89 protein-coding genes and 2 pseudogenes (2 of these 91 running past the window's edge) are annotated in these 115,343 nt (G+C 43.0%); 59 read left to right on the plus strand and 32 right to left on the minus strand.

From position 1 onward, the window contains the following. Both FS818_RS07900 and FS818_RS07905 read left to right on the plus strand, forming a co-directional pair. Positions 1-160: the end of a DUF421 domain-containing protein gene (locus tag FS818_RS07900; protein WP_313960461.1), read on the plus strand. Its footprint begins 563 nt before the window's first position; only the last 160 of its 723 coding nucleotides appear in the window; the start codon falls outside the window, past its left edge; it ends in the stop codon at positions 158-160. A gap of 23 nt (positions 161-183) precedes the next feature. Beyond that, complete coding sequence (locus tag FS818_RS07905; RefSeq protein WP_222128657.1) at positions 184-810, plus strand: histidine phosphatase family protein; 627 nt, start codon at positions 184-186, stop codon at positions 808-810. 268 nt (positions 811-1,078) lie between these two features. On the opposite strand, the gene FS818_RS07910 is transcribed toward FS818_RS07905, so the two are convergent. Beyond that, on the minus strand, positions 1,079-2,467 hold the full coding sequence (locus FS818_RS07910; protein WP_145331150.1) for an MFS transporter: 1,389 nt from the start codon (positions 2,465-2,467) through the stop codon (positions 1,079-1,081). 116 nt (positions 2,468-2,583) lie between these two features. On the opposite strand from FS818_RS07910, the gene FS818_RS07915 reads away from it, so the two are divergent. The 5 genes and pseudogenes from FS818_RS07915 to FS818_RS07935 all read left to right on the plus strand — a co-directional run bounded on the left by FS818_RS07915 (position 2,584) and on the right by FS818_RS07935 (position 10,020). Further along, positions 2,584-3,471, plus strand: coding sequence for a LysR family transcriptional regulator (locus FS818_RS07915; protein WP_145331152.1), 888 nt, complete (start codon positions 2,584-2,586; stop codon positions 3,469-3,471). A 480-nt stretch (positions 3,472-3,951) separates the two neighbouring features. Then, positions 3,952-5,115 (plus strand): annotated as a pseudogene (locus FS818_RS07920) (IS3 family transposase). A gap of 637 nt (positions 5,116-5,752) precedes the next feature. Beyond that, positions 5,753-6,949, plus strand: coding sequence for a sensor histidine kinase (locus FS818_RS07925; protein WP_186331776.1), 1,197 nt, complete (start codon positions 5,753-5,755; stop codon positions 6,947-6,949). A gap of 25 nt (positions 6,950-6,974) precedes the next feature. Further along, a complete protein-coding gene (locus FS818_RS07930) occupies positions 6,975-7,619 on the plus strand; it encodes a response regulator (RefSeq protein ID WP_145331156.1) in 645 nt (214 codons plus the stop codon). A 187-nt stretch (positions 7,620-7,806) separates the two neighbouring features. Then, positions 7,807-10,020, plus strand: a complete 2,214-nt coding sequence (locus FS818_RS07935) for an MMPL family transporter (protein ID WP_145331158.1) — start codon at positions 7,807-7,809, stop codon at positions 10,018-10,020. Between the two features lie 15 nt (positions 10,021-10,035). Here FS818_RS07935 and FS818_RS07940 read toward each other — a convergent pair whose 3' ends face one another. Both FS818_RS07940 and FS818_RS07945 read right to left on the minus strand, forming a co-directional pair. Further along, positions 10,036-10,647, minus strand: coding sequence for a TetR/AcrR family transcriptional regulator (locus FS818_RS07940; protein ID WP_186375434.1), 612 nt, complete (start codon positions 10,645-10,647; stop codon positions 10,036-10,038). Positions 10,648-10,852: 205 nt separating this feature from the next. Further along, complete coding sequence (locus FS818_RS07945; RefSeq protein WP_145331162.1) at positions 10,853-12,451, minus strand: response regulator transcription factor; 1,599 nt, start codon at positions 12,449-12,451, stop codon at positions 10,853-10,855. A gap of 280 nt (positions 12,452-12,731) precedes the next feature. Between FS818_RS07945 and FS818_RS07950 the strand changes: the two genes are divergently transcribed. The 3 genes from FS818_RS07950 (at position 12,732) to FS818_RS07960 (ending at position 18,404) form a co-directional block, all read left to right on the plus strand. After that, complete coding sequence (locus FS818_RS07950) at positions 12,732-15,014, plus strand: beta-glucosidase family protein (RefSeq protein WP_145331164.1); 2,283 nt, start codon at positions 12,732-12,734, stop codon at positions 15,012-15,014. Between the two features lie 146 nt (positions 15,015-15,160). Further along, complete coding sequence (locus tag FS818_RS07955; protein WP_145331166.1) at positions 15,161-16,777, plus strand: methyl-accepting chemotaxis protein; 1,617 nt, start codon at positions 15,161-15,163, stop codon at positions 16,775-16,777. Between the two features lie 217 nt (positions 16,778-16,994). Further along, complete coding sequence (locus FS818_RS07960; RefSeq protein WP_145331168.1) at positions 16,995-18,404, plus strand: MFS transporter; 1,410 nt, start codon at positions 16,995-16,997, stop codon at positions 18,402-18,404. Positions 18,405-18,523: 119 nt separating this feature from the next. Here the strand turns inward: FS818_RS07960 and FS818_RS07965 are convergent, their stop codons facing one another. After that, positions 18,524-19,723: a helix-turn-helix domain-containing protein gene (locus FS818_RS07965; protein WP_145331170.1), complete on the minus strand. Its 1,200-nt coding sequence runs from the start codon at positions 19,721-19,723 to the stop codon at positions 18,524-18,526. Between the two features lie 199 nt (positions 19,724-19,922). On the opposite strand from FS818_RS07965, the gene FS818_RS07970 reads away from it, so the two are divergent. From FS818_RS07970 to FS818_RS07995, 7 genes are all read left to right on the plus strand, one after another. Next, positions 19,923-22,379 (plus strand): glycoside hydrolase family 3 C-terminal domain-containing protein, encoded by a 2,457-nt coding sequence (locus FS818_RS07970; protein WP_145331172.1) that lies wholly within the window; start codon positions 19,923-19,925, stop codon positions 22,377-22,379. Between the two features lie 37 nt (positions 22,380-22,416). Continuing rightward, complete coding sequence (locus FS818_RS07975; RefSeq protein WP_260984737.1) at positions 22,417-23,952, plus strand: NAD-dependent epimerase/dehydratase family protein; 1,536 nt, start codon at positions 22,417-22,419, stop codon at positions 23,950-23,952. 27 nt (positions 23,953-23,979) lie between these two features. After that, entirely contained in the window at positions 23,980-25,851 is a 1,872-nt protein-coding gene (locus FS818_RS07980; RefSeq protein WP_222128808.1) for a family 78 glycoside hydrolase catalytic domain, read from the plus strand. 13 nt (positions 25,852-25,864) lie between these two features. Next, on the plus strand, positions 25,865-26,578 hold the full coding sequence (locus FS818_RS29075) for an alpha-L-rhamnosidase-related protein (RefSeq protein WP_222128809.1): 714 nt from the start codon (positions 25,865-25,867) through the stop codon (positions 26,576-26,578). Positions 26,579-26,763: 185 nt separating this feature from the next. Further along, positions 26,764-27,693: an ABC transporter permease gene (locus tag FS818_RS07985; protein ID WP_397351726.1), complete on the plus strand. Its 930-nt coding sequence runs from the start codon at positions 26,764-26,766 to the stop codon at positions 27,691-27,693. A gap of 11 nt (positions 27,694-27,704) precedes the next feature. Continuing rightward, the gene (locus tag FS818_RS07990; protein WP_145331174.1) at positions 27,705-28,580 is read left to right on the plus strand and encodes a carbohydrate ABC transporter permease; all 876 of its coding nucleotides are present in this window, start codon (positions 27,705-27,707) and stop codon (positions 28,578-28,580) included. Positions 28,581-28,599: 19 nt separating this feature from the next. After that, positions 28,600-30,303, plus strand: a complete 1,704-nt coding sequence (locus FS818_RS07995; protein ID WP_145331176.1) for an extracellular solute-binding protein — start codon at positions 28,600-28,602, stop codon at positions 30,301-30,303. 96 nt (positions 30,304-30,399) lie between these two features. Here the strand turns inward: FS818_RS07995 and FS818_RS08000 are convergent, their stop codons facing one another. Next, entirely contained in the window at positions 30,400-32,088 is a 1,689-nt protein-coding gene (locus tag FS818_RS08000) for a histidine kinase (protein ID WP_186375435.1), read from the minus strand. Between the two features lie 179 nt (positions 32,089-32,267). Here FS818_RS08000 and FS818_RS08005 point away from each other — a divergent pair, with 179 nt between their 5' ends. The 5 genes from FS818_RS08005 (at position 32,268) to FS818_RS08025 (ending at position 40,558) form a co-directional block, all read left to right on the plus strand. Continuing rightward, on the plus strand, positions 32,268-33,911 hold the full coding sequence (locus FS818_RS08005; RefSeq protein WP_145331181.1) for a type 2 periplasmic-binding domain-containing protein: 1,644 nt from the start codon (positions 32,268-32,270) through the stop codon (positions 33,909-33,911). 58 nt (positions 33,912-33,969) lie between these two features. Continuing rightward, the gene (locus tag FS818_RS08010; RefSeq protein ID WP_145331183.1) at positions 33,970-36,810 is read left to right on the plus strand and encodes an alpha-L-rhamnosidase; all 2,841 of its coding nucleotides are present in this window, start codon (positions 33,970-33,972) and stop codon (positions 36,808-36,810) included. Between the two features lie 164 nt (positions 36,811-36,974). Then, the gene (locus FS818_RS08015) at positions 36,975-38,204 is read left to right on the plus strand and encodes a cytochrome P450 family protein (RefSeq protein ID WP_145331185.1); all 1,230 of its coding nucleotides are present in this window, start codon (positions 36,975-36,977) and stop codon (positions 38,202-38,204) included. A gap of 199 nt (positions 38,205-38,403) precedes the next feature. Beyond that, positions 38,404-39,393: an alpha/beta hydrolase gene (locus FS818_RS08020; protein WP_145331188.1), complete on the plus strand. Its 990-nt coding sequence runs from the start codon at positions 38,404-38,406 to the stop codon at positions 39,391-39,393. Positions 39,394-39,805: 412 nt separating this feature from the next. Next, entirely contained in the window at positions 39,806-40,558 is a 753-nt protein-coding gene (locus FS818_RS08025) for an SDR family NAD(P)-dependent oxidoreductase (RefSeq protein ID WP_260989867.1), read from the plus strand. Positions 40,559-40,704: 146 nt separating this feature from the next. Here the strand turns inward: FS818_RS08025 and FS818_RS08030 are convergent, their stop codons facing one another. From FS818_RS08030 to FS818_RS08040, 3 genes are all read right to left on the minus strand, one after another. Continuing rightward, positions 40,705-41,493: a nucleotidyltransferase domain-containing protein gene (locus tag FS818_RS08030; protein ID WP_145331190.1), complete on the minus strand. Its 789-nt coding sequence runs from the start codon at positions 41,491-41,493 to the stop codon at positions 40,705-40,707. Between the two features lie 80 nt (positions 41,494-41,573). Next, positions 41,574-42,554 (minus strand): BtrH N-terminal domain-containing protein, encoded by a 981-nt coding sequence (locus FS818_RS08035; RefSeq protein ID WP_145331192.1) that lies wholly within the window; start codon positions 42,552-42,554, stop codon positions 41,574-41,576. Further along, a complete protein-coding gene (locus tag FS818_RS08040; protein ID WP_186375436.1) occupies positions 42,548-43,402 on the minus strand; it encodes an AraC family transcriptional regulator in 855 nt (284 codons plus the stop codon). The genes FS818_RS08035 and FS818_RS08040 overlap by 7 nt, the downstream gene beginning before the upstream one ends. Positions 43,403-43,516: 114 nt before the next feature. Here FS818_RS08040 and FS818_RS08045 point away from each other — a divergent pair, with 114 nt between their 5' ends. The 15 genes from FS818_RS08045 to FS818_RS08115 all read left to right on the plus strand — a co-directional run bounded on the left by FS818_RS08045 (position 43,517) and on the right by FS818_RS08115 (position 63,908). After that, a complete protein-coding gene (locus tag FS818_RS08045) occupies positions 43,517-44,398 on the plus strand; it encodes a class I SAM-dependent methyltransferase (RefSeq protein ID WP_145331195.1) in 882 nt (293 codons plus the stop codon). Continuing rightward, a complete protein-coding gene (locus FS818_RS08050) occupies positions 44,388-44,630 on the plus strand; it encodes an acyl carrier protein (protein ID WP_145331197.1) in 243 nt (80 codons plus the stop codon). Before FS818_RS08045 ends, FS818_RS08050 begins: the two co-directional genes overlap by 11 nt. A gap of 221 nt (positions 44,631-44,851) precedes the next feature. After that, on the plus strand, positions 44,852-45,967 hold the full coding sequence (locus tag FS818_RS08055) for an ATP-grasp domain-containing protein (RefSeq protein ID WP_145414309.1): 1,116 nt from the start codon (positions 44,852-44,854) through the stop codon (positions 45,965-45,967). A 50-nt stretch (positions 45,968-46,017) separates the two neighbouring features. Beyond that, a complete protein-coding gene (locus FS818_RS08060) occupies positions 46,018-47,184 on the plus strand; it encodes a UDP-glucuronosyltransferase (protein ID WP_145331201.1) in 1,167 nt (388 codons plus the stop codon). Then, positions 47,147-48,241 carry a radical SAM protein gene (locus tag FS818_RS08065; RefSeq protein WP_260989807.1) on the plus strand — a complete coding sequence of 365 codons (1,095 nt, stop codon included), beginning with the start codon at positions 47,147-47,149 and terminating at the stop codon, positions 48,239-48,241. Before FS818_RS08060 ends, FS818_RS08065 begins: the two co-directional genes overlap by 38 nt. A gap of 57 nt (positions 48,242-48,298) precedes the next feature. Beyond that, a complete protein-coding gene (locus tag FS818_RS08070) occupies positions 48,299-49,489 on the plus strand; it encodes a radical SAM/SPASM domain-containing protein (RefSeq protein ID WP_145331203.1) in 1,191 nt (396 codons plus the stop codon). Further along, positions 49,441-50,535, plus strand: coding sequence for a Gfo/Idh/MocA family protein (locus FS818_RS08075; protein ID WP_145331205.1), 1,095 nt, complete (start codon positions 49,441-49,443; stop codon positions 50,533-50,535). The genes FS818_RS08070 and FS818_RS08075 overlap by 49 nt, the downstream gene beginning before the upstream one ends. Then, positions 50,532-51,302, plus strand: coding sequence for a glucose-1-phosphate cytidylyltransferase (gene rfbF, locus FS818_RS08080; protein ID WP_145331207.1), 771 nt, complete (start codon positions 50,532-50,534; stop codon positions 51,300-51,302). Before FS818_RS08075 ends, rfbF begins: the two co-directional genes overlap by 4 nt. Further along, positions 51,284-52,429, plus strand: a complete 1,146-nt coding sequence (locus FS818_RS08085) for an NAD-dependent epimerase/dehydratase family protein (protein ID WP_186375438.1) — start codon at positions 51,284-51,286, stop codon at positions 52,427-52,429. The genes rfbF and FS818_RS08085 overlap by 19 nt, the downstream gene beginning before the upstream one ends. Continuing rightward, complete coding sequence (locus FS818_RS08090; RefSeq protein WP_145331211.1) at positions 52,426-53,730, plus strand: UDP-glucose dehydrogenase family protein; 1,305 nt, start codon at positions 52,426-52,428, stop codon at positions 53,728-53,730. The genes FS818_RS08085 and FS818_RS08090 overlap by 4 nt, the downstream gene beginning before the upstream one ends. A gap of 251 nt (positions 53,731-53,981) precedes the next feature. Next, positions 53,982-54,968: an alpha/beta hydrolase gene (locus tag FS818_RS08095; RefSeq protein WP_260989808.1), complete on the plus strand. Its 987-nt coding sequence runs from the start codon at positions 53,982-53,984 to the stop codon at positions 54,966-54,968. Next, on the plus strand, positions 54,969-57,683 hold the full coding sequence (locus FS818_RS08100; RefSeq protein WP_145331215.1) for a family 78 glycoside hydrolase catalytic domain: 2,715 nt from the start codon (positions 54,969-54,971) through the stop codon (positions 57,681-57,683). It begins immediately after the preceding gene. A 103-nt stretch (positions 57,684-57,786) separates the two neighbouring features. Next, positions 57,787-59,214: an MFS transporter gene (locus tag FS818_RS08105; protein WP_145331217.1), complete on the plus strand. Its 1,428-nt coding sequence runs from the start codon at positions 57,787-57,789 to the stop codon at positions 59,212-59,214. 100 nt (positions 59,215-59,314) lie between these two features. Then, positions 59,315-62,065 (plus strand): glycoside hydrolase family 78 protein, encoded by a 2,751-nt coding sequence (locus tag FS818_RS08110; RefSeq protein WP_145331219.1) that lies wholly within the window; start codon positions 59,315-59,317, stop codon positions 62,063-62,065. 487 nt (positions 62,066-62,552) lie between these two features. Beyond that, positions 62,553-63,908: a glycosyl hydrolase 53 family protein gene (locus tag FS818_RS08115; protein WP_145331221.1), complete on the plus strand. Its 1,356-nt coding sequence runs from the start codon at positions 62,553-62,555 to the stop codon at positions 63,906-63,908. Positions 63,909-64,091: 183 nt separating this feature from the next. Here FS818_RS08115 and FS818_RS08120 read toward each other — a convergent pair whose 3' ends face one another. Both FS818_RS08120 and FS818_RS08125 read right to left on the minus strand, forming a co-directional pair. Next, the gene (locus FS818_RS08120) at positions 64,092-64,940 is read right to left on the minus strand and encodes an oxidoreductase (protein WP_260989809.1); all 849 of its coding nucleotides are present in this window, start codon (positions 64,938-64,940) and stop codon (positions 64,092-64,094) included. Positions 64,941-65,020: 80 nt separating this feature from the next. Continuing rightward, entirely contained in the window at positions 65,021-65,389 is a 369-nt protein-coding gene (locus FS818_RS08125; RefSeq protein WP_145331225.1) for a MerR family transcriptional regulator, read from the minus strand. Between the two features lie 239 nt (positions 65,390-65,628). On the opposite strand from FS818_RS08125, the gene FS818_RS08130 reads away from it, so the two are divergent. The 7 genes from FS818_RS08130 (at position 65,629) to FS818_RS08155 (ending at position 73,591) form a co-directional block, all read left to right on the plus strand. Continuing rightward, positions 65,629-68,454: a glycosyl hydrolase gene (locus tag FS818_RS08130; RefSeq protein ID WP_145331227.1), complete on the plus strand. Its 2,826-nt coding sequence runs from the start codon at positions 65,629-65,631 to the stop codon at positions 68,452-68,454. 174 nt (positions 68,455-68,628) lie between these two features. Beyond that, on the plus strand, positions 68,629-68,784 hold the full coding sequence (locus FS818_RS28720; protein WP_186331783.1) for an SGNH/GDSL hydrolase family protein: 156 nt from the start codon (positions 68,629-68,631) through the stop codon (positions 68,782-68,784). Positions 68,785-68,871: 87 nt separating this feature from the next. Beyond that, entirely contained in the window at positions 68,872-69,732 is an 861-nt protein-coding gene (locus FS818_RS08135) for a sugar phosphate isomerase/epimerase family protein (protein ID WP_145331229.1), read from the plus strand. After that, positions 69,725-70,816: a Gfo/Idh/MocA family protein gene (locus tag FS818_RS08140; protein WP_145331231.1), complete on the plus strand. Its 1,092-nt coding sequence runs from the start codon at positions 69,725-69,727 to the stop codon at positions 70,814-70,816. The genes FS818_RS08135 and FS818_RS08140 overlap by 8 nt, the downstream gene beginning before the upstream one ends. Before the next feature lie 40 nt (positions 70,817-70,856). Next, positions 70,857-71,942, plus strand: coding sequence for a Gfo/Idh/MocA family protein (locus tag FS818_RS08145; RefSeq protein ID WP_145331233.1), 1,086 nt, complete (start codon positions 70,857-70,859; stop codon positions 71,940-71,942). A gap of 200 nt (positions 71,943-72,142) precedes the next feature. Further along, on the plus strand, positions 72,143-72,688 hold the full coding sequence (locus FS818_RS08150; RefSeq protein WP_145331235.1) for a cytochrome P450 family protein: 546 nt from the start codon (positions 72,143-72,145) through the stop codon (positions 72,686-72,688). Between the two features lie 132 nt (positions 72,689-72,820). Next, a complete protein-coding gene (locus FS818_RS08155; RefSeq protein ID WP_145331237.1) occupies positions 72,821-73,591 on the plus strand; it encodes an SDR family NAD(P)-dependent oxidoreductase in 771 nt (256 codons plus the stop codon). Positions 73,592-73,761: 170 nt separating this feature from the next. On the opposite strand, the gene FS818_RS08160 is transcribed toward FS818_RS08155, so the two are convergent. Next, the gene (locus tag FS818_RS08160) at positions 73,762-74,991 is read right to left on the minus strand and encodes a cytochrome P450 (RefSeq protein ID WP_145331239.1); all 1,230 of its coding nucleotides are present in this window, start codon (positions 74,989-74,991) and stop codon (positions 73,762-73,764) included. A gap of 512 nt (positions 74,992-75,503) precedes the next feature. Here FS818_RS08160 and FS818_RS08165 point away from each other — a divergent pair. From FS818_RS08165 to FS818_RS08210, 10 genes are all read left to right on the plus strand, one after another. Continuing rightward, complete coding sequence (locus FS818_RS08165; protein ID WP_145331241.1) at positions 75,504-77,234, plus strand: sensor histidine kinase; 1,731 nt, start codon at positions 75,504-75,506, stop codon at positions 77,232-77,234. Beyond that, on the plus strand, positions 77,227-78,822 hold the full coding sequence (locus tag FS818_RS08170) for a response regulator transcription factor (RefSeq protein WP_145331243.1): 1,596 nt from the start codon (positions 77,227-77,229) through the stop codon (positions 78,820-78,822). Before FS818_RS08165 ends, FS818_RS08170 begins: the two co-directional genes overlap by 8 nt. A 194-nt stretch (positions 78,823-79,016) precedes the next feature. Beyond that, positions 79,017-80,306 (plus strand): ABC transporter substrate-binding protein, encoded by a 1,290-nt coding sequence (locus FS818_RS08175; protein WP_145331245.1) that lies wholly within the window; start codon positions 79,017-79,019, stop codon positions 80,304-80,306. 66 nt (positions 80,307-80,372) lie between these two features. Next, positions 80,373-81,293, plus strand: a complete 921-nt coding sequence (locus FS818_RS08180; RefSeq protein WP_145331247.1) for a carbohydrate ABC transporter permease — start codon at positions 80,373-80,375, stop codon at positions 81,291-81,293. 2 nt (positions 81,294-81,295) lie between these two features. Next, positions 81,296-82,117, plus strand: coding sequence for a carbohydrate ABC transporter permease (locus FS818_RS08185; protein WP_186331785.1), 822 nt, complete (start codon positions 81,296-81,298; stop codon positions 82,115-82,117). Positions 82,118-82,143: 26 nt separating this feature from the next. Further along, positions 82,144-84,549 (plus strand): alpha-L-rhamnosidase-related protein, encoded by a 2,406-nt coding sequence (locus FS818_RS08190; RefSeq protein WP_145331251.1) that lies wholly within the window; start codon positions 82,144-82,146, stop codon positions 84,547-84,549. A gap of 625 nt (positions 84,550-85,174) precedes the next feature. Then, on the plus strand, positions 85,175-85,393 hold the full coding sequence (locus FS818_RS08195) for a hypothetical protein (RefSeq protein ID WP_145331253.1): 219 nt from the start codon (positions 85,175-85,177) through the stop codon (positions 85,391-85,393). Positions 85,394-85,406: 13 nt separating this feature from the next. After that, positions 85,407-86,282, plus strand: coding sequence for a DegV family protein (locus FS818_RS08200; protein WP_145331255.1), 876 nt, complete (start codon positions 85,407-85,409; stop codon positions 86,280-86,282). 72 nt (positions 86,283-86,354) lie between these two features. After that, a complete protein-coding gene (locus FS818_RS08205; RefSeq protein ID WP_186331786.1) occupies positions 86,355-86,687 on the plus strand; it encodes an Asp23/Gls24 family envelope stress response protein in 333 nt (110 codons plus the stop codon). 100 nt (positions 86,688-86,787) lie between these two features. Continuing rightward, complete coding sequence (locus FS818_RS08210; RefSeq protein WP_145331259.1) at positions 86,788-87,249, plus strand: alpha/beta hydrolase family protein; 462 nt, start codon at positions 86,788-86,790, stop codon at positions 87,247-87,249. Between the two features lie 358 nt (positions 87,250-87,607). Here the strand turns inward: FS818_RS08210 and FS818_RS08215 are convergent, their stop codons facing one another. Beyond that, positions 87,608-87,928, minus strand: coding sequence for a winged helix-turn-helix transcriptional regulator (locus FS818_RS08215; protein ID WP_145331261.1), 321 nt, complete (start codon positions 87,926-87,928; stop codon positions 87,608-87,610). A 301-nt stretch (positions 87,929-88,229) separates the two neighbouring features. Between FS818_RS08215 and FS818_RS08220 the strand changes: the two genes are divergently transcribed. Further along, positions 88,230-89,156, plus strand: a complete 927-nt coding sequence (locus tag FS818_RS08220; protein ID WP_145331263.1) for an NADP-dependent oxidoreductase — start codon at positions 88,230-88,232, stop codon at positions 89,154-89,156. Between the two features lie 9 nt (positions 89,157-89,165). On the opposite strand, the pseudogene FS818_RS08225 reads toward FS818_RS08220, so the two are convergent. Continuing rightward, positions 89,166-89,435: pseudogene (locus FS818_RS08225) on the minus strand (CidA/LrgA family protein); the annotation flags it as partial. 576 nt (positions 89,436-90,011) lie between these two features. Here FS818_RS08225 and FS818_RS28725 point away from each other — a divergent pair. Further along, positions 90,012-90,158: a hypothetical protein gene (locus FS818_RS28725; RefSeq protein ID WP_186331788.1), complete on the plus strand. Its 147-nt coding sequence runs from the start codon at positions 90,012-90,014 to the stop codon at positions 90,156-90,158. A 30-nt stretch (positions 90,159-90,188) separates the two neighbouring features. On the opposite strand, the gene FS818_RS08230 is transcribed toward FS818_RS28725, so the two are convergent. Beyond that, positions 90,189-90,938, minus strand: a complete 750-nt coding sequence (locus tag FS818_RS08230; RefSeq protein ID WP_145331265.1) for an SDR family oxidoreductase — start codon at positions 90,936-90,938, stop codon at positions 90,189-90,191. Positions 90,939-91,088: 150 nt separating this feature from the next. On the opposite strand from FS818_RS08230, the gene FS818_RS08235 reads away from it, so the two are divergent. After that, positions 91,089-91,622: a TetR/AcrR family transcriptional regulator gene (locus FS818_RS08235; RefSeq protein WP_145332809.1), complete on the plus strand. Its 534-nt coding sequence runs from the start codon at positions 91,089-91,091 to the stop codon at positions 91,620-91,622. 451 nt (positions 91,623-92,073) lie between these two features. Here FS818_RS08235 and FS818_RS08240 read toward each other — a convergent pair whose 3' ends face one another. The 10 genes from FS818_RS08240 to FS818_RS08285 all read right to left on the minus strand — a co-directional run bounded on the left by FS818_RS08240 (position 92,074) and on the right by FS818_RS08285 (position 107,947). Beyond that, the gene (locus FS818_RS08240) at positions 92,074-92,478 is read right to left on the minus strand and encodes an RDD family protein (RefSeq protein WP_145331267.1); all 405 of its coding nucleotides are present in this window, start codon (positions 92,476-92,478) and stop codon (positions 92,074-92,076) included. Between the two features lie 264 nt (positions 92,479-92,742). After that, the gene (locus tag FS818_RS08245) at positions 92,743-95,256 is read right to left on the minus strand and encodes a WG repeat-containing protein (RefSeq protein WP_145331269.1); all 2,514 of its coding nucleotides are present in this window, start codon (positions 95,254-95,256) and stop codon (positions 92,743-92,745) included. A gap of 163 nt (positions 95,257-95,419) precedes the next feature. Then, positions 95,420-95,614: a hypothetical protein gene (locus FS818_RS08250; RefSeq protein ID WP_145331271.1), complete on the minus strand. Its 195-nt coding sequence runs from the start codon at positions 95,612-95,614 to the stop codon at positions 95,420-95,422. Between the two features lie 387 nt (positions 95,615-96,001). Next, positions 96,002-96,280, minus strand: a complete 279-nt coding sequence (locus tag FS818_RS08255; RefSeq protein WP_145331273.1) for a hypothetical protein — start codon at positions 96,278-96,280, stop codon at positions 96,002-96,004. Beyond that, the gene (locus FS818_RS08260; protein WP_145331275.1) at positions 96,267-98,165 is read right to left on the minus strand and encodes an SWIM zinc finger family protein; all 1,899 of its coding nucleotides are present in this window, start codon (positions 98,163-98,165) and stop codon (positions 96,267-96,269) included. Before FS818_RS08260 ends, FS818_RS08255 begins: the two co-directional genes overlap by 14 nt. Before the next feature lie 10 nt (positions 98,166-98,175). Then, positions 98,176-101,736 (minus strand): DUF4132 domain-containing protein, encoded by a 3,561-nt coding sequence (locus FS818_RS08265; RefSeq protein ID WP_145331276.1) that lies wholly within the window; start codon positions 101,734-101,736, stop codon positions 98,176-98,178. Between the two features lie 24 nt (positions 101,737-101,760). Next, positions 101,761-102,963 carry a VWA domain-containing protein gene (locus tag FS818_RS08270; protein WP_145331278.1) on the minus strand — a complete coding sequence of 401 codons (1,203 nt, stop codon included), beginning with the start codon at positions 102,961-102,963 and terminating at the stop codon, positions 101,761-101,763. Continuing rightward, a complete protein-coding gene (locus FS818_RS08275; protein ID WP_222128810.1) occupies positions 102,948-105,389 on the minus strand; it encodes a DUF5682 family protein in 2,442 nt (813 codons plus the stop codon). The genes FS818_RS08270 and FS818_RS08275 overlap by 16 nt, the downstream gene beginning before the upstream one ends. Continuing rightward, positions 105,377-106,477, minus strand: coding sequence for an ATP-binding protein (locus FS818_RS08280; protein ID WP_397351764.1), 1,101 nt, complete (start codon positions 106,475-106,477; stop codon positions 105,377-105,379). The genes FS818_RS08275 and FS818_RS08280 overlap by 13 nt, the downstream gene beginning before the upstream one ends. Before the next feature lie 492 nt (positions 106,478-106,969). Next, complete coding sequence (locus tag FS818_RS08285) at positions 106,970-107,947, minus strand: aldo/keto reductase (RefSeq protein WP_145331282.1); 978 nt, start codon at positions 107,945-107,947, stop codon at positions 106,970-106,972. A gap of 186 nt (positions 107,948-108,133) precedes the next feature. On the opposite strand from FS818_RS08285, the gene FS818_RS08290 reads away from it, so the two are divergent. Beyond that, positions 108,134-109,351, plus strand: coding sequence for a cytochrome P450 family protein (locus FS818_RS08290; RefSeq protein ID WP_145331284.1), 1,218 nt, complete (start codon positions 108,134-108,136; stop codon positions 109,349-109,351). Then, complete coding sequence (locus FS818_RS29220; protein ID WP_260989810.1) at positions 109,348-109,713, plus strand: ribosomal protein L7/L12; 366 nt, start codon at positions 109,348-109,350, stop codon at positions 109,711-109,713. Before FS818_RS08290 ends, FS818_RS29220 begins: the two co-directional genes overlap by 4 nt. A 200-nt stretch (positions 109,714-109,913) precedes the next feature. Here FS818_RS29220 and FS818_RS08300 read toward each other — a convergent pair whose 3' ends face one another. The 8 genes from FS818_RS08300 to FS818_RS08330 form a co-directional block, all read right to left on the minus strand. Next, on the minus strand, positions 109,914-110,669 hold the full coding sequence (locus FS818_RS08300) for an SDR family NAD(P)-dependent oxidoreductase (RefSeq protein ID WP_145331288.1): 756 nt from the start codon (positions 110,667-110,669) through the stop codon (positions 109,914-109,916). 235 nt (positions 110,670-110,904) lie between these two features. Next, the gene (poxB, locus tag FS818_RS08305) at positions 110,905-112,632 is read right to left on the minus strand and encodes a ubiquinone-dependent pyruvate dehydrogenase (RefSeq protein ID WP_145331290.1); all 1,728 of its coding nucleotides are present in this window, start codon (positions 112,630-112,632) and stop codon (positions 110,905-110,907) included. Between the two features lie 34 nt (positions 112,633-112,666). Beyond that, positions 112,667-112,837 (minus strand): hypothetical protein, encoded by a 171-nt coding sequence (locus FS818_RS28735; RefSeq protein ID WP_186331789.1) that lies wholly within the window; start codon positions 112,835-112,837, stop codon positions 112,667-112,669. 27 nt (positions 112,838-112,864) lie between these two features. After that, entirely contained in the window at positions 112,865-113,626 is a 762-nt protein-coding gene (locus FS818_RS08310; RefSeq protein WP_145331292.1) for an SDR family NAD(P)-dependent oxidoreductase, read from the minus strand. Positions 113,627-113,775: 149 nt separating this feature from the next. Further along, a complete protein-coding gene (locus FS818_RS08315; protein WP_145331294.1) occupies positions 113,776-114,084 on the minus strand; it encodes a Dabb family protein in 309 nt (102 codons plus the stop codon). Positions 114,085-114,279: 195 nt separating this feature from the next. After that, positions 114,280-114,531 carry a type B 50S ribosomal protein L31 gene (locus tag FS818_RS08320; protein WP_090916418.1) on the minus strand — a complete coding sequence of 84 codons (252 nt, stop codon included), beginning with the start codon at positions 114,529-114,531 and terminating at the stop codon, positions 114,280-114,282. A 143-nt stretch (positions 114,532-114,674) separates the two neighbouring features. Further along, a complete protein-coding gene (locus FS818_RS08325; RefSeq protein ID WP_260984745.1) occupies positions 114,675-114,941 on the minus strand; it encodes an HPr family phosphocarrier protein in 267 nt (88 codons plus the stop codon). Positions 114,942-115,146: 205 nt separating this feature from the next. Further along, positions 115,147-115,343, minus strand: partial view of an NAD(P)-dependent alcohol dehydrogenase gene (locus FS818_RS08330; RefSeq protein WP_260984746.1) — the 3' portion only. Its footprint extends 877 nt past the window's final position; 197 of the gene's 1,074 nt are visible here — the last part of the coding sequence; the start codon falls outside the window, past its right edge; it ends in the stop codon at positions 115,147-115,149.

Genomic DNA, 115,343 nt, shown 5'->3' on the forward strand with positions numbered 1-115,343 from the left:
TTTGAAGTTAAATGGTATTTCCGATGAAGAGTTACTAATGCAACTTGAATCAAACAATAAAAACGTTAGTGATGTCTTCTACGCAGTAAAAGGAAGCGATGGTAGATTATACATTGATTATTACAAAGATCAATTAAAACATCCTGTTGATATAGAATAAAAAGAAAATGAGGTGGAGCACCAGTGTACCGTTTGTTCAGAGTATTACTTTGTATTTTTCTGCTGGTTGGAAGTACCAATACTGCTGGGGCGTCAGAGCTCTCTGAAAGTTCTATAATACATGATCTTCAAAATGGTGGTTACATACTTTATATCCGACATGGAGATGCAACTGTAGGGGAAGATCAACATGATCTTAGTTTAACTGATTGCACTACACAAAGAAATTTAAACGCTCTCGGAAAGGAACAAGCTAAAAAGTATGGGAGTGCTATTCGAAAACTAAATATTCCTGTTTATATGCCCGTGGAAAGTAGCCCCTTATGTAGAACCATCGAAACCGCTCAAACTGCTTTTGGTATACAAAATGTAAAAGCTAATGATTTCTGGCTGAATATATATAAACTCAGTCAGAATCCGAGCACTGAAACCATGAACAGTACACTGCAAGTTTTCAACAAAGAAGTTGAACAAACACCTCCAAGTCATTTCAACCGGGTAATTGTAGCTCATTCTTTTCCTCCAGGGTTAGGGCTTGGAGAGCTTTCAAGTATGGAGACTGTTATTATACAACCTCTGGGAGATCAAAGAGGGTATAAGGTTATTGGGAAACTGAAACTAGAAGACGTTTTGCGGCTAGCAGGAATTTAACTATATTAATGTCGAGGGACAAGAACATGTTCCCATTAGAGTCGCTGTTTTAGCGACTTTTTTGTTTTATAGGTACAAGTTCGTGTACCGAGCCAAGGACAAGAATTTGTACCGATTGCCGGAATGGACAACAACATAGTCCGATTAACGATTAGATGTACATCTTAAGATTGATCACAAAAACAAAACAAAGATCACGTACGGAGGAGCTTTGATAAAGAAGAATAGTCCCACAGTTCAGTGAGGATTATTTTCATATGTCAGATAACTAGAACCCATGAGACTGCCCTGTCTCCTTTCGCCGCCAATGTATAAATACCAATGACAATGCAATTAATGTGAGGATCATCCCAAGTACTCGAAAACCTTCAAAGCTGAAGCTATCTCCCATTACAGTGCTAATCAGTATAGAAGAGAGAATAGTTCCCAGGTATCTTGAGGTATTAAATATTCCAGATGCTACGCCTATCATTTCTTTTGGAGAACTTTTGAATAAGGCCGCTTGCATAGCGACACTGTTCAATCCGTTACTAACACCGAATGCAGCTAAAACCAGACACACACTGATAACTGGTGAATTCTGATCCAATGTTACGATCCACAACGACCCACATGTCATAAGCATTCCGGACATAAGCAAAGCTGGCCCGGGACCTGATTTATCGATCCATCGTCCTGCCATTGGAGAAGTAACGAGCGAGCACAAGCCTAAGCTTAGCATCAGCATTCCTGTATTGAACTCGCTGACACGACGAACGATTTGCAAGTAGGACGGAAGGCCAAAAAAGAGAGAGTAAAAAAGCAAGTTAACGATCAAGAATTCGACATTAACCCAAGTCATTGCACGATATTTAACGAATGTGCGTAAAGGAATAAAGGGCGCCTTCGCTTTTAACTCATGTCGCACGAAAGCTCCCAGTCCAACGAAGCCAATCAGCCCCACAATAACGCTGCTGAATGTAATTTGACCAGACGATTTTATGGACAATAATCCGACGAGCAGAGCAACCAGACCCACGGTGAATAGGAGAACTCCTGGCGCATCAATCAAATCAGACCATTTGCGAAAGGACATGTTGCGGGCAGCGGATGTCGTCGACGGAATATCCTTAGGAATATGCCTCCAGGCTAATAAAAAGCTTGTCACTACGATCGGAATATTAACCAAAAAGATAGCAGGCCAGCCCCACCAGTGAATGATGACCCCGCCAATAAAGGGGCCAATCGCTGCCGCTCCGGATAGGAAAATACTCAAAAATGACAGTGCAGTCGCTTGTTTCTCCGTAATATGTATTCGCACAATAGCCATTCCAACCGCAACCATCATGCTTGTTCCGATGGATTGCACAATGCGCAATGCGATGAGCCACCCAAAATTTGGGGATAGTGGAGCTAATAATGATGCAATGAAGGATACAACAAGTCCCGTAAGAAATATCCTCCTCCGACCAAATAAATCGCTAGCTTTTCCCATGATAGGTTGAGCGATAGCGCTCGCAATGTAGAAAGAAAAAATAATCCAAGATACCACGGTAAAATCGAGTTGGAACTCATTTTGAAGCCTTGGAATTGCAACTGAAATCATTGAAGAATTTAATGGGTTCAATAGAATGCCTAGTCCAACGGAGATCATCAACCACCTATTGCGAAAACTCATTTTAAGCCCCCCGATCTGTGTGTTAGTGCCATCATCGTACTTGAAATCATTTATTTATTCCAATGCATTTTATGTTATGATTTCATTGACTCAAAGGAATGAGTGGAGGGTGTAGAATGGAACTTCTTCAACTGAAATATTTTCTCGAAGTAGCTCGTGTGGAGCATATGACGGAAGCAGCACGAAGTCTGCATGTCACTCAATCATCACTAAGCAAAACGATTGGGCGTTTGGAAGAAGATTTGGGAGTCCCGTTATTCGATCGAATAGGAAGGAAACTGCGATTGAATGAGTTTGGAAAGAGATTCTATTACCGTGCAGAAAGAGCGTTGTTTGAATTGGAACAGGGGAGGCAGGAGATTCGTGATCTATCCAGCCCAGAACATGGCATACTTGAATTGGCGGTGACCACCGCAAGTACATTGCCTCAGATCCTTCGAGAGTTTCGGAACAAGAGACCCGATATCTTATTTCATGTGCAAATGCTCACCACGCAGGAAATGGTTATGCTTCTTCATAGAGGAGAGGTTGATTTTTGCTTGTCCTCACCAGCTATACGAGGGGAAGACATTGAAACTCAAATCATGTTCATCGACCCGATTCTTGTAGCTGTTCCCAAAGAGCATCGGCTTGCTGACCGAAACAACATATCTTTGACTGAGCTAAGGGATGAATGTTTTGTTGGTGTAAAAAGAGGATACGGTACTCGCGACCTGGTGGATTCGATATGCCAATCGGCTGGATTTATACCTACATATGTGTATGAAGGCGATGAACCTGCAAGGCTAAGTTCTCTAGTGGAAGCAGGGATTGGCATAGCCTTTATACCAAGTACTGCAAGGCATTCTAGGGAACATATCAAATATCTCAAAGTAGAGAATCATGAGTTGGTAAGGGAGATCGCTTTGTTATGGCACAGGAATCGGTACATTTCGCGGGCTGCTCTAGAATTCCGTGAGGTAGTTGTAGAATATTTCGGGACGATATCCAAACAAACAATTTAATTCTCCGAAAACTAATATAAAAATTTGTCGGAGAACAAAAAACAAATAAAATAAAAAAAATGTCGAGGGACAAGAACATGTTCCCATTAAAGTCGATATTTTAGCGACTTTATTGTTTTATAGGTACAAGTTCGTGTACCGAGCCAAGGACAAGAACTTATACCGATTGCCGGAATGGACAAGAACATAGTCCGATTAACGATTAGATGTACATCTTAAGATTGATCACAAAAACAAAACAAAGATCACGTACGGAGGAGCTTTGATAAAGAAGAATAGTCCCACAGTTCAGTGAGGATTATTTTCATATGTCAGATAACTAGAACCAACAAATAAAATAAAAATGTCCAAGGACATGTCGAGGGACAAGAACATATTTCCATTGAAGTCGCAATTTTGGTATTATCCCCTTTTAGTAGACATGAAAAAAAAGACATCTGTTAAGATGAACTTAATCATGTAAACGAAGGGGGTTTTTTCATGGCTAAAAAAGGACAAACATACCGGCGGTACTCCTTGGAGTTGAAATTGGAGGCCGTCCGGCTGGTCAACGAAGAACATATGAGTATACGTGAAGTAGCGACACGTTTAGATATTCAAAATAAATCTCAGGTACAAGTGTGGGCAGCCAAAGCGAAACAGGGAATGAGTCTAGAACCTGCTACACCCAAACGTGGACGCCCTAGAACCAAGTTTTCCAGTATGGAAGAAGAGATGGCGTATTTGCGGGCGGAGATTGAATACTTAAAAAAGCAGTATCCAAATCTACACAAGGAGTGACGAGTAAAGCAGCCAGATTTCAAATCATTGAGGACCTGAGAGCACGTCATGGTCTGGCTTGGCTCTTGAAGTTAGCTGCGGTTTCCCGCTCGGGTTATTACAAGTGGAGAAAAAGCATAGCAGCCGCAAAAGAGCGTAGACACAAAGAACATGAACTAGAATCCCATTTGCTTGCCATTCATCGCGTGCATCCTTACTTTGGCTATCTTCGAATGACCGTTGCTTTACGACGGGAAGGCCTTCGAGTCAACCACAAAAAGGTGTACCGATTAATGAAACAATTAGGCATCTGTTCTGTCATTCGAAAAAAGCGTCGATTCTTTGGAAAACAAGCCTCTGTGGTAAACCCGAATCGGCTGGAGCGTCAGTTTCAGGCGGATACACCACGAACGAAGCTGGTTACGGACATTACCTATATTCGTGCTGGAGAACACTTTGTGTATCTCTCTGTTATTCAAGATTTATACAATAACGAAATTGTAGCGTGGCATCTTTCTGAACGAAATGACCTCGCTTTGGTTCATGACACGCTGGATAGACTCCGTCAGCACGTGGATCTGAATGGCGTAATCCTACACTCAGATCAAGGATTTCAATATACGTCGAAGCCCTTTAACCGTAAACTAAACCAGCTCGGCATGCTAGGCAGTCACTCCAGGCGTGGAAATTGCTCAGATCATGCCTGTATTGAATCTTTTTTCTCTCATTTGAAGACGGAGAAAATTTATTTGAATAAGGCAGCAAACAAAGCAGAGGTTGAACAGCAAGTGAGTGAAATACATATTGTTTTACAACCAAAACCGATTTCAGAAAAAACTAAACGACCGTTCCCCGGTGGAATACCGGGAAACAGCCGCAGCTTAAATCTTGTCTTTTTTGTACTGTCTACTTGACGGGGTTATGACCATTTTAGCGGCTTTTTTATTTTATCGGTACAAGTTCTTGTCCCAAGCTAAGGACAAGAACTTGTACCGATTGCCGGAATGGACAAGAACATAGTCCGATTACCGATTAGATGTGTATCTAATTATTGATGACATGCACTTAAAGCTTTATTAAGTACAATAATACATGAAAATTCTCAAATTTGTTTAAGAGCAACTGACAAGATGAAGGTAAAACATAAGTGCTCAGTATTAGAAGAACGAACATTGGTACGAGAACTTGGAGGTTAGGACAAAAACTTGTTTCGCTTACCGAAATAGACAACAACATGTTCCCCTTCTCGATTAGATAAGTGTCTAAGTTTGAGATGAGTCTCTTTATGAGTGATTAAATCGACTAAGGGCTTCGAGGCTAGAAGGTATTTGATAAAAACCAAATACTTCAAAGATCTAAGAACTTCCTGTACAGAGTCTTTGTCATCAGTTAAATTTACCTAGCAAACGTGTGATAAGTTTTTTCTTTAAAACGCTCTTAGTTTCTTATGTCCGAAAGGGCATGTACTAAAGTACTATTATTCCTGGTGAAAAGAGGTATACTGGATACCGAGGTGAATCTAATGTGGTTTAAAAGAAGACCGAATGCCGCTTCAGATGCAGAAGAACATATCGACCCTTTATCCGCTTCGCGGATCCCTGTGTTAATATGGCTCTGCCTTGTTGCTACTGCAACCCTTGTATTACAGACCATGTCAGCACCCACCATTATTCCGAGTATTTTTTTCGTCATAGTGATGCTAGCCCATAGTTACTTTTACTGGATAACAGGTTCAGTGGTTGCTTATTCCAAGCCCTTATATATTATAATTCAAGCTAGTTTAATATACGGTAGTGCTATTCTTATGCCGGATGGCATGCCGGCGATTCTGATTGGTCTTATTCCTGTGTTGATTGGGCAAACCGTTGCGATCTATTTCGAAACAGCAAAAGTCGTTTTCGTTGCATTTGTGCTCTATGTCCTGTTTTGTTCTCTAACTTTATTTAATCGAACTGGTCCTGAGGCGGCACTGCTTGTTTTATTACTTTTACTCATGATGGTTGTAGTCATATCTTACGCGTCATTGTTTTACAAACAAGTGAATGCACGTGTCAGAACCCAAAATTTCTTGCGGGAATTAGAGCTGGCTCACCAAAAAGTAGAGGAACTTACACTCACTAGTGAGAGACAACGGATGGCTAGGGACTTACATGACACATTGGCCCAAGGTCTTGCCGGAATTATTATGCAGCTGGAAGCTGCGAGCATTCACCAAGAAAAGGGGAACCAGCTCAAAGCACAGGAAATTATACGTAATGCTATGGTTCAGGCTAGACAGTCATTGGCGGATGCACGACGAGCAATAGATGATTTACGCACAAAATCAAACCCTTCCATCACGCTGAGCGAGGCGTTTCAAGAACAACTGGAGCGATTCCGACAGGCGACTGGCATTGCAACTGAATTTCAGGGAGAGCTCTCTTCACAGTTGTCTAAAGTGCAGATGGAGCATATCTTGCATATCTTGAGTGAATCCCTTATGAATATCGCTCGCCACGCACAAGCGAACCTTGTCACAATAACCACTAACCAAAGCAACAACGAGTTTCACCTTAACATCGTTGATAACGGCCAAGGATTTAACACGGATCACATCGGAAAATTACATGGCCACTACGGCCTGATCGGTATACAGGAGCGCGCCAGACTCATTGGCGGGAGTATTGAGATTGACAGTACTGAAGAAGGAACAGCTGTACATCTAAGCGTTCTATTATAATCGGTAGGAAGAGAGGGATAACCTCATGAAGCACAAAGTCATGATTGTGGACGACCATTGGGTTGTACGAGAAGGTCTGAAGCTTATTCTTGAAACAGACGACAATTACTGCATTGTAGGAGAAGCGAGCGAAGGTGTTGAAGCATTAAAGCTCATGGAAAGTTTAGAACCTGATGTCATCCTGATGGACCTTAACATGCCAGGGGGGCTTGGGGGACTGGATACAATGAAACGGATGCACGAGCAAGGCCTGCTTATTCCCGTTATCATTCTTACTACATATAACGAGGACGAACTCATGATTGAAGGTTTATCCCTGGGTGCCAAAGGATATCTTTTAAAAGATACCAGCCGTGAAAATCTGTTCCGCACATTGGACTCTGCACTTCGTGGAGAGACTTTGCTTCAGCCAGAGATTACAGCCAGAGTATTTGCTCATCAGACCCGATCGCTAGCCCGAAAAACGGAACCTACCTTGCTTAGCGATAAAGAAACGATTGTTCTGCAAGCCATCGCAAGAGGGATGCGTAGCAAGGAGATTGCTTTTGATATGGGCATTGCCGAACGTACGGTGAAAGCTCATCTTACGAATATTTACAACAAACTTGGCGTAGATTCACGGTCTGAAGCGGTTGCTGTCGCTGTCGAAAAGGGACTTCTGCATCTCTAAGTAAAATTAATGACTCGCATTGTCTTGATTTAGCTAACGTACATGCCCAATCCTGCCCGATCGTACATTTGGGGAATGCCCTTATGTACGATTTTTTTTCGTCTATTTTTCAATACAATACAGACATAGGGTGGTGATGACACACTTCCTAATTGCAGAAAGTTTTGAAAGGGGCATGACATTTATTATGGCAAAATGGTTATATCGTCTCGGAGCTTGGTCTTCGAGAAAAAGAAAAACAGTAATTACGGCAACACTCACACTTCTCATTGTAATGGCATCTCTCGGTCTAGGCATGGGGACTTCGTTTACAGGTGAGATGACCATACCCGGAACAAAATCCGACCAGGCTGCCGAGGTACTAAACTCAGAATTCCCCACGTCGGATGGTGGTGGTCAGATTCGTCTAATTTTCAGAGCGGATCAGGGATTGCTCACATCAGAGACTAATCAATTAAAAATAAAAAAGGCGTTGAAGGACGTTAAGACAGATCTGTCCGTCGTCTCTGTTTCCAATCCATACGAAACGATGACACTAAGTGCAGACAAAAAAATCGGATATGCTGATATTACGTACAAACAAGCCGCAAGTGAAGTAGAAGAACATTCAAAAGAACATGTATTAAACATAGCTGAAACATTAACGAAGAATGGAGTGCAGACAGAACTCGGAGGCAGTGTGGCTTTCTCTGAAATTGAAGTAGGCGGCATCTCTGAAGTCATTGGAATTCTGATTGCGTTTATGATTCTGGCTTTTACCTTCACGTCATTTCTTGCAGCCGGATTACCTATTCTGACAGCCGTGATCGGTTTGGGAATTGGCTTGATGACTGTAATCGTTGGATCAAACTTTGTATCCATGTCTTCATTTTCAATCACGCTCGCTGTCATGCTTGCTTTAGCCGTAGGTATTGACTACGCTTTGTTCATTATATCCCGCTACCGTCAACAGCTGGCTGAAGGTTATGACCGTGAGACGGCCATTGCGCAAGCCAATGCTACTGCCGGAGGGTCAGTTGTTTTTGCAGGCCTGACCGTTATTATTGCCCTTGTGGGGCTCTCCGTTGTTCAAATTCCGTTTATAACCATGATGGGCTTGGCCGCAGCAATCAGTGTATTTGTCGCTGTGCTTATTGCCATCATCTTTGTTCCTGCTCTTCTGGCTGTTGCTGGAGATCGGATCAGTCCGGCACGGGAAAATCGCTGGCTGCGCAAATGGTCGGGCCAAAAGAAAGATAAGAACAAAGATAATGCCTGGGGAGGAATGATCACGCGAAAACCGTGGTTAATTTCGATTCTATCCATAGTCATTCTTACCGTATGTACATTACCGTTCCTGCACATGGAACTAGGCTTGCCAGACAGTGGGCTTAAATCAACCGAAACCACGGAACGAAGAGGTTATGATTTATTAGCAGAGGGTTTTGGAGCCGGCTTTAATGGTCCACTTGTCGTTGTAGCCAAAACCAGTGAAGGCAAGGATAGCCAGACCAAGATTGCAGAGGCAACAACTTACATCAAAGATATTCCCGGTGTTGCAAGTGTAACGCCAGCAATTCCTAGTCCTTCAGGAAAAGCGGCAATCATTACCGTCTTGCCTAAAACAGGACCACATGATATTCGCACGACTGAATTAGTACAAGCTATTCGGGATCAATCGGAGAATGTGCTGAAAAAAGACAACGTAGAGATTATGGTAACCGGTGGAACGGCAGTCAATATTGATATATCCGAAAAATTACAGGAGGCACTGCCTAAGTTTGCATTGCTGATCGTTGGATTAGCCTTTGTTCTTCTAATGCTTGTCTTCCGTTCAATCCTGGTTCCTATTAAAGCAGTTGCTGGCTTCTTGTTCACGTTAGGTTCAACACTTGGTTTTATCGTATGGGTTATACAGGATGGATACCTGGGCAGCTTGTTCGGTATTCCAGAACCTGGTCCGGTTTTAAGTTTCCTACCTATTCTGGTGACAGGAATTTTGTTCGGACTGGCGATGGATTACGAAGTATTTCTGGTGAGCAGAATGCGTGAGGATTATACCCACACGGGTGACGCCCACCGTTCAGTAAGAAGTGGATTAACTCACAGCGGGCCTGTGGTTACAGCCGCTGGACTTATTATGATTGCTGTGTTTGCCAGCTTTATTTTTGCCGAAGATACGATCATCAAATCGATGGGGCTCGCCCTTGCATTTGGCATCCTGGTAGATGCCTTTATCGTACGAATGACACTTGTACCCGCCGTCATGACAATACTCGGCAAACACGCTTGGTATTTGCCTAAATGGTTGGATCGAATTCTACCTAATATTGATATTGAAGGCGAATCCATTATGCAAGAGAATAAAAAGGAGAACAAGGTGAAACTCAATAACCAAGTTCAGACTGAGACCGACTTTTAAATCACACTAATGTGATTAAGCCTTAAGCGCTGAAAGAAAAGTTGTTTTAAGAATGTTAAATTGTTGATTCAAGTCTACCCGGGTATTGAATGCATCCATATCATGCAGCATGGACATCTTTTTAGAGAAATTACCAAATACATTCATCATTGTAATCAATGTTTCTACTGTATTCATGTCAGTGCGTACAGAACCATCCTGTTCGCCTAAATGGGCAAGATCCGTAAACAAGTGGATCAGCTGGTCATATGCATCCTGATAAATTTGTAAGTTCTCCAAAGGTGCTTTAGACAAGGCAACATAACATTCAAATGCTTCTATAAGTTTGGAATTCTGTTGATAATGGGCCTGATGATAGAAAACCAAGGCGTCAAAAATGCGCTCCATTTTTTCATAACACGTACCTTCGTCATTCAATACGTCTTGAAGTATCTCAATTTCTGAATGCACGATGTTAGCTGCAACTTCCACAATAAGATGTTCTTTCTTAGGAAAGTAACGGAAAATGGTCGCGACGCCAAGTATCGCTTCATTGGCAATTTCCTGCATCGTCGTCTGCTCAAAACCCTGTCGGGCAAATACAGCTGTAGCCGCTTCAATGATTGCGGCCCGGCGTTTCTGCCGCAAGCTGGTACGCTCCTGTTCTAACCTTTGTTTGGGCTGAATGAGAATAACCTCCTTAAGTTCAATTAAATTATGCTATCAACTTAGATGTGGTTTGTCAACGAAAGAGGAGTATGCATAATACAAAGAAGAACCTTCCACCCATAATCATCGATGGGATGGAAGGTTTTTTTCATATTATAAATTAACAGATGATCTTCTTGTAAAATTAACGGTTCCGATATTCTTGAGGTGTACAGCCATATTGTTTTTTGAAAATTTTTATAAAATGTGGGGGTGCCATAAACCCAAGCTTTTTGCTCACATCAGCAACTTTCAGGTCGGTTTGGGTCAGAAGATGAACAGCTCTTTGCATGCGAAGCCGAAACAGATAATCGCCAATCGTTTCTCCTGTCGCTGTTTTGTAGACTTTAGACAAGTAGACCGGATGCAGTCCAACATGATCTGCAATAATTTGCAACGAGATCCCATCTGAAAGATGATTCTGAATGTAAGCATGCACGCTTGAAACAATGTCATCGTGAGTATGCCTGATCTGATTTATCGCTCTACTTCGATGAAATTGAATTATTTTCTCAGCCCAGGCATATACGCGTTGACTCGAAATTTGACTTTTCTTTCGAATCATCAAATCGAATTCTTCATTGAGGAGCTCATCTAACGTAACATGTTGTGAGCGGAATACAATGGCAAAGGTAGATGACAGGTACAGCAAACATGTATAAAGAACTTCATGAGACAGGTCCGATCCTTCTCCATCCACTGAAAGCACACGTTTGACTTTGGCGATCGCTTCTTCCCAGTTTCCAGCTTCCAGCAATTGCGGCAGAAGAGGAGGCTCCAAAAGTTGAAGATAACCTTGATCCATCACGGGGTTCGGCAGCTGATCGTCGACGGTAATAAAATAGCTTTTATGCTCACCGACATTTTGTTGAATAACCGCCACGCACCGATTAAAACCTTCGCTTAATCCTTCAGGAAAAAGTCGCTCTTGTCCCAAACAGATGGAGATTGCCCCTTTTAGAAATTTCTGCACATGATTTTGCAGCTTAACCGCAAAAGAATCGACAGAGTTTAGTGTTTTACGATCCTCATGATGAATGAGGAACACCAGATACCCCTGATCGGTAATACAATGCCATAATCCAAATGGAGTGAAAACTTCATCTGCAATATTGGTAATCGCATATTCAAGGAGGGAGAGAGATTGAAGATCATATCCTGAAAATTCTTCTTCCATTCGAATCACCATCATTCGATAGTTGTCTTCCATACGGATAGGAAGATCAAGAATCTTCAGGCGCTCCTCCAGAATGTGCTGACTCATAGGTTTATTTTGAAGTAAATCATTAAGAAACTGATTTTGCAACACGGGAAGATTAGCATGTAACATGTGCTGAATCTGTTGCATTGAACTTATATTTTCCCATTCTTGCTCGATATTCTTAATGGCCTCTTCAACAGCCTTGACAAGTGCCTGAGTATCCACAGGTTTAAGCATATAATTCATCGCCTGATAGCGAATGGCTTGCTGGGCATATTCAAATTCATCGTGTCCTGACAAAATAATACTCCGAATGCGAGGAGCGTATAAGCGAATCAGGCGAATTAATTCAAGACCATCCATTTCAGGCATACGTATATCCGTAATCATCACATCAATCGCAAACCGGGAAGTAATATCCAGTGCTTCTTCGGCGGAATAGGCACGATGCACTTCTTCGATGCCGCTATCCTCCCAAGGAATCGTGAGAGCAAGACTGTCCACTACAGACTTCTCGTCGTCTACAATCAAAAGGGCATACATAAGTGCAACAACTTCCTTCCTGATAATTAGTCTCCTTATTGTAGGTAATCATCCTAGGCATTACAATCTGGATTTCAATATAAACCTGTAAATATTAAGAAATCGTTATCAGTCTTTGGATGTAGTTATCCATAGATATATAGAAGGATACAAAAATTAAAATAAACCTTGCGAAATGCGTTATGCAATCTTAAGAAAGCGTTATATGCCTTCTTCTCTCTCAACCTTAGAATAAAATAGATACCTTTGAATGATACATAGCGAAAAGGAGTGTCAATGGATGAAACGAGATATTAAACAGCTCATAGATCAAATGACCATCGAGGAGAAAGCCAGTCTGTGTTCCGGCAGCACTTTCTGGACAACTACAGGAATCGAAAGATTAGGTATTCCATCGATTATGCTAGCCGACGGACCACATGGACTACGAAAACAAGATGGAGAATCGGATCATCTGGGGCTGAACGAAAGTGTACCTGCGACTTGTTTTCCTACAGCCAGCGGGCTGGCTAGCTCCTGGAATCGCGACCTGATAGAACAGGTAGGAAGCACCATAGGTAAAGAAGCCCAAACCGAGAATGTAGCTGTTTTACTGGGGCCAGGTGCGAATATCAAGCGCTCCCCGCTGTGCGGACGAAACTTTGAGTATTTTTCCGAAGATCCGTATCTTACGGGTGAACTGGCTTCATCTCACATTCGCGGTGTACAAAGCCAGGGAGTCGGCACTTCGCTGAAGCATTTTGCCGTGAACAATCAGGAGGATCGTCGAATGTCTGTTAATGCCGTAGTGGATGAAAGGACATTACGCGAAATTTACTTAACCGGCTTTGAAAAAGCGGTCAAACAAGCCCAACCATGGACGCTTATGTCTGCCTACAACAAAGTGAATGGGACCTATGCATCGGAGAATCCTTACCTCCTGAATGATATATTGCGAGATGAATGGGGTCATAACGGATTTGTCATGTCGGACTGGGGTGCAGTCAGTGAGATTGTTCCTAGCGTAGCGGCAGGCATGGAACTTGAAATGCCACCTTCCAATGGTGAAGCCCAACGTAAAATTATTCAAGCGGTTGAAGAAGGCACACTCGACATCTCGTTACTTGATCAAGCGGTCGAACGCTTGCTTACGGTTATTTTTAAATGTGCAGATCATATGCAGCAAGATGCCACGTACAATGCTGAAGAGCATCATGCATTTGCAAGACTGGTGGCCCAAGAGACCATGGTATTGCTAAAAAACGAGAATGGAATCCTACCCTTGCAGAAAACGGGTCATATCGCTGTGATTGGAGAACTAGCCCAATCGGCCCGTTACCAGGGCGGGGGAAGTTCACACATTAATCCAACGAAAGTGGACATCCCTTATGAAGAATTGCTTCGTTCTGCCGGGGATCAAGCGCAACTCACCTATGCGCAGGGATATGAACTAAGCTCGGATGAAACCAATGCTCCATTATTACAAGTTGCTCTGGAAACGGCAGCGGCAGCTGATGTAGCCATCTTGTTTGTAGGGTTGCCTGACCGTTATGAATCTGAGGGATATGACCGCAAACATCTTAATCTTCCCAATAATCATCAGGAGCTCATTACCGCTATAGCTGCCGTTCAACCCAATGTAATTGTCGTGTTGAGCAATGGTGCCCCTGTCGTAATGCCTTGGCTCCACAACGCCAAAGCCGTTCTTGAAGCTTATCTGGGGGGGCAGGCTACTGGAGGCGCAATCGCTGATATTTTATTTGGTGATGCCAATCCGAGCGGCAAGCTGGCAGAGACGTTCCCGCGTTCAACAAAGCATAATCCATCCGCATTGTTTTTCCCTGGTGATGGAAACCAGGTTGAATACAGAGAGGGGATATTCGTAGGTTATCGGTACTATGAAGCTAAAGATATAGAACCGCTGTTTCCTTTTGGTCATGGACTAAGCTACACACAATTTGAATACTCCAACCTGATTGTTGATAAAAGGGAGATCAACGATACAGATTGCATCAACGTCTCGGTAAACATCAAGAATACTGGTTTCGTGCAGGGTAAGGAGATTATTCAATTATATGTTCATGACACAGCATCCCGTGTTACACGTCCAGACAAAGAGCTGAAGGGCTTCACTAAGATAGACTTAAAACCTGGTGAAGAGAAACAAGTCACCCTAACTCTCAATAAACGTTCATTTGCATATTACGATGTAGAGCGATCCGATTGGCATGTGGACAGCGGCGAATTCGAGATATTGGTAGGTGCATCATCTCAAGATATCAGGCTTGCAACAACAGTTGTCGTACATTCTACATCCCGTGAGATTATACCAACATACCATCGCGATACCACCTTCGGGGAGTTGCTTGCAAATCCCAAAACGACGGCGATTCTTTCTCAAATGCAACCTCAAGCGGATCAGGATCAAGGTGAGGTTCAATCCAGTGCAGTATCGGCTGAAATGGTTCAAGCCTCCATGCAATATTTGCCACTGCGGAATCTGATACCTTTCACAGGGATGACAGAGGAAGCCTTATCACAATTACTTGCAGCCTTGAATCAGGCAGTACAAAGTGAAACATAGAATCTGATCTTTCTTTTCAGCTTGATTTCAGATAAAAGTCGCCATGAAGGCGACTTTTATCCTTTGTATAGCCTTTACCCTTAACTCGTACATGCATAAAGGCATAATAATTACAAATATGTAACTTTAGAGAAGGTGGATATCAAATGAGTATTCGCAAGAAAATGCTATTTGCGTTTGGGACTGTTATTGTACTTTATCTCGTAGCGCTAAGTTACCAAAATTACAAATCTTTAATCCAAAATGAAAAGTTAGAAGAGATACGAAAAGTTCAGTTTACCTCCTCGCTGAAAGCACAGGAGATGCAGGAGAGTCTGATGGAATACCAGGTTCAAATGATGCTTCCAGCAATCGGATATGCGTCTAAAGAATCCGTTGAAGAAGCAAGTGCACAATTGTTAGCAAAGTTCAAGCAAGCTTTGCAAGAGTATTCTGCATTGAATCCATCCGAAAAAAATGAAGTAGATCAGATTCAGGAAGCATACTCCAGTTACATTGACCAAGGTCAATTGGAGGGGGGACAGAAACTAAACGAATTAATCCTTGGATTAAAATCCAAAAGTGTGATTGATGTGAATTCCAATATTCATACCTTGATCACGTCCAACAAAAATGCATTTTGGCAGTCCGTCACATATCAGTTATTCGTGACTTTACTTGTTATCGTCATCTCACTGCTACTCGCGCGTTCCATTATTAAGCCTACGGAACGACTCGTTAAAGGAACGGAACGGATTCATAATGGAGATTTAAGCCAGTCATTTCAATCAAGCGCTTCAGATGAGATTGGCAAACTTGCAAATATGTTTGAAGTCATGCGAACCGGTCTTACAGGCTTCATTCGTTCAGCCCAGGATAATTCCAATGTGGTTGTAAATACAAGCCAGCTTCTAATAAACAATTTGGAGAATTCTTCCAGTTCAATGAGGAAAATCGCTCAGTCGGCAACTGCCGTTTCAGACGGAGCGCTTGTACAACTTCAGTCAGCAGAAGAAACGGTGCGAGCCATAGATGAAGTAGCCCGGGGCATTGCTCTGATCAGTGAGTCAAATAATGAAGCTACAGAATGTTCATCTATGACTGAACAACAAGCTCGAAAGGGAGAGGAACTTTTACAGAACGTTAAGCTCCGCATTGACCTCTTTAATCGCACGATGGATGAAATAGAAAGCTCTGTTGCAAAAATGAATCAGCATTCCTTTACTATTCAAGAAATCGTTCAACTTATAGCGACAGTTGCTCGTCAAACGGAATTGCTCGCTCTTAACGCAGGTATAGAGGCTGCAAGAAGCGGGGAACAAGGAAGAGGCTTTTCCGTTGTTGCAAGTGAAATTCGTTCACTGGCAGATCAAACCCGTCAATCGTTAAGTAACATATTCGATACGATCAGCCACATTCAGGAAGATACGGTTTCAGCAAGCACTAGCGTAGCTCAAGGAAAAAAAGAGTTGGCACAAACGATAAATGCAGTAGAACAAGCAGGTCAAGCATTCGAAATGATTCTTGAATCTGCCAAAGACGTTGCCAGTCAGATGCAAGAGATCTCTTCTGCTTCTGAGCAGTTATCCGCAAGTTCCGAGGAGGTCAGCGCTTCAATGCAGCATTTAGCTTGTATTGCCAAACAAGCGCATACAGAAAGCACAACGATGGTTCAGGCCGTTGAACATCAGATGGTCATTGCAGAAGAAATACAGCATTTTTCCGATAACATCCGAGGTTCCGCTTTTAATATGAGAGATCAAATATCCATTTACAAAACCTGATATATATGAGGATGAGGGCATAAATAGAAAATGAAATGAATCGGGAGAGTTGATACTACATTCGAACTGTTGCATTCAGTTAAACCAATCATTTAGATTACGTTATTCCATATTTGTTATGCGTTATATCCCTCCCATCATAGAGTTATTAAAATAAAGATATAAGATAGAGAGCTCATTCGAGCGCTAAACCAACCAGATACCGGAGGGAAACAGCATGGGAACCATAGTAAACAAACAACCCATCGTAACCGAGAACGTTAAGCCCAATCAACCTGAACGAGAAATCCCGACACGCAGATTACTTGGAGACTCCATGGGTCAATTTGGTCTTAACATCTCCAGCGGCTTGCTTGGCTTAATTACGTATTATTATACCGATGTAGTCGGTGTATCCGCTGCAATTGTCGGTACAGTACTACTGTTAACTAAAATATTGGATGCGTTTGCAGACGTAGGAATGGGAGTGCTTGTGGACCGCACCAAGTCGAAATACGGGCAGGCTCGTCCATGGCTTCGTTGGATGACCATCCCGATGTTCGTCTCGCTGCTGCTCGTGTTTTCTGTTCCCGACATCAGTCCGACAGGAAAAATTATATATGCTGTCGTGACCAATCTTATCTTCTATCTTTTCGTATATACACCAACATCTATTCCTTATTCAAGCCTGATGGCACTAACGACACGTAACAACTATGAACGTTCATTGATGGGCATTTTCCGCTCCGCAGGAGGATATTTGTCCGGTATGATTGTTGCCATTGCTTTCATTCCCGTGGTAACAGCTATGGGGGGAGGAAGAAAGGAATGGACGATCTTATCCGGTGTATTTGCTGCCGTTGCTGCCATCGGTATATTCGTTGCCTTTTTATCCAACAAAGAAAAGTATAATAATGTTCAATTGGATGAACTTGGTTTTTTCCAGGATAAAGTTCCGCTGTCACAAGGCCTTAAAATGTTGTTTGCAAATAAGTACTGGGTTCAAATCCTCATCGTGATGACAGTTGTAAATATTTTGTTTGCTCTTAACGTAGCCGCAGGAAGCTATTTTGCCAAATACATTTGGGGAAATGTCAGCCTGGTTGGTTTGATGGGGGCAATCGGTTTGATACCCGTTATTATCGGGTTTTCACTCTCTGGACCTTTCATCAAACGTTTTGGGAAACGGAATACAGCCTTGGGCGGCATTATTATAGCGTTAATCGCGGCTGTGATCAGACTGATCTCACCGGAAAGCATTATTCTGGGACTGGTCTGCTCCATCTTTCAGGCTCTTGGCACGATTCCGCTTATGGCCGTGGGTACAGCTCTGACGACGGATACGATCGAATACGGGGAATGGAAGTTCAATAAACGTCTGGTTGGATTGACCAATAGTGTTATCGCATTTGGTTCCAAAGTAGGAACAGCAGTTGGAACCGCTATGATCGGTTGGCTGCTTGCATTAGGAGGATATGTCGAGCAGGCTGCTACACAGGGAGCAGGAGCTAAACAAGCGATTATTGCCCTGAACATTTACGTTCCTATTTTCATTTTGCTTATTCTTGCTGTGGCCTTGTATAAATATAAGCTTGATAAAGAATATCCTAAGATCATTCAAGAATTGGATGCCCGAAAACAAGCCTGATTCATTAGAAAAAGAAGCTCTCCCATAAGGGAAAGCTTCTTTTGTTGTAAACCGTTTTAAATACATTCAAATTAGAAGTTAAACTCTACTGACTCAAGATAATTAATGCAATATTAGGATTATTTATTCTGACGCACACCATGGCTGCTCTGCTGCCTGAAGTGAGCAGGTGTAATATTTAAGGATTTTTTGAATACGGTCTGGAAGTGACTTTGGCTGGAAAAACAAAGATAGCTGCTGATTTCGCTAATTGGTTTGTTCGTATAAACAAGCAAATTTTGAGCTTCCTTTAGCTTGCAATCCATAATAAATTGATGCAGGCTTTTACCGATCTTTTTTTTGAAAGTAGTTGAGAGGTAGGTACGACTGTAACCGAAATGTTTTGCCACGTGATCAACGGTCAAATTCTGATGCACATTATTAAAAATATATTGAATCAGACTTCGCATGCTTACGTCATTTTCTGTATCGTACCTTGCGGCTTGGACCCTCCTGGCTAAATTAAACAATGCTTCTTTCATAAAATTTTGAATGGATTCAGGAGTCGATAATTGTTCAATCTCTTGGAGATAGAGGTCGGATAACTGAAAAGCAACTTCTGTGTCTAATTGACCTCGAATGGCGGCTCGTGTAGCCAGTGCAATCGCAACGATAGACGTATTTTTCGTCTGACGAATAGTGTTGCCAGCGGTCATACCCTCATGGACCATAAATGGCTGTTCCAAAAATTGTTTAAGGCCAACCTCATTACCGTTCTCAATGTAATAACACATCCGGTTTTCAATCTCGTAGGAATTGTTAAAATATAAGTTTTCTTTATTCTCGTAAATTCGTTTTGTTTGCTCGTTGTTAATTTCCTTCATTGAATTCTTTTGAAGTAAGTCCAAGTAACTCATCTCTTGGCCGTTCACAAAATAATGAATGGTCACAAGATGATTTAGAAATTGCTGCAGCGGCATTGGTATGATCTGCTTTAGAAAACTTTCGAAGTTTGCTTCATCTTGACCGGAAACGACAAAGGCTTTTTTAGCGATACGCAGTGTGTCTTTCAAATAAGGTGTTTGACTGACGGGTCCGACAAGAATGACATGGCCCGGAAGGGAGCTAACTTTGATCGCACCATAATAAGCAAAGAAGGAAGTAGACAAATATGTAACCTCTTCGTGTGAAAGCAGAAGCTCAGAGAGATACTCAAGTGGCGGATGAGTTAATTCGCTCTGAGCAGGATGACTAAATTTATGGTGCTGATGGTTATACAAATACGTCGGAATCAATGTAGATTGGTATAGAAATTTCAATGTTTTTTGTAAGCTCTTCAACAAAATTTCCTCCAGTATAAACGAATGAATGGAGTGCCAGCATTCTAATTATTCATTTCAAAATAGCAAACTCGTCCGAGACAGTCAATATATTTTAAGAACAAATCTGAAATTTGAAGTACATATATGAAAGATAGCACTTCCATTATGGAATACAATAAATCTTAACTAATGCATCCGTAGCGAAGGGAGAAGAATCATGCAGACCGTTAATGAACTAATTGAACGTATGACGGTAGAAGAAAAAGCGGCTTTAATGGCTGGTGTGGATTTCTGGAAAACAAATTCAATCCCGAGATTATCCATACCATCTATATATATGACGGATGGGCCTTGCGGCTTACGCAAACAAGGAGAAAAGGCAGACCATCTCGGTCTAAACAACAGTGAGGAGACGACATCATTTCCCACAGGAGTTACGCTTGCTGCCAGCTGGAACCCGGATAATATTCGAAAGATGGGTGCAGCTATTGCGAAGGAGTGTCACCATTTCGGGGTTAATGTTCTCCTTGGTCCTGCGGTTAACATTAAAAGAAATCCCAAGTGCGGCAGAAACTTCGAATACTTCTCTGAAGACCCTTACCTCTCGGGAATTCTGGGCATTGCTTTTGTCGAGGGAGTTCAAAATGAGGGAATTGGAGTCTCACTGAAACATTTCGCTGTAAACAACAACGAAAATTATCGTTTCATGGGAGATTCTGTGTTGGATGAGCGTGCATTACGTGAGATCTATCTCAGAGCATTTGAGCGAATTGTCAAAGACACGAGACCGGTAACTGTAATGAGTGCATACAACAAAATCAATGGTATCTTCTGCTCGGAAAATCACAGACTATTGACTGAAATTCTAAGAGAAGAATGGGGTTTTGATGGTGCGGTGATCAGTGACTGGGGTGCAGTATCTGATCGGGTAGATGGCATTAAAGCGGGAATGGATCTGGAGATGCCAGGTGATTGCGAATATTTTAGAAAGTCAATTATAGATGCAGTTGATAGTGGTGAATTACCGATTTCTTCGCTGGATCAGTCGGTGAGCAATATTTTGAATCTGATTCGGCGTACACACGATATTCAGTACGGCCTTGCTTTTGACAGAGAAAAACATCATAACCTGTCAGGTGAAATCGCAGCCGATAGTGCTGTTCTTATGAAAAACGACGGCATCCTGCCATTAGATCCATCTCAAAACTATGTTGTCATTGGTGAATTGTTTGAGAAGATGCGTTTTCAGGGGGCCGGAAGCTCTTTGATCAACCCGAGCAAGCTTACTTCGCCAAAAACTGCTTTTGATCAACGCGGCATCCGATACGATTATGCAAGTGGCTACAGAGAGTCCGAGTTTGAATCTGAACCGGAATATGTTAGTTCAGCTATGGCAAAGGCGCAGTCGGCTGATGTTGTCTTATTCTTCGCAGGACAAACCGATTATACAGAAAGTGAAGGCTATGACCGGGAGTCGATGACATTACCTGCTAATCAACTTGCTCTCCTGCGCAAGCTGGTCCAGCTGAACAAAAAAATTGTTCTTGTATTATTTGGGGGTTCACCTGTCGAATTGCCTTTTGAAGATGAGGTTCATGCAATTTTGAATATGTACTTGCCTGGTCAAGCGGGAGGTGAAGCTGCGGCTCAACTCCTTTTCGGAGAAAAAAGTCCTTCCGGAAAGCTCGCTGAGACATGGATGAACAGTTATACAGACGTACCCTTTGGTGAACAGTTTGTGCAGCAGAAGTCAGAGCTTTACAAGGAATCCATCTATGTAGGCTACCGCTATTATGATTTTTTGCAAGGAAAAGGTGTACGCTATCCGTTTGGTCATGGACTTAGTTATACACAGTTTGCTTATGAATCGCTGCAAATCCAGCAAGATTCAGAAACGTTCATCGTCACATGTGAAATCTCGAATACAGGGCAGATGGAGGGCGGAGAAATCGTACAGGTATATGTTGCAAACCCAACCTCAGATGTGTTTAAGCCTACCAAGGAACTTCGTGCTTTTGGCAAAGTATATTTGAAGCCAGGTGAAAAAAAGCAAGTGAAAATGAAATTTACTCTAAATGATCTCGCTTACTATCATGTGGACCGGAAAGAGTGGGTTGTAGAAAATGGGGATTATCAGGTCTTGGTTGCTGCTTCCGTAGCAGATATTCGCTTGTCAGCCAGCATTTCTATCACCAGCCAGCCTGTTATTGCAAGCCCGTATTCTCGTGAACAATTAAAGCATTACTTTTCTCCCCATTTGTTATCCCAAGTGAGCATGGAAGAATTTGAAATTCTACTTGGCAGGAAAGCAACAGAATCAACTAACAGAGAATTAACGAAATATACGCTGGATTCCAGATTGGATGAGTTGCGGGAATCCTTTATAGGAAATTTATTTTATACATTTGTTATCGGTATTGGCAAAAAACAGTTCAATCGATCACAGAAGATGCCTGAAGGTCCAGAGCGGGATATGCAGCGCAAAAATGGCATGTTTCTGATGAAAATGATGCCGAACAACAGCATTCGTTCCATGTCGGTATCGAGTACAGGCCGTTTTGGCTACCATATCGCAGCCGGGCTGATTGACATACTGAATGGTCAGATCATGCAAGGCATCAAACGAATGCTTCGAAAAGAACGTTTGGCCCCTCTGCCGAAGGACCAGAATTGACTATATCTTAAATCACGAACATACAGGAGGAAACAACATGAGTCAGACCATGATCAGCAAAAAACGTGTTTTTATTACTGGTGCATCCGGTGGCATGGGACAGGAAAGCTTGAAAAGAATGATCAAAGACAGCCATCTGTATGACATTGTTACGTTGTGTCTGGATACGGAAAAGGATCGCAAGGCCCTGGAGCCTTATCAAGAGTTAAAAGAAGTAACGATAAAGTATGGAGACATACTGGACTATGAAAAAGTGCTTGAATGTGTCAAAGACGTAGATTTGATTCTTCACATTGCTGCATTTGTATCGCCTGCTGCAGATTATTTCCCCAAGAAAGCTATGGAAATTAATTACGGTGCCGTCAAAAATCTGGTAAGTGCTATATACGAACATGGCCAAGAGGACCATACCAAGCTGGTATTTATCGGAACCATCGCAGAGACCGGCGATCGCATGCCACCTATCCATTGGGGACGAGTAGGTGATCCCCTTAAACCAAGCATGTTTGACTATTATGCCGTTTCTAAAATCGCAGCCGAACGTCTTGTGATTGAATCCGGGCTCAAATATTGGGTAAGCCTGCGCCAAACCGGAATTATGGGACCCGCCATGAGTAAAATTATGGATGCGATTATGTTTCACAACTGTCTGGACAACGTCCTGGAGTATGTATCCGATCGTGACTCCGGCAGAATGATGGAGAATTTGTGCAATTATGAGTTTACAGGCAAGCTGCCAGAGGATTTCTGGTGTCATGTTTACAATATAGGAGGCGGGGAATCCTGCCGTGTCAGTACCTATGAGATGTACCAAAAACTATACGGGGCAATTGGTTTCAAAAACCTTGACCATGTGATTAATCCGAAATGGTATGCCACTCGTAATTTTCACGGACAGTACTACCTCGATTCGGACAAGCTAAACGATTATTTGCATTTCCGTCAGGACGGGATGGATTATTTTTATCGTTGTTACCTTGAAAATCTGGGTTCTCAGGCAACGGCAGCAAAAATTCTGTGTAAACTGCCGTTTGGGGAACGAATCATGGGAACTGTCATGAAAAAAATGTTTGAAAAGCCGGCCAGAACGGAACATGGCACATTGCGGTTTATTGAAGAAAATGTGGAAGACCACATTGATGCGTATTGGGGTAGCAAAGAGGCATGGAACAGCATCCCTGATAAATTAAGCGAGTTCCAGCATTTCGAAGACTGGAACACCGTAGTTCATATTGATCATGGATACGATGACACCAAACCTGAGCGGGATCTCGGAATTGATGATGTAAAGTCAGCCGCTGCATTTCGGGGAGGACAATGTTTGTCCTCAGAGATGGAAAAAGGAAACTGGAGAAATAAATTGAGTTTTACGTGTGCATTTGGACATACATTCCAAGCCAGTCCGAAACTGGTGCTGCATGCTGGCCATTGGTGCCCTGAATGTGAACGTGAGAGTTGGAATTATGCTGAACGTGCAAAAGTAGATCCATTTTTTGCACAAGTATGGACTCCGTTACATGCTCCGACTGAGACCAGAGTTTACAAAAAAATAGTTTCCGAGCTGGATGTGTAATATTTTGACAAGGCAGGAGTGACCTCAATGTTAATGCTATCTTCCATAAAGATCAACGGATTGGAATCCGGCTGTATTACAGATCATGCACCCGTGATTTCGTTTGCACTTTCTTCGGATCGAGCTGGAGAAAGGTTGCATGAAGCCGTCATTGAAGTTGGTGATTGGCGTGTGACCACCTCAGATCAGATTAACAATCTTTACACCGGGCCGCTAAAACCGCATACGGAATATCATGTCAGGATCATAGCAACCGGAACCAGTGGAGAACAGGCAGAGCATTTTGCTTTATTCAAGACAGGCAGAATGGGTACAAAATGGTCTGCTCAATGGATTACCGATATGTCCTACGCTTTCCCTAAAAAGGTTTCTCCTGTACCTATGACTTTTCGCCGTAACTTTGAACTCACGCGGACGGTGACAAGGGCGTGGATAAACGTAACGGCACTGGGGGTATATGAACTTGCTCTGAATGGTGAAAAGGTGGGAGAAGATTACTTTGCTCCAGGGTTTACTTCATATGATCATCAGATCCAGTACCAGACCTATGATGTTACACATCAACTGAAATCATCGAACGCAGTCACAGCTGTAGTAGCAGGGGGATGGGCTGTCGGTTCATTTAATTATGTTCGCAAAAATAAAATTAGTGCTGATCGTCAAGCATTATTGCTGGAATTGTACATCGAGTATACAGACGGTACATCAGATTTAATCGTTACTGATCCAACGTGGGAAGTTACTCTGGATGGAAACTATCGTATAGCAGAATGGTATGACGGGGAACATTATGATGCCACCATTAATCTTGACCATGTACATTGGAAGCCGGTAGACGTAACCCGCCCTCGCAAAAATCCGGAACTATTGGCTCAGTATGGCCTGCCCGTGCGTGTACAGGAAGAATTGAAACCGGTATCCCGCACAGTAGCACCGAGTGGTGAAATCATCTATGATTTTGGTCAAAACTTTGCAGGCGTTATCACAGCCAAAATTGTAGGAAAACACAATCAAAAGATTGTGTTCCGACATGCTGAAGTATTGGTAGATCAGGAGCTGTTCGTAAAATCTTTGCGTACCGCGAAGGCTGCTGCGACATATGTTTGTGTGGAAGGAGAACAAACGTATTCACCTCGGTTGACTTATATGGGGTTTCGTTATGTTGGTTTGACCGGGATAGATCCGGACCAGATTGAACTGTCGGCTTACGTATTGCATTCTGATTTCAAGGAGATTGGTCATTTTTCATGTTCCAATCCACTGTTAACACAGCTTCAGAGTAACATTCGATGGGGTGGGCGCTCCAACTTTGTTGATATTCCAACAGACTGTCCGCAACGGGATGAACGTCAGGGATGGACAGGGGATATTGCTGTTTTTGCTTCAACAGCTTGTTTTAACTTTGACATGAGCCGATTCTTTGATAAATGGTTGATGGATATGCGTGCAGAGCAATCCAAAGGTGGCGGATTTCCTATGGTTATTCCCCGAGGTGGAGATCACTGGCCTGCAATGGCTAATTCATGCTGGGGAGACAGCAGTATTCTGGTCCCTTGGGCTGAATACTTGGCACGCGGCAATAAACAGGTTCTTGAAAAACAATATGATTCCATGAAGAAATTTCTAAAAGCAGCGAAATGGTGGTCTTCTTTCCTAGCCGTCTCGCCTGCAGATCGTTATGTTTGGCGTTTCCCGTTCCATTTTGGCGACTGGGCTGCACCGGAAGGAGATGCCAAAGCATGGATTAAAAAAGGAAAATGGGTAGGCACCGCTTATTTCGCTAACTCGTGTGGCATTATGGCCAAGATTGCTTCCATTCTAGGTCACACCGAAGATGTATCCTATTACTACGATTTAAGAAAAAAAAATTATTACCGCGTACCGGAATGTATTTACTGATAAACAGGGGAAGATGAAAGAAGAATTTCAGACGGCCTATGTGCTCCCCCTTCATTTTGGTATGACGGAAGGTGAGGAAACAAAGCAAATGGTGAATAATTTGACTCGATTAATTCACGAAGCTGGAAATCACCTTACAACAGGCTTTACCGGAACCCCTTATCTGCTATTTGCCCTCTCTGACAATGGACAGCTTGACGCTGCATATGAACTGCTGTTACAGGAGGAATGTCCATCCTGGCTATACGAGGTGAAGGCTGGAGGGACAACGATCTGGGAACGCTGGGATGCACTCAGACCTGATGGAACTGTAAATATTGAGGAACTAAGCGGCAATAAGTCAGCAGAAGAATCGAATGGAGGAATGGTTTCCTTTAATCATTACGCGAATGGAGCTGTGGGCGATTGGCTTTATAAAAGGCTGGCAGGTCTGGAGCCCACCAGTGGCGGATATCAGACTTTCCGAGTCGCTCCTATGATTGGCGGAGGTATTACATGGGCTAAAGCCTCTACAGTTACACCTTACGGCCTGGCAAGTGTAGACTGGAAACGGGATGAACATCTATTCCATGTTGAGGTTACAGTTCCCGTTTCTACAACATGCTCTTTGCACATGCCCAATGGAGAGATACACATTTTGACGAGTGGACAGCACAGCTTTCAATGCTCCTTGAGTACAAACGCTCTTGCCAAAAATAGTTATAAAGAGCAGCCTGTCGTACATTAGGTTGGCCCATAGAACGATATACGTAATGAAGTCGCCGGTATGGCGGCTTTTTTACGATAAGCATTTTCAACTATAAGTTAAGAAAACGCTATTCATCCTTTGTATTGCATTATATCCTGCAGACTTGTATGCGCTTACAATAAATCCAGCAATACTATTCTACATCAGACATGAGGAGGTCTCATATGGAGTTGGCAGCCCCAAAAAAGGAAAAAATGAAAATCAATAGACGAGGAGATCGCTGGCAGCTCTACCTAATGTTAAGCCCCGCCGTACTATTGGTTCTTGTATTTGTTTACATGCCCCTGGGCGGACTAGTCATGGCGTTTCAGGATTACAAACCTTATCTGGGGATAACGGGATCCGAATGGGTAGGCATGGAACATTTCAAATTTCTATTTGAATATCCAGACAGCGTGCAAGTCATCTGGAATACACTTCGGATCGCGGTGTTAAAACTGGTTTTTGGTTTTATTTCGACGATGGGCTTTGCACTGCTGATTAATGAAGTCCGCCGCAAAGTATTAAGAAGTACCGTTCAGACATTTGTTTTTCTCCCACACTTTCTTTCATGGGTTGTTCTAGGCGGCATTTTTATTGAGCTTCTTAACCCGGACAGCGGTCTTGTTAATCAGGCACTGCAGGCATTAGGACTCAACCCCATCTTCTTTCTAGGTGATAACAATTGGTTTCTGTTTACAGTGGTATCGAGTGAAGTGTGGAAAGAGTTCGGATATGGTTCCATCATTTTCCTCGCGGCCATAGTTGGAATCAATCCAGCACTGTATGAAGCAGCTCAGATTGATGGAGCAGGCAAATGGAAACAAATGCTGCATATCACTTTACCATCTCTAATTCCAACAATAGCTGTGGTACTAACACTTTCACTCAGTCAAATACTGAATGCAGGCTTTGATCAAATATTTAATTTATATAACCCTCTGGTATATGAAAAAGGTGATATCATCGATACTTTTGTTTATCGGATCGGTCTGATTGATGGCAACTACAGCTTCTCTACTGCAATCGGTTTATTCAAGTCCATCGTCAGTCTGATTTTAATTCTGGGTGCATACCGGATTGCCTACAAAGTAGCTAACTATAAAATTTTCTAAGGTGGGATCTTATGCAAGTGATGTCTACGCCTCAGCGCTGGTTTCAGACATTTAATAATGTACTCATGATATTACTGGCACTAATTTGTGTTATACCGTTGCTTCATGTTGTTGCGATATCGCTAAGTTCAACAGAAGCCGTTATGGCAAACAGAGTTACTTTTTTTCCGATCAATATCACCTTTAACTCCTACATGAAAGCACTTGAAAACCCGGTTTTCCTGCCAGCGATATGGATTTCAATACAGCGTACGGTGTTAAGCCTGGTACTTGGACTTATGATCAACTGTATGGCAGCTTATGTGTTATCCAAAGGCAGCGGGAGAGACGGCATTGCTGGATACAACCTGTTTGTAGGCCTGTTTGTGGTTGCCATGTTGTTTAATGGCGGTCTGATTCCTACCTATCTGCTCGTCACCAAAATTGGCTTGTATAATTCCATCTGGGCACTTGTGCTTCCAGGTTTGGTCAATGTCTTTTATCTCGTTCTCATCATGAATTTCTTCAAAGCATTACCGAAGGAGATCGAAGAATCTGCTTTTATGGACGGAGCCAATCATTGGCAGGTATTTTTCAACATGTTTCTGCCGCTATCCTTGCCTGTCCTTGCAACCGTAGGACTATTTATGGTGGTGAACGACTGGAATGAATGGTTTGCGGGCTCCATTTATATGAGGGGAGACAATGTTCCACTCAGTACGCTCCTCAAATCTCTAATTGCTGTACCGGTTGTCGATGCCAGCAATGTGAATGACATTGCGAAGATTAACAATCGTTCTATTCGGGCAGCTCAGGTCTTAATTGGGGCAATACCGATTTTGCTCATCTATCCTGTGCTTCAAAAGTTTTTCACAGCCGGGATTGTGATCGGTGCAGTAAAAGAATAATTCACATGGGGGAAAGAGCATGAAAAAACAAAGAAAAATGATCTGGGGATGTCTACTTCTTGCGATGAGTTTTAGTCTGTTAGCCGCATGCAGCAATAAAGAAGAGGCAGCCAAATCGAATGGACCTGCAAAAGAAATTACGATTGTGAATGGAAAAATCGAGCCTGCGGTATCGGTAACAATGGTAAGAAGCGAGGACCCTACAGTCAAATTCAAAAATGGTGAAAACTACATGGACAATGTCCATACCCGCTGGGCCAAAGATACGCTCGGCGTAGAAATGAAAACGTTATGGACATCCTCTTCAGTAGACTACGACACCAAGTTGAAGCTAATGTTGTCTTCCGGGGACCAGATGCCTGATTTATTCGTAGCTAACTCAAGCCAATCCAACACAATCAATACTTTTATTGACTCAGGAAAATTGCTTGACGTAACAGAAGCATTCGACAAATACGCATCGGATACCTGGAAAGCAGCTGTCGCAGAGGAGCCAACAGCTTGGTATCCGTTCATGAAGGATGGCAAAAAATTTGCCATACCGGTACTTCGCCCTACGGCTGGAACACAGTCTGTACTTTGGATCAGACAGGATTGGCTGGATAAGTTAAACCTTAAAGCGCCAACGACATTGGATGAGCTAGAGAAGGTGATGGATGCTTTTGTGAATCAAGATCCTGATGGCAATGGAAAAAAAGACACTTTAGCTCTGGAACTTGCGATGAAAGATCAAGTTGTCGGCTCACCTATGGGTGATACTTCATGGTTCTTTGGAATGTTTGGAGCTATACCGGAACGCTGGTATCCAGACACCGATGGTAACCTTAAGTATGGATCCATTCAACCAGAGATCAAGTCAGGTTTGAGCAAACTCAATGAGTGGATGAACAAGGGATACATTGCGAGTGACATTGCTCTGCACGATTTTAATAAAGTAGCCGAGAACGTTGCCTCCGGAAAAGTGGGTATGCTGGGCGGAGAAAACTGGATGATGGTTTATCCGGGATCGATGCTGCTGGCATCCAATCCCAATGCGATTTATAATCCATATCCGATTCCTAAGGGAGCAGATGGAAAAAACATGCGAACAATCGCGGATCCATACACGAGTGCGATCCTGATCAATAAGGATATTTCAGAAGAAGCTCTACAGGCGTTTTTCCATTATCAAAATGCATTGTACGAGGCATATAACTCAGATGATCCATTGCTATTCAAGGGTTTTCAGGATGGATACGATTATGTGATTGAGAATGGCAAAGCTGTTATGGATGAGAGTAAAATTACAGGTGGCAAAGTTTCAACGATGAAATACACGATTACGGGCTCGGACGCCGTGTATCCTTCCAAACGGTTGGAAGCCAATGTTAAAATGGCTAAAAACGAAACATTGAGTAATCAAGAGTTAGCTGCACTGGCACCAACAGGTATTCTTGGCAATGACACATCAAATCCTTTGGAGGCCTTTTCTTCAAAAGCTTTGCTGGTTGCCATGGATCAAAGTGATATCGATGTACCAGAGTATTTCCAAGGTCCTTCTACCAAAACGATGCTTTCCAGGCAGGAATTATTAACCAAAATGCAGATCGACTCCTATATTGAAATTATTTATGGCAAAAAGCCCGTCGATGAATTCGATTCATTTGTCGCAAAGTGGAAATCATCTGGAGGAGATAAAATTATTAAGGAAGTAAATGAGTGGTATGACACGGTGAAGCAATAATAAGCCAGAGAAAAGGCACTTGGATTAAAACAATCCAGGTGCCTTTGTTTTGATGCGAATTATTGGTTAAACGGAGGAGAATCCATGAGGTCAATTTCATAGCTCATCCATGTTTTCACTTGGTTGTGGTTCAAGAGACCAATGCAGCTGGACGCGCAGACCACCAAGCGGGCTTTGCTCAAACTCGAGATGTGAATGGACAGGATCATGTATTCTTAGGCGTTCCGAAATGTTCCAGAGCGCACATCCCAACGTATCGATCGGAGGTTTTGCAATTCTGGCCTTAAGTGCAAGGATATCATCCGTACTCATTCCTTTTCCGTCATCATCTATCCTGATACAGAGCCCATGCTCAATACGTTTTATTGAGATGCGTATGAGGCCAGAATCACGCTTTTTTTCAATACCATGAATGATGCTGTTTTCCACCAAAGGCTGAATGAGCAGTTTCGGAATCGGCACAGTCTTTAATTCCTCCGGAATTTCAATCTCATAGGAGAGCCGATCCATACGTAAGCTCTGAATTTTAAGATAGTTGCGTATGATCCCCATCTCTTTTTCCAGGGTTGTCATAGGTTCGTCCAATCGCGTCGTATACCTGAAATATTCAGCCAGATTTTGTGTCATGGCTGTCACCGCTTCCTCATTGCCCAATCGCGTCATATTGTTGATAAAGAAAAGGCAATTATACAGAAAATGAGGGTTAATCTGAGCCTGCAGCTGCTTTAACACGGCTTCCCTTGCTACAATTTTCTCTTTATACACTTTTTCAATCAGATCCTCGATTTGCCCAGCCATATCATTAAATTGTCCATATAAAAAATCAAACTCGTTACTGCTCTCCCGCTGTATTCGATAAGAGAAGTCTCCATGCTTCAAAAGTCGAACACCTTTCAACAAAGCGAGGATTGGAATCTGAACTTTACGGAAGAGAACCACAATGATTGTAGTTCCTGCTATAAACAGCATGATACAAGAAGCATAGAACCAGAACTGACTGAAACGAATAGGTTGTAAAGCTCTGTCAAGCGGCATGAAGTCAATTAAATACCATCCAAGTTGGTGAGAATATACATAATTCACGATATATTTTTCACCTTTTACGGACACGGTTTCAGAACCGGAAGTTGGTTGAAGATGAGCTGCGATCTCCTTTACAATATTAGATGTTACCGGATTGGCCTGCTTACGTGTGATGGAATTCCCGTTAGTATTATAAAATACAGACTCATTCTCTCCCTGATGAGAGTTCTCAACAATATCTTCAAGGTTACTTCGAGGGAACTCGAGTCGAATAATAGTCTGAGGAATCACTTTATATTTGTAGTATTTATCTGAGGCTTCATCGTAATGCCATCCTGAATTCTTGGAGTTAAAAACAGGAGCTTTCATGCCCATCTCGGAAGAAATAATCCATTGTTTCAAAAGTATAGAGTAGATGGAGATTTTGTTGTTCCATCCTTCTGACAAACTTTGCAGATTAACTTTTGTAGCGATATTCTGAATTAATTGTACCTGCTCGTAGGAGCTCATCACGTCAACAGAACGTAACAAAGCAATGGAATTGTCTGTTTCCATCGAGATGGATAACATGTTTAACCGGTCCAGGCTTTGATCCAGCGAATTCACTACAAATTGCACACGATTGAGATTATTCGTTTTAATATCCTTCTGCACCGTATCCAGACTGGATTGAACCGAAAAGGTATACATGATAAGAACGGCAACAAGCATAATAGACGTAATTGCTACCATACTCAGAAATGTTCTGTATTTCTCTCTCAATCTGAAATCCCCCTGCCAAGAACTAAATTCACCTAATTGTAGGCTTCTCACTTCTGAATTACAACCCATTTAACTTACATATGGAAGTAAGGTTAAGAATGAATTATGTAATGTTGAAAAAGCGTTATTTAGACTCAATCACTGGCACAATATGATGATAATGAAGGAGCTTAATTTGTATGAACTGGAAACCAATTTATCTTTCTCTTTCATTCTTATGGCTGATCCTGCTCATTGCAGGATGTACTCCTAAGACGCCACAACTTGAGCCCGATAAATCGGCAGTTGTGCTGACAACAGTCAAAATGAATGAACCGACCACCGTCTATAAAAACGGCGAAAATGTTGCAGATAATGTACACATCCGCTGGGCTTATAACACACTCGGTGTAAAAATTCGTACAAAATGGAGTGCTCCAGCTGAAGACTATGATATGAAGCTTCGGCTAATGCTATCTTCCGATGACGTATTACCTGATGTTTTTACGTCGAATGTGATGGATACGGTCAACACGTTTATGCTTTCAGGAAAACTCCTGGATGCAGGAGAAGCCTGGGAGCGTTATGCTTCGCCCACATGGAAAGCAGCAATGGCAGAAGTGCCAGAAGCCTGGAAACCTTTTGAGATCAATGGAAAGCGTATGGCTATTCCGATCATTACGGAGCAAGCATCACAGTCCGTTCTCTGGATTCGCAAGGACTGGCTGGAGCACTTGAATCTCAAAGCTCCTAACAATTTGAACGAACTGGAAACGGTCATGAATGCCTTTACTTATGATGACCCGGACGGAAATGGCATTCAAGACACGTACGGTATTGATTTTGCAATTAAAGACCAGTACGTCGTCTCACCGATAGGGGATATCTCATGGGTATTCGGTGCATATGGAGCGATCCCGAGTATATGGAGCAAAAATGAAAAAGGCCAACTCGTGTATGGAAGTGTCCAGCCTCAGATTAAACAGGCGCTTGCGACATTAAAATCATGGAAAAGGAAAGGTTACATTGGTAATAACCTAGCACTTCAAGACTTTAGCCAAGTGAATCAGAACATCATTGATGGAAAAGTAGGTATGGTTGCTGGCCCCCGATGGTTTGGTGACTATCCTTTCCAACAACTAAAAGCCAAGGACTCGTCAGCCGAGTTTGTACCTTATCCAATTCCCGTTGGAATGGACGGAACCGTAGCTCGCTTAAAAGGAAACTCATACAGTGGAGCTTTGATGATAAGCCGGCATATCTCAGAAGAAGCTTTACAGGCATTCTTCAAGTATCAGAACTATTTATACGAAGCTACAATAACCGATGATCCTTTGTATCTTAGCGCTTATCAAAACGGGTACGATTATGTAATCAACTCGGATGGATCCGTAAATAGCAACAGCAAGGACATTCCTGGAGGAAAAGTAAGCACGTATAAGTACACACTTATGGGACAATATGCGAGTTATCCTTCCCGAATCAAAGCAGCATCACTGAAAATGGGCCAAGGTAAAACTCTCAATTCCCATGATCGCGCTATATTACTAAGTATGGGGATCGACCCCAAGGATGAAACACAATTTCCTGCCATGCAGGCAGATGCTGTGGAGAATCAACAGAGGCACATTGATCGCAGTAATCTGTTTCAAGGCCCTCCGACCAAAACAATGCAAGCTCGAAACACCTATTTGCAAAAAATTGAAATCGAAACCTTCAACTCGATTATTTATGGAGAGGAGCCACTTGCTGCGTTTGATGAGTTTGTACAAAAGTGGATGAATTCCGGCGGGAGACAAATTACAAAAGAAGTAAACGAGTGGTATCAATCCACGGGAGACTAGATCATTACATCGAATGATTTCCAGTGGATTACGCGAATTGACACAGGAGGTTACAAAGATGAAGGTTACGAAGCTAAAAACAAATCATATCTCCAATCCACTAGGATTCGAAATATCCAATCCAAGCTTTTCTTACATGGTTACAGATACTACGGCAACGAAACAAATTGCGGCACAGTTCGAAATCGCTCTTGATGAATCTTTTTCACAGCTCGTATTTAACAGCGGGAAGAAACAGGATATCAATCCACTTGCGTACTCGCCAAATTTGGAATTAGCTCTACGGACACGATACTTCTGGAGAGTTACCGTGTGGAATGAACGTGGGGAACAGGCCGTTAGTGAAACTGCCTGGTTTGAAACAGCAAAAATGGATGAATCCTGGACGGCCACGTGGATAACACCTGATCTGGACAGGGATATTCATCCCGTGATGAAAAAAAGCTTCGAATTAAGAGGTCCAATTACGGAGGCAAGAGCCTACATTTGCGGTTTGGGCATCTATGAATTGGAATTAAACGGGGTCAAAGCAGGGGAGGAATATCTGACTCCGCATTATAATGCATATCATAAATGGCTGCAATATCAGACATACGATATTACAGATTTGCTGCGGGTAGGTACAAATTCCGTGGATGTGCGCCTGGGTAACGGCTGGTACAAGGGTCGTTTTGGTTTCGAAGGTGACACAACAGCCAATTTGTATGGGGATCATTTTGCTTTGTTGTCGGAATTCGTGATTACTTACGCCGATGGTACGGAAGAAGTCATTCCATCGGACCTGTCTTGGCACGCCACTCGCTCCCATGTACTGGATGGCAACATCTATGATGGAGAAATTTATGATGCCACACTGGACGTGAGTGAAACCTATTCAGTTCGTGAAACCGATCTGGGATATGAACGTCTTCAAGCCAGAAGAAGTCTACCGGTAGTCATCAAGGAAACGATAAACCCTGTATCTGTCCTAACCACACCAGCAGGTGAAACCGTGATTGATATGGGACAAAATATGGTCGGCTGGCTTCAATTCCGCACTAAAGCACCACACGGAACAATGATTCGCTTACAATACGGCGAAGTATTGCAGGAAGGGAACTTTTTTCGTGAGAACCTTCGGTCAGCCAAAGCGGAATACGTATATACCGCAAATGGTGAGGAAGCCGTTGTCCGTCCATACTTCACCTTTTACGGCTTCCGCTATGTCAAGGTAGAAGGATGGCCTGGGGATCTGGATCTGAATGATTTTACAGGCTGTGTGGTTTACTCCGATATGGATCGCATTGGTTATTTAGAGACCAGTCACGCCGGCGTTAATCGTCTGTTCCAAAATGCACTTTGGGGGCAAAAGGGAAATTTCCTGGATACGCCTACAGATTGCCCTCAGCGGGATGAGCGTATGGGCTGGACTGGAGATGCACAGGTCTTCTCAGGCACGGCTAACTTCAATATGGACACGTATGCTTTTTTCAATAAATATGGTTATGATTTGTGGAAAGAGCAGGAGGGTCGGGATGGAATGGTTCCAATGGTCGTTCCTGTGGGCCGAGTGCAGGGCGGTGGCTCAAGCGCTTGGGGAGACGCGGCAACGATTATTCCTTGGAATACGTATGTACATTCCGGAGATAAGGCCATCCTGGAGCAACAATTTGATAGCATGAAAGCATGGGTAGATTACATCAAACGTTCAGACGAAGAGTCTGGGGGAACACGTCTCTGGACAGTGGGTTTCCACTTTGGTGATTGGTTGGCACTAGACGGGGATAATCCCGATTCCCCGATGGGCGGGACAGATAATTTCTTCATCGCTTCTGCATATTACGCGTACTCCTCGGACATCGTTGCCAAAGCCGCGAAGGTGCTTGGCCACGATAAACTTGCCGCCTCCTACGAAAAGCTGGCCCAAGAAGTTAGAGCAGCCATTCAAAATGAATTTTTCACAGCAAACGGGCGTTTGGCAGTGGATACGCAAACCGCATATGCGGTCGCCTTGTATATGGATCTCATACCCGAACAGTATATAGCGCGAATTGAGGAAGATATTCGCATGCGTTTACGCAAAGATCAAAACCATCTGAAAACCGGGTTTGTTGGCACGCCATATTTGAATCGTGTTCTGTCAGCACACGGAAGTAATGATGTGGCTTACACACTCTTGCTTAATGATGATTACCCAAGCTGGCTGTATGCCGTTAATTTAGGAGCTACAACGATTTGGGAACGGTGGAATTCCATCTTACCCGATGGGAACATTAGCGAAAGCGGTATGAATTCGTTGAATCACTACGCTTACGGTGCGATCGTGGAATGGATGTATCGTCACATGGCTGGCATCAATCCAGCTGAAGATCGGCCTGGTTTCCGTCATACCGTGCTTGCGCCAATGCCAGACTTCAGAATTCAATGGATAAAAGCCCACATTGATACGGCAGCTGGAGCTTACAGAAGTGAATGGAAATTTGACGAGCAAGGCAAATTGTATTTAAGCTTCTCCGTTCCCTTTAATGCGACAGCAACAATTAAGCTGCCACGCGCAATTATTGACCATGTCATCATGAACGGGATTGTACTATCAGATGCCGGTCTTCCGGTATTACAGGGTGACCATGAAGTCTGCATTGAAGTAGCCAGCGGCAATTACGACTTTAATTATATGCCTTCTACTCCATACAAAGAAACACTGAGTACACGCACACCTCTCAATGTGTTGCTTCGTAATGAAGAGAGCCGGAGTATGCTACAAGAGCTTTCACCTACGCTTGGTTCCTTGGATCCTTCAATCATTGGCCCTATGGGGGAAGCAAGCATATGTGAGCTGTCCAGTTATCCTTCGTTCAACACACCGGAGGAAGAACTGGATAAGTTAGATCTCAAGTTGATGACGATTCAACTGATTTAAAACCTTGATTAATATCGATTATTCTAAGCGCACAACATATTCTTGTGCGCTTTTCTATACAAAAAATGATCAATTTATCAAAATTTGAAAGTTGTATACGTGCGTGATAGAATTTATATCGTATTGATATTATAACTATCATTTTGAGAAGGAGAAGTGAAGTTATGTTTACGCATGGAAATAAAAACGAGTATCAATCCAAAGTTGATTTTATGAATCAAGCATTTATTCAGAATCCTTTCCCCGTATACGAGCATTTGAGAAAGGATGACCCTGTTCACCGTTTCCTTTTACCTAGCGGGCATTTTGCCTGGTTAGTAACCGGCTACGAGGATGTTTCAACGATTTTGCAAGACCATCAGCGTTTTGTAACCAATCCTCCTTATGTGCAAGAGTCCGATGGTTTCGTCCCCCCTCATCAGGAAATCATCTCACGCAACTTGCTCAGTGTCTCCCCTGAGGATCACCGCCGATTAAGAAGATTAATCCAAAAAGCATTCACTCCACGTATGATTGAACGCCTAAGGAGCCGCATCTATGAAATCAGCAACGATTTACTGGATCAGGTTTTGGCAAAAGGGAAGAGAGAGATGAATCTGATCGAGGACTACGCATTCCCTTTACCGATCATCGTCATCTGTGAAATGTTGGGCGTGCCTCACAAAGATCAGATTCAATTTCGCGAATGGTCCAACATCATTATGGAAGGCTTCAACAATCCCGAGCTGAACGAACAGAGTGATCAAGTCATGCGTGCATTTGTAGAGTATTTACAGACACTGATTGCAGATCGAAGACAGTCACTTCAGGAAGACTTAATCAGTGATCTCATTACTGTCGAGGAAGAAGGGGATGTTTTATCCGAGCAAGAATTATATGCCCTTGTATTTGTATTAATTATCGCTGGGCATGAAACGACTGTGAATCTGATTGGAAACGGTATGTTAGCCTTGATCGAAAATCCAGCACAGAAACAATTATTGTTGGAGCAGCCTGAACTTATAGGGCCAGCTATCGAAGAAATTCTGCGTTACAATGGCCCTGCTGAAGTGAGTAACATTCGCTGGGCTACAGAAGATGTGGAGTTCGGTGGCAAACACATTCGTAAAGGTGAGATGTTGTTTGTGTCCTTTTCTTCAGCGAATCGTGATGAGCTTCACTTTCCTGACCCGGATACATTCGATATCACACGGAAGGTAAACAACCACCTCGCTTTTGGTAAAGGTGTTCACTTTTGTCTTGGAGCACCACTTGCCAGACTTGAAGGAGAAATTGCAATTCATGAACTTCTGCGTAGAATGCCGGATATTCAATTCAAGGAGGAGCCCGAACCATTAAAATGGCGCCCCGGCATGATTATTCGTGGATTGTATGAATTCCCGGTTCGTTTCTGAATCCGTATATTCAACAGCATACAGGTCGTTAGACTGCAATTGAACCGCGATCACGCGGTTTTTTTGTTTGGAATGATTTCTTTTGATTTCGCTATTTTATCTTTGTATAGCGTTATAGCAGAGCCTCTCCCTGAAATCTACAATGGAAGTATCCCTTTTTCTTGAAACTACATTTATAAAAAAGGAGACCTGCACGTATATGAAAGTTCTATCGTATGACTTGAGCAATATAAATGTTACCCTGACTGCCTATCTGCTGGATTCATCACCCGAGATGCCGAATATGAAACAGCGGCCAGCGGTACTTATCCTCCCTGGCGGAGGGTACAGAGCCTGCTCTGATCGGGAGGCTGAACCGATTGCGATGGCCTTTTTGGCCGAGGGATATCAGGCTTTTATTTTACGTTATTCGCTCAATCAAGATGCTGCGTTTCCACGACCTCTGAACGATGCAGAAGAGGCCATGAAGTTAATTCGCACACATAGTGCAGAATGGGACATCCATCCGCAAAAAATTGCTGTCTGCGGTTTCTCCGCAGGTGGACATTTGGCTGCAGCACTAAGTACGATGGGTTCTGTTCGTCCTGATGCTTTGATTCTTGGCTATCCTTGTATTCTCGAAGAAATGAGTGCGATTTTTCCAGTCCCTGTTTCAGGTGTAGATCAGAAGGTGGATCAGCTGACACCACCGACATTTATATTCCATACATTTGATGACAAGCTCGTACCTGTGCGTAACTCCCTTGCGTTTGCTGATGCTTTGACTCGCCAAAACGTACCTTTTGAGATGCATATTTTTCCTGCAGGTACTCATGGACTGTCCCTTGCCCGTCCACAAACGTCAATGGGTCTGATCAGCATGGTGGAGCCCTCCGTTGCACAATGGTTTGGTTTATGTACAAACTGGATGACCCGTGTATTCGGAGAATTTGCTGCAGATCTCGAGCATTTACCTGAGGAAGAGGTGCTGGAGTATAGCCTGGATGTAAAACTAGGGGCGTTATGGAAGAATGACAGCTGTAAAAAGTTGATTCTTGCTGCTATGCCGGAGATTGGAGAGGAACCTCATCCGGATGCCATGGGGGTACCACTGGGTGTAATTATAGAATATGCAGGGGACGTATTAAACAAAGAAAAGAAAATACAACTGAATGATTCTCTGCGACAAATTCCGGTATTTCATTCTTAAAAACCGCTATAACAGCGAAGTACATTCATCTATTCCAATATAAATTGAAGGATTGCAAGTTTCGACATAAAATGATAGTATTCATATTGCAATGATAGCAACACTATTAAAAATAGAAAAATCCAACCACATGGAGGATCACATGACTAACTACAATGAGAACATCAAAATTTCGGAATTATTAAATAACGCGGAGGCAACTGCACTTCTTGCCAAACATCTGCCAGAATTTATTAACGAACCTTCCTTCAAAATGGCTTCCCATTTTACACTTGACCAACTTGCCGCTATTCCTCAGGTAGATTTGCCTGAAACGATTTTGGCTGCATTGAAAGCAGATCTCGCTAATGTAACTTTTGTAGAAGAAGAGGCTTCGAGAGCAAATCAAACAGTAAAGAAAAAATCAGATTCTCTGGCTGGGAAAGTAATTACGATTACGGGAGCGGGTAGTGGCATTGGTAGAGCAAGTGCAGTCCTTATGGCTTCAAGAGGAGCTAAATTAGTACTGGTTGATTTTAATGAAGCTACGGGAAATGAAACTCTTGAACTGGTGAAAGGGCAGGAGGGAGAAGCCATTTTTATTCAAGCAGACGTATCCAAAGAAGGAGATGTTCAGAACTATATTCAAAAAGCGGTAGAAACGTTTGGCAAGATTGATGTAGCATTTAACAATGCTGGCATTATCCAAAAATTCCAACCCTTCCATGAAATATCATCGGACGAGTTCTCGAGAATTATTGATGTCAACCTGAAGGGGATTTTCCTCGGTATGAAGCATGCGCTCAAGGTGATGGATCAACAAGGTTATGGCCATGTGATTAACACAGCCTCCACAACGGCAATCCGCGCAGAGCACAGTTTGGCTGCGTACACAGCAAGTAAACATGGTGTTGCAGGTTTAACAAAAGCAGCAGCCATTGAATACGTAAGGAAAGGAATTCGTGTGAATGCGATATGCCCTGGAGGTGTAGCAACTTCACTCACAGCAGCTGTGCCACAAATGCTTCAGGATAGCGACTATATGCCGGAAGAATTCCCTAATATGCGTATTGGACGTTATGCCGATCCCGAGGAACTTGCTGAGCTTGTGGCATTCCTCGCATCAGATGGATCGAGCTACATGACGGGTTCCATAATTGTAGCAGACGGCGGGCTTACGCTCTAACACCTAAATCAATACGTTCAACAGCATTCAACAATTAACCCACAAGGCCATCACTCTCAGAACGCGATGGCCTTTTAGTTTGTTCGAATTCGATACCTAACCATGGGCGATGTTATTTCGAAAATTTCATACTGCGTAAATTCTGTTTAACGATCCGCTAGAGGCGGTTCCTGATCGATCCAGTTCCATTCATTGTTGGTCACAAAAATAGTAAGCGCTTGCTCGAATGCAATGTTGGGATTATAGAATGCAAGCAAGACCTTGGCATAATCCATGCATTTTTCGTAATTCGGATGAGCGATGAGATCATTAGTCATTTCTACAAAACCTTCCGGTTTATTCGTTACTTCAGAGACGGCATTCATCAGACCTTTATGGCAGGGAAACAACTGGTGATTTATCGCCAGAATTGCCCGACCGGCAAACAAAACTAAATTGCTAACAGCATGGGAGAGCAGATAAGGATTGTTTTTTTTGACGGCTTCTCCAGCAAAATAGAAAGCGTGCAAGTAAATTTCCGCATAAAAATCCATTATATTTTTCTCGCGATTGTGCTCCGGGTACACAGGGATTCGCTGAAGAAGTTCATCCAGTTGCGGAATGGTTGAATACACGGCCTTAGAACCCAAGAAAGAATACCTTGTAGGTTCACTGCCTTGTGCAGCAGCGAGTTCCAAAAAACGATAATTGATAATCTTGCCGTCAATATACCCTTCAGGATAATCACAGATCTCATGATTGGTATATGATAGCTGATGCTGCAATTTTCTCTCTTCAAAAGAATCATCTGTAACGACGATGTAAACGTCAATATCCGAGTTTTCTCTGGCTTTACCTTGAGCGATTGAGCCCGCCGTTATAATGGCTCTGATCGTAGGATCAGGTTTTAAAAGCTCGACCAATTGATTCAATGCGATCTGATGATGCTGAAACATAAAAAAATCACTCCTGTATGATTTGATAACTTCATCTAACTTCAAATTTACAGAAGCGAACGGATAAGATATATAGTGGATTACGCCAAATCCTGCAGTTGATTAAGCAATTCACTCTCATTTTGAATAATAAAGAGCATTTTATTATATATTTTCTGACGCTGATTCACGGGATCGCCGGAAAAACTACTTTTGATGGACTGATGCATGATAGCATCCCATCTTCTAGCAAGCTCCAAGTATTGTCCTCCAATCGTGTGGAGCATGTCTTCCTGAGATAGTTCATGTAAATAAAAGATAAATGACGCATATCTAAGTCTGGCCAATGAAAACCTCATCCATTGAAAGATAGCGTGTTGTGTATCTACTTTTGGATCTGAAATAATGATTCCTTCCTCTGAATAAGCCTTGGCAAATTTCTCTAAGTTCCGAATACTGTTTTGCATTGTTGGGACGCTCGTTTGATCATATAAACTGGAAGATAGCAGTCCTTTCCAATCGTTGTGAGAAAAGCAGGGATCTGTTTTACTAAAGGTAGCATAGTAAAATGAGATGTCTAAAAACAATTGGAGCTCCATCTCCATATTTTTTTTTCCGTAATACGCATCCACCAACATTATTTTCTGGTCTTTCTGGTCTATGCCTACAGCAAGACAGGAATGCCGTGCATGCGTTTTGAGATACCCGTCAGACCATGGACAATAGTACACATCAATACCTACCAGTACAGCCATGCCGGCATCTAACTCTGCCTGCAACATGTCTAGAAATGGCTTTTCATCCTCGCTGCTGTTCAGCGTAGTCCCACTGAAATTTCTGTCTCTAAAATCAACTTGTATACCATGATAAGTATTCAGATAACTCAGGTTTAAACGGGGATAGACGATGCGATCTAGCAAAAGTTGTTGTGAATCAGCATCGTACTCAAAGACACATGCATCTGCGTACATCGTTCTCATATCTCTACCTAGCCAATTAGAAACCGTTTTGAAGTGATCATCAATACAAGACGTTACTTGAAAGGGGGGATCGAAACTTTTGAGTGGTTGTATATCTAACATGTTTTATCCTCCCGAAGTAGTGCAGCAGAACCACCTATGTACTGCCGATATGCCCCTGGAGTAGTTCCATAGTGTTCTCTAAATAATTTGTAAAAATATTTCATGTCATCAATGCCAATGGCTTGAGCAATTTTTTGAACACTCCAGTTTGAATACTCCAGCAGTTTACAGCTGTATAACATACGAATGTGTTGTAACATCTGAATGTAACTGATACCCGTTTCTTTTTTAAACATTCGTTGAAAGTTTCTTGTACTCATTGCAACAAGCTTGCTTATTTTTTCAAGTGTGAGTGTATCCCTACAATGGGCTCCCATATATTGAATTGCTCGGTGTATTGAAAAATTCTTGATCTCGGTCTTTCTGTACAGTTTATGCTGATTACTATTGTAGAGAATGTAGAATAGTTTACTCAGTAACTGGCATTGAGTAGCAGCTAAATATGGTGCGGTACGAGCCTCCTGTTGATGTAACATTTGTCTGAATACATTGCGAAATTCATTACGCCGCTCGACGAACATTGACCAGGTGAGTCCTCCACGAAAAAATGACTTCTCCAAAAACGGCTTATAGAGACAGTTCATAATATATAACGGGGCCTGTTCTTTCAAATCCAGTGGTTGAAAAACATGTGATACACCAGGGGGGATAACAAACAAGTCACCTTTGGAAACCAGAATACATTGATCCCCGATCTGATGAAGCCCTTCTCCTTCATATACATAAGCGATTTCAACAAAATCATGGTGATGTAGCATCGTAAACGGCTCTTCTTTTGTCAGCTTCAAATGGACGGGGCTAAAGGAGTCAAAAAAATACTCTTCTCTAAATACGATTGAATCGTGCATGATCAGATTTCCTCCGCTTCGTAAGTCATTTGGTAGGAAGCACTGCTTACGGACAGTATATCTGTATTTTTTGGCGTATTCAACCATATATTGGATCACTCTATCTTGCTAGAATTGAGTTCTACACCACTTATAAGTTGTGAGAGGGGAGTGATCATTTTCGATACTTCTGAACAAATGATGCCTCATAAGTCCAATGATCGCTTTAGCAAACTTGGAATTTATGGCGTCCAAGGAGTCTTTATTATTCTGTTCTTGTTATTATCCCCCGTCTACTATTTGAACAAATGGGACTTTAAACGTCACAAAAAGCGGAAGCCTTTCTACACCAGTAAATTGGTTCGACTGCAAGAGCGTTATCCGATTTTCTACGAATTAGCCATGTACGTTCAAAATTTCCCGATTCCTCGTAATGTCTATAAAGTTTTACCCCCTTTAAGGGGCGATGTTCTTCAGGTGGGCTGTGGTACAGGTTTATTGAACAAGTACCTTCGCAAGCAGAAGGATATTCGTTTCCTCAACATGGATCCGAATTTAAATGCACTAAAACTTGGAAAGAAGTGGGGAAGGTTTGATTCTTATATTCATGCCTTCATTGATAAGCCGACTCCTTTACCAGATCATAGCTGCGATATGATTTTGTTTGCACGAAGCTTTCATCACATTCGTTATCACAAAAAAGCCTTCGTAGAGAGCTGCAGACTGTTACGTGACGGTGGATCCATCATTATTGCGGACCCGGTTGTGCTCAAGTCTCTTTCAGGTTCTGTAACGGACGGCGGTTATATGGCGAACTCTTCGATTGATGGTGTAATTTGGAGATTTACCAAAGAAACATTAATTACTCACATCAAGCGCTGTCTTCCTCCTGAATTAAAGATTGAATCCGTGACCGAAACGAGACAAGTGCATGTAACGAATTACAATTTATTTGTACCCCAGACGGATATCGTGGTGGTACTACGAAAAAGGGAGACTGTAAAAAATGACAACTAAAATTATTGAGATCATAGCCGAAATCAAGGAAGACCCAAGCCTGGTTAACAAGCTGAACGAATCCTCTGATCTAACTCATGATGCAGGAATGGATTCACTGAATATTATCAATTTTATTTTACGTATTGAAGAAGAGTTCGATATTGAAGTTGATTTTGATCATTTCAGTCTGGAGCATCTGCAATCCGTGCGGAAATTTTCGCAATTCATCCATCAGATGGCCAGCGTATGAATTTTGCTCTACATTGTGGATCATTTGAAGCAGAGCGGTACTGGCGCGATTCCCGTCTTGCTTCTATTCCTGCCATACAAAATATACAAACAAAGAAGATTACTGATTCCATGGACGAGCTTTTGTTTGTCTTTTGTAAAACCGGAGACTTGTTGCTTACGCGCCATGTTATGGACTCCGTTCAACATGATTACATTCGCTCGATCGGATATGACATCCATATGAATCGAAATCCATGGTTTACCGCAGAAAGGGAGAGCGAAATAGATCACTTAAATGTCTTTGAAATCATGAATCTCTCTGATGTTACGGATCAACTACTATCTTGCTTCTCTTTGGAAAAAGCAACCTTGGAAGCGTTTGCGGCAATACCTGGAACACTAGCTTTTGCACAAAAGTATCATCTTGCATCCCATTATCCCGAGCAAAATATTGTACAGCGAATTAATGCTAAATCGTACTCACTTGAAATGCGCGATCGGCTGAACCTGCCGAATGTCGGCAGAGTCGTCGAGGGGAGGGAACAACTACTTGCGATCACCAGAGAAATGCTTTGTGACGGAGCTGTGCTATTAAAGGATGAGTTTGGTGTGTCCGGAAAAGGGAATTTCGTCATTCACTCCGAAAAAGCCTTGCTTCGTTTGATCAAGTATCTGGATAAGCAAGCTGCACAGGAAAAGTTGATTCGTTTTGTCGTAGAACCTCTACTGGATCGTAAATTTGATTTCTCTTGCCAACTTTATATCCATGAATCGGGCGAGGTTCAACTCGTTTCTTTTCAACAACTTGATAATCATGGATACGCATTCGGTGCTTCACATACGATGAGTGAATCGTTTAAAGCGCATCTGTATGCTTCAGGTTACACGGATCAAATGTTAGAAATCGGAAGTTTATTATACCAGGACGGCTACTTTGGCGATGTTTGTATCGACTCTATGATATTACAAGATGGTTCAATAGAGCCTCTGGTTGAAATAAATGCCCGAAAATCCATGAGTTTAATTAAACACGGTGTAGATAGCTTAATTAGCAATCCACAGCTGCATAGTAGCCTGGTACAGTTCAATCTCGAAGTTCCTGCCCGTTTCCAATATGAGCACTTGCTTCAAAATTTAAATCAACAGCAGATCTTGTACACCAAAGAGAGGGGAATGGGCATCTTGCCACTCTCCTCGGGAACACTTATATCTTCTTTGACAAATCATAATTTGAATGAACGTACCATGGGACGACTTTATTTTGCAGTCATTTACGAGAGCCAGCAGCATATGCAAAATCTAGTTGCCGGAGTTAACCAGTCATTGCTGGATTCCGGGCTAAACTTGATTACGTAACCCAAGTTTGTCGGGATTCCAAGCTTATTATGCTAGGGGAGACGGTGCGAATGGGTCAAAAGATTACTATATTGTGTTCCGGTTTTGGATTGGGTTTCTATATCCCGGGGTTACTCATCGCTAGAAGGTTACAACAACTCGGTCTGGAAACCTGCATTGAAGTATTTGAAAACGTGATGGAGGAAGATAAGCAGTTCAAAACAGACCAAAACAGACAGGCTTATCGTGAAAATTTCGCTGTCGCTCTTGCGTCACAACGAATACCTGGAGACATTCGCCAAAGTCTAAACTTCGCTGCAGTAGAGTCTCTACTTGTCCAGTGGCTGAAGGAAGGACGTACTCGATTTATCGTGTTGTCCGGGCACTGGGTCCACGTGCTGAATATGCTGCGTGAACGAACAAAGGATGAAATTGACGTGGATCTGTTGTATGTGGACTCCAGTCTATCTCCCTCATGGAAACAATTACTGAAGCTTAATCCCAACTATGCCTCATTTTATCGGGAAGTTCCGATGTATCATCCAAACAGGCTTGAGATGATGTATCGACTCAATGTGGATGACAAGCCGCCGGTCCCATACAAAGAACGCGCAAGTCGTCTCGTTATTCATGGAGGAGGATGGGGCATTGGAACCTTCAGGGAAAAGCTTCGTCAGCTCTTGGACACTGAACATGGGTATGACTTGGATATTGTAGCATACACAGAAGAAGAGGTCTTCCCTTCAAATACGCCAGGTTTACGCTATATAATGAATGATCCTCATTGGCGCACATGGTTCAGAGACGAGTCTGGTATGCATACATTTCCTCCATACGTTGTTACGGATTCTGGTAAACCTTTTGTTTACAAGACTCCCTTTGAGCATCACGGACTCTATGGATTGGTTCGCCAAGCCATGGCGGTTGTATCCAAGCCTGGTGCAGGGGCTTTGATGGATTCTTTAGCATCAGGCACACCACTCATTATGCTTGAACCATTTGGTGAGCATGAGAAGCGTAATGCATCCATCTGGGAGGAAAATGGGTTTGGCATACCGTACAACGTATGGGCTGAGCAAGGCTACTCCAAAAATCTACTGGCACAACTTGCTCATAATCTGATCTCTAGACGAGAACAGATTCAAGATTATCCCACAGAATATATGAGCCGCTTCATTCATTCCGAGAAGGAGGCATTACATGCAGATCGAATCCACAATAACCATGCCAAAGCTTGATGTCTCATTACCCAAGTGGGTTTTTTTACAACTGCTGGAGAGCTGTAATCTTCGATGCAGAATGTGTTACGAATGGGGAGAGAAAGGCCCTTATCGTGAGTATAAGGTTTTAAACCAGTTAAGCATTGATGTGATTCGTGATATTATCGCAACCTGTAAACCCGCCCAACCTTACTACGAGCTCTACGGAGGGGAACCTCTCTTGCATCCTCAAATTGGTGAAATCCTTCAGGCCATTCATGAAGCAGGAAGCAAAGTTCATTTTCCGACGAATGGAACGCTTTTGGAGAAACATGCAGAGATGTTAATTCAGTATCCGCCTGAACGGATATGGATTTCACTTGATGGTCCGGAAGAAATTAATGATGCTCAGCGTGGTAAGGGTGTGTTTAAAAAAGCTATTCGCGGAATCAACAAACTGCTTTCCTTAAGAGAACAAGCAGGAAGTGCGTATCCGCAGATCGGTATTAGTACGGTCGTTACACCTGCAAATCACCGGCATCTGGAACGATTTTTCTTTGAATCCATTGATATCTCCAAGCTGGACTGCATCAGTATTGAGCTGCAGGCTTATATAACGGAGGAAAACCATCAACAGTATAGCGGGATTCTCAGAAAAGAATTTGGAGTACAAGAGGCACCTCTATCCAAAGGATTTATCTCTGATCCAGCCATTTTTTCTGACATGGATGCGGGTCTGATTGAGAAGCAAGTTCAACGTCTAGCTGAATTTTGCGAAAAAAATAACAAATATATGAATACGTATCCTCAACAGATGTCAGAAGATAACATCAGGAAATACTTCACCGCTAACTGGCATTCGATGACGCATATCAAAAAACGCTGCCCTTTTCCGTGGATCAGTACAGAAATTAACGCCAGAGGTGATGTTACGTCCTGTCATGCTTATTATGATCTTACGCTGGGCAACGTTAATGACGAGAGCATTGCTACGATCTGGAGAGGGGAAAAGTACAAGCAATATCGGCGTTATCTTCGAAAGCATCTTTTGCCTATATGCCAAGGATGCTGCCTGTTTTATAACGAAAAACCGTAATAGGCAAAAACGCGGCCAAGTTTTTAACAAAATCTCAGTCTGAAAGGAAGAGATATGATGCAGCCTAACAGTCGGGTAGAAATGGATGATAAATCATTTGAGATTTTGAAACGGACGATGAGAAATGTGGTTATTCCGCATAGAGAGCGAAAGCTAAACCCTTCGTTTAAGTTGGACATGCCCGAAGTGGTTGCATTGAAACTGACCAATCGATGCAATCTGCGATGCAAGCACTGTTACCAGTGGAATGAGTCGGGCTATCATCACGATATGGACAAAACGGAACAAAATATGGACATGGACCTTGCTGTTTTTCAGCGCGTATTGGAAGAAACTCATAATACGAAGTCCAGACTATATTTATGGGGTGGAGAGCCGCTTTTCCACCGGGATATTCGTGGTATTCTCGACTTTCTTGAAAAAGACCCCCGTGAAACAACGATTTGTACTAACGCATACCTGATCGAGAAGTTTGAAGATGAGTTGTGTCGTATCTCACCTCACCTTGAGTTACTTATTGCCATTGAAGGGTTTGAGAAAGAACATGATCTGATACGTGGAAAAGGATCCTTTGACAAAGTGATGAAACAGATCGACCGGCTGATGGAACTACGTAAAGAAGGAAAGTTTCAGGGGAAACTATCGATACACACGGTCATTAACGACAGTATGATTGGTCAACTACATCCATTAATGAAATTCTTTGAAGAAAAAGGGATTGATCTGGTTTTATTATGCTTTCCATGGTATATCTCGCATGAAACATCGGCAGAAATGGATACCTTTTTTCAGGAAAAATTCAATTGGCTTCATCCGATGGACCAGCAGCACCGCAGCAGCTGGCATGCTTTTAAATATCACATCAAACCCGAACATATCCCAGCACTAATGATGGATCTCAGGGCAATTAATGAACATACATGGAAAACACGGATTCGATACCAGCCTGGACTGGACTTTGATGAAATCGAAGATTTCGTGAGTGGTCGTTCAATGACTTCACGCTGTGCTTCGAATTGTCTGGCACTGAGTACAAGAGCAGATATTACACCGACAGGCAATGTAAGTGCCTGTAAGTTTTTCTCCGAATTTTCTGTAGGCAACTTGCATGATCAATCATTATCGAATATTTGGCATTCCAAAGCTTATGATCAAATACGAACCACATTAGGAAAACAGTTGTCACCCGCCTGTTCAAAATGCAATGTATTATACCTGCATGGCTCATCGTCGCTGACTCATATATGAACGAGCTCAACAAAAAAACTTGCCGGCTTGGCATACTTGGCAGTGCAGCTATTGTTAGCCGTGCTATTTTGGATGTCATCCCTTATGTACCACAGGTGGAAGTAGTAGCCATAGCTAATCGTACCCGCTCGAAGGCACTTCACCTGGCCCAACAATATTCCATACCCCATGTCCTGCACACTCTTGAGGAGGTACTGGAGCATCCTCATGTTGATGCCGTTTATATTGCACTTAGCAATGATCTCCATATGGAATGGGTTTTACGTGCACTTAAGGCTGGCAAACATGTGCTTGTAGAAAAACCTGCAGGATTAGGGGAAGGGGAGGCCCGACAACTTGCGAGTGCCCTGAATCAATCTCATTCACTCGTCTTCATGGAAGGGATAATAACTGCACATCACCCCTGGCAATCTGCTCTCAAAGCCATTGTGAACTCCGGTCAATACGGCTTGTTACATCGGACAGAAACCCGTATTAGCATTCCAGCATCCAATAGTCATCGTGATAATTATCGTAGTGTGAAACTCAAGGGCGGAGGCTGCTTTAATGACCTTGGTTGTTACTGGCTTCAATGGATACAGCATCTTGTAGGTCTAGAAGGAAGTCAAGCTTCAGCTTTTTCTAATTTTGATGGCCCGGATGGCTGTGACTGGACGTTTCATGCCAAACTTCGATATGGTAATGGGTTGGAAGCGAGTGTTTTGACTTCATTTGAGCTCCCATATAAAGCCATGCATACGCTTTATTTTGAGCGGGCAACAGTGGTTGTCCCGAACTTTTTCAGACCATTAACAGGTTTCTACAGCTTGAAAATTCGTCTGAATGATTCTAATCCGCATACTTTTTTAAAACAATTTGAACCCATGAATTATTATGTAAATCAACTACAGGAATTCGCCGAACGCTGTCTTCACCCAGATGATGGACAAGCTGAAGGATATTTAAGTATTGAACGAATGAAATGGCATCAAACGATTATGGATTATGCACAGCAACACGCAGCAATGAATCGCGAAACCGGAAACGGAGGGAGTCACTTCGAATGAAAACAGTGATTCTATGTGGAGGTTTAGGTACAAGACTTGCAGAGGAAACGAGAGTACGCCCTAAACCTATGGTTGAGATCGGTGACATGCCCATTTTGTGCCACATTATGCATATCTATAGTTCGCAGGGGTTTCACGAGTTTGAGCTCGCTCTGGGATATAAATCTAATAATATTAAAAAGTATTTTCTGGATTACCCGTTTTTATATAACGATTTCTCGGTGAGTCTGGATCAAAATCAAACCGATTTACTAACAGCAACCAAACTGAACTGGAAAATCAATCTAATCGATACGGGACAAGCCACAATGACCGGGGGAAGAATAGCGCGATTGAAACAGCGTCTACACGGTGAACCCTTTATGTTAACTTATGGCGACGGTATAGGAGATATCGATCTTCATAAGCTGATCAGCTTCCATAAAAGTCATGGCAAGCTTGTAACCGTAACAGCAGTTAGACCCAAAGCCCGCTTTGGCATAATGAAATGTCAGGATCGTACAGTAACTTCCTTTCAAGAGAAGGGACAGTTATCTGACGAATGGATAAACGCAGGTTTTTTTGTTATGGAACCAGAGGTATTGGATTATATCGATGGAGATCAGACAGAGTTAGAGCGCCATGTATTACCAGAACTTGCTCATCAGGGGCAATTAATGGCCTATTATCATGAAGGTTATTGGGCGTGTATGGATACGATTCGGGACAAACAGGAATTGGAACAATTATGGGAGGAAGGGAATGCACCATGGAAAATATGGGGTTAGATTCAATAGAATATGACCAATCTCGTACATTCAACCTTAAGTGGCAGCCTGGTTTCTTCGGAAATGAAATCATTGAAGAAGACTTGAACTATATAACTCAAAAATTGGAGCAGAGATATTTATTCTCAGGATGTCGGTTTTTAATTACCGGAGGTGGAGGGTTTATTGGTTACTACCTCGTGCTTGCCCTTTTACATATAAACAGGTCAGGCACACCGATTAAACATATTACTGTTTTGGATCGTTTTCCTAAAGGAATTCCTACATGGCTTGAACGACTTCAGGCCGTAGGAGAGCCCGTGACTGCAGTTGTCTTTGACGTGACTACGGATTCATTTTCTGATTATATCTCAGAGACTGATTATATCTTTCACATGGCATCCATCGCATCACCATCATTTTACCGGAAGTATCCGCTGCGTACGCTGGAAGCTAATGTATTTGGCCTGCAGCGCCTTTTACATAGTTGTCTGTCTCACCAACCGAAAGGCATATTATATTTTTCAAGCAGCGAGATTTATGGTAATCCCGATCCAGGGCATATACCAACCTCAGAACAATACAACGGTAATGTTGCTACCATTGGACCGCGGGCTTGTTATGATGAGTCCAAACGGATGGGAGAAACGATTTGCTCATTGTATCATCAAGAGCATCAGCTCCCGGTGCGTATTGTTCGCCCCTTCAACAATTATGGTCCCGGGCTTGAGCTGAGTGATCAGAGAGTTGCTGCTGACTTTGCAAAAGCGATTATAGAAAAGCGAGCAATTGATATTCTATCCGATGGTACGCCAACCCGAACGTATTGTTACATCGCCGATGCCATCGTGGGGTATTTTAAAGTGATCACTCATTCTGAATTTGATGTATTTAATATTGGAGCCGATTGCCAAGAAATCAGCGTATTCCGGCTGGCACAACTATTTGCTGAATGTTCAAGGGAACTAACAGGGTATTTTCCTGCACTTACATATCAAGAATCAGCTGATCCCCATTATTTGACTCATAACCCACAACGAAGATGCCCCAGCATTGAAAAAGCGAGACAAATACTGCGTTTTAATCCTGAAATCGGATTAGAACAAGGAATTCGGCGTTACTTGATCAGCTGCGGGGTGGGAAGATGAATGAGCGAGATTTCATAAATATTACTGTTGTTGGATTAGGTTTTGTTGGACTAACTGCCGCGCTGGGGTTTGCGGAAAAAGGCTATTCGGTAAAGGCATATGACTCGGATATCTATAAAACAATAGAATTGAGCAAGGGAGAACTTCCATTTCATGAGCCAGGTTTATCCACTATGCTGAACAAACATTTGAATGAAAATTTAGTACTGTGTGACAGTCTGGAGGAATCCCTTTCCGATGCTAAAATGATTTTTATATGTGTTGGTACTCCTTACCTTGAAGGGACAGGTCTTGATCTGTCTATGCTGCTTAATGTGGTTAAAGACGTATGTCGATTTTCATCTAAAGATCCTTATCCAAGCATCATAGTCAAATCAACTATTCCCCCAGGCACGATGCGCACCAAGATCAAGCCAGTTATAGAGGATTGCGGACTTCGAGTTGGACAAGACATCGGCTTGGCATACAATCCGGAATTTTTGAGAGAAGGTAACGCTTGGGATGACTTTATGCATCCTGATCGGATCATCATAGGTGAATTAGATGGGATAACGTCAGATTTACTTGTAAAGCTTTATGAAAGTTTTTCTGTGCCATATGCCCAAGTGAGCGCAGAAACAGCAGAAATGCTCAAATTTTCTTCCAATGCATTGCTCGCAACGATGATCAGCTTCGCAAATGAACAGGCACTCATTGCAGAACATATAGGACAGGTGAATATACCTGAGTTATTCCATCTCTTACACATGGATAAACGGTGGTCAGGTTCTCCGGCTGGAATGGTTAATTATGTTTATCCCGGCTGCGGATTTGGAGGATATTGTCTTCCTAAGGACACTCTTGCTCTGAAAAATACGGCAAGTCAATATGGTGTCGATGCTAAGATATTGAACGCTGTTATGGAAGTAAATCTTGATATATCTGAACATACGGTCAGAAAAGTAATCGGACGACTAAAACACCGGGATGAACAAATCGGCATACTCGGTTTAGCTTTTAAACCTGGCAGCGATGATGTTAGGTACTCCCCCGCAGTAGGGATTATCGAAGCACTTCTGGATGAGGGATGCACCAATCTCTCTGCTTATGATCCGATGGCTATGAGGAATTTTGAAGAGCACTACAGTCTTCCATTAAAGATGGCAAACTCCCTGGATGAAATCGTAGCAGGTAGTGATATTTGTGTCATTGTTACTGCCTGGCCAGAGTTTCAGACTCTAACCGATCATGCAAACGACATTCGGATAATAGATGCAAGGTATATGCTAACAAACAAAGAACCTGCTTTATATAGTGTTTAATAACGGAGCATTATAACATGTTTATCCGTTGCGAAGCGAACGACATGTCTCGCGGATAATATAGATTAAAGGTACTTCTCCAGAGAGGTGCCTTTTTTTTATGATAACATTCAGTCACTACATCATGATTGTGAAATATAACAACTAGTTCAGATTGAATTATTAGACCTTAAGATATAGTTATTTTCCGAACCAAATCTGTCCGCTAAAATTTATATCATAGATCCATCACATGCTAGGAGCGAATGACTATGGATTTGCTGACACCATATATCTTAGAAGGAAATAACTCTTACCCTGCCATGATTATCTGTCCAGGCGGTGCTTATTCCACAAGAGCTTATCATGAGGGAGAGCCAGTCGCATTGTGGCTCAACCGTATTGGTATCTCGGCTTTTGTATTGAACTACAGAGTATCTCCACACCAACACCCTGCTCCGTTAGAGGATGCTCAGACAGCCATCCGTCTTGTTAGAGCAAACGCATCTGAATGGAATGTGGATTCAAAAAGGATTGGCATCATGGGATTCTCCGCGGGAGGTCACCTTGCATCAACAGTAGGGACCCATTTTGATCTCGGAAATCCTCATTCTAATGATTCAATCCTTAAGCAAAGCAGTCGTCCTGACCTCATGGTTCTTGGCTATCCAGTCATCACAATGAACGATGAATTTACCAGTACAGGCAGCCGAGAAGCACTTTTGGGAGAACGGCAAACAGATCCCGATCTACTGAATCTATTATCCAACGAAAAGCAGATTACTGCAGATACGCCACCGGCGTTTTTATGGCATACGGTTGAAGATAACGGTGTACCTTTGGAAAACAGTCTCCTGTTCGCAAATGGACTTCGTAAGCACAAGATTCCATTTGCATTACATCTGTTCGAAAGTGGCATGCATGGAATTGGCTTGGCAGAAGATCATCTTGAGGCGCAGCATTGGCCAGTTTTGTGCGAGGAATGGTTGAAGAAAAGACAATTTATTACAACGAATCCCCAATGGGGATCATTTTCTACTCTGGGCGATATGTTGAGTGATGAGAAGGCTAGATCAATACTGGATAGATATCTTCCAGAACTGGTACAGTCTCCGTACCTTGATTATACCAAAGGCTTTACTCTTAAAATGCTTTCTTCATTTCCACATTCACCTATATCCAAAGAAATATTACAGTCAATTCATGCTGATTTGAGGCTTTTATGTGAAGAAGAATTAAAAAAGAATGGAGTTAATTGAATGCATGAATTATGGAATGGAACCATTAAGACGCCCTACCTACAGTTTTATGCCGTGTTTACAATCACTAAAGATAAAAGCGGAGTCGTTCAACTTGCAGTAGAAACGGAACCAATGAATCTAAACCTTTCTTTTGAACAGGTTCGTTTGAATGAAAACGTACTTTCGGCTAAAGGAATAGATCCATCAGGTCAGTCTTATGACATCGAACTTACTTTTCAACATCAAAATTGTACTGGATCAATCTCTTTACCATACATGGGTACTGTTCAGTTCTCGGGTGAAAAAGGGAGAGGGGCTTCCTTAAACGAGAAGCTTCAGCAGTATGGTGAAGCTTCTGTTCAGGAGAACCGCTACTGGAAAGGGAAATGGATATGGGATGTCAGGCAGCCCGAGGAGCAGGCAAATACCGAGCATCACCTTGTATATTTCCGAAGAAGTTTCCACATCGATGAATCGATATCACCCAAATTGATGATTGATATTTCTGCAGACAGCAGATACAGACTTTATGTTAACGGTAAATCCGTTTCGATCGGTCCTTGTAAAGGGGATATGCACACTACATATTACGAATCCGTAGATGTAAGTGAACATCTAATTACAGGTAACAACGTACTTTCAGTAAAGGTTCTCCGTTATCCTGCGATGGAACCTTTCAAAATTGGAGAGGGAGGGCCTATTTCCGTTTGGCGCTCACAGTCTGCTGGCCTGCTAGTAGAGGCCTCATTACGAGACGAAACCGGCACTGAATTAATGTCACTGCACTCTGATGCAAACTGGCGTACCTATCGTCATCTCGGATACAGGCATGTGCCTAAACAGCTTATCCGTTGGATGGGAGGCGTAGAAGAAGTAGAAGGGAAAGGCGCACCGCAAGGCTGGGAGTTCCCCGAGTACGATGATTCTACCTGGGAACATGCTGTCCCATTCGCCGAAACACATGGATTCGCCGGGATCCTTAGTCCATGGAACTTGTTACCTCGACCCATACCATTTATGTACGAAGAAGAAAAACAATTTATAGAAGTAACAAAAGCAGCGGGAGTTGGAGTCGAAGAGACTGAACAGTTTCTACAAAATACGCTTGATAACACATCATCGCTGGTAATCCCAAGCAGACATAAAATCCAGGTGGATCTTGATGCCGGGAAATTGACAACCGGTTATCTCAACATACGGATGCGTAATGGCCGAGATGCTAAAGTAAGATTAATGGCCGCGGAGTGTTATGAATCTCACGAGAGCACTGAAATACAACGAAAAAAAGGAGATCGAGAAGACAGCACCGGACAGTTAATGGGCGAATTTGATACCTATATTGTTGCAGGACAAGGAAATGACACGGTTACGGATGAGATCTACGAGCCTTTCTGGTTCAGAACGTTCCGTTACGTTCGTTTGGAAATAGAAACAGAAGATGCCCCGCTTGAACTGATGCAGTTGTCATACAGAGAATCCAGATATCCATTAGAAGTCAAAGCGAAATTTGAATCTTCAGATCAAGAACTTAACAAAATTTGGGATCTTAGCGTTCGAACTTTACAACTGTGTATGCATGAAACTTATGAAGACTGCCCTTATTACGAACAACTCCAGTATGCGATGGATAGTCGACTCATGATGCTGTTTACGTATAATGTTAGCGGCGATGACAGAATGGCAAGGCGAACCATAGAAGATTTTTATCGTTCGAGACAACCTTCCGGATTACTTCAGGCACGTTTCCCGTCGGTTGAGCCTCAAGTCATTCCATCTTTTTCACTTTACTGGGTAGATATGATCTCAGAGCATTTTGAGTTTAATGGGGACCTGCAATTAGTGGAGCAATATCGGCCTGCCATCATTGAATTAATGGATTGGTTTCATACAAGGTTAACGGATGACGGAATCGTTGGTGTTACTTCAAACCGATACTGGACCTACTTCGATTGGGTTGACGCATGGCCGCTCGGTGCGCCGCCTGAGAGCGTGGATCGTCCCATGTTTTTGCTGAGTTTCATGTATGCAGCAGCGTTAAGGAAATCCGCAACATTATTACATGCTACAGGCTGGAGTCAAGCTGCATCAACAATGGAATCGAGAGCAGAACAAGTGTGTAATGCCTTGAGAAAGCTTGCCTGGTCAGAAGAACGTCAGTTATTTCGCGACATGCCTGGGCTGGAGATATATAGTCAGCACACTCAGATTATATCGATCCTTGCAGGAGCAATCGAAGGAGAAGAAGCCCGACGACTGATGGAACGCACACTGGAAGAGCAAATTCACCGGGTAACGCTGCCGTTCTCGTATTTAATGATTCAAGCTTTAAAGAAAGTGGGGCTACAGCATAAAATATTTGGACTGTGGGATCGCTGGCGTGTATTCGCTTCACAAGGTTTGACGACGCTTCCAGAGATGGAAGTGAATCCAAGAAGCGATTGTCATGCTTGGAGTGCTGTTCCACTGGCTGAATTCCCGGCTACTATTCTAGGTGTAACACCCGCTGATCCGGGAGCAACTACCATTAGAATTGAACCGCACATTGGTAAACTAGACTGGGCGAAGGGTAGTGTGGCAACCAAGCAGGGATTGATTGAGATCGAATGGCATATTGAGGAGCATCAATTTTTGTTAAAAGCTAAATTACCTGTAGGGACATCAGCAATTGTTAAGCTTCCAGATGGTACGGAGCATTCATTCCATGGTGCAGAAACCTTTACTTGTATCATATGACAAGACTAAATCTACCCTAGACTGTCGTTATGCTAACGTTGAACGTTTCAGATATGATTCCTGAAAGCGGTGACATCTATGAGAGAAGGAAGGGAAAACTACAATGAGAGCTGAGCAGAATATCTCTAGTCCACCAATTGTAGAAACAAACAAAAAGTCTAAGGCTTTAGGTCTTGATGCCCAAGGTATTCAGAAAACAATGAAACCTCATCATTACTTGGGAGACGGCGCAGCGCAAATTGCCTTAAACTCCATCAACGGGCTGATCGGAATGTTAACTTATTTTTATACAGATAAAGTAGGCATTGCAGCCGCAACGGTGGGGACAATTATGCTCATCACCAAATTTATCAATGCTATTGCTGACTTGGTAATGGGTAGAGTTGTCGATGCAACAAAGTCCAAATACGGAAAGGCTAGACCGTGGATTCTATGGATGGCTCTGCCAGCAATGGCTTCCATCATATTACTGTTCACAGTACCAGCTGAAGCATCAACAACTGTAAAGAGCATCTATGCTCTAGTTACGGTAGCCTTTGCCTCAGCCGTTGTTTATACGGGGATTGCAATACCTTACGGAAGCTTAATGGCAATCCGGACGAGAAGTGTAGAAGAACGCGGGAAAATGGGCCTTACTCGAACTGTCTTTGGCTATTTTATCGGTATGATCATTTCAATCGCACTAATTCCGGTGACCAATATGTTTGGTGGAGATCAATCCGCATGGATTATGGTTGCCGTTGTGCTAGGCGTTGTATCTTTTATTGCATTGGTACTGACATTCCTAGCTTCCAAAGAAAACAATGGAAATGTAAAAGTAGTCGAGACTGATAACGTCCCTTTTTGGGAAAGCATCAAGCTTCTGTTCAAAAACAAATATTGGGTCATTATGCTGTTTGCACAATTGTTGATTAACATGATGTATACGCTTAACGGGTCGACAGGAATCTATTACACAAAGTATATTCTCGGAAATGAAGATTTAATAGGAATCATGGGAGCCATTGGATTGATTCCGGTATTTTTAGGTTTCGCTATCGTAGGACCGATGATTAAAAAATTCGGACTTGCAAGAACAGCGCGAATTGGTATGATTTTTGGCATCGTTGCATCCCTTGTTCGCTGCTTTATGCCATATAACTTTATTGCGGCTCTAGTCCTTGGAGGTATCGCCACACTAGCAACAATTCCAATGATGGCTGTGGGCGGGGTGCTGGTGAACAATACGGTGGAATATGGTGAATGGAAGACAGGCAAACGATTAGTTGGAATGGTCAACAGTGCAAATAGTTTTGGCGTTAAGATTGGTATGGGTCTGGCAGCTGCAATGATCGGCTGGATATTGGCATTGGGTAACTATGACGGGACATTAGCAACACAAACCGATTCAGCGATTACCAGTATCCTTGTTCTGACGGTATATCTTCCTTTAGTGATCTTTGTTCTTACTTATCTTTGCTTGCGTAAGTACGATTTGGATGAGAAGTATCCTCAAATTGTTAAGGAATTGGAAGAACGTAAAAATGGTTAGGGAGGAACGGTAGCATCGCTTATTTGAAGCATTAATTATTAAAAAATAAAATTAGTAAGCGATATCATAAAATTTTTGAATTATGGAAAGGTGGATCAATATGAAGCTAAAAAATCTTCGCATTGAATACATGGAAAATCCCCTGGGCTTGGATACGACAAACCCGCGGGTATCGTGGCAATTAGTTTCTTCAGCGCAGGGAGTTATGCAGACTGCATATCAGATTGCAGTAACAAAGGATACTCAGAGAATTTGGGATACAGGTAAGGTGGAAGCCGATACTTCAATTCTGGTAGAGTATGCGGGACCTCCGCTTCAGGCCGCCACTTTATACCAGGTTCATGTCACCGTTTGGGATAACCAAGGCAATCAGGCAAGCATTGAAGGACATTTTGAAACAGGTCTTCTCAAGGGAAGTGATATTACAGCAGACTGGATCACGCATCCCTTCCCGGATGACGAAACTGCACCTCCCGTTTTCCAAAAGACGTTCACCATTGAAAAGGATATACAGTCAGCACGTGTTTATGCATCCTCATTAGGTGTTTATGAGATTTCGGTTAACGGGAATAGAGTAGGAGATCACTATTTTGCTCCTGGTTGGACAAATTATAATGAGCGTTTGCAATACCAGACCTATAGTTTAGACGGTATGCTTGAAAAAAGTAATAAAATCGAGATTACCGTTGGAAATGGCTGGTATAAAGGGATATTCGGCTTTACCTGTACTCCGAATCATTACGGTGACAAAGTGGCAGCTATCGCAGAACTTCACATCGTCTATACAGACGGATCTAAAGAAATGATTGTAACGGATGAAAGCTGGAAGGTAACCAAGGGAATGATTCGTTCCAGCGAAATCTACATGGGGGAGACCTACGATGCTTGTTTTATAGACGATACGCTATATGATGTGCTGCCTTTCTCCTATAACAAAGAGCGTCTTGTCGCCCAGGAAAGTGAACCGGTCAGAATTACCAGGAGGCTTCCCGCGGTGGAGTTCATTACGACACCAAAAGGAGAGAAGGTTATAGATTTCGGACAAATTGTCACCGGATTCGTAGAACTTCAGATTACCGGGCGTGAGGGCCAGGTCATTACCATCCGACATGCCGAGGTGCTTGATAAAGAAGGTAACTTGTATCCTGAAACTTTGCGGCAGGCTGTATCTATTGATCGATTTATTTGTAACGGTAAAGAACAAATTTTCCGGCCGCACTTCACGTTCCATGGATTTCGTTACATCGCGGTAGAAGGGTTAGAGGTAGTACAGCCGGAGTTTTTTACAGCCTGCGTACTGCATTCACATCTGGAGGAAACAGGTAATCTGACAACCTCCAATGAAATGGTTAACCAGTTATTCAGTAACATCCAGTGGAGTCAGCGCGGTAATTTCCTGGACATTCCCACGGACTGTCCTCAAAGAGATGAACGTCTCGGCTGGACAGGAGATGCTCAAGTGTTTGCCGGAACTTCTGCATTTAATATGAACGTTGCGTCCTTCTTTACAAAATGGCTGCGTGATCTTGCTTCTGAACAAACTGAACAATATGGCGTCCCTCATGTAATCCCTAATATTCTTGGGAATCAGGAAGGAGCCGCTGCTTGGGGCGATGCTGCAGTTATTGTTCCCTGGACCATGTATCAAATGTATGGTGATCTCATGCTGCTCGAGCAGCAATACGGCAGCATGAAGGGTTGGGTTGATTACATCACCGCCCGCTGCGGGGCTAATGGGCTGTGGCAGACAGGGTTTCAATACGGAGACTGGCTCGGACTTGATAAAGAAGAGATTAGTAATGAGCGAACTGGAGCTACGGACGTTTATCTGGTGGCTAACGCTTATTATGCCTATTCCACGGAGCTGCTCGCCAAGACTGCCAAGCTGTTAAATAAATTGGAGGATGCCTCCAAGTACGAAACTCTTCACAGCCAAATCAAATTAGCGTTCAAGGAAGAGTATATTTCAGCAACCGGCAGATTAGTCAGTGAAACTCAAACAGCTTGCGTATTAGCTCTTCATTTTAATCTGGTTGATGACAAGCACCGGGAGAGAGTCCGCAAGACACTGGAGACAAATATTGCCCAACATAAGAATCACCTTACAACTGGTTTTGTGGGCACTCCATATCTGTGTCATGTATTATCTGAGAATGAATTGCACGAGCTTGCCGGTACCTTGTTCCTAAAAGAAGATTTTCCGTCCTGGTTGTATGCCGTTAAGAAGGGAGCTACAACCATCTGGGAACGATGGAACTCCATTCTTCCTAATGGAGATTTTGATACATCCGGCATGAACTCCTTAAATCATTATGCATATGGATCTATTGGGGAATGGATGTACAGGAAGCTGGCTGGTATTAATCAAATTGAACCCGGCTTTAAAAAAATCTTGATCCAGCCTCAGTTCATTAAGGGGATAAGTGCAGTTGAAGGCATTTATAACTCAGTATATGGCGAAATCAAGAGCTCATGGTCTTGCGAGAACGGAGAAATTATCGTCAATGTAACAATCCCGGCCAATACTACTGCCATCATCAAACTGCCTGAGCAAAAAGATTTCATTGAAGTCGGTTCTGGAGATTACGCCTACAGATATCCTACACAAACCAACCTTAAAATAGACAGGTTTACACTGGACTCCACTCTTAAGGAAATAATAGAAGAGCCAATAGCTGTTCGGATGCTTGAAGAGCATGCCCCCGGTATGCTGGACCATCCAATGATAAAATATGCATATGACTTCTCCATAAGCGAATTGTTGGCAAATACCCCTGAGGAAACAGAAATGCTGTTTAAACTGCTTTTAAAAACATTAAATGAACCGAAAAAACAAGGTGCTTTTCATTAAAACAAAAGGGTGTTGTAGGATAACTACAATGCCCTTTGTCTTTATTGTTCGTGTGGTCTGACAAAGTGTTTTCGAGAACATTGGGTATGAGAGTGACAAAACGTAGAAGGAGAGAGAATTTCGCGTCATGGAGCTGTTGATAAGGAATCTTACATTTGATAGCAAACTTCCACTTTTGAAAACAGTATTCCGTATTATGATCTCTCAACTCTTTGCCCAATAGTGCATAAAGGGCTTGCCCTTTCGTACGATTTTTTTTTCTTTATTTTTCGTTATCATGGGGGTACAGGTTGCTCAGTTTGTAGCTCAAGGGTTTCAGAAAATTGAAAGGGGAAGAATTAAAATATGGTGAATATGGATCACCCTCGTCTCTTTAACTCAGGTTATGCTGACAATTGCCATTCTTTTTGTTAACGAAGCACATATTAAATGATTACTTTAATTACAATACTACCTAGCTTAGCTATAAAGGGAGACTTCTTTCATCATGAATAAAATAAAGTATGTATTCAATCACATGAAAACTAGAACAAAGATCATGATCTCTATACTTATCATTATTTTAATTATAGCAGGGATTATCGTAAGAAATTTATCCGTGTATGTGGAAGATAAAGATTATGTACCTGCTGTAACTACGGAGAAGTTCCGTGTAGCGCTTTCGGTAAGCCCGTTTTCGGGAGATGCATTTAAAACGGGGAATACTACGTATAAAGCAGGAGAAGTTACTGCGAAAAGTCGAGAGGAATTAGAGAAGATGTATATTTCATCAGGCGCTACGGAAATGTACGCAAGAATTGCGACCAAACGCTCTCCTACTGCGGATAATATCGTTAACGGTGAGGAAGACTCAAATGCAAATTACCATACCTTGGAGCAGGGATTAGAGCTAGCTCGAATGGCAGCCAAACTAAATATACCGTTGAACCCTGAAATTATGCTGGCTTACACATACATGGATATGGATCGGCAGCAAGCACCTAATTTCGAAGAATATCCCGAGATATATGCGCTGCAAAACGGAAAACCTTGGGAAGAATTAACTTTGGATGAGATGAACATGGTCTTGGAAGCATACGGCAAATTTGTGGCAACCGAAATTTTGAAAACAGGCGTCAAAGTAGAGAACTGGAACATTGGTAACGAAGCAAACTATGGTTTTGCAGGGGTAAGCATTGGATTGAAAACCGCAGTAAACGAAAATCTGGAAAAAGTTCCGGGCTTCATGAGACATGTCTATTCTGTGATGGGAACCAATTGGTTGAAGAATAATATATGGAAATACAATGCAGTGCAGATGACTGCGGTAGCTAAAGGGATTAAAGAGGCGTACACTAGTTTAGGACTTGATTCAAGCAATGTTAAGTTTTCTACTCACATCGCCACGGTAGTAACAACAGTGAAAACAGCAGTCACGTATTTCAAGACATTAAAGGAAAATGGATTCCCTATTGATACTGCTGGAATTAGTTTTTATCCCAGTGCGCCAGGAGTATACATCGATAAAATGGTTATGTACAAAAAAATAGTTACTGCGATTAACAAAGAGGTGGGTATACCTGTATTTATCGCAGAGTTTTCTTATCCTTCAGGTGAAGTGCAGGGCGCATATGCGGGATGGTCAAACACGGTCAAGGGATATCCGCATAACGAAGAAGGACAAGCCGCAATCTATCATGATGTGGTTCAGTGGGGTAAAACACATGGGCTTATCGGTATCCGTTATTGGGCTCCGGATTATAGTGGGTGGGGCAGTATGTCAATGTTTGATTACTCGGATCATGGCGCTAAAGCCAAGAAAATATTAATGGATGCTATTTCCGAAGAAAACAAATTAAAATAACGTTTAATTTAATCAGGTCAATATAGAAAAGTCGCTTATAGCGGCTTTTTTATTTTATTTATCGTATTACTTAAAAACTGATTAAGTACAAACTTATAATGGATAATTAAGAGAAAAATATAAACCCACAAGGATATCACATAAAAAGTGATGCCTTGTGGGTTTTTGTAATTCAATCTTATATCATTTGTAATCTGCGTTTATCGTTGTTTCTTTCCATTGTTCTATACTGGCAAGCAGGCTATTAAATTTATAGGTCGCTGCATCGTAGGCTTGTTGTCCCAGCAGCAAACGAAGAGGCGGTTCCGTTGTTTCCACAACTTTAATAACTGCTTCGGCAGCCTTTGCAGGATCTCCAGCTTCTTGACCAACACCGAGTTCGATCCCTTGCAGCATCTGTCCGACGATGGATTCTTTAAGCTCAGGGATGCTTGTCTCTGTTTTGACAGAAGAGCGACCACCCCAATCTGTGCGGAAGCTGCTTGGCTCTATTAAAGTCACATGAATATTAAAAGGTGCCAATTCTTGGGATAGACTCTCGGATATGCCCTCAACAGCGTATTTTGTAGCATGATAATAGCCAAGGGTCGGGAACGAAGTCAGACCGCCAATGGAAGAGAAGTTTATAATGTGACCACTTTTTTGTGATCTCATTTGTGGAAGAACAGCATTCGTTACATGCATAAGTCCCCAGAAGTTAACCTCGAACATTTTACGGGTTTCTTCCTCCACGCTTTCTTCAACAGAGCTGAAATATCCAATACCTGCATTGTTCACAAGCACATCTATACGATTAAACTTCTCAATCGTGCGGTCAATCACATTGCGGATCTGTTCTGGACTAGTCACGTCCAGTGGGAGAGCAATTACCTGATCCTCATGTCCTGCTGTAAGATCTGTTACCTGCTGAACATTACGTGCGGTCACGACAACGTTATAACCTGCTTCAATCGCTTGTTGCGCAATGTGACGCCCGAATCCTGTCGAGCATCCAGTAATAAGCCATACTTTTGATTCTGACAATGTAATCACTCCTTCAAGGTAATAACTTTACTCTACCTCTTAAAGTTAACTTGAAGTCAATACTCATTTTGAAAAATAAATATTCATAGCTATTTCATCTTCTTATGCATCAAAACATCGTAAATCGCTATCTTCCGTATAATCTTTTCCAGATGGAACTGAGTCTGAGCCAAAGTACGTTCCACTTTGGTTTTATGCATAAGCAAAAATTGTTTTCTGGCATCCAGGGAAGGATCACCTTGTCGAATCAGCTCTGTGTAAGCCTTTATATCTTCAATAGACATTCCCGTATCTTTTAAAGCGACAACCAGTTCAAGCCACTCTAAAACCTCATTGGAATATTCTCTTCTACCTGAAGCGTTCCGTTCAACATGTGGTAAGATGCCTTCTTGTTCGTAATAACGCAGAGTTGAGGGACGCAAACCTGTGATCTTCTCAATTTCACTAATACTGTACATGTCCGAATGCTCCTTTAATAGTTAAAGTTAACTTGAAGTTGATTGTACCCTTTTCATCAAGCAAAAGCGAGTCCTTGACTTGCTTTCTCTCAGCTCTAATCGTTAACACAGGTTAAGATCGCGCTATACAATGTTTGGTTTACGTTACAGTCTCTCTAAATCAAAGTTCTTATAATGAATATATAACTAGTTTGAAAAAGATAAGTTTCCCCATCATTCTCAGTTAAGGAGTGTTTTAAATGAATACATGGGATCCAGTGGAATTCCAAACTCCCTCCAAGCGCTATCGCCCGAAAATGAGGTGGTGGCTTCCCGGTGCGTTCATGGACAAAGACGAGATCAAACGGGAGATTGAGTGGATGGCGGAAGCTGGCTATGGCGGTGCAGAAATCCTCCATTTCTTCCCGATCCCTTCGGCGGACATACATCCATCGGATTATGGCCGCTTCGTTTTCGGAGGTGATGAGTGGAACAACCGGATGAAAGCTGCACTCGAAGCCGCCATTCCACTTAACTTTCGGTTGGATTTCACTGTAGGACCGCTGTGGCCGATCGCAACGCCCGCCGTCATGGACAAAAGTGACGATCGCTGCACACATGGGTTGCATATTGGGACAATGGTAGTTGCAGGGACTTACAACGGAGCAATTCCTGTCCCCGATACGGTCGATCCGTCACGTCCTTATAAGCTTGTGGCTGTGACGGTTGCTCGGAGATACAGCGGCGAGTCCATAGGTGAAGTCGTCACGCTAGAATTGGATACGGCAGCCGATCTCACCTTTAGAGTTGACGACGGAAGGATAGAATGGACAGCTCCTCTTGACGGAGAATGGTACTTGTTCGGCTTTTGGAGTCAAACGAACGGACAGATGAACGACTCAATCGGTGCTCCCGCGATCGACCACTTTTCGAAAGCTGCAGCCGATGCAGTTACGGGCTACTGGGATAAACGCCTGTTTGCGGATCCTGAGATACTTGCCTTATACGAGAAGAACGCCGGAAACTTGTTCTGTGATTCCATTGAATTGAACGCAACTATGCTAGGCGGGATGTACGGTGCGACGCCGATGCCCGTCGCGATCTGGTCTCCTGCTGTATTGGAGGAGTTCCATATGCGTCGAGGCTATGATTTGACTCCTTATCTGCCTTCGATATTCGTCAAAGGTTTGTATCAGCTAGGTGCAGGCAATCGGACGGACGGAGACTCCGATTACGATTTCGCTGACCGCTCGGCAAACCTGCGCATTAGGAACGACTTCTTTCAAACCTTGACAGATATGTTCCGGGACAATCACCTTCGGACAATAAGAAAGTGGGCAAACGGACATCATATGAAGCTTCGTTATCAAACTTACGGCATGCCTACCGAGCTCTCCTCGGGCCTTGCCGAAGTTGACATCCCGGAGACGGAATCACTCGGTTTCCATGATTCGACCGACGGTTACCGAATCCAATCGGGTGCCGTTCATCTGTATGATCGCGAGATCTATTCGATTGAGGTAGGCGCTGTTATGGATTATGGCTACAAGCAGACGTGGACCGGACAGGACTTCAGTCTTCTCTGGCAATTGCATCGAGGCTTTGCGGCTGGCGTCAACCAGGCGGTTCTTCACGGTATGTCCTACGATACTTCATCTGCTTCGGAACATTTCGAAGCGATGTTCAAATGGCCGGGCTTGTCGCTCATGGGGTCGAGGTTCTCGAACGAATGGGGAGGACGCCAACCAAATTCCCTGCATGCAAGAGCCCTTACAGACTATATCGCACGCACTCAATATCTGCTTCAACTTGGTAAGCCGAAGGTAGATCTGGCGATTTATCGTTATCATATTGATGGGATTCATGGCGCAATGGGAACGGAATTGACCCCGTATGAACAAGCCGGTTTCACGTATGACTTTGTAAGTCCATGTTTGTTGGATTTAGCAAATGCCCAAACCGGTACATTCGAGGGACAATCCGTACTGGTAGCGGACGGACCGGCATATCGTGCTATCGTCGTAGATATGCGTAAGAAGTCGTTGACCGGAGACTGGAGGGCGTCCGATCTCCCGATTGAAACAGCCAATCAACTGATCGCCTTCGCGGAAAGCGGACTACCTGTCGTGGTCGTTGGAGTAGCTCCGAATCATGTTGCTTCATTCTTTGGCAGCAAGGACAAGATGAGAGCCAAAGACGTCGAGCTGTGCGATCGAATCGAGCATCTGTTAAACCTGCCGATGGTAAGAGCGGTTAACACTCAAGAAGATGCGATCGGGGCACTGGGCGAGCTCTCCGTCATTCCTGCCGTTCAAGTCCAGTGCGAGTCGCCTCTGTTGAATGCCCGTCGGTACGAAAACGGTATTTCTTATTACTTCATCTACAATCCAAGTCAAGTGCAGGCATTCGAGGGAGAAGTGCAGTTCACAGGGACGGGGAATCCTTTCAAGCTGAACGCTTGGGATGGAACAATATGCCCGATGGCCGCTGTTCATACAGGCTCCGGTCAAGCAACGGCGAAGCTGCGACTCGCCCCGAACGGAACTGCTTTGATCGCAGTTGCCGAAGAATGGACAGGATTGCTTCAGCGAGAGAAATATCTTGATACGATTGCGAAAGGTACGCGGATCATACCAGATCGCTGGTCTCTCGTCGTGGACAGCTGGACTGCTGGCGCTCATCCAACGGAGACGAAGATTGAACGGATCGAGCTTGAACTTGACGAGCTGCGCTCCTGGATTCACATTCCGGCGCTCCGGCAAGTATCCGGAATTGGACGATATCGGACAAGTTTCCGCATTGAAGAGCGGAAAGATACTTCCGCTGCCGTTATTTTAGAGATGGGCGAGGTGTCCGATACGTTCAGGGTCTTCGTTAACGGCCAAGAGCTCCACGGTGTCGATCAGATCGGGCGTCATATTCCAATCGGGGAATACTTGCGCTATGGAGAAAACAACGAGTTAGAGGTCGAAGTAGCGACGACCCTGAACAATGCGCTAAGCATTTTCGCTCCTAACCGGGAACCGCTAGATTGCGGTTTGATTGGTCCCGTTGGAATCGTATTAGGGGAAGGATCGGACGAATAGCGTAATTTTAGTGCCGTTTTCCGTTTTATTTTCCTTCTTCTCGTTAAGAAAGCAAAACACTCGTATTTGGGACGATCCGGAAAAATGAATCGGTTTACCCTTCCGATGACGCGCGTGTCATACAGTATATCCTGGGCAGTCGAACCAACGCTTTGATTCGAGAGGATTCAGGAGATGACCGCGCGCCTTGCAATTGATTACGTCGATCTTCACCCAGCGCTAAAAGACGAGCATGGTAATCTGAAGCTAGAGTATACGACCGATGTTCTTCATCTGAACGTCGAAGGTTATGAAACAGTCCTTCAAGTGCTACAAAAACATCTGAATTAGAACGTTGGCAACCCAGATTCCGTGGAGTTTGGGTTTCATGATTAATCTACAATATCGGGAAAGATTATATAATAGGAGGTCACTTTATTGACTATTCAAATTGGTTTACAAATGTTTTCTGTTCGAAATAAATTCAATGAAGATCGGATTAAAACTTTGCAGAATTTATCAACAATTGGGTATAAGCACATTGAAATCCCAGTTGATTTTCAAAGTGATAGCGCTTTTAATATCAGCTCTCTGTCTGCCAGTGATTTAAAAAAAATGACTAAAGATGCAGGCATACAAGTACTTGGAACACATATTCCAGCCGAATTAAATGAGCAAGAACTCAATGAAATAATTGCCTATCACAAAGAGTTAGGGTGTAATAGAGCAATTATTCCTATGGGGATGTTTCAAGGAGCTGATGATGCAATCGCTTTCAGTAGACGATTAAATGAATATGGAAAGAGACTTTGGACACACGGGATCCAGCTATATTATCATAATCATTTTCAAGAATTTCAAAAGTTTGATGGGAAAACGTTATTTGAGATCCTATTAGAAAATACAAATCCTGATTATTTGAAATTTGAATTAGATATCTATTGGGCTATTAGGGGAGGGGCGAATGTCGAGCAGTTGCTAAAACAACTTGGAACTCGATGTGAATTAATTCATATCAAAGATTTGCCTCATCCCGTTAGCACAATAAATATACTCGACACACTAGACAAGGAAAAAGAGATAACTATACATGATTTCATTCCATTGTTTAATTCTGATAATTTTGTAGAAATAGGACAAGGAAAGCTGGACATTAAGGGGATTATCAAATTAGTAAAAGAGCACACAGCCACTAAATATATCATTGTTGAGCAAGATGTTATATCGATAGATGAAATAAAAAGTGTGGAGATAAGCTTTAACGCCTTATCCGATTTATTGGGTGTTGAGTATGCATAAATTAAATGTAGGTATTATTGGCTGCGGAGCAATTGCTATAGAAAAACATCTACCAGCATTACTCAAACTGTCTGATAAGGTAAATGTCAAAGGTTTTGCTAGTAGAAATGAAGAAAAAGCAAAAAAAGCTGCTGATTTGGTAGGAAATGATGCAAAAATTTATACCAATTATAAAGATATGCTGCAAGATCCTGAAATTGATGTCGTTCATATCTGTACACCGAATGCATTACACAGTTCAATGACTGTCGAGGCTTTAGAGGCAGGGAAGCATGTCATGTGTGAAAAGCCCATGGCCATGAATAGTCAGGAAGCAGAGAAAATGGTAAAAGCTGCTGAGCGTACAGGTAAAAAATTGACAATCGCATACCAGAATCGTTTCAGAAAAGATTCAATACTTTTGAAACAAGCGTGTACTAATGGCGATCTGGGAGAAATTTATGTAGCTAAAGCGCACGCAATTCGACGTAGAGGTGTTCCAACTTGGGGAGTATTCCTAAATAAAGACATGCAAGGAGGCGGTGCGCTTATTGATATTGGCACCCATGCACTTGATCTGACTCTATGGTTGATGAATAACTACGAAGTTGAAAGTGTAACCGGCGTAGTGCACAACAAATTAAGATATGAGAATAAGGCCAATCCTTTTGGACCGTGGGATCCGGATCATTTTAACGTAGAGGAGTCAGCGTTCTCTTTTATCAAAATGAAGAATGGTGCATCCATTTATCTAGAATGTTCCTGGGCTCTGAATTCACTAGATGAAAGAGAAGCAATGACTACGTTGTCTGGAACAAAAGGAGGCGCCGAAATGCGCCGGAATACAGCCTTAGGTACAAATGAACTGATATTTAATACAGAAATGTATGGAAATCTCGTTAGCACCCAGTTACAGAATGCAGCCGGTATATCGTATATATCCCCCGTAGAAGAAACAGATGCTGATCGAGAAATTGCTCAATGGATTGATGCAATCCTTGAAGACAAAAATCCTGTAGTTGAACCAAGACAAGCGCTAGTCGTTACTCAGATACTTGAAGCGATTTATCGTTCAGCCGAATTAAATGACACGATTAAATTTTAAATTGAAATTTGTCGTTTTCATACTGAGAGGATGAGTTCTAATGAGTAAAGTTCTTAATGTAGGAATTATTGGTACGGGTGAACTTGCACAAGTCGTACACTTGCCTATCCTTAAAGAATTACCCGAAAAATTCAAAGTAACTGCTTTATGTGATGTTTCGTATAATTCACTCAAATATAACGGAGAAAAATTTGGTGTTTCAAATCTCTATACAAATGTGCAGGATCTCGTTAATGACGAAGATATTGATGTTGTTTTCGTCTGTAACAGTAACGAATATCATGCAGATGCTGCTATAGCTGCTGCCAATGCAGGTAAGCATGTTCTCATTGAAAAGCCTATGGTGCTTTCATTATCCGAAGCAGAAGCTGTGATCGAGGCGAAAAGCAGAAATAATGTTCATATCATGGTCGGTTATATGAGAAGATATGCTCCTGCATTTGAAGCTGCAGTTAAAGAAATAGGGGGATTAGACCGAATTTTGTACGCAAGAGTACGAGATATTATTGGACCGAATGATTATTTCATAAGGCAATCTGGAGCATACCCGAAAAAGTTTAACGATTTTCCCGAAGAAGTAAATAAAGAACGAGCTGAGAAATCAGAGAAGTGGATTAGAGAAGTTCTTGGTGAGGGCGCTGATGAAACTACAATTATGTTGTACTATTTTCTTACCGCTTTAGGGTCGCATGATCTTTCTGCTATGCGTGAGGCTTTGGGAATGCCAGAATCCGTATCCGGTTTTGCTTTTAATAGTGCAGGCTTCTTTATAAATGCCATTTTCAACTATCCTTCTTTCAATGTAGTTTATGAGACAGGTATGAATAACGTAGGTAAGTTTGATGCTCATCTGGAAGTGTACGGAAAGGATAAAATAGTTAGAGTAGAATTTGACACACCGTATATTCAAGGACTACCTGTTAAATTAATCGTGTCAGAAACAGAAGGGGACTTGTACAAAGAAACCGTTATTCGACATACGTATAAAGACCCTTACACGATTGAGCTGGAAGCCCTTTACGATGCAATTGTTTACGATCAGGTCATAAAAACAACTCCGGAGAATTACCGTGATGATTTAATAATCTTTAATATGCTAATGGACTCTTACAAAAACAAAAAGTAGAAGCAATAGTACCTGATGTAATAAACACCGATGTCTATTGTGAATAGATTATAAAGACAAACCAAAGTCATTAATTGACCTAAGAAAACGTTGAATTTCGTATTACTGGAATTGAACGAACTTATTTGAAAGTCAAACTCCAATTATGATAGTCTTTATATTGAATTAATACTTAAACTATCATTTTGGGAGGCGTTACGATGTTTACCAATGAAAATCAAGGCCGTTCCAAGTCCGAAGTTGATTTCTTGAATCATTCTTTCATTCAGCAACCTTTCCCAGTCTACGAAAAGCTGCGTGCCGAAGAGGCTGTTCATCGACTTTTACTTCCTAGTGGACATGCTGCCTGGATGGTTACCCGATATGAGGATGCCGTCAACATTTTGCAGGATGGCCGCTTTGTAACCGGAATCCTTGATAATAATAACAATGAAAAGGAGGAGACACTTCCTCCGCATCAGGCGATTATTTCACGAAATCTGATCAGTGTTGGTCCTGAAGATCATCGTCGACTGCGACGCTTGATTCAGAAGGCATTTACTCCCCGTATGATTGAGAGGCAGCCTTTTGGGAAAGGGGTTCATTATTGTCTTGGCGCTCCACTTGCGAGACTCGAAGGCGAGATTGCGATCAACGCTTTACTTCAACGGCTACCGGAGATTCGGTTAAATACAGATCCGGAACTGCTGGAGTGGAGGCCAGGTATGATCATTCGGGGACTCAAAGCGTTTCCGGTCGCATACTAAATTCTGAACGTGCGGTTGATTATCAGCCATTCAGTGGGTTTCATGCGATAAAACTAACTAAACAGCATGGATATGTTGACAGAGGAAGCAACGATGACTTTAGACCATGAATTAAGGTGGAGGGGTTGAATTATGGGAAAACTAAAGGGTAAGGTTGCCATTGTAACGGGTGCAGGAGGAGGACTGGGCAGCTACATCGCTCTACGTCTGGCTGAAGAGGGCGCATCATTAATGCTTACTGATATCACTAGCTCGTCATTAGAGGAAACCGCTGCACGTTGTGAACGTGCAGGGTTTTCGGTTCTTGCCAAAACTGCTGATTTGTCTGAGCCTAAGCAGGTCAAATCACTGGTTGAAGATACGATTAAGGAATTCAATACCATCGACATTCTAGTCAATTTGGCAATTGCTATTCGGACACCGCATTCCTTTCTGGAACATGAATTGGATACACTTGATGAGAGCTACCTAACAGGACTTGTATCCACTTGGCTCATGATGAAGGAAAGTTACCCTCATTTAAAACAAGGTGGAGGAAAGATCATTAATTTTGGCTCAGGAGCAGGGTATGACGGGCTAGAGGGGTATGCCGCATATGCTGCCATCAAAGAAGGAATACGAGCGTTGTCGCGTGTTGTTGCGCGAGAATGGGGCAAGGACAACATCAATGTGAATGTCATAAATCCTGGAGCCCTCACGGATGGGATTCGCGCACATCTGGATGCCTTGCCTGAAGATCAGCGTGACCCGCAGCTGCTGGGGTTCAAGCCCACTGCAATCGGTCGTTATGGGGACCCTTATGAAGATATCGCTCCGGTCGTTGCTTTTCTGGCAAGTGAAGATGCCAGACATATAACGGGTCAAACCTTTTTTGTCGATGGGGGCTCAATTATTAACGCATAGAAACTGAAGCCCATTAGACGAACCGTAATGAAATAAACAAGTTAATTGAGAACTGTCTAACATAAAATTCAAGACACGTCCTAATTAATTTAACAGAAGCATCATACAAAACGACCGTTCCCTCAGTGTTCAAACGAGGAACGGTCGCTTATTTTATTTATGGAAGAAAATTAAATAACGCTTTTATCCAAAATTTTTAATTTTACAGGAAGAGTAAGCAGATTTTGTGTTCCTTTGTGTAAATGCAGTGCCGGGTTAAACGCTTCAGTTGGAACAATATCAGCAAAGGTTTCTACGAAACACTCTAATGCTATTTGAGCTTCAAGACGTGCTAGAGGGGCTCCTAGACAAAAGTGAGGGCCTTTCCCAAAGCTAAGATGCTTGTTACTATTCTCTCGGTGTATATCAAACTTGTTTGGTTCCGGGAATTGCTGTGCATCATTATTCGCGGCTCCAAGCCATACAACAATGACATCACCTTTTTTCATAGGGACACCCAACACATGGCTATCCAATGTCACTACCCGATCTAGTGTGATGGGGAAGCGATAACGCAACGTTTCTTCAATGGCATTGGAAATAAGGCTACGATTGGAGAGAATCTCCTGATAAATTCCTTTTTGTTCATACACGAAAGTATAAAACATATTAGCGAGTAAATTGGTTGTTGTTTCATTGCCGGCAGCAAGCAGACCCAAGCTGAAGGTTACCACTTCCTCATCTGTAAGTTGTGTCCCCTCATACGCTGCAAGAGTTAAATCAGAAATAATATCCTTCTCAGGATTTTGACGTTTTCCCTTAACAATGGGAAGCAAATATTCGTTGAATTCCGACATCGCACGGTATTTTCTTTTGGCTTGATCCGTAACGTTGACCTCTGAATTAGGGAAAAACAAAATATCGGACCAGTTCTTTATATGATGAAGATCTTGTCTTGGTGTGCCTAACAAATCAGAAATGACCGTGACGGGAAGAGGAACGGCAAGATCACTGACAATGTCGGGCTTGTTCATCTGTTTCATTTTATCAATTAATTCTTTTGCGATGTTCCTGATTCTTGGTTCCCACTCCTTTAGACTTCTTGGGGTAAAGGCACTGGATACCAGCTTACGTATATCACGTTGAATAGGAGGATCGGTAGAATTGATATCTACACGTGTAATGACTGGTGGAATAGGTGACACACTTCTTTTCCGTATACTTGAAAATAACTTGAAGTCACTAAGCACCATGTTCACATCATCATAGCGAAATACGTTCCAGACGTTTTGCTTCTCATCATAATATATCGGATTATTGACAAGCATATCGTGGTACCAATCATAGGGATTCCATAATTGTTCAGGAGTTTGTAACTTGGATATCTCATGAATGACGATACTACTCTGTTCTGAGTTCATCTTTCCAACACCACCTCTGATTTTAATATGACAAGCTTCGATGTGATATTCCGACTATCATTTTCAATTAAACCTTATCACAAAAATGTATATAAATTCAAATAACTTTAAACGATATTCAAACGTAATAATTAGGTTATCCAATGTTCTCAATCTTTCAAATTGCGTTATCTAACCTTAAGAAAGAGTTATTTCAATCATTTTGTCTCCAACATAGTATAAATATGAAAGCCTTCAAGACGTTGTGAATGCTGGGAGGAGGTATTATGAGAAAGAGCCAGCATAATGATTTTATCCATAAATATATGATACTGGTGAGGTACCCGTTTTTACGGATACTGCAGAATTGAAGTCTGGCTGATTGTATCTGGCCCTTCAAGCATTTCATCCAATAGACAAAGAGAGAGCTTTAAAGGAACCGGAACCATTCGCTATAAAGAAGACAATGATGTCGAAAAAATTGACCCTAATTGGGTCAGTCAAGCAGCATAGGAGGTATAGAAGAATCTTACATGAGAAGGCCCTTTACCTATCTACCTGGATACAAATGGTTAATTCGTCGATGGAATAATTGGAATCTGACTAAGAAGCTGCTCCTATTTTATTTGCCCTTATTTGTTCTTCCCTCTATCGTTGGACTAAGCCTCTTATCCCAGAACTATAATGCTACAATCCGTACCAACGCCGAGTCTTATTCCAATTCGATTACAAGCCTGGCTGTAGACAAACTGGAAACAACCATTCAAACCTATAATAATGTGAGTCTGCATATTCTAACCTCTGATGAAATTGGAGCAATACTGTCTAAACCGGTTCATAACGAATTTGAAAAAATCGAACTTCAGCAGCAGCTGGAGCGAAGTGTACTGCCTATCATTGGCGGACTAGACAGAAACCGTATCAAAGGATGTGTATTTGTTACTGAGGACAGTACCTTTGTCATCGGCCAAGATGAACAAGAGCCTTTAAGTGAGAGAGGAAAAACAAATACGGTTACAGCCAACGGAGCACCTTATTGGGATTCTGTAAGGTTAGGTTCTGCCACAGATGATTATGTAAGTGCTTTCAGGTTAGGGCGTGTCATTAAAGATGAGAACTTCCGACCTATAGGATATTTTTATCTTATTGTTTCTTCTAATGTATTCAGAGACGTTCTTAGCTCTGCTATGGCAGGTTCCAATACTGCTTTTTTCCTTAAAGGTCCGGATAAAGTACTGCTTCAAGAACACGGAATACAGGAAAATACCTTTTCTGAAGTTTTACGTCTTGAACAAAGTCTTGATTACAATGAATGGACGCTTACAGCCGAATATGCTCTAAATACCTTGTATGCCACCGTCTACCGAATGAGTGTTTTTGCTGCTTGGCTGGCCGGGGGAAGTCTAGTCCTTGGTTTGGTTGCCTCCTACCTGATTCGTACCGACATTGCTTTGCCGATCGCGAGGCTTCTTGCCAATATGCGGAGAGGATTGCGCGGCGAGAAGCCTAACTCCCTTACCAAATTCAGAGGGGCCAGAGAAATTACGCAGCTGAATGAAACCTTTATTTCTGTTATGTATGAGATCTACAATCTATTGGGTGAAGTGAAGGCCAGTGAAGAACGCAAACGGCAGGTGCAGTTAAAAGTGCTCCAAAATCAACTTTCTCCTCACTTCATCTACAATACGTTAAATACCATCCGGTGGATGGCCATGATACGAAAACAGGATCATATAAAAGAGATCGTTGATGCATTGAGCAATCTGTTGAGATACTCGATCAGAGACACCAATGAACTTGTTTCGCTTGAAAACGAAATTAACGTCATGCGTGAATTTGTCAAGATTCAACAAGTACGTCATCAAAACTTTATATTTCAGGTCGAACTGGAGGATGAGGTGAAACCGTATCGGCTGCTTAAATTTTTGATTCAGCCGCTCTTAGAAAATGCTATAGTTCATGGTTTGTCGTCTATTGATCATTCAGGGCAGATTCGTCTGGAGGCAAAAGCAGAGAAAGGGATGCTTAGTATTCGGGTATGGGACAATGGTAGCGGAATCGATCAAGAGCGCTTATCTGAAATCCAGCAGGTTATGAGCAGCGGAACTGGAAGCCACATTGGATTATTGAGTGTGAAAGAGAGGATTGAAATGTTCTATGGTCCTGCCTACGGAATGAACATTACGAGTGAACGGGGAGCAGGCACTACTGTGGAATTAAAGCTTCCTATCTTGAAAGAAGGATGGCCAAACGAAAATGATTAAAATTGCGATTGTAGATGATGAATCCCTGGTTCGGGTTGGATTTCAGACCATCATTGACTGGCATGAAAATGGCTATGAAATACAGGGTGTTTATCGGAACGGCAAGGAGGCATGGGAGGCCTTTTCTACAGATGGTTACCCCGAAGTTCTGCTGACCGATATACGAATGCCTGAAATGGATGGTCTAGAATTGATAAGACGGATTAGAGAGACTGATAAAAAGATGATCATTTTAGTCCTGAGCAGCTATGAAGAGTTTGAATATACAAGAAGATCAATCCAATTGGGTGTTCAAGACTATATTCCCAAGCATCTGTTCGACCCAGATGAATTGATTTCAACACTGACCCAATTATCAGAGAAACTCCGCTCAAAGGTTCGCGCTAGACAGAGCCGGGCCAATGCCATGGATGAAGAAAGGCAGCGATTGATGACACAATCCAGAATACTTCCGGGTATTGTTGCTTTTCCGGCGGATTTCTCTCACAAAGATTACCCTTTGCTTACAGACCTTTTGAAAGAATCTGCTTTTGTTTGTTGGGTTGCTATTCGTATTTGGTCAATGGATCACTCAGACAACGATGATGACCAGACTGCCTTGGGCTTTCTCCTGCAAGATCTTATGAATAAAACGACACATGCAATTCCCCTTGGCTTTGATCAAGGCTTTTTTCACGGATTACTCTATAGTCGAGAAACAGGACCGGAAGAAACAACGATGATGGCTGGTCTGGTAAAAGAATGGATGGACACAGTGAAGCAGAATCTTGCCATTACAGTATCAGCAGGTATGTCTGAGAATCTGAACTTTCAGAAGTGTAGAGTGATAAGAAACCAAGCAGAGCAAATGATTGACCGATCCTTTTTCAGTGGGCTAGGTTTGTACCGCTTTGATGCGAGTTTAAATGTTGTTCAGGAGCAGCTGGACATCAAGTTTCAACAATGGCAGCAGCAATTTATAAGCATATTCACATCAGCTTCAGAGGAAGAGTTGGCGAAGTGGCTGGAGGCTGTAGGCAGCGAACTAGAGACGTGTTATTCTCCCGATACTGCGTTCCGTTTGGTCCAGTGGATGCTTAAAATTTATCAAAATGATCCATCGAACATAAATATGCTGATTAATACAGAGAAGTCCGATTTTATGCCCCTCCCCTTTTATTCAGTGGATTCCATCCGAACATGGGACGAATTAAAGTCCTGCTTTTTACAGACGATTAAACGGTTCAATGACTTATCCGCCACCGCCAGGATGAAATCGCAAACATGGCTGGAGCCGGTTTTTCGTTATGTAGAAGCACATTTCGCCGAAACCGTTCGGCTTGAGGATGCCGCGAACTTAGTGAACTTAAACATTCATTACTTCAGTCATCGATTTAGTCAGGAAATGGGGATGACGTTTCTCGAATACCTGACCCAGGTTCGTATCCGTAAATCTATCGATCTCATGAAGCGATACTCGCTTTCTGCTGAAGAGGTAGCTTCCCGTGTGGGATATCCAAACTCGAATTATTTCGTGAAGGTTTTTAAAAAAGTTACCGGAATGACCGTTTCTGAATTTAGAAACTCGACTGGCTTCTCATCTAATTAAATGGAATGTTCATCTAATAATTTGGAATGACGATCAACCGGGACATCACTGTTCCGGTTCTTTGCCCTACATCAAATGCAACTATCCAATAATGTGGAATCATAAACAAAAACTTGTTCATGGAAACGCTTTATTTTGTGAACTATGATTATTACACGCTTACAAACCGTTAGACACGAAGGGAGAAATAAAAAATGAAAAAGGGGTTATTCAGAAAAGCACTTCTTGCAGTGACAGGTGTCTCCGTCTTGCTGTTGGCAGCATGTGGCGATGACACAAACAGCTCTTCACCTGATCAAGGCAGCAAAGCCGGAACTGAAAAACAAGTGGAACTAACCGTGTGGGGAGACCAGTCTAACCAATCATCGTTTGAGTCGGGATTTACGGCAATCAATCAAGCATTTGAAGAAGAACATCCGAATATCAAATTAAACTTTCAATTCTCAGGGTCAGAGACAGCGATCGATACGGCTGTTAAGAGCAACTCACTGCCGGATGTGTTCTATGTTCAAGGAAACAAGACGCCTAAAATGAAGCTGTATGTGCAGAGCGGTGCATTGCTTAATCTGGATGATTACGGGCTCGATACCAGCCGTTTCGGGGAAGACCTCATGGAATACGCGAAGGTGGACGGAAAACTATATTCCTCTCCTCCGGCCTTTATGGACTCTCAGTTGATTTATTATAATAAGGACATTTTTGAAAAGGAAGGATTGCAGGCCCCGGCAACCTTAGATGAATTTGTATCGTTGGTCGCAGCAATAAAGGATAAGGGAATAACACCCTTCAGCGTTCCCGGTAAATCTGAATTCGAGCGGGCTTGGCTTGCCTTTGCGCTAATGCCTGCTGCCGCTGAGGAAGCATTAAGCAAGATTAATGAGGGGACTGGTTCTTTCAAAGACCCAAGCATAATTAAGGTATTCCAAACGATCAGAGAGTTCGCTGATAAAGGTTATTTTACCAAGGATTTGGCCTCTGTGGACAATGCTGGTGCCCAGCTGGCATTTACTAACGGCAAGACAGCAATGATGGCAGATGGTACCTGGAATGATCCAACCTTCGTAGGCGCTGGAATAAACCTCGGCAGATTTTATATCCCGACAGTATCTGGTGAACGCATTGCTCCACAAAGCTTCAGTAATGCGACCACTTTTGCCGTATCTGCTGGAACCAAGCATCCGGAAGCAGCGGTCGAATATGTAAAGTTTCTGTCCAGTCAAAAAGCCCAACAGCTTTTTGAGGATGAAACAGGTATGGTGCCGGCCCTGCAGGATATCACGCCTAGAGATGAGGGAGTCAAAGAATTGAGTGCGTTTGATTCCCTGGGTCATAATATTTATTCCGTATTAACGAACATATCAACAGAAGAGATCAAGTTGAATGATATCTTTCTTCAGCAAGTAATGCCGCAACTGTTAACCTCTCATATTGATGGTCAGCAAGCTGCAGACATGCTGGAAGAAGCGCTGCTCCGTACGAAATAATCAGAAGGATTTTTGGGCGGTTAAGCCGAGTAGCTTAACCGTCCAAATCATTTGGAGGCGATCTAGATGTTGCAGTGGCTTGGAAAGAAACCTTATTTATGGTTCATATTGCCCGGTTTTATTCTGTATTCTATTTTCGTGATCTATCCCATTTTCTCAGCTGCCCAGCTTAGTCTGTTTCAGTCAAACGGTTTTAGTGAGAAGGTGTTTGTAGGCTTTAATAATTATATTGAATTGTTCACTAATTCGGAATTAAAACGGCAGTTCTTAAATGCGCTTAAGAACAATGCAATATTAGTTGTGCTTAACGTCGGACTGCTGATTCCTATACAGCTTTATTTTGCCTATGTAATTTATACACGTGTAAAAGGCTACCGTTTTTTTCAAACAATGATCTTTGCTCCGCAGTTTATTACCACTAGCGTTATCGTATTTCTGGCTACGCTAGTTTTTGACCAGAATATCGGTATTTTCAATGAGTTTCTCCAGCTAATTGGGCTAGGGGAACATGCTCGAAATTGGTTAGGGGTTCCAGGCTACGAGGTCCTTACCTTGTTCATTATGAATGCTTGGGCAGGTGTGGGCTTCAGTATGATCTACTTCGTGGCAGCCATGAAGATGCTGTCCGACGAAGTGATGGAAGCTTCTTATCTGGACGGAGCTGGCTACTGGAGACGGTTCTTCTCGGTCATTATACCTCAGATCCGTTCCAGTATCGTAAATATTGCTATGATCAGTTATATCGCTGCCATGACCTTGTTTGATTTCAGCTATTTGCTGGGAGGGGTAAGCGGCGGTATTAACAATTCGATGGATGTGATGACACTGTTTTTCTACAGAATTACTTTTGGAACGACCGGCGCGATGGGAGGAACGGTAAGCACAAACTCCGTAGGTATGGGGACTACCATTGCCGTCGTCATGTTTGCCATCATCTTTGTGGTTGCATTGATTCAGCTAAGATTCACTTATAAGGAGGAGAAATGATCATGGCTGATATCAAAAAGCTGTATGTAACAAAGCTGATCCTCTGGATGTACTCTTCCTTCACCTTACTCATCCTTGGATATCTTACATGGAACTCATTCCGCACCAAGCAGGATGTATTGTCCAATACATTGGGCTGGCCCAAGTCCTTTACATTGGAATCCTATGTCAAAGTTTTTCGCAACGAACATTTCGGCGTCAATATCTGGAACAGCGTATTTATCCTCATGATGACAATTATCATCATTGTAGCTTTAGCCTCCATGGTTGCTTATGGTTTAGGTCGTTACTCCTTTAAATTTAAGCAAGGTGTAATGCTGTATTTTTTGATCGGTCTCATGTTTCCTGTCCAACTCGGTGTGGTTCCCGTATTTTTGATTATCAAGAATCTTGGACTTATTAATTCTCCATGGAGCGTAATTCTTGTGTTATCAGCGGGATTATCAATGGCTGTACTGATGCTCACAAACTTCTTCGCCGGCTTGCCGGACGCTCTGGCCGAATCCGCACGAATAGACGGCGCCGGAGAATGGAGAATTTTTTACCGAATTATGTTTCCGCTTGCTTCACCAGTAATCGTCAGTCTGTGCATAATATTGTCCGTTAATATATGGAACCAATTTTTCCTCCCATTAATTATGCTTCAAGACGATGCAGTCAAAACAATCCCACTGGCAGTTATGAAGTATACATCCAATATTCTGCTCAATATGGATAAAGCACTGGCAACTTCTGTCATTGCAACTATTCCGGTTCTGATATTATTTTTCATCTTTTCGGAACGGATTATTTCAGGAGTCGCTTCAGGAAGTGTAAAAGAGTAATCGATCTGCAAAAAAGGAGGGCACTTATGCGTCCTGATTGGGAAGAAGAGGCAAGCTGGATATGGCACCCTCATTGGAAGGAAGAAGATGAAGCCAAGGGAGGCGGATTTGTCTATTTTAGAAAAACATGTGAACTTCGAAAAGGCAGGCATAACTGTGCGCTTCGTATTTCAGCTGACAGTCGTTATCTGCTTTATGTCAATGGTGTACCCGTAAGCCGTGGACCTTGCAAAGGCGACCGGTTCACATGGCATTATGAGGAAGTTGAGGTTGGAGATTACCTGAAAGAAGGCATAAACGTTTTTGCTGCTCAGGTGCTGCGTTATCCTTATGCAGGCGGTGGAAATCAGTCTGTATGGCGTACTCGGCTTGCCGGGCTGTATGTGCATGCTGACATCAGGGATGAGCATAATACTCAGGCTACAGCTGCACATACCGATGAATCCTGGGAATGTATTAAGGATGAGGCCATTACTTTATCTCAAGGCATCTATACCCAATTCCTCGGAATTTCGGAAGCCGTTGACGGATTCAAGCGTCCTTTTGGATGGACAGAAGCAGGCTATGCTTCGGAAAAGTGGGAGAAGGCCTCCCGATACGTATTCGATATCGTTCATGGGGAACTGAAACCGTGGGAGTTAAGAAAACGTCCCATTCCTTTTCTCTATGAAACAGAACGCCGATTTGTTGGTATTTCCCGACTCTCGGAAAAAGGAAGCAAGCCTGATTGGTTGGAACTGGTGACACATGACCGCTCGTTAACGCTTGCACCTGATTCAGTTATAACGGTAGATTTTGATGCCGGAGAGCTGACTACAGGATACCTTGAAATGGATTTGTCCGGCGGTCAGGGGAGCGAAATCAGGCTGTTGTGCGCCGAATGTTACGAAAATCCGCCCATATCGGTCCCTTGGATACGCGACAAAGGAGACCGGACAGACAGCTTAAACGGAGATTTGTATGGCGATATGGATATATATAGACCTAGTGGCCTGGAACAGGAAAGCGGAGAATTTATAGAAAAATATGAACCTTTCTGGTTTCGGACATTCCGCTATGTCAGAATTGAAATCAGGACAGGAGAAGCACCATTAACGCTTCGTACATTTTCTTATAGAGAAACAGGTTACCCGCTTGATGTCGTCGCCCAATATCGTTCTTCGGATCCTCAGGAAACTGCTTTATGGGATATTAGCATCAGAACCCTGAAACGATGCATGCATGAAACATACGAAGATTGTCCGTATTACGAGCAGCTGCAATATGTAATGGATACCCGCTCCCAAATCCAATTCACTTATATTCTATCTGGCGATGACAGGCTGGCTCGCAGAACCTTGTTTGATTTTTACAGTTCCTTGCTTCCAGAAGGATTAACACAGTCCAGATATCCTAGTGTATCATCCCAAGTCATACCAGGCTTTTCGTTATACTGGATTTTCATGTTACATGATCACATGATGTTTGTGGGAGACCGGGAACTTGTTGAGCGGTACCTGCCGGGTGTAGACGCCGTACTCGGTTACTTCTACCGAGAGATTGAGACAAGCGGTCTGATTGGTAAGATGAACCCTCGATATTGGTCCTTTGTAGACTGGGCTGACGAATGGAAAGAGAATTATGGCGTTCCTGACGCAGCACGCCAAGGTCCGCTAACCGTCTATTGTCTAATGTATACTTACGCACTGCAAAGAGCTGCTGAGCTTGCTGCTTTTACTGATAGAAGGAGTGTTGCAAAAAAGTATCTTGATCGAGCCGAACGTATACAGCTAGCTGTAAAGGAAAACTGTATGTCGATCAGCCGGCCTGGCTGCCTTACCGACGGCCCCGGACTGGAGCTTTTCAGCCAACATGCCCAAATTTGGGCTGTTCTAAGCGGGACTTTGACAGGAAGAGAGGCCAGGCATGCGATCCTACAGTCGATCGAATGCCCAGACTTCGTACCCTGTTCATTCGCGATGTCCATCTACCAGTTCCGTGCGCTTTCTTTAGTTGGTCTGTATGATAAAGTATATGATTTACTGGCTCCATGGCGGCAAATGGCCCATGAAGGGCTAACAACCTGGATGGAAGACACTGTCAGCAAACGTAGTGATGCTCACGCTTGGGGCTCCGTTCCAATTTATGAATATACAACAGAAACGTTAGGGATTCAGCCCTCTAGCCCAGGATGCGAGAAGATGAAAATAAGTCCACGAATCGGTCGCCTTTCCCACGCTGAAGGGTGTGCAATGACCTCTAAAGGCTTGGTATCCGTACAATGGCAGCTTGTTGATTCTACATTTCGCATGCATGCCACTTGGCCAGATCAAATCTCTTGCATGATTGTTTTGCCGAATGGTGAAATGGTAAGAGGAGGAGAGAACGGCGAATTCAGCATCGTAATGGATTTGCAGAATCCATTGGAATCTGGGATGAAGGAGAGCTTATGAAGACATCGGAGAAATGCAAACTGAAGGGTTCATATTGGATTGGTCAAGCCCCCCATTTAGTAGACATTTAAAACAAACCTTGGGCTGCAAACTGGCGTCGGTACTCTACCGGCGTCAGTTTTTTAGTTTCCGTTGTGGCTGTTTTTGATTGTGAAAACGGATATATTTACGATTTTATTTTGTGCTTTGGTAAGCGTTCTCCTATTTCTTAAACCGCAATTTCGTTCTTAAACAGATCCTTTATGGCTGAAAGATATATTGACCGCACTCCCACACGATACTGGGTGATGCCCGTTACCCATTTCTGACTCGGTTTTTTCTGCACTGAAGTCTCGCTTTAAGCATTCTCTGCCACTCGTTGCGCAGATGCGTACGAGTTACTGGAGCGTTGTTTATGACGAATTCGAGATTGGATACCGAGCATTTGCATCGCGATTGAATCGTTTACGTTTAACATAGGCATAGAACCCACTATTAACATTGCCCAATTGGGCAGACCGGTATGCCCCTTTGAACGATGTTGTACAAGATTACCAGACGTACAATATAAATAAGCATTTAGGTTTATCCTTTGTATAGATAGTCTGTAATGTCATTGAATAAGTAATTATTTGGAGATAATGATATGAAAGAGTATATTAACGCATTGAGTTTAGCTGTATTTCTAACCCTTTTGGGATGTTCGACGACAGAAATTACCTTGGAATCTCCAGCTGCTATCAAACCTGAAAATAAGCCACTTACTTCTTACATTCAGAACGCATCGAAATTAGAAGTTACTTCTACAAAAGAAAAGGATTCGATTTTAGGTTCTACCACCTTAAACAGAGAGAAACTGGGTTAAAGGAGGAAAGACAGTGTCCAAAGTGCGGATTTTTGTAGACAGCATCTCGGATGTTCCGGAGGAATGGATTGATAAGTATAACATAGGAATCATTCCATTATACATCGTTTTTCAGAAAGATTCCTATCTTGATCGCATAGAGATCAACGTCCATGACATGTACAACAAAGTTGAGATGAAGGGACAATTGCCGCAGACTTCCACGCCTCCACCAGCTGACTTTTTTAAAGCATTTCGCCCGATTATTGAGAACGGAGAAGATGTACTGTATATCAGTATGTCTTCTCATTTATCATCAACATATCAAAATGCAGTTACAGCCTCGCGCGAGTTTCCTCCGGGAAGAGTAACCGTTGTGGATTCTCTAAATGTTTCTGCCGGGACAGCCATGATGGTTTTATTAGCCACACAATTGGCTAGTGAAGGTAAGAGCGCTATAGCTATAGCAGAATTGCTTGAAACAATAAGAGATGAAATTCAATTGAACATACTTGTTAATAATCTCGATTATCTCCATACAGGGGGGCGTTTAAGCAATCTTAAACATCTTCTGGGAAATATGCTTAAAATACGTCCGGTTTTATATGTTAGTCACGGAAGAGTGCTATCAGGAGTGAAGTATAGAGGAAACAAACACCGGATAATAAAAAAACTCTTGTCAAGCATATTAAGCCAAATTCATCGCATTGATCATGATCATATTATTATTGCTCAGACATTAGAAAAGGAAACCGCTGAATGGATAAGAAATATTATTCTGGATGAGACTTCGATTAAAAAAGTTCATATCATAGAGGGAAGATGTGCTATATGCTCACACAGTGGTCCTCATAGTATAGCCATCAGTTTCATACTTAAATCGGAGCCCCTTGTTTACACTCAAAGATGAATATTACAAAGGATGAAGGTTAATTCGATTGTTGAAGATATTTTTTATAAGGAAAACAAGGAGATGGTAATCATGCTAATTCAAACAGGACTAGGGAAAACTACATTCTCCAAAGAGACTATATCTAAATTTGTAAATATGGCGCTCGATATGACAGATGGGCTTGTTTTAAGTTCGACTTATATCGGATCCATCACTAGTAAATTGACTGGGAACACTGCTGGAATTGAGCTGCGTGAACATGATAAAGGCATAGATATTCACTTAAGCATTATAGTCCAATATGGCATGCTTTTGCATGAGGTATGTAGGGAGCTGCAATATAAAGTGAAAGAAGTAGTAGAGGATTTCACAGGACTGAAAATTATTGCAATTAATCTCAAAATAGATGGTATCACTGTATAATTATTTAACAATGCTATAAATGAAAACTATAACATCAAGTTTGGCTATTAATCGAGTTTTATAATAGAGTAACCATAACCTATTCTTAACTCTTTAACGATTGGAGTTAGATCACATTCATGAATACCGTGATAAAAGTCCTGAAATATTGGCCGTTGCCCGTGAAATTAGTTACGTCAATCCTTGTGGTAACGATCTTGCTAGTTTCGGGAAAACAGGAGATGCATTGGTAAACTTGATGTTTGACGCCATGGGAAGATTATACTTTAAAACAAATCAATTAAAGGGGGGCGAAGTTGTTAGGCAATCCAATGTCATTACCCACATAAGTGCTGACTTTCCCCCAAGCTATATTACGGATGGAAACACTGGCACATTTACCGATCAGGCGAAGGATTTGGCGAATCAACTGGGTGAGAAGGGCATCCCTCATGAGATTACACTCTTCAACAAAAGCGAGGCCAAACTGAAGCACGGTTATGAAGGGGATCTTAGTAATCCGTATGCAAAGGAAAACTTCAAAAGAATGATAGACTTCATCAATCAAAATGTAACGAAATAAGAAACACCTCCAAAATTATTTGTGATGTTGTCGAGGGACAAGAACATCGTCCTATTTAAGTCGCTATTTTAGCGACTTTTTTAATTTATCGGAACTGTGAACAAAGAGAGTAATCAATATGTCTGATTATTGGATTGTAATTCCTACAGATTGTAATTCCTTGTCCAAGGACAAGAACATTATGTCATTTCAAATTAGATAATTATCTAATTAAAATCATGATGGAGATCATGTGGTGAGATAAAAGCATATGAATTTTAGAATTCCCTCAAATAACGTTTCTTTGTAGAATTCATTTCTTAGATGAATCGGAGATTAAAATCAAAATCTTGCTATTTATATAAATAGATCATCATAGTTAGTCTTTCAGCCACTTATCTCCCCATTTGTTCATTGAGACAAATACACCTTCAAAGTCACGACCTTTTTCAGTTAATGAGTACTCGACTGTAACCGGTGAGGCTGTTAATACAGTGCGTGTAACAATTCCGTTTGCTTCTAAACTTTTCAGGGCATCAGAGAGAGATTTTGTGCTTATCCCTGTATTTCTTCTTAATTCATTAAAACGTTTAGGCTTTGAGTATAACTCTCCCATGATCACAAATGACCACTTGCTACTAAAGATATCTGTAATTGTTTTTATGGATATAAGACAGATATCATCTGAATTTTGGTTCATTTTGTATTACCTCGCAAAGATAGTATAGTTTTATAAGTTTACAATCCGCATTTAGTAACAAAATGTTTGTAGGTATAATATTTAAACTAACATTTCATAAAAAACCTGTCAATGTAGAGTTTTAGTCCAAAATCTTATTGAACTAGACATGTGTAGATACCTGTAGATTAGAACCCATTTATCGTCTATAGGTTTAAAAAAGTAATCCTAGTTTAAAAAAATTGCGTACTTTACTAAACTGAAATGCCCCCATAGAATGATTTTGTACTTAAAACTAACTATATAAAGGGAGTGTGAGTCGATGCGTGTAGTAGGAATGAATGATTTTGGAGGACCAGACAAGTTAAAAGTCTTTGATATAAAAGAAGTACATCCCGGTCCCGGAGAAGTACGAATTCGAGTGCATGCTGCGTCTGTTAACCCTGTAGACATTGCTTTTCGAGCTGGACAAATGGGAGGATTCGCTGGAAGAGCACGTCCTTTAATTCCTGGAAAAGAGGCATCAGGTGTTATCAGTGAAGTGGGAAGTGGAGTCAAATGGCAGATTGGTGATCGTGTGATGGCAATCACAGCTCCATTCAGTCCCTATGGCGGTGCCTATGCTGATGAGGTTGTAGTTCCTGCTGAGCATGTATCCCGCATACCTGAAGGTTTAGATTTTGCAGCGGCAAGCACATTACCCATGAATGGTGTTACTGCTCATACGACATTGGATCAACTTAATCTTGCACCAGGACAGACTTTGGCAGTGACCGGTGCGGCTGGAGTCGTGGGTGGGTATATCATTCAGCTTGCCAAAAACCGGGGTTTACGTGTTATCGCTGATGCTTCCGCTGAAGACGAACAACTTGTTCGTGACCTTGGAGCCGATGAGGTTGTTCGTCGCGGCGAAGAGGTCGGTCATAATATTCGAAAAATGGTTCCTGACGGTGTAGACGGTCTGGCAGACTCCGCTGCACAGATGGGAGCGGTCGTTCCAGCCGTCCGGGATCATGGACGGATTGCGTTTCTAAGACCTTGGCCAGGGCAACTGGATCGAGGAATTTTTGGAGAATATGTGTCTTTAACCAGTTACTATTCGTTACGTTATATTAGTGAAGAAGTTGAAAAGGGAATTTTGACTCCCCGAGTGGCAGAGATCATTCCAGCAGAGCAAGCTTACAATGCACACCGTCGCTTTGAAGCCGGCGGCATTCGCGGTCGTCTCGTGCTTGATTTCAGTAAGTAAAATTAGCCATTTTCCTCCACCTGTGAATACCTGAAAGTAATTAATCACCCCAACAGTTGGGGGAACAAGGAAAAGTGGAAGGATTTTTAACAAGAATGATGATCCTTTTTCAACCCAGTGTGCCGGTACTAATTGAAGTTTTAAAGCTATAAATAACATCATCAGCCCTAAAATACTACCCGCTATAGGCAGGTCTAACGTTCTTTGTAAGAAAGTACCTAAATAATAAAAAGTTGATAGCAAGATGATTTGAAAAAGTATGATATATACTTTTATCATGGGTTTCAAAATGGTGTCATCTCCTTTTCTGAATGATAAACTGCTCAGTAGCTGGATATGGAATGAATATTCTTATTTACCATCCAAAGCTTAACATATGCCAAATTACTATAATGGTTTTGTTAATAAATGAAAAGAGTTACGTTTTGTGAATTTCATAAATTATTTTTAATAGGAATTAGAGACGGCTGGTTTATAATTCCCCCTAATGGGTTTTCACAGCCCTAAAAAGAAATTTATAAAATAAATGTTGACATACTAAAGTTACATGTTAAATCGATTTTGTTGAAATAGTTGAATACGGAATTGCTACTGGTAAATCAGGTAAGCCCTAAATTGCGGATCCATGGGATAGTTATATCTTCCTTTGGTTTCTGAAACTTAGGTCTTTTTTTTTCAATGTTTCCGCATATACGAAGGAGAATAACCTAATGGAAAAGTTTAAGGCGCATTTTAGCGCCTTTGCCGGCATCCGCGGCAGCAATGGGTGGGACTTGCGCATTTTAAAAATATGTTTAAGGACAGCGAGTTTTACACGGTATCAATGAGCGGTATTAGAAAGGTTGAAAAAAACTGATGATAGGAATAAACCGAGATTTGTATGGTCTGGAAATTTGTCTGGCCGGTCTTCGATTTACTGGCGAGCAAGTTGCTAATGTAGGTGTGATTAACATCAGAACAGGCGGTGCAGGAATGTCCTTCCTTGCACCAACTGTTCTTTGATTAATGTATAAATAAAAAGTTAACCCGGTCTCAGCCCCGTGCCATCGCATTTGCAAGCGCATCCGGAAAGTATTTTCCTCCAAAGCGCAAAACCTTGGATAAGCCTGGAACGACCCTCTTTTTATTCCGCTCCATCCCTTGGATCCCATGTTTCACGAGTGTATCCAGGCTCATGCTGGGAATAGGACCGCCGCTATCAGGAATCAGGTTGGTTTCCGCAACGAGAGGCGGGACAAGTTCCATAACGTGAATAGATTTCCCCGATTTTTTAAGTTGGACCCGCAGCGCATCGGTAAACATATGCACTCCCGCCTTGGTAGCTGAATAAACGGGATGAAGGGGAGAGGTGACATAGGAAAGGCCGGAGCTTACGGTTACAATCATGGCTTCGTTCTGCCTCGCCAGCTGCGGGAGCAGCGCTTCCGTCATCCAGATTGTCCCGTTCAAATTTGTTCCCACCTCTGCGGTAGTCCGCTCCAAATGAAGGTTATCGTCGGTCAATTCGAATGCGCGCATAATACCTGCCGAGTTGAATAGAATTGACACTTCAGGGAAGCGGTCACGAATGACAGCAGCCATTTCACGAACAGAATCCGCATTTGAGACGTCACCCTGTAACCCAATAAGCCCTTTGTGCTTGCTTGTCACTTGATTAAGGGTAGCTTGATTCCGTCCGATGACGATGACTTTATTGCCGCGATTAAGCAGCTTCAAGGCGAAGGCAAGACCTATTCCCGAAGTACCGCCGGTAACGACAATTGTACGATTGTATAGCTTCATAACTGATTCTCCTTTTAAGTTACGTTTTTTGAATTTTGTAACCGATGAATGAGCTAAGCATACAATCTCCGGTTACAAAAGTCAACGGTTGTAACTGATGGCATCAAAGCATATAATAGAACTATGAAAATTCTAAGCAAAGAACTTATTATGGAAACCGCACATCGAATGGTTGTCGAACAAGGGATGGAGAAAGTCAATCTGTCAAAGGTCGGTGCTGAACTCGGGACGACTCACGCGGCGATTTACAAGTATTTTTCGGGCAAGGAAGAGTTGTGGACCGAGCTTGCCTTGTCGTGGCTGGATCACGAACTGGCGCGGCTTTTCCCATTAGATACAGACAAATACTCATCCAGAAGGGACATTGTGCACCAATGGTTATGGATATTAAGTGAATCGAAATATGAGGCTTATGTGCGCGAACCTGAAATGTTTAAGCTCTATACAGCCTATATCGATCGAAATCCAGCGGTATTCGTTCGGCACGTCGGCGATTTGATTGACAGCTTGAAGGTAGCAAGCGGTATTGAAGATGTTAGGCGGCTGCATGCTATTTTGACGGCGTTTTCTTATTTTTCCGCGCCGGCTTATGCAGACAATTGGCTGCACATGGATTTTCAAGCAGAATTCGAAGCAGTCTGGAAGCTGATCGAAGCGGGAATTGAGGATGAGTCAGGCCAATGAGCGGAGGTAGAAAGGTTAAAAATTTCATTGAAATGCTGTAGGATATAAAGAGAATTGAATAAGACCTCACTTTTTACGGGTAGGGTAGTGACGGGATGTTAACAGTTCTTAGTAGAGCTTGAGAACGAAATGATGTTTGGGAGAAGGAACTGTCGCCGAAGTATGTAAATTCTCAATAATACATGCTGGGTCTGTAGTTAATAAGAGACCTATCCAAGCAGCAGTAAATGTAAATAGATGTGGCCAAGTAGTAAGGAGGTAAGGGCTCTAATGCCTTTACCTCGATTATTGCCGCATTTGACAAGAACAACATAAAAATGAGAACATGTTTGATATATCCTGGATACATATACATATGTACAAAATACGAGTTTTGTGAAACAGTACTTAGAAAATTAAAAGAACCGCTATGAATTTATATATCCCATTACGGTTCTGCTTCTTTTTTTACTTAATCCCACACAACTTCTGTTCCTGCTATAAAATCATGTATTGCACGACGATCCTCTCGCATACCAACCATAAACGCGCTCACAATAATTCCGATACCTAGCGTCAATACATACACAAGTCCAGCAACTAGAACTCGCATTAACATTGTAGTAATTTTAGGTGGTTCTTGTGTGTCATATATTTGAATTCGAATCCCACAAATTCGTTTACCAACCGTTCGGCCATACCAATAAACAGGTAAAAAAATCGCATATAACGAACTTAATATCTGCGCAATTGGTTCATCTGAATCATAATTACCAGTGAGCACACCTGCGATGATTACTGTTGGTATTCCAATAATAAGTCCATCCAAGAAACTTGCTGCAAGCCTAATCCAAAAACCTGATTTGTACAAAATCATTTCCTCCAAACTATTTTGTCATACCTTGATGCATGGTTATTTATATTATACAAGAAATATATACCATTTGGTTCATATTATTCATTTTTATCTCCCAAATATCTTTCTTCCTACTTTGTGAAATAATTAACTATTATATATAGATACGTTTAATACGTTTAGACTTCGCCTTTTCGCGTAATCCCTCTCTTTTATTACTTCCAAAATAAAGAAAAAGCCATATTAGACATATGGCCTGGAAGTATATTTCCCCTGCTCTCACCATTATAAATGAAATGCTTTCCAGAATGATCCTTCTGTATTAATGATGCTCATGATCTGACTAAACGGGATTGTAAATGTCGGGAATCCCGCAGCATACGGTGCAATATCATAAGGGTTGAAGTATAGATGTAGTGCATCTGCTGTCACAAAAAAAGGCTGGTCCGCACTTATTCCGGTGTACGTATCTGGAAAAACATACGAATACTGCGGATCATTTTTGATCTGGTCCCCTACAATTTGGCTTAATACCTTCACATAATCACTATCCGGCTTAAACAGATCCTTCAATTCATAGAGCTGACCGTCGGTTAGATTAATAATGGCATACACCATCGTTGGCATCCCATGTGCAGCTCCTGCTGGATAGTTATAACCCGTCAACTGGAGTTGGAGCAATTGCTTCTGATAGAAAGTTATATCAAAATCACCGGTATAGGTATAATCCAGTTGCTGATCTGCAGGAACCGGTTTAACTTGGGAAAGTTCTTTCAGCTTAGCATTAAGCTTACCCTGCTCTGTCTGATTGGCTAAGCCGTCCACCTGCGGATAATAAACGAGATAATCCCGGTTGGGTTTATACTTCTCTTCACGCACCTGATAAGGCGGTTGTAACGGTACGATCGTATTCTGTTGCCAAATCACCTTTCCAGCCCGGTTCACATAGGATAAACGTTGATCCACAAACACTTTAATCAGATCCGGCGCCACCACTTCCATCGATCCTGCCCCTGTTACACGAGGATATCCTGGAGCCGGTCTACCGCTCAAATCCAGAAGATACGTCTGATTTCCGTCTGATGCAGATGCAAGACCATGTTTGTAATTTTCCACATTACGATAGATAAACTCCGTTAGTATTCTTCCATTCAATTCAGCGATTGCATACAACGAGCCGATGTAAGGTTGTTCTGCATCAATGGCTTTCCCGAGTGCGTACCTGTTCTCCCCAAGCTCCCGAATATCGTTATAAGCCGGTTGAATCACAAATGATCCCTGCATATTAATGACGCCATAGTTCGATTTGTAATCCTCTGCCGTATTCACAATAGCCTGCCCATCGTTAAAAGCAAATGCAGAAGTAAACTTAGGCTGAATACGAATGTTACCCCGTTCATCGATGTACCCATATTTGCCAGAGGATTCTTTTTGAAAAGCAAGCAAACCATTCCCTAGCGGCCCTACAAAGGCATATGGGTAAGTTGCTAGTCGATTTCCGTTCCGATCGATAAGGGCGTATTCCTGATCCTTAATCTGTACAACGGCTTTACCCTGCTGAAAATCATTTGCTGAAGCGAATTGCGCTCGGATTACTTCATTTCCTGAAGCATCCAGGTATCCATACAAGCTAGGTGAGCCGTTCGTCTGATTTGGGTTATTATCGTAAAACATGGCTCTGCCTTCATGCATATCTGCGATAAACGGATAAGCTCGTTTGGTCAGCACGGTGCCTTGCTCATTGATCATTTTAAACCCTTGAGAATCAATGGCCATGGCCCGCTCTTCGGAAAAAGAATTAATCGAATCATACACAGGCTGAACTACATACTGCCCTTGAAGATTGATGACACCGGCTCGACCATTCTTTACGACGACCGCCAATCCGTTAGGCTGAAACGCCTGAGCTTCTTCTAGCACCGGCTCTAGACGGATATGTCCCTGTGCATCCATATACCCCCAGCGCGTCCCGCTTGTTGTTCGAACAGAGACGGGATATAACCATGTCGTCACTCTGGCATGTGTGCCTGCCGTTGCCGTCGTCGCTTGTTTTATTTTATTCTCCAGTTCAAGCAAGTTCTCTCTTGAAGGATACGCTTCCGGAAAGCGCAGCGCTTTCTGAACCGAAGTGAGTGCCGCGGAATATGATCCAGCATGAAACTGAGCATCCGCAAGATAATACCAATAGAATACATAATCGGGATACTGCTTCGTTAACTGCTCATAATATTCCACGACTTTAGGAAAATAGGCTCGGTATACATCTGTTGCTGGGACCCACTGATTCTGCTGCCAACGAATAATTTCCACTCGATAAGCTTCACCAGTGTCATGAATCCAGAGCGCTATTTCTACCTTCCCATCTCGCCCATGCACGCCAGGTATATCCACAATCTCAGCGTAGCTGTAATACAAATCGTCTGGGGCAATGTCCGTAAGACCGGATTCGGTCCACTCATATACAGCGAGTTTTGACCAAATGGCTCCAATTTGCCAGCCTACGATCAGATTATTTCTTGCCGTTGAAGTTACAGGCGCTGCTGTCAGCAACGTAACGCCATAACCTAGTCCTTTTGTTAAAGCCATTTTAATCCAATGCCCTTGAACGAATTTTAATATAAGCAGATACAGCTCACTATTCAATTGATAAACAGCAGAAATTTCAGGCATTCCGTCGCCAGTAAGATCGGCCGCATAGACCGCCGGATGCTGAATTGGTTTATCAATGGTAACGACCGTTGCCCCCGCCGGAATATGTTGATTTACAATTTGCAGTAATAGCGGTTCACTCATCGACATCTCCGCTTCCTCCCTTATGACCGCATTCGCCTAATGGTATGCAACATAACTCGGGATATGACATGAAAATGTATTGTGACACCTCTACTTCATCCTGTTACTCTTCTAAATTTACCTTCTGTCCATTGATTAAAAGATTGCTTACGTCTTCTACGCGAATGGTTTAAGAGGATATCCATTTGACCAGATCATTATCCAGTTGAGTAAAACCTGCTATAACAGACATTCTTGTGCCGTCCTTCAGCTGTAATTCGATTTTCAAATCCTCCATACGAATCATATCTAAAGCCTCGCGTGTTAACGTAATACCGATGGGTGAAAGAGTTGCCTCGACTTGTGCTCCTGCATTCTTACCCAAGTTTACATGTCCACGTTTACTTCTGTTAAGCTGGTTCAGGTTAAAGCTCGTTTCCCACTTGCCTTGAATAACTTCACCGATATTTGTAAAACTGCCCTGTAGCCTAAGCTTATTAGCGCTTTAACTGAAGAAAGATCGTATAACTGCATCGTTACTCGTAAACATGAGCTTCCTACATATATTCGTTCATCAAATCACTTTTACTTACATGCAACAACAAAAAAATCGCAGGGGCTCAGCCACCTGCAACTTTTTTAGATTATTTCTATCGAATTAGGACTAAAATCAGTCCAATAATTACTTCATACTATAGCTTTGTACAGTACTTAACCCTGTTTCATCGTTTTCAAAGCCAGACTTAACGTTAAAAAAATTTAACTAGAGAGATCATGTTTGTGATTGCTTACTAAGCTGAACATATTGAGTCAGACGACAATATTGATCCAAGAGCTGTTCCTCTTGTCCTTCGCCTAGTGCCACTTTGCGTCCTGCCTCTAGAACACCGCTGATCAATTCATACAGGAAATGCATCTGCAATCGCTGCGCATTGGTACCCAGTTGCTCAAGCAGTTGGGTATCTCTAATCGAAAATTGAGATAACCCCCGAAGGAGTAATTCTTCAGACCAATCCGATAACTGCTGTATCAATCCACTATCTTCTTCCAAAACGTCCCATCCTTCCACTACTGGAATCCAGCTTCAAGCTTAGCAACGTCTGGCCCTTTAGAAAACTGATTGGACTAATACGTTTCGTTTCTATTCGAACAAATGCATAAAAATGTTCCAGTTTTTGAGAACCCAATCCTGATTCCAGTCTGTTAATCATAGACTGCCAATCCGATGAGTAAGGCAGGGTGAGAGGCAAGCATGCCCCCTCAATATTCTCAACCATAAGAATCAGATCCTGCGTTTGTTTGTTGAAGCTATGCTCTGTAATACGGGCAACCTCGATTAATGCCAACCGTTCTTTTGGTTCAGTGAATAGATCAATAGAATCGGGCTCCCGTTGAAGTGCTGCAGGTATGTCTATCAGGTACTCTCCAAAATGAACCTCATTCACACGGGTTCGTGGTAAAACAGTTAACTTCGCCCCATCACCTGAAGAAATTCGTCGTTCTTCATTCACTTTAACCGACTGAAACTGAATTTCTTCTCCCGTAAATTGACTAAATGTCAAACTTGGCAACCAGGGAGTAAACGATGCATAATGCTCGGCATACGAGAATTGTTGATCCTCGTAATACACCGCACGTACATCACTGTACGTATAAATCTGCCTATCATCAAAGCAATAGAAATAATACGTAATTCCGCGAAATCCTGACCGTGTCTCCCAAGAGTCTGCGCCTAGCCCATAGAGATGAAGTGAAGGCACGGTAAAGTACTTACTTCGGAAACTGCCAACCAGCTGACTCTGCTGCCTAACAGGAATCTCGCCTTGTTCAAGCACTTCTAGCGCGAGATACAGCTTGCTTATACGATCCAGCATCATCAGCATGGAGAAACGTACATGACGTTTGAAAAACAGCTGGAGCTCTCCCTGAATGCCACGCAAACTACGTTCAATCTCTGGAAGGCCACCGCTATGTGCAGCAATGGCCAGTGTCTCCAATTGCGCATTATATGACTGAGGCAGTCTGGCAAGCCCTGTCTTAAGCATACCAGCCAACATGCCCCGGCACTCCTGAACCGTTTGAAGGGAGAACTTGGGCTCGTATGCGCGGACACTTAAAGCGTCCGTATCATCCGCCCCATGATACATACGGTATCTCAGCAAAGCTTCAAGCTTGGCCATTTTTCCCGCGGTCTGCTTTAACTTGCATAAAGCTTTGGCCAGCTGAGGTTCTTCTGTGAAGGACACCTCTATATTCTGACTTTTTAAATGTACGGTGAGCAGCGTGTCTTCCATGATTTGAATGTCCTCGGGATAGCGTAAACGAAAAACGACCTCTTCAACCATCGTGGAAGTATATGATTTCAGGATGGGAGTCAGATCGACTTCAAGCATCCAGCGAAAACGGACATTTGTCTCCGGCGAATGAGGTTGCAGACCGTAATCCGGTTTGTCTGACTCTTTAACCTGATGAAACTCATCCTGTCCCGCGGGCCTATACTCTTTGGAAGTGTCAGGATCTGCGAAATCAGCAGAAGGTGGTTTCATATCCAAGGCTGACGGGGAAGATGCAGGAATGTCCGCTGAAGGCTTTGCAACTTCCACAGTTTCCACAATATCCTCGCCCATAGCAATGTTTTCAGTTATCTGCTGGCGCTGGTCATACAGAATCGCAATCAATACATGCTTGCAGATATTTTCCGAGGGACAGGAACACTGCCATTCATCCAGCGTAGCATAGAGGGTACACTCGATACCCTCACTTAGCTGACAGTTTACTGAAGCTGTATTCCAGGTGTACTGTACTTGTACACCTTGATCCAGCTCTTTAAGTGCTCTTTTGTATAGTCCCTTGTTCGCATAACGAATGAGATAATCCTCTGTGCACAATTTTGAAAAGTGTCTGAATTTCTGCTTAAATTCACTAAAATCGTTCATAACCACCAAATCAACGCCCCGTTGCTCTCAAAATATCATAGAGAGTCTCACTGAATACTCGGCCTGAAATTTGACCCAAAGGAATGGATTTGTTATCTGCATAATAATAGTGCTGTCTCTTGCCATTTGGTTTGAAAAAATGTAACGATTCCAGCGTCACGTCGTCCATTCCTTCATAATACGTAATACTTGTACCGCTGAACCGAAGTTCGGCAACAATCTCTCCGTACTCTTTGTAAAACTCATTGAACCAACCACCATCTTGTGCAGGACCTTTAACCCATCCGTATTTCTCCAATGCTTTCGGGAGAGCTGTTGGTGAAAATTCCTCTTCCGGAAGATGATCATATTCTGTCTTGGTCCGATCTTCATCCTCAATCAAATAGATTTGACGTTTCAATTGCTCAAACGGTTGCTTGACCTCATAATCCTCAAGCTGAGTAGCCCAACCCTCAAGCGTGTCCTGGTCGAGTTCAAGCGGATGTACAAGACCCACCTGAGCTCCTGATGGCAGATCCGTTTCATCCTCGTCCACTGTATTAAATGTACCGTCCTCCATATAACGGAATGTACGGATTAACTCACCCTGCTCATAAATGCCCCAGATTAATCCAACGGCAAATTTCTGCATGATGACATTGTCTACAAATAGGGAAGTCCATTCCTCAGCGGTCCATAAACGCTGTTTGGATAAAGACTCTTCCAAGCGTGCAGTCTGGATCGTAACCATCGTTTTCAGATCTTTCTTCAACTGGGTAAAACGTGCCTTGGATTCTGCCGCAAGCTCAGGATCATCCTTTTGTGCCGGAGCAGGCAAACTTTTGACCGCTTTACCTGTTTCTTCGTTTACGACCACAACCTGTAGATCGGCGTTAACTTTGACCTGGAAGGAGCGTTCACCGTAACTAAGCTGTAACGTGCCTTTATCATCAAAACCGAGGGAAGTGACTAAACGATCTTCAAGCTGCTCTGCAGTCAATCCCATATTCTCTGCTGCAAGCTGCAATGCTTCTTCAGCTGCGCCTTTCACTTGACGGTTCTTAACGCTGCGTTTAACCTTGTCAATCGCCATAAGTGCGGCAGGTTCTTTTAGAAATGCTAATACTTTCACTGCCTCCGCTGCTATAGCTCCGCGGCTATTCTCTGTCCATTCCTTAATCTGTGGGGTCAATATATGAACTATCTGAAGATCACCGAACAGTGCGGAAACATACATAACCCACTTTTCCTTCGCAGGCGCACCATCCTGAATCCATAGCTGCAACAGTTCCTTTGAAAACCTGATAAGCGAAGCTTCGCTTACATATTCTCGTAGTTCATTTAACCGCTCATTCGGGCCAGACCCATGATCAATCGATTGCAGTAATACATATTGTTTGATCCGGTCATCCAAAGGCACACCATCTGCGGATCGAATCAGAGCAGGCAGTTCCTTTAGAGGTAACCAGCTGATGCGTGACATCTTCTTGGCATCGGCTAAGTCAGCAAGTGCTGCGTGTGCATATTCAGGACTTAGATCAGCCGTATCAAGCAGGATTTGAATCAGGTTTTTCCATTCGGTGGCTTTCTCACTTTGTAGGAGTTCAGTATATAATTTCTTGCTGTTATCCAGACTGCGGATCGCCGTTAGCGCCATTTCTTTAATTGAGACCTTTTTCTCCGCACGGTAGATCATCATATACAGTTCTTGATCCGGAACCCGATTAAACTCGGCCAAGGCAATACTGCTCGCCCGTTTAGAAGCATCCTGTAAACCTGCCTGAATAGCTGCTGCCAATTGTTGCTTAGGCAGGGTATCTCGCTGCTCAAATGCAACTTCAAGCGTTAAAATACGTGTATCCGTTGGCAGTTTTTTATACTGGTTTAATGCGTACTCCAGGTTTTGCTGTAAAATACGGCGATACTCATCCTGCGGCATCGATTGATACGTATAATCTGTCATCCCATTCAGCGAAATCAGACTAGTCAGCAGTTGTTCACGTTTTACCTGAGGATCGTCACCATACATAGTCAAAATTTGTTCACCACTAAAAGCATAAGAATGATACATGTCCGAAACAATGTCCAGCGTCCATTCCGGATGAGTTAGCAAAATCGCAAAGCGGTGCATTGCCTCCGAATCAATGGGCAGGAAACTGATGCTAATGAGATTGTTGATCCGCTTCCTGTCCCGATTGACATGATTGAACAATCCGCGGCTGTCCTTGTCTTCCCAATACTCTTCAAGGGTGTACTCACCACTTAAATATCTCGCGATGGCAAGACCTTGTCTCCCACCTTCGAGCGGTTGACGCAACACACGGAATACAGCCTCTTCAATTGTATTTTCCGGTTGGATTCTATGGATGCCTTGATCCAACATCATTTTATGAAGACACAACTTCAGGAATGGTGCTCTGACAATCTCATATGCCCGTTTGGCTTGCTCGGGTTGGTTGGCAATTGCCGCCTTGATTATAATCCAGGACACGCGGTACGAATTCAATTCGAGTTGCATCATTTCAATCAATTGATAGGGCTCGTTCAGAGGAATCAGCCCGGACAGCAGATCATCTTCGCTTCTTGAACGAGGGTTCATACTAAGTAAATACTTACGAACCTCCATCGGATAGAGCTCATGGAGGTGATGAATAACTTCGAGTAGCACCTTGCCAACGTCATTAACGTTATCCAGAAAGCGTTGCTTTCCTCCATTGATATTCGTCAGATACAAGACTGCACTGCTCAATAAAACCAACGTCTGATGGAATTCGGCATGGGAAACATGATATTTCGCAGAGTAAGTGATTTCTGGATAATGCTTGGCAATCAATTCGCTGCGTTTCTGTTTCAGGAATTCCTCTTCCAGTACCTGTGACGAACCGTTTTGTTTGCCTTGAACGTTACCTGCAACCAAAGGTTCCATCAAACGGTACAGCTCTTGATGAAGCTTGGCCGCATCGTTAGCCATAACATGCTGGAACAACTCCGGCAGGACGGAACTCATATCCTCGATCTCTTGCTTATTCGCAAATTCCACATCCGGTTGCACACACAAATGAACAAGCATCATGGCGTCAATCACATCTCTGAAATTACCCTGACTATCTGCTTTTTTGGAATCGAATAGCCATTGTGCCCGCTTCACGCGACGCTTAAGCTCTGAGAGAATTTCTTCCTCACCCGCATATCGCTTCATTTTCTTCAAACGAGATAACAAGGTTCCCATTCGATCCGAGCTCTTGCTTTTCCCATTTAATCCGTAAGCCTCCGAATCATCACCGAGACAAGCTGTGAATGCGTTAACCCCCCAAGGGCTTCTGCGGAAATAATTCGATTCCAAATGCATGGCGACAGCTCCGGCACGAAAAAAAATATCTCCATCATCTTTTTTGCCAAGCTTGGACAGTGCTTCTACCGTTCGATAGACATAATGACTCGTTTTACCCATCATCTCAGGGAACTTTTCGGTTGCACCCATGACGTAATCGATAATTTCGGAGCTACGATCCGTTTTGAGCGAGTAGTCATCTGAACAAATGGAAGCGAACTTTTCTACCAAACTCTCTACTGTACGATCTACGGTAAGCATGATTTATTCCTCCTAAAAGTATGTTTAAGTGATCATTTCGCCAATCCATTCGGCAAGTTGGTTAGGTGTAATCGCTGCTACATGTGCCCCCATATTGGCTAGCGTCTGTGCAGCATGTTTGTTGTACACCGAATCTCCGTTGAAATCGAGAGCGGTGAGCACAAGCAACTTGCATCCTGCATCAATAATATCCTTACAAGCTTGATACATCTGATTAATCGGGTAACCTTCCTCCAGATCACTCACCAGAATGTAGATCGTTTTTCCAGGATTCTCAATCAGCGTCTCCCCATAACGCAACGCTTTGGCGATATGGGTTCCTCCACCGAGTTGCACATTCATCAATACATCTACGGGGTCCTCAAGTCGCTCGCTCAGGTCCACAACTTTGGTATCAAAAATGAACAGCTTTGTGCGTAGCGCATTCAATCGATAGAAAATACTCGCCATGACCGAACTGTAAATCACCGAATCCATCATACTACCGCTTTCATCTACACCGATAATGATGTTCCACTTATTGTGCTGCTCTATATTCCCGTCAAAATAAAGACGATCGATAACAAACCTTCGTTTGTGTTTATCATAATTTTTAAGATTACGAGTAATGGTCCGTTTAAAGTTCAGGTTGCGCAGGGACCGCAAAGAACTGGATGCGTACCGACTGCGTTTCCCCATAATACTGGCCCGGGTATGAGACTCCAGCTTCCTGCGGAGATCTTCAACCACCGTGCGTACAATATCTTTTGCACTCCGCAGTACATCACCTTTCATTCGCCCTTTGAACTGCATGATGTTTTTGAGCAGGTTCATGTTAGGTTCAAGAGACTCCAGCAGTTTTTTATCGGTTAAGAGCTCCGTCAGTCCATAACGATCAAGCGCCTGCTTCTCCAGAATTTCAACCGTTGATTTGGGAAAAAGATCTCTGACCTTGTGTAACCAATTGGGTACGGTAAGCTCGGATGAACCATGTCCACCCTCTTTTCGGTAACCTTGTTCTTCACCGTATTCACGGTTATAGAGGTACCCTAGAATCTCGTCCAATTCAACATACTGAAATTCACCCGTTCTATATTGATCCGATTCACAAAGACCTTTCTCTGCAGATTCCCCCAAAATCAGGCGCCAACGGTTCAAGGTTTCAACAGCACTTCGTTCTTCCGAGGAAGACAACTCTGGCAACGTTTCGTCCTGGCCGCGAAGGCCATCATTCATATTAACTTCCATGCAGCAAACTCCTTTCGAAGCGCCTCATCCTGGGTTCTGTACCGAATGAGTAATTGCTCATCCAATGCAGGCATCAACATTTCATCCGACCTCACTTGGTGCAGATTGGCCACACGCTCGGCAATCAGATTCGTTTCCATTGGCGTAAAATAAGTGAACGCCAGACGTAGTTCTGGAATCATAGCAATAAAATCATCATAGGATAACTGCTCAATTAACCCATTTAGCTCATGTAACAGTTGGTCCTCATATAGGAATGCATCTCGCGCTACGGTAAAGACACCTTGTAGAAATAAAGCCGTTTGACGCGTCTGTTCCGGCGTTCCGCGGATATACCCGCGGGCTCGCTCCACGATCTCTTCTCTAGATCGATCACCAAGTCCCGAAGCAATAGCGATACATACTCCTTCAAGCTGAGCAGGTAGCTTCGAATCTGACAAAAGCTCGTGCAAATGGTTTCTAAAAGCCGTATCCTGGAATTGCTCTTCGGCAGACTCGGCCAGCATTGCAAGTAGCTTTATTCCCTGAATAATACCTTCATGCTCGTCCGCATTCGTTCGCGAAAGCTGTTGCAGCTTGTCCACTGCGTTACGGTAAGCTTCAGATACTAACTCGGGAAGATGAGGGTCATCCGATAGTCCTAGCAACCGCCGATGCTGATGAATCCGATTCAGAATCGTTAAGCTGTTGCATAGTGACAGAAAATGTCCATCTGTCCGCAGAGCTGCTCGAACCTGGGCATACAACTGCATCGCTGTCTCCTGAAGTCCCATTAATAGTGCCTGGAGCATTTTTTGAGCAAGTTCACCGCTGTGATGGTCAGGAATATCTCGCATCTGCTCTTCCATCTTTCGGGTAGCTGCTGTGGCAAGCGTTCCGCCATATAAAGAATTTTCAATAAGCCGCGCTTCAATTCGTGAGGAATACATGTATTCCCACGTTTCACGAACCAGATTCATATCACGTTGCGCGATCCAATCCGGTCCTGCCTGTCGCTTTGCGAACTCGGGGACAAGATAAGAGATGCATTGAAACAACTGGCTCATCAAACGATGTTCCGGCTTGGCATACAGATCAAGTACCTTTTTATGCTGACCCGTCGTTCGAATCTGAAGCTTGAATTCCGAGCAACGCGCTTTAAAATCCTCCACGATAGGAATATGAAACGCATTAGGTGCAACGCTCCCGATGGCATCCCCGGTCAACAGAAGTTGCAGTTCCTGAAGAGGCTTGTCGGTGGCAAGTGTAAGCTCTCCTTTGACAAATGAAGAGAGGGCCGCATCCATCAGCTCGTACACTCCGCCTTCCTGCTTGCCTCGAAGCTCCGCCAGACCTTGAATCATACTATAAGCCTCGATCGCATCGCTTGTGGATACATGTTCTTGCTTGTCACGTAGCTTACGCATCAGTCTAGATAATAGATTCAACGTGGTCACACGATAAGGTGAATATGAAGAACGAAGCAGGTGATCCCAGATTTGATCGTAAAAATAAACATAAGGCATACCGCTGGCATAACCATTCAATCGATCCGCTTCGGCAAATGTATACACCATCGGATACACCTGTTCTTGAACATTTCCTGAATCTGATGTATCGTGTTGCGTCGAATTCGCCTTGGGTTCATTTTTCTGAACAGACGGACTCATTAATCCAAACGTATGAAAACCTCCCGTAATTACGAGCACACGCTGATACCGCTCTTCAGCTTCCTTGATTCGTTTCGCCATATGGGCTTCTCTAACCAGGTCACCACTTGCGATCAGACGCTCCGGGGTGTAACACATTCGGGATAATGTACAATACGTGAAAACATCCTGCACAAAGGCAGATGTAGGCTTCAGCAGCCCCCCGATCTCAAACACCTTTTCCCAAAGTTCATCAAAACTGCGGCAGTTTGTTTTCTCACATAAACGGTTAATGAAATCTGAACTGGCAAGCAGCTTTTCGTCCTGAACGGAGATTTCTTTCTGCTCTGTTTGCGAAGGACTCTCCGTGGTTCTGGATACATGCCGATAATCCAAATCTATAAATTGTGCCGAAATGCCAAGCCGGTGTGCTTCCTTCAGCGCAACATATTCGGGTGAATACCGGAGCATCGGATAATAACAGGCTTCTCTTCCATATTCATCCTCATAGGTATAATAGAGACTGACCGGAGGCATGGTCGCTTCATCCGTTAGTACAGGTATCAGAGAATTGCCGCTTTCCGGTCCTTCAATCAAAATGATATCCGGTTTGTACTCTCCGATAACATGTAACAGATGATGAGAACAAGCTGGACTATGATGCCGTATTGGAAAATAAACCGTTCGATTGTTTAAGTTATATACACTTGTATCGAATAAGGATTGAAGCTGATTCAAATCCGTAACACTCGATAAACCAGCAGCGTCAGTAGGCTCCACTTGGTCTAACCGATCCATTTTCTTTCCTCATAATAATTCTTCCAAATTTCCTCTTCGGCAGAGCGAGCTTTGACAATTTTGGAAAAATAGTTTTTGAGAATGCTTAGATCCTTGTCGTTTTCCTTTGCAACGGTTCCCAGCATATTTTGCACCAACCGATCCAACGCAATAGATTTCCCCTCATAATAGTAAGATGTCATTGCGCTCTGCACATATACCGACACGGCTTCTGCAGTACTCATGGACGCTTGAGGTGTATCAAGCTTGTACCCTTCGCGAGACATGCCTGTTCGTAGCTCCATAAAAGTAGTTGCCAGCAACTCCACTACATCGGTTTGAATTTCGGTATCAATTCCACTATGTAATAACAGGTTTCTCGCCTGAGATTCAATGATTTTGGCTTCCATCTTTACATTCTGGATCGGTTTGATCGTTTCAAAATTAAAACGTCGCTTGAGTGCGCCGCTCATCTCATTTACACCTTTATCCCGAATATTCGCCGTAGCAATGACGTTGAATCCAGGTTTGGCAAACAGCACCCCCCCGTCAAGTTCTGGAATGCTCATGACTTTATCGCTCAAAATACTGATCAAGCTGTCCTGTGCTTCGGCCGGACAACGTGTAATTTCCTCAAAGCGCGTTAAAATACCTTTTTTCATGCCATTGTATAACGGGGAAGGCACAAGAGCTGCTTCAGAGGGCCCTTTGTCCAAAAGCATCGCATAATTCCAGGAATATTTAATCATATCCTCCGTTGTTCCAGCCGTACCTTGAATCGTATTCAGACTGGTCCCCGAGATCGCTGCCGTAAGCAACTCACTTAGCATCGTTTTGGCTGTACCGGGCTCACCGACAAGCATCAACCCGCGATTCCCTGCAAGTGTTACGACCGCACGTTCAATTAACACATCATTCCCGTAAAATTTGCGTGTGATGGCGATCTTCTCTCCATCCAGCATCGCCGGCTTATCTCGACCAATAATAAAATCCCGCACATTAGCTGGAGATAATAACCAGTTGGGCGGACGATGACCCTGATCCTCCTGTTGTAACGCCCGTAACTCAGCCTCGTATAAAGTCTCGGCAGGCGGTTTAAGCATTTCTATCATCGAGATGTCTCCTCTCATACAAACAGATCGTATGTTCCTATTCCCATCATTTTATCATAGCCATCAGCAGATGAGTCTGATAACGGGCAAAAATGGTTGAAACGTCCTTCTTACCTGCACTTTTGACTAAGTCCAAGGACTTACATCACCGTACAAATGTGAATCCTCTCTCCCGTCTACATCTAGAATAGAGCAATTTCTCATTCTATCCTTTGGAATATCGCTTAGGCATATAGTTCTACTTATCAACACTAACGGCCAGACTTCAGAGATAGGACACTACAATCTTATAAACAATCCAACATCTCTTCTAACCACTGCATAAAAAGAAAAAGGATGCAAAACGCAGAACCGTGCATCCTGTGCTTCATCCATCTGCATAATTGCGGCATATTGTCTCCCATTTCACACAATCAACTGGCTAAAGCCATAAACAAAAAGCCGCTAGATTAGCGACTAAATGAAAGATTATATCGTGTTCTATAGACGCTACATTCTCCGTCCGCACGAAGATGAGTACAGCTCGTACCATTCATACCGTGTCAGTTCAACCTGAGCCGCATCACGGCAAGCGAGAATCCGCTCCGGACGAATCGAACCGATCACCGGCTGAATTCCGGCTGGATGTTTCATTAACCAAGCCAGTACAATGGCTTCACTCGTGACACCACGTTCTTTAGCAATACGAGCCACCAGGTCTGCCGTTGCTTCAATCTCAGGCCGTTGTCCTTCAATAGCCCTGCCTGTAAATCTTCCTTGTGCAAGAGGACCCCAAGCTTGTAGCTGAATACGCTCTGCCTGGCAGTACTCCATCGTACCGTATGGGAAAACATTTTCTTTCGCCTGCGCACGGTTCACGGTTACTCCAGCTTCTACAAAACCGATTTTATCAAGGCTCATCTCCAGTTGATTCACGATGAATGGCATACGACTGTACATCTGAAGCAAACGAATCTGTTCAGAACCCATATTAGACACGCCGAAGTTTCTTACTTTTCCAGCCTGATGAAGTTTAGCCAGCGCTTCTCCGATTTCCTGCGGGTGGGCAAGTGGGTCGGGACGATGCAGTAGCAAAATATCCAGATACTCCGTGCCGAGCCGGGATAAAATCCCGTCAACACTCTTTAAAATATGTGCCCCTGATGTATCATAACGTTGCGGCCCCTCATCATCCCCGACCAATCGAATTCCGCATTTGGATTGGATAATGAGCTGTTCCCGTAGACCGTGCCTTTCGGATAAAATCCGCCCAAATACATGCTCCGCTTTCCCACGTGTATAGATGTCGGCCAGGTCAAAATGATTAATTCCAATCTCCAGTGCTGCTTCGACCGCTTGACGGCCTTCAACTACCAAATCCTCAGTAATGGGGGCTCCATCCCAATCTCCTCCAAAGCGCATACACCCCAGAACAATAGGACTCGCGGGAATCTGATGATCATGTAAAGGCAACTGTCTATATGACATTTCCATGCTCCCCTCGTATTTTTATTTTTGAAAACGCATTCTTACTCACTCTCTTGTCTTCTTGAGTCCAACACGATATTCCTGCATTACTTACATTTTTTCATATCGAAACAAGGTTTCGAACCTTTACATATGGAATAATTACAAAGTGACATATCTTATTGCCAAGGAGAGGAGATTACACATTTGAATCCGAATGCATCTAATGAGACGAATGAGAGCAACGAGACCTCTGGCCCAGATTTTTTCACAGCATCATTTACTCAGAATCCTTATCCGGTATATGAAAAATTAAGAAAAGATGACCCCATCTTTAAAGTGATGTTTCCGAGTGGAGAGTTTGGCTGGATCATTTCCCGATATGAGGACGCTGTTCAGATTTTGAAAGATTCCCGCTTCAGCAAAGACATAGTCAAACGATACGGAACAGAGGGCAAGAGTATTTTTTCAAAAAATATGCTGTTCTCTGATCCACCTGATCACCGTCGTTTAAGGGGATTGGTACAAAAAGCTTTCACGCCGAAACTCATCGCAGATATGAGAAGCCATATCCAGAGCATTGCGGATGATCTGCTCGACAATCTGCCTTCGCATGAAACGATGAATCTCATAGATGACTTTGCTTTTCCACTACCTATTATTGTCATTAGTGAAATTCTTGGCGTGCCGCTGGAGGATCGGGAGAAATTCCGCATGTGGTCTAACACCGTTATTGAGGCTTCCACCGGGAAGAATGCAGAACTATTCCAACAGCACGAACGGGAGTTCATCGAATATTTGACCGATTGGTTCGCCAAAGTACGTCAAGATCCGGGTCAGGATCTAATCAGCCAGCTTATCATTGCCGAAGAATACGGAGAGCAGTTGACCGAAAAAGAATTGCTTGGTGTGGTCTCGCTGCTTATCATTGCTGGACATGAAACCACTGTAAATCTTATCGGAAACGGTATTCTGGCTCTGCTTGAGCATCCGGAACAACAAGATTTGTTAATTCGGGAGCCTGAACTTATCCATCAAGCCATCGAAGAGATGCTGAGATATAACGGGCCGGTTGAGTTCAGCACCTCGCGTTGGGCTTCAGAAGATATAGAGTTCCGTGGACAGCAGATTGCCAAAGGTGAACTTGTGGTTGTGGCGCTGGATTCAGCTAATCGAGATGAAGAGCAATTCAAAGACCCGGATGTGTTTGACATCACACGTGAGAAAAGTGCGCATCTCGCCTTTGGCAAAGGTATTCATCTCTGTCTCGGTGCACCGCTGGCCCGACTTGAAGGCGAAATTGCCGTGAGTACGCTGATTCATCGTTTCCCTCACATGAAGTTGCAAAACAATGTCGACACACTGGAATGGAGACCGGGCATGGTCGTTCGCGGTGTCAAGGAAATTCCGGTGTTACTAAAATGAGCAGTTTCTTATTCGTGGTGCTGCTGTTGATTATTCCAATTTTGTGGTCCAAACTGGGGAGTCTGCAACGTCAGGTAGATGAACTGAAATCAGAGGTAGAGCGACTTCAAAACGGTTCGTCTGTCGATGCGAATCGTTTTGCTATCAACGCTTCTTCTGTCCAAAACGCTTCCTCCTTCTCTTCAACTACAGGCACAAACTCTTTTCCTCAGAGCGGATTCGATATGAATACGGAGTTGGATCGGGAATTGCTCGAAATGGTACGTCGCGGAAACAAAATTCAGGCTATAAAAAAACTGCGGGAAGCCCGAAGCCTCTCTTTAAAAGAAGCGAAAGATTATGTTGAAGCATTAGATCGATAACAGGGGCACAATTGACCAAAGCGGTCTTTTATATGAGCATAAGCTTATACTAAACATCATGAACTAACAGCGCTGAATTGCATCATCCATAAAACGAAAGAGGAACTGAGCGGATTAACGCATACAGTTCCTCTTTTTCGTACTCTTTTTTATAAACTTTCGAATTCATAAACATGAGAAGTAACGGTGCTCCTGACTTCTTACTGAGCAGTTACCGCCCCATCGATTGCATATACAGCTCCGTTGATGTACGGTGCATCGTTTCCGAGCAGGAAAGAAACCAGATTAGCGATTTCTTCCGGCTTACCGAGACGTCCCGATGGAATGCTATCTACTGTAGCTTGGAAAACCTCCGGATTATCTTTACCGAATTGAACAACCATCGGTGTCTCAATCGTCCCTGGAGCAATCGCGTTCACGCGAATGTTCTCTTTGCCATATTCAATCGCTGCTGTGCGCGTCAAACCAACAACACCATGTTTCGTCGCCGCATACGGAGCAACTGCCGGAACACCCACAATTCCAGCGGTAGAAGCTGTATTCACAATGGAACCTCCACCCGTTTTGAGCATTTCGGTAATAACATATTTCAATCCGTAAAATACACTTCTCAAATTAATATCGATAATCTGGTCAAACTGCTCAATGGTATGTTCGATTAATTTGATCCCTGGGCCGGCAATACCCGCATTGTTGAAAAACATATCAATACGGCCGAACTCTTCGATCGTCTTTTTCACGTAATTCTCTACCTCAGCAGCTTTACTTACATCGGCCTGAACAAAAATTGCTTTGCTTCCCAGCTGTTCAATCTGCTTCACCGTTTCAAGACCTGTCTTTTCCACCAAATCCACGACAACGATGGAAGCTCCCTGCTCCGCTAGTTTCAGTGCTGCGGCTTGACCTAATCCACTTCCTGCTCCCGTAATGATGGCTACTTTTCCTGCGTGACTCATGATGATCTCCTCCAATTATGTGTCAATTGTGATCGTACCTGTTCATTCCTCGGCCTTATATGGATGATCTATGTAGGTCAGCAAGGACATGACTCCTTCCTGACTTTACCTATTTTAATAAACAATTGATTTAAAAACAAACCAAATCATAACTACCCATATTATTTCGAGTAAATTCAGCTGCGCTACAGTCTTCGAGTTTGACTCACTCCTGCACATGCAATCTACCTGTTGCTTACCGAAGCAAGTTCGTTTTCGCAAGCTCAATTAATTCATCGCCACGGCCATTCAGAACGGCTTTCATCATCCACAACGTGAATCCTTCGGCTTGTTTTATATTAATTTTCGGTGGCAGGGACAGCTCCTGGCGATTCACAACAGCATCGATCAATACCGGTCCATTGTGTTGCAACGCGCGTTCTATGGCTCCCTCAAGCTCCGCAGGATCTTCTACGCGTATGCCTTCAATGCCCATTGCCTGTGCCACCATCGCGAAGTTTGGATTCACAAGCTCTGTTCCCGATTCAAGGAAACCGGCAGCTTTCATCTCCAGCTCTACAAAGCTGAGTGCGCCATTGTTAAACACAACCACTTTGACTGGAAGGTTATGCTGCTTCAGCGTGAGCAGATCTCCCATAAGCATCGCTAATCCCCCATCTCCGGACAACGAGATGACCTGCCTTCCAGGATCAGCAACCTGAGCACCAATGGCTTGAGGCAGTGCATTAGCCATCGTTCCATGATTGAATGAACCGAGCAATCTGCGGTTACGACTCATCTCAAGATAACGTGCCGCCCATACCGTTGGTGTACCCACATCACAAGTGAAGATGGCATTTTTCGCAGCGGCATCACTGATCACTTTGGTCAAATATTGCGGATGAATAGGCTTTTTGCCTGGTTTGCCCACTGCAAGCTCGTCCAAATCCTCCCGTACTTTTGTATAATGCTTCACGCTTTTACGCAGATGTTTGTCACTATGTTCAGCCGTGAGGTATGGGAGCAACGCTTCAATCGTCGCCTTGATATCACCGCACACCCCGTAATCCAGTTTGGTTCGCCGTCCCAAATGTGAGGTTTGAATATCCACTTGCAGCACCGTAGCATCTTCCGGGAAAAACTGACGGTACGGAAAATCCGTTCCGAGCATAAGGAGCACGTCACAGTCCATCATGGCATGGTATCCCGAAGAATATCCGATTAGCCCTGTCAGCCCTACTGAATAAGGATTGTCGTATTCCAAGTACTCTTTCCCGCGAAGTGCAATAACCATAGGGGATTTCAATCGATCACAAAGCTCTAACAGTGGTTCACGAGCCCCCGCACATCCTGCCCCGCATAGAAGTGTGATTTTTTTGTCCTGATTCAAGTACTCCGCCAGCTTGGCGAGTTCGGGTTCAGAAGGATGTACAACCGGATGTGGTGCATGGTATACATGCTCGGGAACAGGCAAATCAGCCGCTTCAAGTCCAGCAACATCGCCCGGAAGCACAATGACGGACACCCCCGAACGTGCTACTGCTGTCTGCATCGCCATTGTGAGCGAACGAGGCATCTGCTTGGCTGTCGTGATCACTTCACAATAATGACTGCATTCCTGGAACAAATACTCTGGATGAGTCGCTTGAAAATATTCGCTACCAATCTCGTCACTTGGAATGTGAGCAGCAATGGCCAGAACCGGTACGCGGTTTCGATGGCAATCATAGAGTCCGTTAATAAGATGCATATTCCCCGGCCCGCTACTCCCTGCACATACGGCAATGCTCCCACTTACTTGGGCATCTGCACCCGCTGCAAAAGCCGCTACTTCTTCATGTCTTACATGAATCCATTCAATTTTGCCTGACTTGCGGATGGAGTCGAGGACCGCATTCAACGAGTCTCCAACAATGCCGTATATCCGGTGAATTCCCGCATTTAATAAGGCTTCAACAAGAACGTCTGCTATCGTTTTTTTCATGATGCTGGGTCACTCCTTTATAACGTTATTTTGATTAGGTTTCCATCCCTTGAATATACCTATTCTTATACCCCAATATTTTGAAAAACGAATCAAAAGCATATGTCACTCCAAGTATATAAACACAATCTTCTATAACATCTGGAGAAAAATCAAAAAATCCGTTTACCTTAAAAGGCAAACGGATTACTCTTGTATTTCTCACGATATCTTCTCCTGAGAGCATAGTTAATCAAATGGCTGGCATAACATTGCCACCGCTTACAGGGATATACGCTCCAGTGATATATGAGGACAAATCGGATGCTAAGAAAGCAACGACGTTTGCAATCTCCTGATCTTCTCCCCTGCGTCTCAATGGTACAGATCGAGTATAAGCCTCGTCATGTCCTGGTTCGCTTGTTCGATCTCGTTCACTAATCGTCCAACCTGGGGCAACCTGGTTAACCGTAATCTGATATTCGCCGACTTCCTTCGCTAACACACGATATACACCGTCCATCCCGCGTTTTCCTGCGGTATAGGCTGATTGATGGGCAAAATTTTGCATCGCACATTCGGTATTAATCCCAATGAATCGACCGGATCTCATTTCCTGCATCTGCGGAATGAAAGCTTTGGCAAGATATACACTCTGCATGACACATGATTCGAACTGGCTTAAGTAATCCTCGGGTGCCTGATCCAAAACGGAAGTCCATTCGTATTGAATGACTGCATTTGCAACGGCAATATCTACGGTACCCATCGTATTTTGGATCGCATCTCGTATCCGAAACGCGGTATCCTGTTTAGTCAAGTCACCTTGCACGATTACGGTCTGCCGACCCAGTGCTTCAATCTCTTCCTGCAGTTCTTTGGCCTTCATTTCGTTGTTTATGTAATGCAGTACCAGATTCGCGCCGCAAGCTGCGAGTGTACGAGCAATCACTCTTCCCAATTGCCCCGTTGCACCCGTAACTATTGCCGTTTTTCCCGTTAAATCCAATTTCATGACCTGAGTCACCTCCTTATCCGTTCTACTCTAAAACGATTTCGAAAAGTGGATTTTAAAATACTTGTGCCGCCTGCATTTTCGGATATCAAGACTTCCTTTGGTTTTTTCTTGATTCTCAGTCCATTTCCAACGTTACTTTTGGATCTCTATTCACCATTGTGTTTCATAAAATCAATTTCCTGAAAACGGCTGACTTCCTTCTCCCAGCGCTCTGCAACATACTGACGGTGTACGGGATGGTCATTATAAGCGTCATAAGCAGCCTGATCTGCAAACTCCATGGAAAAACCGTAATCAAACTCATTCTTAACACTCACTTGACGTAACACTTGAAAATGTTCAACACCTGGAATTTCCGCAAGCGCTTGCTTACTTTCGTTCAAAAAAACTTCGGACTCCGCTGTATCTTTACCTGCATAAAGTGTAAATGTAACCATATGTGTAATTCTGCTCATCTCTATTTCCTCCTCCACTATGTTCAGACTCTGTACTCTAGTTTACAACTGATTGCGCTGAAAGCGCAATCTTTGGTTGAGATGACGAATGAGTATTCATTCAAGATACTAAGAAAACACACCTAAAAAATAAATCTAAAAAAACAAAAACCCCCGGAATAAAATCCTAGGGGTTTCTCCTCATCTATATGAGAACTAGTTTTTGAGGTTGTATTTGCGGTTGAACTTGTCAACACGTCCACCGATATCCACGTTTCTTTGTTTACCAGTGAAGAACGGGTGGGATGCAGAGCTAGTATCTACACGGATAACAGGATAAGTGTTACCGTCTTCCCATTCCATTGTTTCGTTCGAGAACTTCGTGGAAGAAGCCAGGAATTTGAAGTCAGCACTTGCATCGTAGAAAATAACGAGCTGTGTTTTAGGATGGATGTCAACTTTTGGCATAATCTATTTACACTCCTTTAATATGGGTACTTCCTAGAATCAAACTAAATTTTATTATACTCTTTTTTTGCACGAAGTACCAGCAAGAATTGACGAAAAAACAAAAAAATTATAATTCATGCGAGTGGGCATCCGATCCATCCTTACGCGGGGCCTTTTTCCAGTACATGCAACATGTACTCGAGGGCCTCGAGTTCATCCCTTCCTCTGGTCTGTAATCGAACCATACTGCCGTTTCGAAGCGGAAGTAAAGCCATGCCTAGCAGGCTCTTTACATCTACACGATGTTCATGATCAGCCTCCGTATAAGACAATAATATGTCCGATGCAAAACGTGACGCTTGAGAGGATACCGACAATAACTCATCCCGATGAAAATCCGCGTGAATCATAAATTCATGTGTTCTCACAACTTTCAATTCCTTTCGCCAAAAATAGGAGTAACCTGTAATGATGTGTTTTCATTTATATATTAAAATCAACATGAATTATACCATGTGCTGGCAGGTTGTCCATGCCTTTCATGCGGAAAAAACAAAAAAATTACGGCTTCTCCCGTTACAATTAAAAAAAGGTCCTGTACACATATGTGTACAGAACCTCATTCCCATAATGTCACATACCGTTCGGGTAAACCATCACTTTAAGACTACCGCTTTTGTTATGAAGCGCCCGCTCCATGGCCTGTTGCGTCTCTTCAAGGGGGTATCGATCCGAGATCAAAGACATCACATCATGCTGTCCCGAACTTAAAAAGGCAACTCCGGCAGGATACGTATTGGCATAACGGAATATGCCATAGATATCGACTT

Origin of the sequence: Paenibacillus xylanexedens (assembly GCF_007680605.1) — a bacterium.
In the GTDB taxonomy this organism is placed as follows: domain Bacteria; phylum Bacillota; class Bacilli; order Paenibacillales; family Paenibacillaceae; genus Paenibacillus; species Paenibacillus xylanexedens_B.

Excerpts from the sequence above, each read along its gene's own strand:
- FS818_RS08060 (WP_145331201.1), top strand. The coding sequence starts at position 46,018 with ATGGGTCAAAAGATTACTATATTGTGTTCCGGTTTTGGATTGGGTTTC.
- FS818_RS08035 (WP_145331192.1), bottom strand. The coding sequence starts at position 42,554 with ATGTTAGATATACAACCACTCAAAAGTTTCGATCCCCCCTTTCAAGTA.
- FS818_RS07925 (WP_186331776.1), top strand. The coding sequence starts at position 5,753 with ATGTGGTTTAAAAGAAGACCGAATGCCGCTTCAGATGCAGAAGAACAT.
- FS818_RS08215 (WP_145331261.1), bottom strand. The coding sequence starts at position 87,928 with ATGAACCAAAATTCAGATGATATCTGTCTTATATCCATAAAAACAATT.
- FS818_RS08180 (WP_145331247.1), top strand. The coding sequence starts at position 80,373 with ATGTTGCAGTGGCTTGGAAAGAAACCTTATTTATGGTTCATATTGCCC.
- poxB (WP_145331290.1), bottom strand. The coding sequence starts at position 112,632 with ATGAAAAAAACGATAGCAGACGTTCTTGTTGAAGCCTTATTAAATGCG.
- FS818_RS07935 (WP_145331158.1), top strand. The coding sequence starts at position 7,807 with ATGGCAAAATGGTTATATCGTCTCGGAGCTTGGTCTTCGAGAAAAAGA.
- FS818_RS07990 (WP_145331174.1), top strand. The coding sequence starts at position 27,705 with ATGCAAGTGATGTCTACGCCTCAGCGCTGGTTTCAGACATTTAATAAT.
- FS818_RS08230 (WP_145331265.1), bottom strand. The coding sequence starts at position 90,938 with ATGAAGCTATACAATCGTACAATTGTCGTTACCGGCGGTACTTCGGGA.
- FS818_RS07910 (WP_145331150.1), bottom strand. The coding sequence starts at position 2,467 with ATGAGTTTTCGCAATAGGTGGTTGATGATCTCCGTTGGACTAGGCATT.
- FS818_RS08030 (WP_145331190.1), bottom strand. The coding sequence starts at position 41,493 with ATGTTTCAGCATCATCAGATCGCATTGAATCAATTGGTCGAGCTTTTA.
- FS818_RS08155 (WP_145331237.1), top strand. The coding sequence starts at position 72,821 with ATGGGAAAACTAAAGGGTAAGGTTGCCATTGTAACGGGTGCAGGAGGA.
- FS818_RS07945 (WP_145331162.1), bottom strand. The coding sequence starts at position 12,451 with ATGTATGCCCTTTTGATTGTAGACGACGAGAAGTCTGTAGTGGACAGT.
- FS818_RS08090 (WP_145331211.1), top strand. The coding sequence starts at position 52,426 with ATGAATGAGCGAGATTTCATAAATATTACTGTTGTTGGATTAGGTTTT.
- FS818_RS07995 (WP_145331176.1), top strand. The coding sequence starts at position 28,600 with ATGAAAAAACAAAGAAAAATGATCTGGGGATGTCTACTTCTTGCGATG.
- FS818_RS08165 (WP_145331241.1), top strand. The coding sequence starts at position 75,504 with ATGAGAAGGCCCTTTACCTATCTACCTGGATACAAATGGTTAATTCGT.
- FS818_RS08115 (WP_145331221.1), top strand. The coding sequence starts at position 62,553 with ATGAATAAAATAAAGTATGTATTCAATCACATGAAAACTAGAACAAAG.
- FS818_RS08145 (WP_145331233.1), top strand. The coding sequence starts at position 70,857 with ATGAGTAAAGTTCTTAATGTAGGAATTATTGGTACGGGTGAACTTGCA.
- FS818_RS29075 (WP_222128809.1), top strand. The coding sequence starts at position 25,865 with ATGAAAGAAGAATTTCAGACGGCCTATGTGCTCCCCCTTCATTTTGGT.
- FS818_RS08075 (WP_145331205.1), top strand. The coding sequence starts at position 49,441 with ATGCAATGTATTATACCTGCATGGCTCATCGTCGCTGACTCATATATG.
- FS818_RS08150 (WP_145331235.1), top strand. The coding sequence starts at position 72,143 with ATGTTTACCAATGAAAATCAAGGCCGTTCCAAGTCCGAAGTTGATTTC.
- FS818_RS07950 (WP_145331164.1), top strand. The coding sequence starts at position 12,732 with ATGAAACGAGATATTAAACAGCTCATAGATCAAATGACCATCGAGGAG.
- FS818_RS08240 (WP_145331267.1), bottom strand. The coding sequence starts at position 92,478 with ATGATTTTGTACAAATCAGGTTTTTGGATTAGGCTTGCAGCAAGTTTC.
- FS818_RS08285 (WP_145331282.1), bottom strand. The coding sequence starts at position 107,947 with ATGTCATATAGACAGTTGCCTTTACATGATCATCAGATTCCCGCGAGT.
- FS818_RS29220 (WP_260989810.1), top strand. The coding sequence starts at position 109,348 with ATGAGCAGTTTCTTATTCGTGGTGCTGCTGTTGATTATTCCAATTTTG.
- FS818_RS07955 (WP_145331166.1), top strand. The coding sequence starts at position 15,161 with ATGAGTATTCGCAAGAAAATGCTATTTGCGTTTGGGACTGTTATTGTA.
- FS818_RS07975 (WP_260984737.1), top strand. The coding sequence starts at position 22,417 with ATGAGTCAGACCATGATCAGCAAAAAACGTGTTTTTATTACTGGTGCA.
- FS818_RS08040 (WP_186375436.1), bottom strand. The coding sequence starts at position 43,402 with ATGCACGATTCAATCGTATTTAGAGAAGAGTATTTTTTTGACTCCTTT.
- FS818_RS08270 (WP_145331278.1), bottom strand. The coding sequence starts at position 102,963 with ATGGAAGTTAATATGAATGATGGCCTTCGCGGCCAGGACGAAACGTTG.
- FS818_RS08170 (WP_145331243.1), top strand. The coding sequence starts at position 77,227 with ATGATTAAAATTGCGATTGTAGATGATGAATCCCTGGTTCGGGTTGGA.
- FS818_RS08245 (WP_145331269.1), bottom strand. The coding sequence starts at position 95,256 with ATGTCGATGAGTGAACCGCTATTACTGCAAATTGTAAATCAACATATT.
- FS818_RS07980 (WP_222128808.1), top strand. The coding sequence starts at position 23,980 with ATGTTAATGCTATCTTCCATAAAGATCAACGGATTGGAATCCGGCTGT.
- FS818_RS08195 (WP_145331253.1), top strand. The coding sequence starts at position 85,175 with ATGAAAGAGTATATTAACGCATTGAGTTTAGCTGTATTTCTAACCCTT.
- FS818_RS08220 (WP_145331263.1), top strand. The coding sequence starts at position 88,230 with ATGCGTGTAGTAGGAATGAATGATTTTGGAGGACCAGACAAGTTAAAA.
- FS818_RS08005 (WP_145331181.1), top strand. The coding sequence starts at position 32,268 with ATGAACTGGAAACCAATTTATCTTTCTCTTTCATTCTTATGGCTGATC.
- FS818_RS08050 (WP_145331197.1), top strand. The coding sequence starts at position 44,388 with ATGACAACTAAAATTATTGAGATCATAGCCGAAATCAAGGAAGACCCA.
- FS818_RS08260 (WP_145331275.1), bottom strand. The coding sequence starts at position 98,165 with ATGAACGATTTTAGTGAATTTAAGCAGAAATTCAGACACTTTTCAAAA.
- FS818_RS08125 (WP_145331225.1), bottom strand. The coding sequence starts at position 65,389 with ATGTACAGTATTAGTGAAATTGAGAAGATCACAGGTTTGCGTCCCTCA.
- FS818_RS08310 (WP_145331292.1), bottom strand. The coding sequence starts at position 113,626 with ATGAAATTGGATTTAACGGGAAAAACGGCAATAGTTACGGGTGCAACG.
- FS818_RS28720 (WP_186331783.1), top strand. The coding sequence starts at position 68,629 with ATGACCGCGCGCCTTGCAATTGATTACGTCGATCTTCACCCAGCGCTA.
- FS818_RS08110 (WP_145331219.1), top strand. The coding sequence starts at position 59,315 with ATGAAGCTAAAAAATCTTCGCATTGAATACATGGAAAATCCCCTGGGC.
- FS818_RS28725 (WP_186331788.1), top strand. The coding sequence starts at position 90,012 with ATGATAGGAATAAACCGAGATTTGTATGGTCTGGAAATTTGTCTGGCC.
- FS818_RS07960 (WP_145331168.1), top strand. The coding sequence starts at position 16,995 with ATGGGAACCATAGTAAACAAACAACCCATCGTAACCGAGAACGTTAAG.
- FS818_RS08235 (WP_145332809.1), top strand. The coding sequence starts at position 91,089 with ATGGAAACCGCACATCGAATGGTTGTCGAACAAGGGATGGAGAAAGTC.
- FS818_RS08085 (WP_186375438.1), top strand. The coding sequence starts at position 51,284 with ATGGAAAATATGGGGTTAGATTCAATAGAATATGACCAATCTCGTACA.
- FS818_RS08315 (WP_145331294.1), bottom strand. The coding sequence starts at position 114,084 with ATGAGCAGAATTACACATATGGTTACATTTACACTTTATGCAGGTAAA.
- FS818_RS07985 (WP_397351726.1), top strand. The coding sequence starts at position 26,764 with ATGGAGTTGGCAGCCCCAAAAAAGGAAAAAATGAAAATCAATAGACGA.
- FS818_RS07915 (WP_145331152.1), top strand. The coding sequence starts at position 2,584 with ATGGAACTTCTTCAACTGAAATATTTTCTCGAAGTAGCTCGTGTGGAG.
- FS818_RS08065 (WP_260989807.1), top strand. The coding sequence starts at position 47,147 with ATGCAGATCGAATCCACAATAACCATGCCAAAGCTTGATGTCTCATTA.
- FS818_RS08020 (WP_145331188.1), top strand. The coding sequence starts at position 38,404 with ATGAAAGTTCTATCGTATGACTTGAGCAATATAAATGTTACCCTGACT.
- FS818_RS08140 (WP_145331231.1), top strand. The coding sequence starts at position 69,725 with ATGCATAAATTAAATGTAGGTATTATTGGCTGCGGAGCAATTGCTATA.
- FS818_RS08185 (WP_186331785.1), top strand. The coding sequence starts at position 81,296 with ATGGCTGATATCAAAAAGCTGTATGTAACAAAGCTGATCCTCTGGATG.
- FS818_RS08015 (WP_145331185.1), top strand. The coding sequence starts at position 36,975 with ATGTTTACGCATGGAAATAAAAACGAGTATCAATCCAAAGTTGATTTT.
- FS818_RS08205 (WP_186331786.1), top strand. The coding sequence starts at position 86,355 with ATGCTAATTCAAACAGGACTAGGGAAAACTACATTCTCCAAAGAGACT.
- FS818_RS07970 (WP_145331172.1), top strand. The coding sequence starts at position 19,923 with ATGCAGACCGTTAATGAACTAATTGAACGTATGACGGTAGAAGAAAAA.
- FS818_RS08100 (WP_145331215.1), top strand. The coding sequence starts at position 54,969 with ATGCATGAATTATGGAATGGAACCATTAAGACGCCCTACCTACAGTTT.
- FS818_RS08190 (WP_145331251.1), top strand. The coding sequence starts at position 82,144 with ATGCGTCCTGATTGGGAAGAAGAGGCAAGCTGGATATGGCACCCTCAT.
- FS818_RS08320 (WP_090916418.1), bottom strand. The coding sequence starts at position 114,531 with ATGCCAAAAGTTGACATCCATCCTAAAACACAGCTCGTTATTTTCTAC.
- FS818_RS08105 (WP_145331217.1), top strand. The coding sequence starts at position 57,787 with ATGAGAGCTGAGCAGAATATCTCTAGTCCACCAATTGTAGAAACAAAC.
- FS818_RS08275 (WP_222128810.1), bottom strand. The coding sequence starts at position 105,389 with ATGGATCGGTTAGACCAAGTGGAGCCTACTGACGCTGCTGGTTTATCG.
- FS818_RS08010 (WP_145331183.1), top strand. The coding sequence starts at position 33,970 with ATGAAGGTTACGAAGCTAAAAACAAATCATATCTCCAATCCACTAGGA.
- FS818_RS08095 (WP_260989808.1), top strand. The coding sequence starts at position 53,982 with ATGGATTTGCTGACACCATATATCTTAGAAGGAAATAACTCTTACCCT.
- FS818_RS08070 (WP_145331203.1), top strand. The coding sequence starts at position 48,299 with ATGCAGCCTAACAGTCGGGTAGAAATGGATGATAAATCATTTGAGATT.
- FS818_RS08130 (WP_145331227.1), top strand. The coding sequence starts at position 65,629 with ATGAATACATGGGATCCAGTGGAATTCCAAACTCCCTCCAAGCGCTAT.
- FS818_RS08300 (WP_145331288.1), bottom strand. The coding sequence starts at position 110,669 with ATGAGTCACGCAGGAAAAGTAGCCATCATTACGGGAGCAGGAAGTGGA.
- FS818_RS08175 (WP_145331245.1), top strand. The coding sequence starts at position 79,017 with ATGAAAAAGGGGTTATTCAGAAAAGCACTTCTTGCAGTGACAGGTGTC.
- rfbF (WP_145331207.1), top strand. The coding sequence starts at position 50,532 with ATGAAAACAGTGATTCTATGTGGAGGTTTAGGTACAAGACTTGCAGAG.
- FS818_RS08265 (WP_145331276.1), bottom strand. The coding sequence starts at position 101,736 with ATGCTTACCGTAGATCGTACAGTAGAGAGTTTGGTAGAAAAGTTCGCT.
- FS818_RS07930 (WP_145331156.1), top strand. The coding sequence starts at position 6,975 with ATGAAGCACAAAGTCATGATTGTGGACGACCATTGGGTTGTACGAGAA.
- FS818_RS08160 (WP_145331239.1), bottom strand. The coding sequence starts at position 74,991 with ATGAACTCAGAACAGAGTAGTATCGTCATTCATGAGATATCCAAGTTA.
- FS818_RS08055 (WP_145414309.1), top strand. The coding sequence starts at position 44,852 with ATGAATCGAAATCCATGGTTTACCGCAGAAAGGGAGAGCGAAATAGAT.